This is a genomic window from Nocardia sp. bgisy134, assembly GCF_057708325.1.
Genome location: NZ_JBYIRW010000002.1, coordinates 573254 through 688596 on the forward strand (window position 1 = coordinate 573254; position 115343 = coordinate 688596).

At 69.3% G+C, this 115343-nt stretch carries 94 protein-coding genes, 1 tRNA gene and 2 pseudogenes (2 of these 97 running past the window's edge); 49 read left to right on the forward strand and 48 right to left on the reverse strand.

The features are described 5' to 3' along the window. Positions 1-1265, reverse strand: partial view of a D-alanyl-D-alanine carboxypeptidase family protein gene (locus AC3ERS_RS06130; RefSeq protein WP_431964335.1) — the 5' portion only. The gene continues 43 nt to the left of window position 1, outside the view; only the first 1265 of its 1308 coding nucleotides appear in the window; the start codon lies at positions 1263-1265; the stop codon falls past the left edge of the window. Between the two features lie 186 nt (positions 1266-1451). Between AC3ERS_RS06130 and AC3ERS_RS06135 the strand changes: the two genes are divergently transcribed. Then, positions 1452-2981: an MFS transporter gene (locus AC3ERS_RS06135; protein WP_431964337.1), complete on the forward strand. Its 1530-nt coding sequence runs from the start codon at positions 1452-1454 to the stop codon at positions 2979-2981. After that, positions 2971-3582, forward strand: coding sequence for a TetR family transcriptional regulator (locus tag AC3ERS_RS06140; protein WP_431964339.1), 612 nt, complete (start codon positions 2971-2973; stop codon positions 3580-3582). Before AC3ERS_RS06135 ends, AC3ERS_RS06140 begins: the two co-directional genes overlap by 11 nt. 6 nt (positions 3583-3588) lie before the next feature. Here AC3ERS_RS06140 and AC3ERS_RS06145 read toward each other — a convergent pair whose 3' ends face one another. Next, positions 3589-4500, reverse strand: coding sequence for a phenylalanine 4-monooxygenase (locus AC3ERS_RS06145; protein ID WP_431964341.1), 912 nt, complete (start codon positions 4498-4500; stop codon positions 3589-3591). Between the two features lie 316 nt (positions 4501-4816). Here AC3ERS_RS06145 and AC3ERS_RS06150 point away from each other — a divergent pair, with 316 nt between their 5' ends. Continuing rightward, positions 4817-5029, forward strand: a complete 213-nt coding sequence (locus tag AC3ERS_RS06150; RefSeq protein ID WP_431964343.1) for a type II toxin-antitoxin system VapB family antitoxin — start codon at positions 4817-4819, stop codon at positions 5027-5029. Between the two features lie 176 nt (positions 5030-5205). Here the strand turns inward: AC3ERS_RS06150 and AC3ERS_RS06155 are convergent, their stop codons facing one another. Continuing rightward, positions 5206-6765 (reverse strand): alpha/beta hydrolase, encoded by a 1560-nt coding sequence (locus tag AC3ERS_RS06155; RefSeq protein WP_431964345.1) that lies wholly within the window; start codon positions 6763-6765, stop codon positions 5206-5208. Positions 6766-6879: 114 nt separating this feature from the next. On the opposite strand from AC3ERS_RS06155, the gene AC3ERS_RS06160 reads away from it, so the two are divergent. Continuing rightward, the gene (locus AC3ERS_RS06160; protein WP_431964347.1) at positions 6880-7563 is read left to right on the forward strand and encodes a JAB domain-containing protein; all 684 of its coding nucleotides are present in this window, start codon (positions 6880-6882) and stop codon (positions 7561-7563) included. 1 nt (position 7564) lies between these two features. Here the strand turns inward: AC3ERS_RS06160 and AC3ERS_RS06165 are convergent, their stop codons facing one another. The 6 genes from AC3ERS_RS06165 to sdhC all read right to left on the reverse strand — a co-directional run bounded on the left by AC3ERS_RS06165 (position 7565) and on the right by sdhC (position 11774). Beyond that, the gene (locus AC3ERS_RS06165; protein WP_431964349.1) at positions 7565-7999 is read right to left on the reverse strand and encodes a PIN domain nuclease; all 435 of its coding nucleotides are present in this window, start codon (positions 7997-7999) and stop codon (positions 7565-7567) included. Then, complete coding sequence (locus AC3ERS_RS06170) at positions 7996-8205, reverse strand: type II toxin-antitoxin system VapB family antitoxin (protein ID WP_084501563.1); 210 nt, start codon at positions 8203-8205, stop codon at positions 7996-7998. Before AC3ERS_RS06170 ends, AC3ERS_RS06165 begins: the two co-directional genes overlap by 4 nt. Positions 8206-8382: 177 nt before the next feature. Further along, a complete protein-coding gene (locus tag AC3ERS_RS06175; protein WP_357460030.1) occupies positions 8383-9156 on the reverse strand; it encodes a succinate dehydrogenase iron-sulfur subunit in 774 nt (257 codons plus the stop codon). Further along, on the reverse strand, positions 9156-10925 hold the full coding sequence (gene sdhA / locus AC3ERS_RS06180) for a succinate dehydrogenase flavoprotein subunit (RefSeq protein ID WP_431964352.1): 1770 nt from the start codon (positions 10923-10925) through the stop codon (positions 9156-9158). The genes AC3ERS_RS06175 and sdhA overlap by 1 nt, the downstream gene beginning before the upstream one ends. A gap of 13 nt (positions 10926-10938) precedes the next feature. Next, positions 10939-11370 carry a succinate dehydrogenase hydrophobic membrane anchor subunit gene (locus AC3ERS_RS06185; RefSeq protein WP_431964354.1) on the reverse strand — a complete coding sequence of 144 codons (432 nt, stop codon included), beginning with the start codon at positions 11368-11370 and terminating at the stop codon, positions 10939-10941. Positions 11371-11375: 5 nt separating this feature from the next. Further along, positions 11376-11774 (reverse strand): succinate dehydrogenase, cytochrome b556 subunit, encoded by a 399-nt coding sequence (sdhC, locus tag AC3ERS_RS06190; protein ID WP_431964356.1) that lies wholly within the window; start codon positions 11772-11774, stop codon positions 11376-11378. Between the two features lie 313 nt (positions 11775-12087). Here sdhC and AC3ERS_RS06195 point away from each other — a divergent pair, with 313 nt between their 5' ends. Then, a complete protein-coding gene (locus AC3ERS_RS06195; protein WP_431964358.1) occupies positions 12088-12489 on the forward strand; it encodes a cytidine deaminase in 402 nt (133 codons plus the stop codon). Positions 12490-12499: 10 nt separating this feature from the next. On the opposite strand, the gene AC3ERS_RS06200 is transcribed toward AC3ERS_RS06195, so the two are convergent. Next, complete coding sequence (locus tag AC3ERS_RS06200; RefSeq protein ID WP_431964360.1) at positions 12500-12748, reverse strand: hypothetical protein; 249 nt, start codon at positions 12746-12748, stop codon at positions 12500-12502. 110 nt (positions 12749-12858) lie between these two features. On the opposite strand from AC3ERS_RS06200, the gene AC3ERS_RS06205 reads away from it, so the two are divergent. From AC3ERS_RS06205 to AC3ERS_RS06215, 3 genes are all read left to right on the forward strand, one after another. After that, complete coding sequence (locus tag AC3ERS_RS06205; protein ID WP_431964362.1) at positions 12859-14148, forward strand: thymidine phosphorylase; 1290 nt, start codon at positions 12859-12861, stop codon at positions 14146-14148. Positions 14149-14292: 144 nt separating this feature from the next. Next, positions 14293-15390: an adenosine deaminase gene (locus AC3ERS_RS06210; protein ID WP_431964364.1), complete on the forward strand. Its 1098-nt coding sequence runs from the start codon at positions 14293-14295 to the stop codon at positions 15388-15390. Between the two features lie 60 nt (positions 15391-15450). Continuing rightward, positions 15451-16107, forward strand: coding sequence for a hypothetical protein (locus AC3ERS_RS06215; RefSeq protein WP_431964366.1), 657 nt, complete (start codon positions 15451-15453; stop codon positions 16105-16107). Between the two features lie 36 nt (positions 16108-16143). On the opposite strand, the gene AC3ERS_RS06220 is transcribed toward AC3ERS_RS06215, so the two are convergent. The 5 genes from AC3ERS_RS06220 to AC3ERS_RS06240 form a co-directional block, all read right to left on the reverse strand. Continuing rightward, positions 16144-17388: a primosomal protein gene (locus AC3ERS_RS06220; protein WP_431964368.1), complete on the reverse strand. Its 1245-nt coding sequence runs from the start codon at positions 17386-17388 to the stop codon at positions 16144-16146. A gap of 26 nt (positions 17389-17414) precedes the next feature. After that, entirely contained in the window at positions 17415-17762 is a 348-nt protein-coding gene (locus AC3ERS_RS06225; RefSeq protein ID WP_431964370.1) for a YbaB/EbfC family nucleoid-associated protein, read from the reverse strand. A gap of 189 nt (positions 17763-17951) precedes the next feature. Beyond that, positions 17952-18293, reverse strand: a complete 342-nt coding sequence (locus tag AC3ERS_RS06230; protein ID WP_431964372.1) for a hypothetical protein — start codon at positions 18291-18293, stop codon at positions 17952-17954. Further along, the gene (locus tag AC3ERS_RS06235) at positions 18290-19417 is read right to left on the reverse strand and encodes a C40 family peptidase (RefSeq protein WP_431964374.1); all 1128 of its coding nucleotides are present in this window, start codon (positions 19415-19417) and stop codon (positions 18290-18292) included. The genes AC3ERS_RS06230 and AC3ERS_RS06235 overlap by 4 nt, the downstream gene beginning before the upstream one ends. Before the next feature lie 4 nt (positions 19418-19421). Next, positions 19422-19730, reverse strand: coding sequence for a hypothetical protein (locus AC3ERS_RS06240; protein WP_431964376.1), 309 nt, complete (start codon positions 19728-19730; stop codon positions 19422-19424). Positions 19731-19887: 157 nt separating this feature from the next. Between AC3ERS_RS06240 and upp the strand changes: the two genes are divergently transcribed. Beyond that, positions 19888-20511 carry a uracil phosphoribosyltransferase gene (gene upp / locus AC3ERS_RS06245; protein WP_431964378.1) on the forward strand — a complete coding sequence of 208 codons (624 nt, stop codon included), beginning with the start codon at positions 19888-19890 and terminating at the stop codon, positions 20509-20511. 40 nt (positions 20512-20551) lie between these two features. Here the strand turns inward: upp and AC3ERS_RS06250 are convergent, their stop codons facing one another. Both AC3ERS_RS06250 and AC3ERS_RS06255 read right to left on the reverse strand, forming a co-directional pair. Then, the gene (locus AC3ERS_RS06250) at positions 20552-22045 is read right to left on the reverse strand and encodes a phospho-sugar mutase (protein WP_431964380.1); all 1494 of its coding nucleotides are present in this window, start codon (positions 22043-22045) and stop codon (positions 20552-20554) included. After that, positions 22046-22825, reverse strand: a complete 780-nt coding sequence (locus tag AC3ERS_RS06255) for a purine-nucleoside phosphorylase (protein WP_431964382.1) — start codon at positions 22823-22825, stop codon at positions 22046-22048. 91 nt (positions 22826-22916) lie between these two features. On the opposite strand from AC3ERS_RS06255, the gene AC3ERS_RS06260 reads away from it, so the two are divergent. The 3 genes from AC3ERS_RS06260 (at position 22917) to AC3ERS_RS06270 (ending at position 26240) form a co-directional block, all read left to right on the forward strand. Continuing rightward, a complete protein-coding gene (locus tag AC3ERS_RS06260) occupies positions 22917-23621 on the forward strand; it encodes an enoyl-CoA hydratase-related protein (protein WP_431964384.1) in 705 nt (234 codons plus the stop codon). Positions 23622-23700: 79 nt separating this feature from the next. Beyond that, on the forward strand, positions 23701-24903 hold the full coding sequence (locus AC3ERS_RS06265) for a M20 family metallopeptidase (RefSeq protein ID WP_431964386.1): 1203 nt from the start codon (positions 23701-23703) through the stop codon (positions 24901-24903). A 170-nt stretch (positions 24904-25073) separates the two neighbouring features. Next, the gene (locus AC3ERS_RS06270; RefSeq protein ID WP_431964544.1) at positions 25074-26240 is read left to right on the forward strand and encodes a M20 family metallopeptidase; all 1167 of its coding nucleotides are present in this window, start codon (positions 25074-25076) and stop codon (positions 26238-26240) included. A 79-nt stretch (positions 26241-26319) separates the two neighbouring features. On the opposite strand, the gene AC3ERS_RS06275 is transcribed toward AC3ERS_RS06270, so the two are convergent. After that, positions 26320-26799 (reverse strand): gamma-glutamylcyclotransferase family protein, encoded by a 480-nt coding sequence (locus AC3ERS_RS06275; RefSeq protein ID WP_431964388.1) that lies wholly within the window; start codon positions 26797-26799, stop codon positions 26320-26322. Between the two features lie 162 nt (positions 26800-26961). On the opposite strand from AC3ERS_RS06275, the gene AC3ERS_RS06280 reads away from it, so the two are divergent. From AC3ERS_RS06280 to AC3ERS_RS06295, 4 genes are all read left to right on the forward strand, one after another. Then, positions 26962-28371 (forward strand): NAD(P)H-quinone dehydrogenase, encoded by a 1410-nt coding sequence (locus AC3ERS_RS06280; protein WP_431964390.1) that lies wholly within the window; start codon positions 26962-26964, stop codon positions 28369-28371. A gap of 312 nt (positions 28372-28683) precedes the next feature. After that, positions 28684-29718, forward strand: a complete 1035-nt coding sequence (locus tag AC3ERS_RS06285) for a hypothetical protein (RefSeq protein WP_431964392.1) — start codon at positions 28684-28686, stop codon at positions 29716-29718. A gap of 72 nt (positions 29719-29790) precedes the next feature. Next, positions 29791-30897: a DUF8176 domain-containing protein gene (locus AC3ERS_RS06290; RefSeq protein WP_431964394.1), complete on the forward strand. Its 1107-nt coding sequence runs from the start codon at positions 29791-29793 to the stop codon at positions 30895-30897. 93 nt (positions 30898-30990) lie between these two features. Further along, complete coding sequence (locus AC3ERS_RS06295; RefSeq protein ID WP_431964396.1) at positions 30991-32169, forward strand: aminotransferase-like domain-containing protein; 1179 nt, start codon at positions 30991-30993, stop codon at positions 32167-32169. A 4-nt stretch (positions 32170-32173) separates the two neighbouring features. Here AC3ERS_RS06295 and glpK read toward each other — a convergent pair whose 3' ends face one another. Continuing rightward, positions 32174-33673: a glycerol kinase GlpK gene (glpK, locus tag AC3ERS_RS06300; RefSeq protein WP_431964398.1), complete on the reverse strand. Its 1500-nt coding sequence runs from the start codon at positions 33671-33673 to the stop codon at positions 32174-32176. 224 nt (positions 33674-33897) lie between these two features. On the opposite strand from glpK, the gene AC3ERS_RS06305 reads away from it, so the two are divergent. Further along, complete coding sequence (locus AC3ERS_RS06305; protein WP_431964400.1) at positions 33898-35631, forward strand: glycerol-3-phosphate dehydrogenase/oxidase; 1734 nt, start codon at positions 33898-33900, stop codon at positions 35629-35631. Positions 35632-35640: 9 nt separating this feature from the next. Here AC3ERS_RS06305 and AC3ERS_RS06310 read toward each other — a convergent pair whose 3' ends face one another. The 5 genes from AC3ERS_RS06310 to AC3ERS_RS06330 form a co-directional block, all read right to left on the reverse strand. Then, positions 35641-36222 carry a TetR/AcrR family transcriptional regulator gene (locus AC3ERS_RS06310; protein ID WP_431964546.1) on the reverse strand — a complete coding sequence of 194 codons (582 nt, stop codon included), beginning with the start codon at positions 36220-36222 and terminating at the stop codon, positions 35641-35643. Between the two features lie 35 nt (positions 36223-36257). Further along, complete coding sequence (gene hpnE / locus AC3ERS_RS06315) at positions 36258-37619, reverse strand: hydroxysqualene dehydroxylase HpnE (RefSeq protein ID WP_431964402.1); 1362 nt, start codon at positions 37617-37619, stop codon at positions 36258-36260. 67 nt (positions 37620-37686) lie between these two features. Then, positions 37687-38520, reverse strand: coding sequence for an MBL fold metallo-hydrolase (locus tag AC3ERS_RS06320; protein WP_431964404.1), 834 nt, complete (start codon positions 38518-38520; stop codon positions 37687-37689). Continuing rightward, positions 38520-39083, reverse strand: coding sequence for a TetR/AcrR family transcriptional regulator (locus tag AC3ERS_RS06325; protein WP_431964406.1), 564 nt, complete (start codon positions 39081-39083; stop codon positions 38520-38522). Before AC3ERS_RS06325 ends, AC3ERS_RS06320 begins: the two co-directional genes overlap by 1 nt. A 43-nt stretch (positions 39084-39126) precedes the next feature. Then, complete coding sequence (locus tag AC3ERS_RS06330; protein WP_431964407.1) at positions 39127-39303, reverse strand: hypothetical protein; 177 nt, start codon at positions 39301-39303, stop codon at positions 39127-39129. 436 nt (positions 39304-39739) lie between these two features. Between AC3ERS_RS06330 and AC3ERS_RS06335 the strand changes: the two genes are divergently transcribed. Together AC3ERS_RS06335 and AC3ERS_RS06340 are read left to right on the forward strand one after the other, a co-directional pair. Beyond that, positions 39740-40255 (forward strand): hypothetical protein, encoded by a 516-nt coding sequence (locus tag AC3ERS_RS06335; RefSeq protein ID WP_431964409.1) that lies wholly within the window; start codon positions 39740-39742, stop codon positions 40253-40255. A 312-nt stretch (positions 40256-40567) separates the two neighbouring features. After that, positions 40568-41032, forward strand: coding sequence for an NUDIX hydrolase (locus AC3ERS_RS06340; RefSeq protein WP_431964411.1), 465 nt, complete (start codon positions 40568-40570; stop codon positions 41030-41032). Here AC3ERS_RS06340 and AC3ERS_RS06345 read toward each other — a convergent pair. Then, entirely contained in the window at positions 41016-42380 is a 1365-nt protein-coding gene (locus AC3ERS_RS06345) for an NsdA family TPR-like regulatory protein (protein WP_431964413.1), read from the reverse strand. The genes AC3ERS_RS06340 and AC3ERS_RS06345 overlap by 17 nt on opposite strands. Before the next feature lie 272 nt (positions 42381-42652). Here AC3ERS_RS06345 and AC3ERS_RS06350 point away from each other — a divergent pair, with 272 nt between their 5' ends. From AC3ERS_RS06350 to AC3ERS_RS06360, 3 genes are read left to right on the forward strand one after another with little or no spacing between them, the layout of a single operon-like run. Then, positions 42653-42832, forward strand: a complete 180-nt coding sequence (locus AC3ERS_RS06350; protein WP_431964415.1) for a hypothetical protein — start codon at positions 42653-42655, stop codon at positions 42830-42832. Positions 42833-42838: 6 nt separating this feature from the next. Next, positions 42839-43336, forward strand: coding sequence for a DUF4254 domain-containing protein (locus AC3ERS_RS06355; protein WP_431964417.1), 498 nt, complete (start codon positions 42839-42841; stop codon positions 43334-43336). Continuing rightward, complete coding sequence (locus AC3ERS_RS06360; RefSeq protein WP_431964419.1) at positions 43333-43566, forward strand: hypothetical protein; 234 nt, start codon at positions 43333-43335, stop codon at positions 43564-43566. Before AC3ERS_RS06355 ends, AC3ERS_RS06360 begins: the two co-directional genes overlap by 4 nt. A 131-nt stretch (positions 43567-43697) precedes the next feature. Here the strand turns inward: AC3ERS_RS06360 and AC3ERS_RS06365 are convergent, their stop codons facing one another. After that, positions 43698-44207, reverse strand: a complete 510-nt coding sequence (locus tag AC3ERS_RS06365) for a DUF6194 family protein (RefSeq protein ID WP_431964548.1) — start codon at positions 44205-44207, stop codon at positions 43698-43700. A 63-nt stretch (positions 44208-44270) separates the two neighbouring features. Here AC3ERS_RS06365 and AC3ERS_RS06370 point away from each other — a divergent pair, with 63 nt between their 5' ends. Then, a complete protein-coding gene (locus AC3ERS_RS06370; RefSeq protein ID WP_431964421.1) occupies positions 44271-44984 on the forward strand; it encodes a MerR family transcriptional regulator in 714 nt (237 codons plus the stop codon). A 122-nt stretch (positions 44985-45106) separates the two neighbouring features. Here the strand turns inward: AC3ERS_RS06370 and AC3ERS_RS06375 are convergent, their stop codons facing one another. Further along, entirely contained in the window at positions 45107-45946 is an 840-nt protein-coding gene (locus AC3ERS_RS06375; RefSeq protein ID WP_431964423.1) for an SDR family oxidoreductase, read from the reverse strand. Then, positions 45943-46890 (reverse strand): patatin-like phospholipase family protein, encoded by a 948-nt coding sequence (locus tag AC3ERS_RS06380; protein WP_431964425.1) that lies wholly within the window; start codon positions 46888-46890, stop codon positions 45943-45945. Before AC3ERS_RS06380 ends, AC3ERS_RS06375 begins: the two co-directional genes overlap by 4 nt. Before the next feature lie 68 nt (positions 46891-46958). Between AC3ERS_RS06380 and AC3ERS_RS06385 the strand changes: the two genes are divergently transcribed. Then, entirely contained in the window at positions 46959-47579 is a 621-nt protein-coding gene (locus AC3ERS_RS06385; protein ID WP_431964427.1) for a TetR/AcrR family transcriptional regulator, read from the forward strand. Positions 47580-47592: 13 nt separating this feature from the next. On the opposite strand, the gene AC3ERS_RS06390 is transcribed toward AC3ERS_RS06385, so the two are convergent. Together AC3ERS_RS06390 and AC3ERS_RS06395 are read right to left on the reverse strand one after the other, a co-directional pair. After that, on the reverse strand, positions 47593-48138 hold the full coding sequence (locus AC3ERS_RS06390) for a histidine phosphatase family protein (RefSeq protein ID WP_431964429.1): 546 nt from the start codon (positions 48136-48138) through the stop codon (positions 47593-47595). Positions 48139-48241: 103 nt separating this feature from the next. Beyond that, positions 48242-48841, reverse strand: coding sequence for a TetR/AcrR family transcriptional regulator (locus AC3ERS_RS06395; RefSeq protein ID WP_431964431.1), 600 nt, complete (start codon positions 48839-48841; stop codon positions 48242-48244). Positions 48842-48882: 41 nt separating this feature from the next. Here AC3ERS_RS06395 and AC3ERS_RS06400 point away from each other — a divergent pair, with 41 nt between their 5' ends. The 6 genes and pseudogenes from AC3ERS_RS06400 (at position 48883) to AC3ERS_RS06425 (ending at position 58656) form a co-directional block, all read left to right on the forward strand. Then, entirely contained in the window at positions 48883-50526 is a 1644-nt protein-coding gene (locus AC3ERS_RS06400; RefSeq protein ID WP_431964433.1) for an acyl-CoA dehydrogenase family protein, read from the forward strand. Positions 50527-50676: 150 nt separating this feature from the next. Continuing rightward, positions 50677-52578 (forward strand): annotated as a pseudogene (locus AC3ERS_RS06405) (DEAD/DEAH box helicase); the annotation flags it as partial. 306 nt (positions 52579-52884) lie between these two features. Continuing rightward, positions 52885-53568, forward strand: a pseudogene (locus AC3ERS_RS06410) (ATP-dependent helicase); the annotation flags it as partial. A gap of 111 nt (positions 53569-53679) precedes the next feature. Continuing rightward, a complete protein-coding gene (locus tag AC3ERS_RS06415) occupies positions 53680-55725 on the forward strand; it encodes an Lhr family ATP-dependent helicase (protein ID WP_488186837.1) in 2046 nt (681 codons plus the stop codon). Between the two features lie 15 nt (positions 55726-55740). Next, positions 55741-56520, forward strand: a complete 780-nt coding sequence (locus tag AC3ERS_RS06420; RefSeq protein WP_431964435.1) for a DNA-formamidopyrimidine glycosylase family protein — start codon at positions 55741-55743, stop codon at positions 56518-56520. Positions 56521-56700: 180 nt separating this feature from the next. Beyond that, positions 56701-58656: an FAD-dependent oxidoreductase gene (locus tag AC3ERS_RS06425; RefSeq protein ID WP_431964437.1), complete on the forward strand. Its 1956-nt coding sequence runs from the start codon at positions 56701-56703 to the stop codon at positions 58654-58656. Between the two features lie 9 nt (positions 58657-58665). Here AC3ERS_RS06425 and AC3ERS_RS06430 read toward each other — a convergent pair whose 3' ends face one another. From AC3ERS_RS06430 to AC3ERS_RS06440, 3 genes are read right to left on the reverse strand one after another with little or no spacing between them, the layout of a single operon-like run. Beyond that, on the reverse strand, positions 58666-59040 hold the full coding sequence (locus tag AC3ERS_RS06430) for a DUF742 domain-containing protein (RefSeq protein ID WP_431964439.1): 375 nt from the start codon (positions 59038-59040) through the stop codon (positions 58666-58668). Then, on the reverse strand, positions 59037-59462 hold the full coding sequence (locus tag AC3ERS_RS06435; RefSeq protein ID WP_068061101.1) for a roadblock/LC7 domain-containing protein: 426 nt from the start codon (positions 59460-59462) through the stop codon (positions 59037-59039). The genes AC3ERS_RS06430 and AC3ERS_RS06435 overlap by 4 nt, the downstream gene beginning before the upstream one ends. Next, positions 59440-61800 carry a sensor histidine kinase gene (locus AC3ERS_RS06440; RefSeq protein WP_431964442.1) on the reverse strand — a complete coding sequence of 787 codons (2361 nt, stop codon included), beginning with the start codon at positions 61798-61800 and terminating at the stop codon, positions 59440-59442. Before AC3ERS_RS06440 ends, AC3ERS_RS06435 begins: the two co-directional genes overlap by 23 nt. 797 nt (positions 61801-62597) lie before the next feature. Between AC3ERS_RS06440 and AC3ERS_RS06445 the strand changes: the two genes are divergently transcribed. Beyond that, positions 62598-66071 (forward strand): indolepyruvate ferredoxin oxidoreductase family protein, encoded by a 3474-nt coding sequence (locus tag AC3ERS_RS06445; protein WP_431964444.1) that lies wholly within the window; start codon positions 62598-62600, stop codon positions 66069-66071. A gap of 24 nt (positions 66072-66095) precedes the next feature. Here the strand turns inward: AC3ERS_RS06445 and AC3ERS_RS06450 are convergent, their stop codons facing one another. Continuing rightward, positions 66096-66320 carry a hypothetical protein gene (locus tag AC3ERS_RS06450; RefSeq protein WP_431964446.1) on the reverse strand — a complete coding sequence of 75 codons (225 nt, stop codon included), beginning with the start codon at positions 66318-66320 and terminating at the stop codon, positions 66096-66098. A gap of 185 nt (positions 66321-66505) precedes the next feature. Between AC3ERS_RS06450 and AC3ERS_RS06455 the strand changes: the two genes are divergently transcribed. Next, positions 66506-67696, forward strand: coding sequence for a hypothetical protein (locus AC3ERS_RS06455; RefSeq protein ID WP_431964448.1), 1191 nt, complete (start codon positions 66506-66508; stop codon positions 67694-67696). A gap of 547 nt (positions 67697-68243) precedes the next feature. Here the strand turns inward: AC3ERS_RS06455 and AC3ERS_RS06460 are convergent. Continuing rightward, positions 68244-70265 carry a hypothetical protein gene (locus AC3ERS_RS06460; protein WP_431964450.1) on the reverse strand — a complete coding sequence of 674 codons (2022 nt, stop codon included), beginning with the start codon at positions 70263-70265 and terminating at the stop codon, positions 68244-68246. Positions 70266-70288: 23 nt separating this feature from the next. Beyond that, entirely contained in the window at positions 70289-71164 is an 876-nt protein-coding gene (locus AC3ERS_RS06465) for a 5'-methylthioadenosine/S-adenosylhomocysteine nucleosidase family protein (RefSeq protein ID WP_431964452.1), read from the reverse strand. Positions 71165-71281: 117 nt separating this feature from the next. On the opposite strand from AC3ERS_RS06465, the gene AC3ERS_RS06470 reads away from it, so the two are divergent. Next, a complete protein-coding gene (locus tag AC3ERS_RS06470; RefSeq protein ID WP_431964454.1) occupies positions 71282-72004 on the forward strand; it encodes an NUDIX hydrolase in 723 nt (240 codons plus the stop codon). 64 nt (positions 72005-72068) lie between these two features. Here AC3ERS_RS06470 and AC3ERS_RS06475 read toward each other — a convergent pair whose 3' ends face one another. The 3 genes from AC3ERS_RS06475 to amaB all read right to left on the reverse strand — a co-directional run bounded on the left by AC3ERS_RS06475 (position 72069) and on the right by amaB (position 77281). Further along, entirely contained in the window at positions 72069-74696 is a 2628-nt protein-coding gene (locus tag AC3ERS_RS06475; RefSeq protein ID WP_431964456.1) for a GmrSD restriction endonuclease domain-containing protein, read from the reverse strand. Between the two features lie 918 nt (positions 74697-75614). After that, positions 75615-75688, reverse strand: a tRNA-Met gene (locus tag AC3ERS_RS06480). A gap of 63 nt (positions 75689-75751) precedes the next feature. Next, positions 75752-77281 (reverse strand): L-piperidine-6-carboxylate dehydrogenase, encoded by a 1530-nt coding sequence (gene amaB / locus AC3ERS_RS06485; protein WP_431964458.1) that lies wholly within the window; start codon positions 77279-77281, stop codon positions 75752-75754. Between the two features lie 121 nt (positions 77282-77402). On the opposite strand from amaB, the gene AC3ERS_RS06490 reads away from it, so the two are divergent. The 3 genes from AC3ERS_RS06490 (at position 77403) to AC3ERS_RS06500 (ending at position 80578) form a co-directional block, all read left to right on the forward strand. Next, positions 77403-77855, forward strand: coding sequence for an Lrp/AsnC family transcriptional regulator (locus AC3ERS_RS06490; protein ID WP_040686931.1), 453 nt, complete (start codon positions 77403-77405; stop codon positions 77853-77855). A 64-nt stretch (positions 77856-77919) separates the two neighbouring features. Further along, positions 77920-79269, forward strand: coding sequence for an L-lysine 6-transaminase (gene lat / locus AC3ERS_RS06495; protein WP_431964461.1), 1350 nt, complete (start codon positions 77920-77922; stop codon positions 79267-79269). Between the two features lie 103 nt (positions 79270-79372). Beyond that, positions 79373-80578: a YncE family protein gene (locus AC3ERS_RS06500; RefSeq protein ID WP_431964463.1), complete on the forward strand. Its 1206-nt coding sequence runs from the start codon at positions 79373-79375 to the stop codon at positions 80576-80578. Positions 80579-80656: 78 nt separating this feature from the next. On the opposite strand, the gene AC3ERS_RS06505 is transcribed toward AC3ERS_RS06500, so the two are convergent. Beyond that, positions 80657-81004 (reverse strand): hypothetical protein, encoded by a 348-nt coding sequence (locus AC3ERS_RS06505; protein ID WP_431964465.1) that lies wholly within the window; start codon positions 81002-81004, stop codon positions 80657-80659. A gap of 314 nt (positions 81005-81318) precedes the next feature. Between AC3ERS_RS06505 and AC3ERS_RS06510 the strand changes: the two genes are divergently transcribed. Next, on the forward strand, positions 81319-83262 hold the full coding sequence (locus AC3ERS_RS06510; RefSeq protein ID WP_431964467.1) for a serine/threonine-protein kinase: 1944 nt from the start codon (positions 81319-81321) through the stop codon (positions 83260-83262). Positions 83263-83388: 126 nt separating this feature from the next. Here the strand turns inward: AC3ERS_RS06510 and AC3ERS_RS06515 are convergent, their stop codons facing one another. From AC3ERS_RS06515 to AC3ERS_RS06525, 3 genes are all read right to left on the reverse strand, one after another. Further along, a complete protein-coding gene (locus AC3ERS_RS06515; RefSeq protein ID WP_431964469.1) occupies positions 83389-84312 on the reverse strand; it encodes a patatin-like phospholipase family protein in 924 nt (307 codons plus the stop codon). Positions 84313-84448: 136 nt separating this feature from the next. Beyond that, positions 84449-86254 (reverse strand): acetyl/propionyl/methylcrotonyl-CoA carboxylase subunit alpha, encoded by a 1806-nt coding sequence (locus AC3ERS_RS06520; protein WP_431964471.1) that lies wholly within the window; start codon positions 86252-86254, stop codon positions 84449-84451. A gap of 365 nt (positions 86255-86619) precedes the next feature. Beyond that, a complete protein-coding gene (locus tag AC3ERS_RS06525) occupies positions 86620-87528 on the reverse strand; it encodes a sulfurtransferase (protein WP_431964473.1) in 909 nt (302 codons plus the stop codon). Positions 87529-87694: 166 nt separating this feature from the next. Between AC3ERS_RS06525 and AC3ERS_RS06530 the strand changes: the two genes are divergently transcribed. Continuing rightward, a complete protein-coding gene (locus tag AC3ERS_RS06530; RefSeq protein WP_431964475.1) occupies positions 87695-88486 on the forward strand; it encodes a helix-turn-helix transcriptional regulator in 792 nt (263 codons plus the stop codon). On the opposite strand, the gene AC3ERS_RS06535 is transcribed toward AC3ERS_RS06530, so the two are convergent. From AC3ERS_RS06535 to AC3ERS_RS06545, 3 genes are all read right to left on the reverse strand, one after another. Next, entirely contained in the window at positions 88412-89050 is a 639-nt protein-coding gene (locus AC3ERS_RS06535; protein WP_431964477.1) for a nucleoside triphosphate pyrophosphatase, read from the reverse strand. The genes AC3ERS_RS06530 and AC3ERS_RS06535 overlap by 75 nt on opposite strands. Then, positions 89047-89370, reverse strand: a complete 324-nt coding sequence (locus AC3ERS_RS06540) for an acyl-CoA carboxylase subunit epsilon (protein ID WP_431964479.1) — start codon at positions 89368-89370, stop codon at positions 89047-89049. Before AC3ERS_RS06540 ends, AC3ERS_RS06535 begins: the two co-directional genes overlap by 4 nt. Before the next feature lie 133 nt (positions 89371-89503). After that, positions 89504-91144: an acyl-CoA carboxylase subunit beta gene (locus AC3ERS_RS06545; RefSeq protein ID WP_431964481.1), complete on the reverse strand. Its 1641-nt coding sequence runs from the start codon at positions 91142-91144 to the stop codon at positions 89504-89506. Between the two features lie 257 nt (positions 91145-91401). On the opposite strand from AC3ERS_RS06545, the gene AC3ERS_RS06550 reads away from it, so the two are divergent. Further along, positions 91402-91590, forward strand: a complete 189-nt coding sequence (locus tag AC3ERS_RS06550; protein ID WP_431964483.1) for a hypothetical protein — start codon at positions 91402-91404, stop codon at positions 91588-91590. A gap of 51 nt (positions 91591-91641) precedes the next feature. Beyond that, the gene (locus AC3ERS_RS06555) at positions 91642-92463 is read left to right on the forward strand and encodes a biotin--[acetyl-CoA-carboxylase] ligase (RefSeq protein ID WP_431964485.1); all 822 of its coding nucleotides are present in this window, start codon (positions 91642-91644) and stop codon (positions 92461-92463) included. An 8-nt stretch (positions 92464-92471) separates the two neighbouring features. Here AC3ERS_RS06555 and AC3ERS_RS06560 read toward each other — a convergent pair whose 3' ends face one another. Continuing rightward, positions 92472-93425 carry an acyl-ACP desaturase gene (locus AC3ERS_RS06560; protein WP_431964487.1) on the reverse strand — a complete coding sequence of 318 codons (954 nt, stop codon included), beginning with the start codon at positions 93423-93425 and terminating at the stop codon, positions 92472-92474. Positions 93426-93627: 202 nt separating this feature from the next. Here AC3ERS_RS06560 and AC3ERS_RS06565 point away from each other — a divergent pair, with 202 nt between their 5' ends. The 3 genes from AC3ERS_RS06565 to AC3ERS_RS06575 are packed head-to-tail and all read left to right on the forward strand — an operon-like array spanning position 93628 to position 96191. Further along, positions 93628-94167, forward strand: coding sequence for a PH domain-containing protein (locus tag AC3ERS_RS06565; protein ID WP_431964489.1), 540 nt, complete (start codon positions 93628-93630; stop codon positions 94165-94167). A 37-nt stretch (positions 94168-94204) separates the two neighbouring features. Next, the gene (locus AC3ERS_RS06570; protein ID WP_431955974.1) at positions 94205-94882 is read left to right on the forward strand and encodes a response regulator transcription factor; all 678 of its coding nucleotides are present in this window, start codon (positions 94205-94207) and stop codon (positions 94880-94882) included. 1 nt (position 94883) lies between these two features. After that, a complete protein-coding gene (locus tag AC3ERS_RS06575; RefSeq protein WP_431964491.1) occupies positions 94884-96191 on the forward strand; it encodes an ATP-binding protein in 1308 nt (435 codons plus the stop codon). A gap of 4 nt (positions 96192-96195) precedes the next feature. Here the strand turns inward: AC3ERS_RS06575 and AC3ERS_RS06580 are convergent, their stop codons facing one another. Beyond that, on the reverse strand, positions 96196-96738 hold the full coding sequence (locus AC3ERS_RS06580) for a GtrA family protein (protein WP_431964493.1): 543 nt from the start codon (positions 96736-96738) through the stop codon (positions 96196-96198). Between the two features lie 87 nt (positions 96739-96825). Between AC3ERS_RS06580 and AC3ERS_RS06585 the strand changes: the two genes are divergently transcribed. From AC3ERS_RS06585 to AC3ERS_RS06610, 6 genes are all read left to right on the forward strand, one after another. Beyond that, positions 96826-97998 carry a 5-(carboxyamino)imidazole ribonucleotide synthase gene (locus AC3ERS_RS06585; protein WP_431964550.1) on the forward strand — a complete coding sequence of 391 codons (1173 nt, stop codon included), beginning with the start codon at positions 96826-96828 and terminating at the stop codon, positions 97996-97998. Then, positions 97991-98491: a 5-(carboxyamino)imidazole ribonucleotide mutase gene (gene purE / locus AC3ERS_RS06590; protein ID WP_431964495.1), complete on the forward strand. Its 501-nt coding sequence runs from the start codon at positions 97991-97993 to the stop codon at positions 98489-98491. Before AC3ERS_RS06585 ends, purE begins: the two co-directional genes overlap by 8 nt. Positions 98492-98559: 68 nt before the next feature. Beyond that, entirely contained in the window at positions 98560-99249 is a 690-nt protein-coding gene (locus tag AC3ERS_RS06595) for a TetR family transcriptional regulator (protein WP_431964497.1), read from the forward strand. Between the two features lie 157 nt (positions 99250-99406). Next, complete coding sequence (locus AC3ERS_RS06600; protein ID WP_431964499.1) at positions 99407-100567, forward strand: acyl-CoA dehydrogenase; 1161 nt, start codon at positions 99407-99409, stop codon at positions 100565-100567. A 398-nt stretch (positions 100568-100965) separates the two neighbouring features. Then, positions 100966-101715, forward strand: coding sequence for a DUF6875 domain-containing protein (locus AC3ERS_RS06605; RefSeq protein ID WP_431964501.1), 750 nt, complete (start codon positions 100966-100968; stop codon positions 101713-101715). Positions 101716-101749: 34 nt separating this feature from the next. Beyond that, the coding region annotated (locus tag AC3ERS_RS06610; RefSeq protein ID WP_431964503.1) for an amino acid adenylation domain-containing protein crosses the window boundary (this coding region is incomplete at its 3' end): on the forward strand, positions 101750-115343 show 13594 of its 14073 nt. The annotated region continues 479 nt past the right edge of the window.

Here is a 115343-nt window from a genome sequence, read left to right on the forward strand (position 1 = left end):
AACAGGATCAGTGCGAGGCCGCCGACCATCACCAGCGTGCGCGTGCCCACGTGGTCGCGCTCGCGCTGCGGGCTCGCGAGCACGTCGCCGCCTTCCGCGCCCGGCGGAGTGGCCAGTGCCGCAGTGGGTTCGGCCTCGTCCGTCTGGTGGTTCGGCTCGTGGTTCGGCAGCCGGCCGACCTCGGTGCCGCGCGGCAGCGCGAAACCGTAGTCGAGCAGCCTGGCCGCCTGCTCCCACGGCCGTATCGGGCGTACCTCGGCTTGCAGCAGGGTGACCGCCAGCCTGCGCCCGTCGCGTTGCGCGGCCCCGACGAAGGTCTGCCTGGCGTCGTCGGTGTAGCCGGTCTTGCCGCCGAGCGCGCCCTCGTAGTTGTACAACAGGTGGTTGTCGTTGCCGACCGCGAAGCCGGGGTGGTCGGGGTCGTTCGGGATCTTCGGATTCTTGGGATAGCCAGGGAAATCGATCTGTTCGGTCTGGATCAACTCGGCGAACAGCGGGATGGTCATCGCCTCGCGGAACAGCACTGACAGGTCGTAGGCCGAGGTGCTCATGCCAGGCCCGTCCAGGCCGGACGGTGTGGCCGCGCGAGTATCGAAGGCGTACAACGATTTCGCCAGCTGGTTCATCTTGGTCACGGTCGCCTCGTCGCCGCCGAGCTGGGCCGCGATCGCATGCGCCGCGTCGTTGCCCGAGGCCATGATCAGCGCCTGGAAGAGCTGCAGGTTGGTGTACTGCCCGCCGGGGCCGACGCCGACGCGGGTGCCGTCGACGTCCGCGTCCTCCTGGGTGCCGGTGACCACTGTGTCCAGCTTCAGCGCGCGCAGTGCGACGGTAGCCAGCAGCACCTTGATGGTGCTCGCCGGGCGGTAGCGCCCGTGCGGGTCCTTGGCGGCGAGCACCGCGCCGGTATCGAGATCCGACACCACCCAGGCGGTCGCGGAGATGTCCCGCGGCGCGGGCGGCGCGCCCTTCGGCAGCACCACGCCGCACTCGCCCATCCTGGTGCCGCCCACCGGAGGCACGGGAACCGATAGCGGTGCGGGTGTCGGTTTTCCGGGCGCGGGCGTCTCGGAGGCATCGATCGGCGCGGGCGGCATGGTCTTCTGCGGGCAGTTGTCCGTGTTCGGTGTGGTGAACGGTGTGGTGGTCGGGGTGGGCGGCGCCGCGAGAGCAGGCGTCGCGATCAGGCCGCCGAGCAGTGCGGCAGCGGCCAGCGCGCCGGTGAGGCGGCGCGTGGCGTGGTGGCAAGGACGCGGGATCTTCATCGGGAGCGAGCGTAACCGCCGCGGTCGACCGAGGGCCGCCAATCGGCCCGCACCTGGCCGGGACGAGGGCGGACGCACATATAGCCGGTATGGCCGCGCGAAGGCCGTTGATCACCGAGTATTGACAGCGACCATGAAATGAGTGCTACTATCAAAAAGTAGTAACTTCCATTTTCTGGAGGGATTGTGAACGTGGATTCCCGGCGGTGGTTCGCTCTCGGCGCGCTGGCGCTCGCCATGCTGACCATCGGCCTGGACGTGACCGTCCTGACCGTCGCGCTGCCCACCCTCGCCGTCGACCTGAACGCGAATACCGGTGCGCTGCAATGGTTCAGCTCCGCCTACACGCTGGCGCTCGCGGCCTTCATGCTGCCCGCGGGCGCGCTCGGCGACCGCTACGGCCGCAAGCGGATCCTGCTCGCCGCCCTGGTCTTGTTCGGCCTGGCCTCGCTGGCCTGTGCCTTCGCGGACACCTCCGGCCAGCTGATCGCGGCGCGGGTGGTGCTCGGCATCGCCGCCGCGGCCATGATTCCGCTGTCCATGGCGGTACTGCCGGTGCTGTTTCCCGAGCAGCGGGAGCGCGCCCGCGCCATGTCGATCTGGGTCACCGCGACCTCGCTCGGCCTGCCGCTGGGGCCGGTGCTCGGCGGCTGGCTCGTCGACAACTTCTGGTGGGGCTCGGTCTTCCTGATCAACGTTCCGTTGGTGGTGGCGGGCGCGGCGGCGGTGGCCGCGCTGGTGCCGGAATCGCGCAACCCGCAACGGCTTCCGCTCGATCTGCCGGGTGTGCTGCTGTCGATGCTCGGCATGCTCGGCGTCACCTACGGTTTCATCCGCTTCGGCGAACAGGGCTGGGGCGACCCGTTGGCCTGGGTGGCGCTCGCCTGCGGCGCGGTCACCGCGGCGGCGTTCCTGCTGTGGCAGCGGCGTGGCCGCCATCCGCTGATCGATCTCGAGCTGTTCGGCAGCAACGGTTTTCGCTGGGGTGCGGTGTTCGCCGTGCTGATCACCTTCGCGATGTTCGGCATGTTCTTCACGGTGCCGCAGTACTACCAGGAGGTGCTCGGCGCTGACGCGCTCGGCAGCGGACTGCGGCTGCTGCCGATGATCGGCGGCCTGGTCGTCGGCGCGCGGCTGGGCGATCGGCTGCTGTCGAAGGCGGGATCGCGGATGGTGATCACGGCGGGGCTGGCGCTGCTCGCCATCGGCTTGGGTTGGGGTGCGCTGACCGAGGTCGACACCGCCTACTGGTTCACCGCGTGCTGGATCACGCTGGTCGGCGCGGGCATGGGCATGGCGATGCCGGTCGCGATGGCGGTCGCGATCGACGATCTGGACGTCGCGCGGGCCGGTGTCGGATCCGCGCTGTTGCAGGCGTTGCGGCAGGCGGCGGGCACCATCGGCGTCGCCCTGCTCGGCACCGTGCTGGTCACCCGGTACCGGGCCGAACTCGGCGCGCTGAACGTCGCACCCTACGACGACGGGGTGAGCAGTGGGACGGCCGCCGCGAAGGTGAGCGGAAGCGCCGATGCGCTCGCGCAGGTTCAGTCGGCGTTCGTCGGCGGGATGAGCCTGATGCTGTGGGTCTGCGCGGCCGTCTGCGCGGTGTCGGTACCGCTGGCGCTGCGGGTGTTGCCGCGCCGCGCGCCGGCGCCGGTGGACACACCTGCCGTCGCAGCGCCGCGCGATGAGTCAGAATCGACACATGTCGGTTGATGCAACGGGTGAAGGTGTCGTGGCGCCGGGACTGCGGGAGCGCAAGAAGGAGCGGACTCGGCGGACGATTCGCACCGAGGCGTTCCGGCTGTTCCGCGAGCAGGGCTACAGCGAGACCACCATCGAGCAGATCGCCGCGGCGGCCGACGTCTCGCCGAGCACTTTCTTCCGCTACTTCCCGACCAAGGAGCAGTTGGTCATCGCCGATGATCTCGATCCCGTGCTGATCGAGGAGGTTCGCAACCAGCCGCGCGGTCTTCCCCCGATCCGTGCCTTCCGCAATGCGATCGGCGCGGCGCTCACCACCCTGGCACCCGAGGACCTGGCCTTCGAACAGGAGCGCCAAGCTCTGCTCTACCACGTCCCCGAGTTGCGCGCCGCTATCGGCATCGAGCTCGAGCGCAGCATCGAGATGGTCGTCGAACTGATCGCCGAATACGTCGGCCGCCCCGCCGACGATTTCGAGGTTCGGGTGATGGCCGGTGCGATCGCCGGTGTTGGCATCGCCATTTCGCTGCGCGCGCCGGTCAACGCGACGAACCTCGGGCGTGCGATGGACTTCCTCGAAGCTGGTCTTCCGCTCGGCCGACCTGCCGAATAGCCCGGTTCAGCTCGCCCCGGCCACCGACGGGCGCTTCTTGTCGTGCTGCGCGCGCAGGGGAGTGTCGTCGTCCATCTCGGCGAAGAAGACGCCGATCACGTCCTCGATCTCCGAGATCGACTCGGCGCAGTAGAGAATCGGCTGGTAGTGGGTGATGTCGTAGACAGCGGTCCCCATCGTGACCACGTCGAGCGGCCGCAGCTCGGCGTGCCGGAACTCGTCCAGCTCGCCGTAGGAGGACAACAATCCCGCGCCGTAGCAGCGGATTTCGCCCCGCTCGCGTACGACGCCGAACTCCATCGAGAACCAGAACACATCGGCGAGGAACTTCAGCGCCGTCTCGGTGGTCAGCCTGGCGACCGCCGCGCCGACGGTCTCGTAGATGGCGGCGAAGCGCGGGCTGGCGATCTGATTGGCGTGCCCGATGATCTCGTGGATGGCGTCCGGTTCGGGGGTGTAGAGCGGCGCGGAGTGGTGCCGGATGTACTGGGTGGAGTGGAACACGCGTTCGGCGAACGAGCCGAAGAACTCGCGCAGCGGCACGAGCCCCGCGGCGGGGACATAGCGGAAACCGGTGAGCGGGGCCAGGGCCGCGGTCACCTCGTCCAGTTGTGGGATGTGGTCGGCGGGCAGGTCGAGCCGGGCCGTGGCGTCCAGCACCTCCGAGCAAGCGTAGGTGCGGTGCTTGAGGGCCAGTTCGGCGGAGACGATCCGCCAGACCTGCTGTTCTTCGTCGGTGTAGTCGATCTTCGGTGCGGGTTCCCCCGGCGCGTAGGCCAGCGCGAGGGCGGCGATGGCATTGCGGCGGGCACGGTACACGGGGTCGTGCACGCCGGGGTGCTCATCGCTCAGGTGCACCGTCACGTCGCCGTCACCGGTACGGGTGACCGGTGAGTACAGCTGAGCCTCGGTGAACATACTTCGATGCAAGCACCGCCTGTCCGTTCCGACAACGAAAGCCCGTCCAGCTGTACACACTGCCTAGCTGGCCGAGCCGTTTCCGTCGATTACCGGCCTCGTGCATGGAAAACAGTGGCAGCTGGCGATTCGGTGGCAATCGTGCCGTAGCTCGGCCTTCGCTGCGGCCGTCGGCGGTCGTCGGCCGGGTGCCCACCGTGTGACGGTGGGGTGGAATGGCCTGCGTGCCCGGCTGTCGATGTCGGCGTGTGTACGCGATTTGCCGGACATGAGCGAGGGCGATGGCGCAAGATGGCGAAAGTACGAAGGAGGACGCATGCATACCGTGCGGATCGATCTCGACCAGAAGCTGTTGGCCGCCGCCGCCGAGATCATGGGGACGTCCAACAGCAACGCCACCGTCAACGAGGCGTTGCGCCGAATCGTGGTGCACGAGCGGCAACTCCATCATCTGGAGAAGCTGGCGGCGGGGGTGCTCTGTGCGCTACCGGCACCGGAGGTCGTCGCCGTAGTCGACGGTCGGTCGTAGCTCCTCCGACTCTCGACCACCCGTAGGCCCTCGCGGGCCGGGTGGCCGTCCAGCTAGTAGCGCTCGACGCCATTTGCTCGTGCGTCGGCCGACTCCGCCCGCGGTAGGTCGGAGCGGCGCGCGACGCTCGATGTGGCCTAGGTCGACGAATCCGACTCCGAAGCCGAGGGCATGGTTCAGGCCGACGGGCAGGTGAGCCCGTCCGGCGGTGGGGTGAGGTCTACCAGATAACGCAATACCGGCTCGTCGACGCAGGCCACACCCTGGCCGAAGGCGCCGTGCTGCACGCCCTCGTAGGTGACCAGGGTGGCGCCGAGCGCGCGGGCCAGGTTCTTCCCGCCCTGGTGCGGAGTGGCCGGATCGCCGGTGACGGAGACGACAACGACCTTCGGCAGATTCGGCACGGAGGGGACGTGCGGCTGGGAGTTCGGCGGCACCGGCCAGAAAGCGCAGACGTCGAGCGGAGCTCGGCCGGTGGCGCGGCCGTCGTCGAAAATCGGTGCGGCGGCACGGAACTTGCGATCCAGCTCGGCGGCCGCCGCGGGGTCGGTGACGCGCTTCTCCTCCAGGCACAACACCGCCATCTGCAAATCCCGCTCGACGGTGCTCGCGTCCGCGATGACATCCGCGATGGCCAGCAGTGTGTCGCCATGACCACCGGCCAGCTCCCTCAGACCCTTGGTGATGCGGGGCCAGCCCGCCGGGTGGTACAGGGAATTGGTCACCCCGCTGAGCGCGTCACGGTAGCGGAGACCGCGAGGGTCCGCGGTAGCGGCGGGCCGGTCGATCAGCGGGAGGACGAGGGCGCGGAAAGCCTCCGTGGCGCGGGCCGGGTCGGTGCCGAGAGGGCAGTCCGGCGCTTTCACACAGTCGGCGGCATAGGTGTCGGAGGCTCGCTGGAATCCGGCGGAGAACGCCACCACGTCGATCATGTCGGTGGCCGGGTCGACGCCGCCGTCCAAGACCATGGCGCGCACGCGGTCCGGGAACATCTCGGCGAAGGTGGAGCCGAGGCGGGTGCCGTAGGAGCCGCCGTAGTAGGTCAGCTTCTCGTCGCCGAGCGCCGCGCGGATGATGTCGAAATCCCGCGCCACATTCCGGGTTCCGACATTGTCCAGCACGTCGACACCCGTGCGCTGTACGCATTTCGCGACGTAGTCGCGGTTCTCGCGCTCGGTCTGCGCGATGCCTTCCGCCGAGTAGTCGACGTCGAGTTCGTTGCGCTCGGCCTGGAACTCCTCCGGGGTCAGGCACACCACCTTCGGTGTGGAGGCGCCGAGGCCGCGCACATCGACGCCGATCATGTCGAAGCGTTGCGCCACCTCGCTTTTCGCGAACATCAACGGCATCGCCAGACCGGGCGAGCCGGGGCCGCCGGGGTTGGTCAGCAGCGCGGCGACCCGCTCGCCGTGGGCGGGCAGACGCGAGATCGCGATCGAGGCCGTGGCGCCTTCTGGCTCGTCGTAGTCGAGCGGGACGGTCACCCGCGCGCATTCCAGGCCGCCTGCGGTCAGCTCGGCGCCGTGCGGATAGTCTGCGCAGGAACCGAATTCGACGCGCTGGTTGTAGTACCTGCCGAGGTCTGGGCTCGCCGCGGTGTCGGCGCCGCACGCCGCGAGTGCGGTCAGCGCGAGTGCGGTGAGGACTCGTCCGGCCCTTGTCCCCGGGACGGACAGCGCCGCCGTGTCGATCGTCCGCCCGCCGCGGACTGCTGTGTGCTTGCGACGACCAGACATTCGGCTACCCCCCGAGATCGGTTGTCCCCTCATTCTGCCCGAACCGCGCCCACCCGACCTGTCGGTGGCCGCTGGCATGATGCGAATCCTCCAACGCATTCGAGGGGGATTGTGATGTCGGTACCGATCGCCGCCCTGCCCTTCGGCCAGCGCCCGCGCGAGCGACTGCTCGCGGTCGGCCCCGCCGCGCTCAGCGACAGCGAGCTGCTCGCCCTGCTGCTCGGCCAGGGCCGCCGAGGCGAGAGCGCGCTGGAACTGGCCGCGGAGCTGCTCGCCGAATACGGCGGCATCCCCGGGCTCGCCGCGGCCCGGCCCGAGGAACTGTTTCGCAGGGCCGGGGTCGGGGTGGCCAAGGCCGCCGCGATCAGCGCGGCCTTCCAGCTCGGCAGCAGAGCGCGCACCGAACCCGAGGCAGCGCCGCGCCTGGAAAGCGCCTCCGACGTCGTCCGCATCGCCAGGCCGCTGTTCGACGGCGCCCGCGTGGAACGGATCCTCGTCCTCGTCTGCGACTCCCAGAATCGCTTGCGGCAGAAGGTGTTCGTCGCCGAAGGCGCGGTCGATCAGGTCGCCGTCCCGATCCGCGAGATCCTCAACACCGTGCTCCGCCACGACGGACGCGCCTTCGCCCTCGTCCACAACCACCCCTCCGGCACCGCCACTCCCAGCCTCGACGACCGCCGCACCACCACCCTCCTCATCGATGCCGCCCGCACCGTAGGCCTGCGCTTCCTCGACCACGTCGTCCTCGCGGGCGAACAATGGTCCCGCGCCACCCCAACCACCCTCGGCCGCGAATGAGTCAGTTCAGGCTTCCCTGGGGGACGACCCATACCTGTGGTTGCCGGGTTACCGCGGCGATGTGCTCGAAGTCGGCGTCGTAGTGGACGAGGACCGCGCCGTGGAACTCGGCCACAGCGGCGGTCAGGAGGTCGATGATTCCGGCCGAGCGGTGTTGACTCCTGCGCGCCATCAGAAGTTGAACCTCGCGGGCGCGGTCGGCGATGGTTTCGTTGATGGGCAGATTCACGTACAGGGAACGGCGTCGCTGGCCGATGTTCTGTACGTCGGCGAGGTTGCGACCGGAGTACCCGGTCTCGAGGTCGACGGTGACGCAGGTCGCGGCGGCGCGATCGGCGACGAGGCCCGCGATGACGCTGCGTACCGGTGGATGCCTGATCCGGGCGGCCGCCGAGGTGTCGACGAGATGGAGTCGCAGCGGTGTCGTTTCGGTCAACGGCGAGCCTGGCGCATGATCTCCGGATCGTCGATGTCCGGTCCTACCCCGAAACCGTAGGGGTCGTTCAACACCTGCTCGATCCGTCGCCTGCGATCGGCCACGAACTCGAGCGCGGCGTTGACCGTGTCCTTCTTCGTGGTCGTGCCCAGCTCCTTGGCGGCCAGCGCCAGCGCTTCGTCGTTGAGGTCGATCATGGTCTTCATGTGTCTCACGATAAATCTCCAGCTGTGTGCCCAGCAATATCGATAGATGTTCGTAACCATCGCTGCCGTGGATCGGTGCGTGCCGGTCGTGGAGAAGCGCCAACGGCGAAGGCCGCCACCATTTTTGGATGGTGGCGGCCTTCGCCGTTGGCCGGTGGATCCGTTCGGGTCCGGAGATCAGCGGGTGAAGAGCAGGGCTCGCTTGACTTCCTGGATGGCCTTGGTGACCTCGATGCCGCGGGGGCACGCGTCGGTGCAGTTGAAGGTGGTGCGGCAGCGCCAGACGCCTTCGACGTCGTTGAGGATGTCGAGGCGCTCGCGGGCGGCTTCGTCGCGGCTGTCGAAGATGAAGCGGTGGGCGTTCACGATCGCGGCCGGGCCGAAGTAGCTGCCGTCGCTCCAGTACACGGGGCAGGAGGTGGTGCAGCAGGCGCACAGGATGCACTTGGTGGTGTCATCGAACCGGGCGCGGTCGGCCTGGCTCTGGATGCGCTCGCGGGTGGGCTCGTTACCCGTGGTGATCAGGTACGGCTTCACCGCGCGGAACGCGTCGAAGAACGGCTCCATGTCCACCACGAGGTCCTTCTCCACGGGCAGGCCGCGGATCGGCTCGACGGTGACGGTGAGCGACTTGCCGCCCTTGGGCAGCATGTCCTTCATCAGCACCTTGCAGGCCAGCCGGTTCACGCCGTTGATCCGCATCGCGTCCGAACCGCAGACGCCGTGCGCGCACGAGCGGCGGAAGGTGAGCGTGCCGTCCAGGTAGGACTTGATGTAGATGAGCACGTTCAGGAAGCGGTCGGTCGGCAGGACCGGCACCTGGAAGGATTCCCAGTGCGCGCCCTTCTCGTCCTCCGGGTTGAACCTGGCCACCTTGACGGTGATCATCACCGAGCCCTCGGGGACCGGAGCCGGCTTCTGCGAGGAGGGTGCTTCGGCTACAGCAGTCATCAGTACTTACGCTCCATCGGCTCGTAACGGGTCTGCACCACCGGCTTGAAGTCGAGGCGGATGTCGGAGATGAGCTCCGGGCTCTCCTTGTAGGCCATCGTGTGCCGCATGAAGTTCACGTCGTCGCGATCCGGGTAGTCCTCGCGGGCGTGGCCGCCGCGCGACTCCTTCCGGTTCAGCGCGCCGACGACGGTGACTTCGGCCAGTTCCAGCAGGAAGCCGAGCTCGACGGCCTCCAGCAGGTCGCTGTTGTACCGCTTGCCCTTGTCCTGCACCGTGATCCGCGCGTACCGCTCCTTGAGCGCGTGGATGTCGGTGAGGGCCTGCTTGAGCGTGTCCTCGGTGCGGAACACCGCGGCATTCATGTCCATCGTGTACTGCAGCTCGGTGCGGATGTCGGCGACGCGCTCGTTACCGTGCTCCGACAGCAGCATCTCCAGCCACTCGGTCACCATCTGCGCCGGCTTCTCCGGCATGTCGACGAACTCGGTGCGCTGGGCGTACTCCGCGGCGGCGATGCCCGCGCGGCGTCCGAACACGTTGATGTCGAGCAGCGAGTTGGTGCCGAGGCGGTTGGAGCCGTGCACCGAGACGCACGCGCACTCGCCCGCCGCGTAGAGGCCGGGGACGACGTCGGTGTTGTTGCGCAGCACCTCGCCACGGATACGGGTCGGGATGCCACCCATCACGTAGTGACAGGTCGGCATGACCGGCACCGGCTCCTTCACCGGGTCCACGCCCAGGTAGGTGCGGGAGAACTCGGTGATATCGGGCAGCTTCTCCTCGAGCACGTCCTCGCCGAGGTGGGTCACGTCGATGAGCACGTAGTCCTTGTTCGGACCGGCGCCGCGACCTTCGAGCACCTCGAGCACCATCGAGCGGGCGACGATGTCGCGCGGCGCGAGGTCCTTGATGGTGGGGGCGTAGCGCTCCATGAAGCGCTCGCCGGAGGCGTTGCGCAGGATGCCGCCCTCACCGCGGACTGCTTCCGAGATCAGGATGCCGAGGCCGGCCAGACCTGTCGGGTGGAACTGGTGGAACTCCATGTCCTCCAGCGGCAGACCCTTGCGGAACACGATCGCCATGCCGTCGCCGGTCAGCGTGTGCGCGTTCGAGGTGGTCTTGTACATCCGGCCCGAGCCGCCCGTGGCGAACACGATCGACTTGGCGTGGAAGACGTGCAGCTCGCCGGTGGCCAGCTCGTAGGCGACCACGCCGGTGGCGACCGGACCGCGCTCGGTCTCGGTGAGCACCAGGTCGAGCACGTAGAACTCGTTGTAGAACTCCACGTCGTGCTTGACGCAGTTCTGGTACAGCGTCTGCAGGATCATGTGGCCGGTGCGGTCGGCGGCGTAGCACGCGCGGCGGACCGGGGCCTTGCCGTGATCGCGGGTGTGCCCGCCGAAGCGGCGCTGGTCGATCTTGCCCTCGGGGGTCCGGTTGAACGGCAGACCCATCTTCTCGAGGTCCATCACCGCGTCGATGGCCTCCTTGGCCATGATCTCCGCGGCGTCCTGATCGACCAGGTAGTCACCACCCTTGACGGTGTCGAAGGTGTGCCATTCCCAGTTGTCCTCTTCGACGTTGGCCAGCGCGGCGCACATGCCGCCCTGGGCCGCACCGGTGTGGCTACGGGTCGGGTACAGCTTGGTCAGCACTGCGGTGCGGACCCGGGGACCGGCCTCGATCGCCGCGCGCATGCCCGCGCCACCGGCACCGACGATGACGACGTCGTAGCGGTGTTCCTGAATCGGTCGCGATTCACTCATCGAGGGCCTGTTCCTAACTGATGTTGGGGTCGAAGGTGAAGATGACGTAGGTGCCAACGCCCATGACCAGGATCATCGAGATGACCAGCAGGGTCTTGAGCCAGAACCGGGTCGAGTCCTTGCGGGAGTAGTCGTCGATCACGGTGCGCAGGCCGTTGCCGCCGTGCAGCTGGGCCAGCCAGAGCATGGTGAGATCCCAGATCTGCCAGAACGGGGAAGCCCAGCGGCCCGCGACGAAGGCGAAGTTCAGACGCTGCACGCCGCCGTCGATCATCAGCATGATGAACATGTGGCCGATCACGAGGACGATCAGCAGCAGGCCCGAGAGGCGCATGAACAGCCACGCGTACTTCTCGAAGTTGTTGCTGGAGCGGGCACGCGGCGAGCGGGGCAGATCCAGGCTGGCCGGCCGGTCGTGAGACTTACCGAGAACAGGTGCAGTCATGGTGATCAGTGCTCCGTGAACAGGTAGAAGAACTGGCGGCCGACACCGGCGGCGGAGACCAGGACCCAGATGGCCAGCACGATCCAGAGCATCTGGCGCTGGTAGCGCGGGCCCTTCGCCCAGAAGTCGACGAGAATCACGCGGACGCCGTTGAGCGCGTGGAACAGCACGCAGACCACGAGACCCATCTCCATCAGCGCGACGAGCGGGTTCTTGTAGGTCTCGATCGCCTGGTCGTAGGTGTCCGGGCTGACCCGGACCAGCGCGGTGTCCAAGACGTGCACGAAGAGGAAGAAGAAGATGGTGACACCGGTGATCCGGTGCAGCGCCCAGGACCACATTCCGGGGTCGCCTCGGTACAGCGTCTTCCGCTTCGGCTGGGCCGGAGCTTCGATCGTGGTCATAGAGTGCGGTGCCTCCAACGTCGTTGATGGACCCGGTTTCAGGTCCCGGGCCGGCCGCGTGAAGGGGGCGAATGCCCAGGTTGCTGCGCTGTGCTCCATGTGTGCCGTGGCACGTGCTCCGTTTGCACGGGGCCCGCCGGGAACCTGAACCGATCTGTTGTGGACTCTAATCCTCTCGGTTTCGCGGAACTAATTCGGCGTGCCGTGCGTTGCGCGACATTCAGCTGGGTTAGGTTTACCTTTGTTGATGCGTAATGGGCTGTGCGGCTGCTGTCGCGCGGCGTTGTCGCGGTTGTTCGGCGGGAGGTTCTCGATGCCCGAAATCGAGTGGAATGTTTTGCACGACAATGCTATTCGAGTAATGCGCAACGCCTATGCGCCCTACTCGCGTTTCCCGGTGGGCGCCGCAGCTCTCACTCCGGATGGTCGAATTGTGAGCGGTTGCAATGTGGAAAATGTCTCATATGGATTGGGCCTCTGCGCCGAATGCGTACTCGTCGGTAACTTATTCGCGAGTGGCGGCGGGCGTCTGACGGCCGTCTCGGTCTGCGATTCCCGCGGCGAAATCCTGATGCCGTGCGGTCGCTGCCGCCAACTTCTCTACGAGCACGGCGGCCCGGATCTTCTGGTGGACCACCGCGCGGGCCCCGTCCGGCTCGGCACACTGCTACCCGACGCCTTCGGCCCCGACGACCTGGACGCCGGGCAGCAGTAGTCGCCGTTCGTCAGCAGTCGGCCTCGAACGATTCGTCGATCTCCGCCTGCGTCGGCATCTCGGCATTCGGCACCCGAACAGGCGTGAGGCCCATTCGTTGCATCATGAGCGCGACACCCTCGCCGATGGTCGACGACTGGGCCGCGAGCCGCTTCGCGAAGATCTTCACGCCGCGAACATCCCGCAGCAGCGTCTCCTCGAGGTCGGCGACGCGCGTCTCCATCCTGGCCATCCGACGGTCCAGATCCGAACAGGTCATGGTTGCCCCCTTGTCGGCAGTCGGCTTTCGGCGATCGATTGATGCGGGGAGGCTATCGGAGCGGTCCGACAAGAACCAGGCGCGCCGGGGTGTCGTGCCAGACTGGCCGGGTGACGGGTTTGGACGCGGTTTCCATCATCACGACCAAGCGCGACGGAGGGGAGCTCTCGGACGCGCAGATCGACTGGGTGGTCGACGGGTTCACCCGGGGCGCGGTCGCAGACGAGCAGATGTCGGCGCTGGCCATGGCCATCGTCTGGCGCGGGATGACGCGCAGGGAGACGGCCCGCTGGACCTCCGCCATGATCGCGTCGGGGCGGCGGATGGACTTCACGGATCTGCCGCGCCCCACGGTCGACAAGCATTCGACGGGCGGGGTCGGGGACAAGATCACGCTGCCGCTCGCGCCCTTGGTCGCGGCTTGCGGCGCGGCGGTGCCCCAGCTGTCCGGTCGTGGGCTCGGCCACACCGGCGGCACCTTGGACAAACTGGAGTCGATCCCCGGCTGGCGTGCCGACCTCGCGACGCCGCGCATGCGCGAGATCCTCGCCGATCCGAAGATCGGCGCGGTGGTCTGCGCCGCGGGCGCCGATCTCGCCCCGGCCGACAAGCGTCTCTACGCCCTGCGCGACGTCACGGGCACGGTCGAATCGATCCCGCTGATCGCCAGCTCGATCATGAGCAAGAAGATCGCCGAGGGCACCGGCGCGCTGGTGCTCGACGTGAAGGTCGGCGCAGGCGCGTTCATGAAGGAACTGGGCGCCGCCCGCGAACTGGCCACCACCATGGTCGAGCTCGGCCAGGACGAGGGGGTGCGGACCGTCGCGCTGCTCACCGCGATGGACACCCCGCTGGGCCGTACCGCGGGCAACGCGCTCGAGGTGGCCGAATCGGTCGAGGTGCTGGCCGGTGGCGGACCCGCCGACGTCGTCACGCTCACCCTGGCGCTGGCCCGGGAGATGGTGGCGCTGGCCGGTCTGGACGTCGATCCGGCCGACGTACTCGCCGACGGCAGGGCGATGGACTGCTGGCGTGCGATGATCCGCGCCCAGGGCGGCGACCCCGACGCACTCCTGCCGCGGGCCAGGCACACCGAAACCCTGCGCGCCGACCGCGACGGCGTCCTGACCCGCCTGGACGCCATGGGTGTCGGCATCGCCGCGTGGCGCCTCGGTGCGGGCCGCGCCCGCCAGGGCGACCCGGTGCAGTTCGGCGCGGGTATCGAGATGCACGCCAAACCGGGGGATTCGGTCGTCGCGGGAGCGGCGTTGCTCACCCTGCACACCGACACTCCCGACGTGATCCCCGGAGCCGTTGCCGCACTGAAGGATTCGATCACCATCGAGGCCGTCGCGCCTTCCGGGGAGGCCCCGTTGATCTTGGACCGAATCGTTTCCTGAGCGCGGGTTCCGTGCGTGCGGCCGACCGTGATCGGCAACGCCGAATGGACGCACTGTGGACCACGTCGTAGCCGGACGGCAACGAGATGGTTGCCACGCCGGGAGTTCGCTGCCGATTCCGCGCGGCGCGGCTAACGTGTGGTCATGACAGGACCGATGCCGCTCACCCTTGCCTCGATCCGCCAAGCTCCCAAGGCACTGCTGCACGATCACCTCGACGGTGGTCTGCGGCCCGCGACGGTGCTGGAGCTCGCCGCCGATTGCGGTTACGACGACCTACCCGCCGCCGACGAGGCCGCCCTCGGCGACTGGTTCCGCGCCGCGGCCGACAGCGGGTCGCTGGAGCGCTATCTGGAGACCTTCGCGCACACCGTCGCGGTGATGCAGACGCCGGAGGGCTTGCGCCGGGTGGCCAGGGAATGCGCCGAGGACCTGGCCGCCGATGGCGTGGTGTACGCGGAAGTGCGTTTCGCGCCCGAGCAACATCTGGAGCGCGGCCTGAGCCTGGACGAGGTGGTCGAGCACACCCTGGCAGGCTTCCGCGAAGGTGAGGCGGCCGCCGCCGAGGCGGGACATTCCATCGTGGTGACCTGCCTGCTGACGGCCATGCGGCACGCGGCGCGCTCACTCGAGATCGCCGAGCTCGCGGTGCGCTGGCGCGACCGTGGCGTCGGCGGCTTCGACATCGCGGGCGCGGAGGCGGGCTTCCCGCCGAGCAGGCACCTGGACGCGTTCGAGTACATGCGGGCGAACAGCGCGCACTTCACCATCCACGCGGGCGAGGCGTTCGGGCTGCCGTCGATCCACGAGGCGCTGGCGTTCTGCGGCGCCGACCGGCTCGGGCACGGTGTGCGGATCACCGACGACATCCACGTGCCAGGCGCGCTGGAGGACGCGGAACTGGGGCTCGTCGCCAACTACGTGCGGGATATGCGGATTCCGCTCGAGCTGTGTCCGTCGTCGAATGTGCAGACCGGTGCGGTGCCCGCGCTGGACAAGCACCCCTTCGACCTGCTGGCCCGGCTGCGTTTCCGCGTCACCGTCAACACCGACAACCGCCTGATGAGCGACACCACGATGAGCGCGGAGATGCTGAAGCTGGTCGAGACCTTCGGCTACGGCTGGAGCGATCTGGAGCGGTTCACCATCAACGCGATGAAATCGGCCTTCATCCCGTTCCCGGAACGGCTGCGCATCATCGACGACATCATCAAGCCGGGGTACGCGGTGCTGCTCGGCTGAGCGCGGGCGGGGACGGACGTCCGGCGCGCAGTCCGATAGGGCGGTCTATCGTGGGATGTCGTGACGATTGTGCAGATTCCCGGTCGATTCAACGGCCCGCCGGATTCGGGTAACGGCGGCTACGTCGCCGGACGCCTCGCCGAACACCATGACGAGGGCACGGTGACGGTCATGCTGCGCAATCCGGCCCCGCTGGACACGCCGTTGCGGCTGGAGGACGGCAAGTTGTTCGACGGCGAGCGCCTGATCGCCGAATCGCGAGCGGGCGCGTTCGAACGGGACACCCCGGGACCGGTCCCGCGCGAGGTGGCGGAAACGGCCGCGGGCTCGTACGAGACCAACGAGATGTTCGCGTACTGCTTCGTGTGCGGAAACGCCCGCGAGGACGGCCTGCGTCTCACTCCGGGCCCGGTGCGTGCGAACGTGGTCGCGACCCCGTGGACGCCGGACGAATCGCTGCCGATCGGAGCCGCGCTGCTGTGGGCGGCGCTGGACTGTCCTGGTGGCTGGTCGGTGCCGAACATGCTGGACCGGCCCGCGTTGCTCGGCTCGATGACGGCCGCGGTGCTCGGCCTGCCCGAGGCGGGTGAGCCGTGCGTGGTGGTCGGGGAAAGCCGCGGCGAGCAGGGCCGCAAGATCTACACCGCCGCCGCGGTGTACGGCGCGGACGAGCGGCTGCTCGGGCACTCCGAGCACATCTGGATCCGGCTGAAATAAGTTGGGGCCGAACGATTCGGCCCCAACCTCGGTGGACTACTGCGGCGTGAGCCGAGCCTCGAACGCGCGCTCGAGCTCGCGCCAGCTCTGCGCCTCCGCGGCGAACGGCGGGTTCGGCGCCATCCGGGTCGGGTCCGGGTTGAGCAGGTAGGAGACGTACCAGCCCAGAGGAGTGGACTGGGCCAGCGCCTGGTCCACGGTGTCGTCCCCGGCGTACTCGGCGGCATCGGTGAACAGCTCGTAGGCCAGATCGAGCTGTTCGATGTCGACCGCCTCCGGGCCCTCGGCCAGATCATCGGCCAGGCCGGGCAGCACGTAGACGTTCTCGTCGTCCACCTCGACCTCGAGCGAACCGTCCACGGCGGCGGTCTGCACCTCACCGTAGGTGCTCACCTTCGCCAGATCGTGATCGTGCTGGTCGGCGAGGTAGCGGGCGAGGGCGCGCTCGGAACCGAACACGGTGATCGAGCCGTTCTTGCCGAGGAAGATCGGTTCGTCGTCGAGGTAGCAGCGCAGCGTGAAGTGGGTGCCGTCCGCGGTCACGATCTTGACCGGGTCGATGCCGACCTCGTGCCAGAACGAGTCGTCCTCGTCTTCGTCCTCTTCGTCCAGGTCGACAGACTCGAATTCCTCGTCCTCGTCGCTGTCGGCCGCGTCGTCGGCGTCGACCACGTTCTCCTCGGCCGCGAGCAATTCGGCTTCGGCGACCGCGACGGCCGCGGCGTCCACGTCCGGGGTGGCGACCACCGAGTCGATGGCGTCGAGCACCGCGTCCCAGTCCTTGGCGATGGCGGCGCCGATCTGGTCCCAGAGTTCCTCACCGTCGCGCCCGACGAACGCGCTCACCCCGCCCGGCAGCGCGCCGAGCACGGGGTGCGAGCCGAAGAACTTGGTGACGGTCTCCAGCTCGCACACCTCGCCGATATTGCGGACCATGCCGAGGGTGTCCTCCAGCTCGGCGATGCTCTCCACGTCGGGGTCGCCCGCGGCCAGCTCGGGCACCGCGACCAGGTCGAAGCTGAAATTCTCCTCCGGCTCCAGTTCCACCGCCGAGAGACCGGCGACGACCTTCCACGCGGGATGGTCGACCAGATCGTTGTCGGAGTTGGTCCGAATGAACGCGGCCAGTTCGGCGACGGTGTCGAAACCGTAGAGGGAATCCTCGTGCCCGAGGAATGCCATCCACTCGTCGTCACCGTCACGCCAGCGCGGTGCCCACAGGGTGACGAGATCGCCGTCGGTCAGGCCGAGCTCGATCGGGACGATGTCTCCAGAAGCCATGTGCGGAAGCCTATCGACCTTCCGGCTCAGGCACTATCCGGCCCGCCTCCAATAGTGCCCGCCGCGCCGTTGGGCGCCGGGGCGAACGACTCGTTCAGTGTCGCAACGACCTTGGAGCGCTGCGCTCCCGCGTCCTCGGAGGCCTGCCGGCAGGCCCAGACGATCAGCTGGGAGACGTCGGCGGGCGCCATCGACGTGACCGCCTCGGACAGCGTCAGGCCGACCAGGGCGCCCTCGCTGTTCATCTCGACGGTGACCGCGCCGTCCTCGGTCGTGAACTGGCCTCGCACCTGCTTGAGGCCGTACAGCGCGGCCTCGAGCGCCTCCAGTTTCTGGGTCGCACTCGCGACGAGCGCGTCCATCTCCGCACTCATGCCTGCACCTCGCTGACGCTCGGCTCCGGCATGCGCGCGGCGCGCTGGCACATGATTCGCTCACTGCGTTCGCTCATGCCTGCACCTCGCTGACGCTCGGCTCCGGCATGCGCGCGGCGCGCTGGCACATGATTCGCTCACTGTGTTCGCTCATTGGGGCCAGCTCCTCGTTTCGCTCGCTTCGCTCGGTCATACCGGCCTCATCCAGCTCGTCGGTCCCGTGTCGGCGTCGTCGATGCGGTCCAGCTCGTCGACCGCCTGCTGCCGGGTGGGCAGTCCGAGCCGGTCGAGGACGTCGGCGGGCATGCCCGCCTCGGCGAGGACCTCGCGGCGCTTGGCGCGCGCGGCGATGGCCGAGCGTTGGGTCAGGCGCAGGATCTCGTTGGCGAGAGCCTGGGCGCCGTAACGGTATTCGCTGCGTTCGAACTTGATCTCGACCGGCATGCCCTGGTCGGTCGCGCGCACCGCGATGGTGCCGGACCGGTTCTGGCTGACCGCGAGGGTGACGTTCGGGACCTGCTGCTCGGTCATGCTGTCGGCCTGTAGAAGCCGTAGAACTCCATACCCATGTTCTCCGTTCGGATGGAACTGACCGAGACCGGATCGCCGGCCTCGACGAGTTGCCCGTTGCCGACGACCATGGCGACGTGGCCGTCCCATACGGCCAGGTCACCGGGCATCAGATCGCCGGGCGAGACCTGCGGGTGCCCGATGTGCTGCTCTTGGGCCAGGCGCGGCAGTTCGACGCCCGCCTCGCTGTAGGCGTATTTGGTCAGGCCGCTGCAGTCGATGCCGGAGCCCGGGGAGTTGCCGCCCCAGACGTAGGGGGTACCGACCGCGCTCAGCGCCGACTGGACCGCGGTCGCGGCCTTCTCGTTCGGCGCCTCCACGACGCTGCCGTCGGGCAGGGTGATCTTCACGCCGTCCTTGCCGCTCGGCGTGGCGGTGGTGTTGCTGCTGCCGGGTTTCTGGGAGTTGGACGAGCTCGAGTTGTTGCCGGTGCCGGGGGTCGTCTTGGAGACGTTCTGTGCCGAGCTGCTCGCGATGCTGCTGACCAGCGAACCGGCCTGGCCGACGACGCCCATCAGGCCCGAGATGCCGGAGCTCGCCGAACTGGTGAGCGCGCTGGGCAGCGACGCGAGCGACGGGCTGGACGGTGCCGGAGTCAGCTGGGTCATCGACGCGGTCTGCGTGTCCAGCTCGTTGCGTACCCGGCCGACCACGCCGAGCCCCTGGTTCAAATGGTCGATGGCGGTGCCGACCAGCGCCATGAAACCCGGCGGCGTCGTGATCGTCGGCCCGAGCGCCGTCGCGGTGGTCACGAAGGACTGCACGATGGTGTCGAGATCCTTCTGCCCGGTCTCGACCTCGGTGGCGGCCTGTTCGACGACGGTTGCCATCTCGTTGCCGCGGTCCGAGATATTGGCCGCGGAGGTCTGCACGCGCAGCGCCTTCGCGGTCGCCGCGTCGGCGGCGACGCCGTCCCACGCGGTGTTCATCTGGTTGATGCTGTTGCGGCCCAACTGGTGCAGCTGATCCAGCGCCGCCGACGTGGTGGTCAGCGCGTCGGCCGGGCCGCCGGTGGGCAGCACGCCGGTGCCGAAGCTTCCGAGCAGATCGAGCAGGGGCTTGACCAAGAGGTTGACGTCGATCACCGGCTCATCCGTCCAGGTCGGCGGACCTCAGCGCGGCCGCGTTGTTCATATCGGTCTCGGTGAGCACGGTCGCCGCTCCGGCCGCCGCGCCGCCCATGCTGGAAAGGACCGCCGACAGCTGCGCGATCGACGCGACGTGTCCGGCGTGCGCCGCGGAATACGCGGCCATGAAATCCCCGCCGATGAGGCCCATGATCGGACCGAGCAACGCGGGCGAGGCGCCCGCGGCCCCCGCTGCGGCACCGGCCATTTCACCGGCCATCACCTCGGCGGTGGCGCCGTAGGCGACGATGCCTTCGGTGTCAGCCGACATCTTTGCCATAGTGCTTCCCCCATCTGTTCGTTCCCAGGCAGAGTACGTCATCCAACTGTTTCGACGCGTCGCCTTGCCATTCGGTTCCGCCGCGTCCGAAAAAAAATTTCCCGAGGACGTTCGACGCCGAACTCGTCTCGAACCTTATCGTTCCTTCATGCGTACGCACACCGTGGACCACCCACTCGCCGCCACCCTGCTGACGACGATGCGCGACGCGCGCACGCCGAACGCGGTCTTCCGCAACGCGTTGCGCGATCTCACCGGCATCCTCGTCTACGAGGCGCTGCGCGAGGCGCCCGTGACCAGGTACGAAATCGAAACTCCTGTGGCATTCGCCGAGGGCGTGCGGCTGGCCCAGCCGCCGCTGCTCGTCCCGGTGCTGCGCGCCGGGCTCGGCATGGTCGACGCCGCGGCCGAGCTGATCCCCAACGCCCAGGTCGGTTTCGTCGGCATCGCCCGCGACGAGACCACGCATCAGCCGATGCCGTACATGGAGTCGCTGCCCGCGGATCTCGCCGGAATCCCGGTGTACGTGCTGGATCCGATGGTGGCCACCGGCGGCTCCATGCGGCACACCCTCGAACTGCTCGCCGCCCGCGGCGCGACGGACATCACCGCGGTCTGCGTCGTCGCCGCGCCGGAAGGCCTTGCGGTGCTGGAGAAGTCGGGCCTGCTGGAACGACTGGTGACCGCGACCGTCGACACGGGCCTGAACGCCGACGCGTACATCGTCCCCGGCCTCGGCGACGCGGGCGACCGCCAGTTCGGTCCGCGCTGACGCGCTCGGCGCGGGCGGGCGGACAACTCCACGCCCGCGGCTACAGAGCGCGACAGAACTCGGCGAGTGTGGAGAGTCGTTGGGCGGCAGCGCTTCTCGCGGCGGGTAGCCCGGCGCGATCGGTGACCGGTTCGACGACCTCCAGGTAGCACTTGAGTTTCGGTTCCGTGCCGGACGGGCGGATCACCACGCGGGAGCCCGTGCCCTCGAAGACCAGCGCGTCGGTGCGCATCCGGCCGCGCGCCCGGAGCAGATCCGCGTATTTCATCGGCTCGCCCGCGATCTCGCCGGGCGGGTCGGCGCGCAGCCGCTCCACCACCGCCGCGGCGGCGTCGGCGTCGGCCAGCCGCAGCGCGACCTGATCGCCCGCGTGCAGGCCGAATTCGACGGCGAGATCGTCGAGTTCGTCGAGCAGAGTGCGCCGCTCGGCCTTCAGCCTGGCCACCAGGTCGGCGGTGAGGACGGCCGCGGAGATGCCGTCCTTGTCCCGAACGGCCGCCGGGTCGACGCAGTGACCGATGGCTTCCTCGTAGGCGTACGCCAGACCGTCACCGGCGCGGGCCAGCCATTTGAAACCGGTGAGCGTCTCGGCGTAGCGAGCGCCGCGGGCCTGCGCCAGCTTCGACAGCAGCCGCGACGACACGATCGTGGTGGCCACCAGCGCGTCCGGCGGCGCGGTGCGCAGCACGCAATCGCCGAGCAGCACACCGGTTTCGTCGCCGCGCAGCATGCGCCAGCCGTCCGGGCCCGGCACGCCGACCGCGCAGCGATCCGCGTCGGGATCGAGCGCGATGGCCACGTCGGCGCCCACCCGCTCGGCCAGCGCCAGCAGCCGATCGGCCGCTCCGGGCTCCTCCGGATTCGGGAAGGCGACGGTGGGGAAGTCGGGGTCGGGCGCGAATTGCTCGGCCACCACGTGCACGTCGGGGAAGCCCGCCGCGGCCAGCGCCCGCACGGCGACCTCGCCGCCGACCCCGTGCAGCGGAGTCAACGCGATCCGGACGTCGGCGCGCGCGCCAGGACCGCCGACGAGTTCGGGCAGCCGGGCCACCCGCGCGAGATAGCGATGCACGAGTTCGTCGTCGGACTCCGTGACCGGGACGCGCGGGATCGGCTCGCCGACCGCCTCGATGCAGCGCTCGATCTCGGTGTCCGCCGGGGCGATCAACTGCGAGCCGCCGTCGAGATACAGCTTGTAGCCGTTGTCCGCGGGCGGGTTGTGCGACGCGGTGATCTGCACGCCTGCCACCGCGCCCAGCTCACGCACCGCGTACGCGACGACCGGCGTCGGTACCGCGCCGGGCAGCAGCGTGACCGGAAAGCCCGCCGCCGCAAAGATTTCCGCGACCGCGGCGGCGAAATCGGCGGACCCGTGCCTGGCGTCGCGGCCCACCACGACGCGCCCGCCTCCCAGGCACCGGCCGCGCAGCCAGTCGACCACGCCCGCCGTCGCCCTGCTCACGGTCGCCACGTTCATGCCGTCCGGGCCCTCGCGCAGCGGCCCGCGCAGACCCGCGGTCCCGAATCGCAGCATCTAGAGCCGCTCCAGGACGCCGCGCAGCAGCTTGCCGAGCCGGGGCGCGGCCGCGTTGCCCTCGGCGAGCACCTCGGCGTGCGACAGATGTTCGCCGGTCACGCCCGCGGCCAGGTTGGTCACCAGCGAGATGCCGAGCACCCTGGCGCCGAGCGCGCGGCAGGCGATCGCCTCCAGCACCGTCGACATGCCGACCAGGTCGGCGCCGAGGGTGCGCAGCATGCGGATCTCGGCGGGCGTCTCGTACTGCGGCCCGGTCAGGCCCGCGTACACGCCCTCGGCCAGGCTCGGGTCGACTTCCCTTGCCAGCGCACGCAATTCGGGATCCCACGCGTCGACGAGGTCGACGAAGGTCGCCCCGGCCAGCGGGGTGCGGCCGGTGAGATTGAGGTGGTCGCTGATCAGGACCGGCTCGCCGACCTGAAGGCCGGGCCGGATGCCGCCCGCCGCGTTGGTCAGCACCACGATCTCCGCGCCCGCCGCCACCGCCGCGGACACCGGGTGCACCACGTCGGCGGGCTGATAGCCCTCGTAGAGATGCTGGCGGCCCATCAGCAGCAACACCGGCGTCTCGTCGACGTGCACCGAATGCACCATGCCGACGTGGCCCTGCGCGGTCGGTTCGCCGAATCCGGGCAGTTCTGGCATCGGCACCGACGCCGACGGCGCGCCGACCTCGGCGGCCGCCTGCTGCCACCCCGATCCCAACACGACGGCCACCCGGTGGCGCTCGACTCCCGTACGTTCCGCGATCGCCTCGGCGGCCTGTTCGGCAAGCATGCCGTCACCCTATCGAGCTTTGCCGCGCCACGCCCACGTCGGCGTGCTACCCGCGAGTAGGGGAAGTGTCCAGGGCGGATACGCTGCACGCATGCCGTATCTGGATCGTCAGGGTGATGTGTTCGTGCTGTACCTCGGGAACGAGGGACAGACCGACAGCGAGAACCGCTTCCATCCGGACTGGATCGATGAGGTGCACCGGCTGTTCGACGAGGTCGAGGCGTCCGAGGGGCCCGCGGCGCTGGTCACCACGGCCACCGGCAAGTTCTTCAGCAACGGTCTCGACACCGACTGGCTGTTCGGCAACCTCGGCGAGATCCACGGCTACCTGGACAAGGTGCATTCGCTCTACACCCGGCTGCTGACCTTCCCGATGCCGACGGTCGCCGCGATCAACGGGCACGCGTTCGGCGCGGGCGCGATGCTGGCCACCTCGCACGACTTCCGCGTCATGCGGGCCGATCGCGGCTTCTGGAGCCTGCCCGAGGTGCACCTCGGCATGCCGTTCACCGTCGGCATGAACGCCCTGCTCACCAATCGCCTGAGCAACCAGGTCTGCGTGCAGGCCATGACCACCGGCCACCGCTACCCGGCCGACCAGGCCGTCGCGGCGGCCATCGTGGACCAGGCCGCCGAAGCCGATGCGTTGCTGGACACCGCCGTCGGATACGCCGCGGCACTCGCGGGCAACCGCAAGCCGAACCTGCCGGTCATCAAGCGGGCGCTGCACGCCGAAGCGCTGGCCGGACTCGCCGTGCCGACCACCAAGGAGAACCTGGCGTTCGCCGCCGGATAACCCCTGGTCCGGCTCCGATGTGACCGGACGCACGGGCACCGGCGCGCTCGAATCGCGACACAGTGCCAGACTGTGTCCCATGCCACCACCGAGCAGCACCGACGACGCCGCGGCGGCGTCCGATGCCGCCGTGGCGGCCGCGGCCGCGCGACTGGTCGATCTCTCGCACGCCATCCACGCCGAGCCGGAGCTGGCCTTCGAGGAGACGCGCAGCGTCGCCAAGGTCCTCGCGCCGCTCGCCGAGCGCGGTTTCGAGATCAGGACCGGCGTCGCGGACCTCCCGACGGCGTTTCGCGCCGCCTACGGGAGCGGTCCGCTGACGATCGGCATCTGCGCCGAATACGACGCCCTGCCCGAGATCGGGCACGCCTGTGGGCACAACATCATCGCCGCGTCGGCCGTCGGCGCGGCTCTCGGTCTCGCCGAGGTGGCGGACGAACTCGGCATCACCGTGGTGGTGCTCGGGACGCCCGCCGAGGAGAGCGGCGGCGGCAAGGTGCTCATGCTGGAGCGCGGCGTCTTCGACGACGTCGCGATGGCCATGATGGTGCACCCCGGTCCGTACGACATCGCGGGCGCGCACTCGCTGGCCCTCGCCGACATCGGCGTGGTCTTCCACGGGCACGAGGCGCACGCCAGCGCGGCTCCCGAGCGCGGCCGCAACGCGGGGGACGCGGTCACCGTCGCGCAGGTAGCTCTTGGTTTGCTGAGGCAGCATCTCCACCCTGGTCAGCAACTTCACGGTATAGTCAGCGACGGTGGCGTAGCCCCCAACATCGTGCCCGGACGTGCGGAACTGCTGTACTACCTACGCGCAGTCGACTCCGCATCCCTCGACGATCTGATGCGACGAGCGTCGGCTTGTTTCGAGGCGGGCGCCCTAGCGACCGGCTGCACCCACGAAATCCGGACGCTCGCACCTACATATACCGAGCTGACACCCGATCCGGCATTACTGTGTGCCTATCGCGAGCAGATCGCCGACCTGGGACGGGTGCCGATCGCACCGGAGCTCGAGGCGCAGCGACCGCTCGGCAGCACCGATATGGGCAATGTCACCAACGTCATCCCGGGCATTCATCCGGTCATCGGCATAGATGCCGGTGGGGCGGTGACACATCAGCCGGGCTTCGCCGCGGCCAGTGTCAACGCCTCTGCGGATCGCGCCGTCACCGATGGCGCGGTCGCGCTCGCGCGTACCGCAATCGCCGTCGCCCGCGATGAAGAACACAGAGACAGGTTGTTGCAACGACTCGTTCAACGACAGGAGGACATTCGGTGAGCACTACAGGCCGACCGGCGGCGCGAGCGACGGGCCAGGAGGCGGCGCGCGCTACCACGGAGGGCCCCGCGAGTGCCGCATTGTCGAACACCTCGGCGCGAGCCACCGGGCCCAAGGGCGCGGCGTGCCTGAACCAGGAGTCGCCGGCAGGCGTCGCGACGAACACCGTCGTGACCGGCCGGGATGCGGTCGAATCGTGGCTGGCCGAGCACGCAGTCGACCTCGTGCAATGGCGCAGGCACATCCACGCCAACCCGGAGTTGTCCCGCACCGAGTTCGGCACCACCGAGTTCGTCGCGGCCTGGCTGACCAAGGCGGGTCTGTCGCCGCAGAAGATGCCCGGCGGCACCGGCCTGATCTGTGACATCGGCCCCGAGAGCCCGCGCATCGGCCTGCGCGCCGACATGGACGCGCTTCCGCTGCAGGAGTTCACCGGCCTCCCCTTCGCCTCGACCGTGCCCGGCGTCTCGCACGCCTGCGGCCACGACGCGCACACCACGATCCTGCTCGGCACCGCGCTGGCGCTCGTGGAGGTGCCCGACCTGCCGGTCGGCGTGCGGCTGGTCTTCCAGCCCGCCGAGGAAGTGATGCCGGGCGGCGCGATCGACCTGGTCGCCGCGGGTGTGATGGAGGGTGTGGACCGGATCTTCGCGCTGCACTGCGATCCGCGCCTGGAGGTCGGCCGCGTCGGCATTCGCGTCGGCGCGATCACCTCGGCGGCCGACACCATCGAGCTGGTGCTGGACTCGCCGGGTGGCCACACCTCGCGGCCGCACCTGACCAGCGACCTCGTCTACGCCATCGGCACCGTGATCACCGGCCTGCCCGGCCTGCTCAGCCGCCGCATCGACCCGCGGACCAGCACCGTGATGGTGTGGGGCGCGGTGTCGGCGGGCAAGGCGCCGAACGCCATACCCCAGACGGGCATGCTCACCGGCACCGTCCGCACCGGCGACCACGCGACGTGGTCGCTGCTCGAACCGATGGTGCACGAGATCGTCGACGGGCTGCTCGCGCCGACCGGGGTGCGATACCAGCTCAACTATCGCCGCGGCGTGCCGCCCGTGGTCAACGACGAGCACTCGACCAGGATCTTCGAGGACGCGATTCGCGCGCTCGGCCCCGACGCGCTGGCCGACACCATCCAGTCCGGCGGCGGCGAGGACTTCTCCTGGTACCTGGAGGAGGTGCCGGGCGCGATGGCGCGTCTCGGCGTCTGGTCCGGCCACGGCGAGCAGCTCGACCTGCACCAGCCGACCTTCGACCTCGACGAGCGCGCGCTCGCGGTGGGCGTGCGGGTGTTGTCGAACATCGTGCTCCAGCAGCAGCCGAGCTGAGTTTCACACAGCGCCGAGTAACCCGAAACGAAAGAACCCCGCCGCCCGGGTGAGCGCCCGGCGGCGGGGGTTCGTCGTCTCAGGTCGAGTAGTTGCCCGGTCCCACGTTGCGGCTGTTCCTGGTGCGTAGCGCGTGTACGTATTCCTCCGGCGCGCCTGCCTTTTCGGCCGCGTCCGCCATCACGCCGAGGTAGCGCGCCGAGGGCAGGCCGCCCTCGTAGGCGTCGAGTACGTACAGCCAGGCCAGTCGCGGCTCGGTCCCGCTGCCCGGACTCGGCGTGACGCGCAGCCGGATCTTCTTGTGGATGCCGAAGTCCGAGCCCTCCCAGCGGTCGAGGAGTTGTTCGTCCTCCGGCGAGACGTCGTAGAGCACGACGAACACCCGCGAGCCCGGTTCCTCGACGACCGTCGCCAGCGGCCCTTCCCACCCGATGTCGTCGCCGGCGAAGGTCAGTCGCCAGCCCTCCAGCCACCCGGTTCCGGACATGGGGGAGTGCGGACAGCGCTCGAGCATTTGGGTCGAGTCCATGTTGGACCCGTAGGCGGCGTAGATCGGCACCTGCAAAGGGTAGCCAATGATGTCGCCGGATCGCCGCTATCCCGCCCACATGGCGCCGTGTTCGCGGCGCAACGGCCAGGTGTGGCGCGACCGACAAGGGCCCGACCACTAACGTTAGCCAGGTACCGGAGATCCCGGTCCACAGCTCGAGCGGAGGTATCCATGACCCGCATTGCGATCATCGGTGGCGGACCGGCCGGCTATGAGGCGGCCCTCGTCGCGGCCCAGCACGGCGCGGACGTGACACTGATCGACCGCGACGGTATCGGTGGCGCGTGTGTGTTGTGGGACTGTGTCCCCTCCAAGACCTTCATCGCCTCGACCGGGGTGCGCACCGATCTGCGCCGGGCCAGGGACCTCGGAATCACGCTCGACCCGAGCCAGGCGGGCGTCCAGCTGCCCGAGGTGAACGCGCGCGTCAAGGCGCTGGCGCTGGCCCAGTCCTCCGACATCAGGTCCAAGTTGCAGTCCGCGGGCGTGACCGTGCTCTCCGGCTGCGCGCGGGTGGCCGAAAACGGGGGAGGGCGGGCGCCGCACCGAGTGCTGGTGAAGCTCGAGGCGGGCCGCGAGCGCGAACGGACGATCGAGGCCGAGGTGGTGCTGATCGCCACCGGAGCGAGCCCGCGCGTGCTGCCCGGCGCCGAACCCGACGGCGAGCGCATCCTGAACTGGCGTCAGCTCTACGACCTGCGCGAGCTGCCGGAGACGCTGGTGGTGGTCGGTTCCGGTGTGACCGGCGCCGAATTCGTCTCCGCCTACACGGAATTGGGCGTCCGGGTGAAGCTGGTGTCCAGCCGCGACCGGGTGCTGCCGCACGAGGATGCCGATGCCGCCCTCGTGCTCGAGGAGGCGCTGGCCGAGCGCGGCGTCGAGCTGGTGAAGCACGCCAGAGCCGACGCCGTCGAGCGCACCGCGGAAGGCATCGTGGTCAAGCTTTCCGACGGCCGCACCGTCGCGGGCACGCACGCGCTGATGACCGTCGGTTCCACACCGAACACCGAGGACCTCGGCCTGAAGGAGGCGGGTGTCGAGCTCGATCGCGGCGGCTACCTGCGGGTCGATCGTGTCTCGCGCACTTCGGTGTCCGGCATCTACGCCGCGGGTGACTGCACCGGCCTGCTCCCGCTGGCCTCGGTGGCCGCCATGCAGGGGCGCATCGCGATGTATCACGCGCTGGGCGAGGGCGTCAGCCCGATCCGGCTCAAGACCGTCGCCTCGGCCGTTTTCACCAGGCCGGAAATCGCCACGGTCGGCGTCAGCCAGAACGCGATCGACAACGGCGAGGTGCCCGCGCGCACCGTGATGCTGCCGCTGAACACCAATCCGCGGGCCAAGATGTCGGGACTGCGCCGCGGTTTCGTCAAGATCTTCTGCCGCCCGGCCACCGGTGTGGTGATCGGCGGCGTCGTGGTCGCGCCGATCGCCTCCGAGCTGATCCTGCCGATCGCCCTCGCGGTGCAGAACAACCTGACGGTCAACGATCTCGCCCAGACCTTCTCGGTCTACCCGTCGCTGACCGGTTCGGTCACCGAGGCCGCTCGCCTGCTCATGCGCCACGACGACCTGGATTGACGCGCCGCGGGCCGGTTCTCGCGGCGCTGACGGCCGACGCGTCGAGTGACGTTGTCGGCTCGGGGATTTCACTGCGTTGCCTGCACGGCACAACTGTGGTTGACTGCCCGCAGAGATGCGATCGGCGGGCGGTCGCGTGGTTCTGGTGTGGGGGGAAGGTCCTTTCCGAAGCCGAACAGCGAACGGCCCTCGGGACGTTCGGCGATCGCGCGCGTCTCTCCAGGGACAACTGAGTGCGGTCGATTCGATCGCACCCGGGAAAGGGATTGGCGAAAAGTGAAACATCGTAAGCCGAGTCGGGCGCAGCGAGCGATGGCTAGCACATCGTTGCCACTGGCCACCGCGGCCGCTGTGGCTACATTGTTCGCGGCGCCGGCGGGGGCAGTTCCGAACGATCCGAGCACACCGACCACACCGGCTCCGGTCCAACCGGGCACCGAGACGCCGCAGGCCGAGAACACTCCGGAGACCACTCAGCCGCAGCCGGGCAAGCCGGAACAGGCGGACCCGAACAAGCCGGAGACGAAACCGACTCCGAGCCAGCCGGGTGTCACCACCCCCGATCCGGACCAGGTGATGCCGGATCCGAAGAAGGACCCGAAACTAGCCGCGCCGACCCAGCCGGGTGTCACCACCCCGCGTGTCGCGCCGTTGCCGGTGCCGGGGCAGGTCGAGCCCGTGCAGCCCGTCGTCGTTCCCGGCACCGAGTCGAACGACCCGAAGCCGGGACAGCCGGGCGGCACGCGGCCGGGCGGCGAGAACGGCGCCCAGCCGGGCGGCGACGCCGACGCGCGCGCCGCGCAGCCGGAACGGCCGCGCTCCGCCACGCCGTCCGAGTCGGAGACGCTGGTGCAGCAGCCGCGCTGGGAGGCCCCGCGCCTGCAGTCCGCGCCCGCCGCCCCGGTCGTCGAGATGAGCGGCCCGCACCAGGAATTCGGCGCCAACATTGACGGCGGCGCCGTGCTGCCCGGTTACGTGGCCAACACTCACCACTTCCGGAACGAGGCCGGTTACGTCGGCACCGTCGGCTACAACACCCCGACCGGTAAGGGCGAGGCCGGTGTGTCGGTCGAGTTCATCGACGTCAACACGATCAAGGTCACCAGCTACACCGGTGGCGAGGGTCTCGCGCCCAACACCAACTCCTTCGTGCTCGACACCACCCAGGTGAACCTGGCCAAGGCGTCGGTCGAGCAGTGGATCGCCGCTCAGCCGGGTGGCGCCGCCGCGCTGGAAGCCGCGGCGCAGGTTAAACTTCCGCCGATTGTTCCGCCGGGCGACTTGGCTCCGCAGACGGTCGACGTGGCTGGCGTGACCACGCAGTGGGGTGGCTCGTTCCAGTACTGACACGAGCTGTTCAGCGGGTGGGGCGGTCGTTCGCGACCGCCCCACCCGTGTGTTCTGTGGAAAGGATTGGGTGTGGGCTCCGAGGGTGACGCGAAGGACAACGAAGCCGACCAGCCCGGGTCGCAATTCGGTCCGCCGCTGAGCGATTTCGGCCCGCCGGTCGGAGATTTCGGTCCGCCGGTCGGAGATTTCGGTCCGCCGGTCGGCGGCGGCGGTTTCGGTCCGCCGGTGAGCGAGTTCGGCGGTCCGCAGCTGGGCGAGGTCGGTCCGCAGTGGCCGGAGCCCGCGGGCGATCATCCGGATGTGGGTTGGCGACCCGCCGCCGAGGCGCCGTCGGTCCCGCCGGCGCCGCCGCAGTATCGCGCGCCCGACACCACGGTCTTCCCGGACAACCCCCCCGTGCCGCAGGCTCGTCCCGCATCGCAGTCTCGCCCCGCGCCCGACTTCGAACGGGACGTGTCCTCCGATGCGACCGTCCGGCACACCGTCGCGCCGGCGGGCGGGGCGTCCGAACGCTGGTGGAACAGCGCGAGCGAATCCGGCGAGGTGCCCAAGCCGCCGCAGGAGCCGCGCAAGTCCGACTCCGGGCTGTCCTGGGCCGACGATCCGATCGCCAAGCGGCTCGCGCCCAGCTCGCCCGTCGCGTCCTCCCCCAGCTCCGGCGGCGGCAACACCCGCTGGATCGTGCTGGGTGTCGCGGCCGCGCTCGCCGTGCTGATCGGTCTCGTCGTGACCATCGTCGCGGTCAACGGGGGCGGTGACGAAGGCACGACCGCCACGCCGCCGCCCGCGACGAGCGCCGCGGGCGGCTGCCCGCCCGCGCGCGACGGCAACATGACCCGTGGCAACGGCGCGGGCAGCACCGACACCGGTCCGGACGCCATCCTCGGCTTCCAGTACGCCTTCTACGTCGAGCGCAGCGGTGAACGGGTGCGCAAGTTCGTCGCGCCGGACGCGGCGAACATCTCGACCGGCGAGGTCATCCAGAAGGCCATCGATGAGCAGATCCCGAAGGGGACGACGCACTGCCTGTGGATGTTCGAGGTCGCGCCGGGCACCTACGAGGTGGACCTGCGCGAGCATCGACCGGACGGCTCGACGATCGTCTACAAGCAGACCGTGATCACGGTGGAGAAGGACGGCAAGACCTTGGTCTCGTCCATCAAGGAGCGCCCGTAAAAGTCTCATTATTTGAGACAACAATTTCACATTCTGGTAGCGGTGTGCGACAGTGGGGTATCGCGTACCGTGGCGTTCCCCTGGGAGGTTTCCATGTCGCCGACTGTTCTACCGCTGGCAGGCAAGCTCGGCGGACTGAAGAGCTCGGCGATTCGTGACCTGCTCAAACTGACCGCGCGGGCCGAGGTGGTCAGCCTCGCGGGCGGACTACCGGACGCGGAGCTGATGCCGCGCGAGCGCATCGCGACGGCCGCCGAGGCGGCGCTGCGCGGCCCCGGCTGCCTCCAATACACCGAATCGCCCGGGTGGGCCCCGCTGCGCGACGTGCTCGCCGAGCGCGAGTCCGGCCGCCTCGGGCGCCGGGTGCCGCTCGCCGAGGTGTTCGTGACGCACGGTTCGCAGCAGGCGCTGTCGCTACTGGCCGAGGTGCTGCTCGATCCAGGCGCGCTGGTGGTCGTCGAGGACCCGGCGTATGTGGGAGCGCTCCAGGTCTTCCGCGCCGCCGGTGCGCGCATCGTCGCGGTCCCGCTGGACGGCGAGGGTATGCGCGTCGACGTGCTGCGCGAGTTGCTCGCGCGCGGCGAACGGCCCGCGGTGGTGCACACGGTGAGCAACTTCCACAACCCGGGCGGGGTGACCATGAGCCCCGCTCGCCGCCGCGAACTCGCCGAACTCGCCGAGGCGCAAGGCTTCTGGGTGATCGAGGACGACCCGTACGGCGAACTCTGGTTCGACCAGCCCGCCCCGGAACCGGTGGCGACCTACTCGCCCAACGTGATTCGGCTCTCCAGCGCGTCCAAGATCCTGTCGCCGAGCCTGCGGGTCGGCTGGATGGTCGCCCCCGATGCGGTGTGCCGCGCGGTGGAACTGCTGAAACAGGGTGCGGATCTGTGTGGTTCGGCGCTCACCCAGCAGATCGCGGCGGAGCTCTTGGCGGACCGGGACTGGCTGACCTCCCACGTCGACCACGTCCGTGGCGCCTACGGCGAGCGGGCCAAGGCCCTGGTGCACGCCGTGCGCACCCGCTTCGGTGACCGCGTCGTCTGCACCGACGCCGCGGGCGGCATGTTCGTCTGGGCCGACTTCACCGACGGCACCGACACCGGGCTGCTGCTGCCGCGCGCCCTGGACGCCGGCGTCGCGTACGTGCCCGGCGCCGCGTTCGCCGTCGAGAACGGCTACCGCAACTCGATGCGCATGTGTTTCACCACGTCCGACGCGGCCGTGCTCGAGCAGGCGGTCGACCGGCTGGCCACGGCGCACGCCGGATAACGCGTCAGTCGACCCAGTTGTAGGTGCGTTCGACGGCCTTGTTCCACGCAGCGATGTGCTGCTCGCGGTCCTCGGCGCTCATGTTCGGCTGCCAGGTGGTGTCGGCGGCCCAGTTGGCGCGGATGTCGTCGGTGCCGGACCAGTAGCCGACGGCAAGGCCCGCGGCGTAGGCCGCGCCGAGCGCGGTGGTCTCGGTGACGACCGGCCGGACCACGGGGACGTCCAGGATGTCGGACTGGAACTGCATGAGCAGGTCGTTGCCGGTCATGCCGCCGTCGACCTTCAGCATGGTCAGTTCCAGATCGAGCCGCTGGGATTCGGCGTCGGCGCGCATCGCGTCGACCACCTCCATGGTCTGGAACGCGGTGGATTCGAGAACCGCTCGCGCCAGGTGCGCCTTGTTGACGAAGCGGGTCAGCCCGGCGATCACGCCGCGGGCGTCGGGCCGCCAGCGCGGGGCGAACAGCCCGGAGAACGCGGGCACGATGTAGGCGCCGCCGTTGTCCTCGACGCTGCCCGCCAGTTGCTCGATCTCCTCGGCGGAGTCGATGATGCCGAGATTGTCTCGGAACCACTGCACCAGTGACCCGGTCACCGCGATGGAGCCTTCCAAGGCGTAGACCGCGGGCTGGTCACCGAGCCGGTAGCAGACCGTGGTGAGCAGCCCGTGCTTGCTGAACACCGGGGTGGTTCCGGTGTTGAGCAGCATGAAATTGCCTGTCCCGTAGGTGTTCTTGGCCTCGCCGGGGACGAGGCAGGCCTGGCCGAAGGTGGCGGCCTGCTGATCGCCGAGGATGCCCGCGACCGGCACGCCGCGCAGCGGTCCGGAGCCGATCTCGCCGTACACCTCCGAGGAACTGCGGATCTCCGGCAGCATCGCCTCGGGTACCCGGAATTCCGCGCAGATCTCCGAATCCCATTGCAGGGTGCGCAGATCCATGAGCATGGTGCGGGAGGCGTTGGTGACGTCGGTGATGTGTCGTCCGGTCAGGTTCCACAGCACCCAGCTGTCGATGGTGCCGAAGCAGAGCTCGCCCGCCTCGGCGCGCTCCTGCGCCCCCGGTTCGTGGTCGAGGATCCAGCGCAGCTTGGGGCCCGCGAAGTAGGTGGACAGCGGCAGTCCGGTGCGGTCCTGATAGCGGGTCGGGCCCGCCTCGCCGCCGAGTTCGGTGACGAGCCGATCGGTGCGCGTGTCCTGCCAGACGATGGCGTGGTGAATCGGCTTGCCGGTGGCGCGGTCCCAGACCACGGTGGTCTCGCGCTGATTGGTCACGCCGACGGCGGCGATGTCGCCTGCGTCGAGACCGTTGCGCTCCAGCACCTCGCCGATCACGAATTCGGTATTGCGCCATATCGTTTCGGCATCGTGCTCGACCCAGCCCGGCCGCGGGAAGAGCTGCTCGTGTTCGCGCTGGGCCACCCCGACGACGCGGCCATGCCGGTCGAAGACGATGCACCTGCTCGATGTCGTGCCCTGATCGATGGCGGCCACATAGCGACGCATTGCAGCAGGCTACTAAACGACCAGCGGGCTCGGTATCACATCGCGGCATGATCGCCGCGGGATTAGGCTGAGGTGGTTACCGACGAGTAGTTCCGCACGACACACGGAGCCGCGGCGGGCGGCGCTCGGCGCGGCGATTCGCATAGCCTGTACGAGAACAGCTCGATCGGTGCCCGTGAAGACCCAAACGTCCGACGCAGGCGCGTCGGCTGGAGGAGTCGAGCATGACCATGAAACCGGAATCGCAGTTCCTCGGCCCGGAGCAGCGCCATACGGCCTGGCAGCGATTGGGCAAGGAACACTTCGACGTGATCGTCATCGGTGGCGGTGTGGTCGGTGCGGGCATCGCGCTCGACGCGGCGACCCGCGGTCTCTCGGTCGCGCTGGTGGAGGCGCGGGATCTGGCCTCGGGCACCTCGAGCCGGTCGTCGAAGATGTTCCACGGCGGGCTGCGGTATCTGGAGCAGCTGGAGTTCGGGCTGGTGCGCGAGGCGCTGCGGGAGCGAGAGCTGGCGCTGGCCAGGCTGGCGCCGCACCTGGTGAAGCCGCTTCGCTTCCTCTATCCGCTGACCCGCCGGGTGTGGGAGCGGCCGTACGTCGCCTCGGGTCTGATGCTCTACGACACCATGGGCGGCGCGAAATCCGTTCCCGGACAGCATCATCTGACGCGGGCGGGCGCGCTGCGGCTGGCGCCCGGTCTGCGGCACGACTCTTTGATCGGCGGCGTCGGCTACTACGACACGGTCGTCGACGACGCCCGCCACACCATGATGGTGGCGCGCACGGCCGCGCACTACGGCGCGGTCATCCGCACCTCCACCCAGGTCGTCGGATTCCTGCGGGAGTCGGATCGGATCGTCGGCGTGCGGTTCCGCGACACCGAGGACGGGCGTTCCGGCGAGGCGCGGGGGCACGTCGTCATCAACGCGACCGGCGTGTGGACCGACGAGGTCCAGGCGCTCTCGCACAACCGCGGCCGGTTCCACGTGCGCGCCTCCAAGGGCGTGCACATCGTGGTGCCGCGCGACCGGATCGTCAGCGACACCGCGATCATCCTGCGCACGGCCACCTCGGTGCTCTTCGTCATCCCGTGGGGCGCGTTCTGGATCATCGGCACCACCGACACCGACTGGAATCTGGACCTGGCGCACCCGGCCGCCACCAAAGCCGACATCGACTACCTGCTCGACCGGGTGAATCAGGTGCTCGTCACCCCGCTGACGAGCGACGACATCACCGGCGTCTACGCGGGCCTGCGGCCGCTGCTGGCAGGTGAGAGCGATTCCACCTCCAAGCTCTCCAGGGAGCACGCCGTCGCCCGGATCGCGCCGGGTCTGGTCGCCATCGCGGGCGGCAAGTACACCACCTACCGGGTGATGGCCTACGACGCGATGGACGAAGCGGCACAGGACATTCCGGCGCGGGTCTCGCCGTCGATCACCGAGAAGGTGCCGCTGCTCGGCGCGGACGGCTATTTCGCGCTGGTCAATCAAACCGTGCAGCTGGCCGAGGCGTACGGCGTGCACCCGTACCGCGTCAAGCACCTGCTCGACCGCTACGGGTCGCTCATCGACGAGGTGATGGCGATGGCCGCGGGCAAGCCGGAGCTGTTGCAGCCGATCACCGAGGCGCCCTCGTATCTCCAGGTGGAGGCGGTGTACGCGGCGGCGGCCGAGGGCGCGCTGCACCTGGACGACATTCTGGCCCGGCGCACCAGGATCTCCATCGAGTACTCGCACCGCGGCGCGCACTGCGCCGAACAGGTGGCCCGGCTGGTGGCGCCGGTGCTCGGCTGGGACGAGGCCGAGATCGACCGCGAGATCAGGACCTATCAGGCCAGGGTCGATGCCGAGATCCACTCGCAGACCCAGCCGGACGACGCCGCGGCCGACGCACTGCGGGCCGCCGCGCCCGAGCCGCGCGCGCAGATCCTGGAGCCGGTGCCCACCGACGGCTGAACAGCCCGCTCAGGTTCGATCGAGCGCCGACTCGACGCCGACCGCCCAGTCCACCAGCGAGCGCAGGTAGCGCAGGACGAGCTCGTCCGGATGGGCGACCGGGTCGGTGAGATGCAGGCGGGCCAGTTCCTCGATGGCGGCCAGCATGATTCGTTCCGTCGCGCCGTTCGGATCGACGGTGACCCCGGCGTAGCGGGAGAGGTGCCGCGCGCCGATGGCTCGCGCGTAGGCGCGACCCGTCTCGAGCCGGTCGCGCAGTTCGGGCGGGCCGCCGTCGGGCGGGCTGAGCATGATCCGCCAGCTGGTCGGCGCGGCGTGCAAGTAGGCCAGTACTCCGCGGCCGACCTGGTCGACGTCGTCGGCGGTGCCGACCCAGTCCACGCTGCGCACGCCTGCCAGCGCGATCGCGGTCTCCCTGTCCAGCAGTGCGGACATGAGCCCGGGCAGATCGGTGAACTGCTGATAGACCAGCGCACGGGCGACGTCGGCGGTGCGGGCGACGCGCTCGATGCTCACGGCGCCGAATCCCTCGGCCGCGGCGATATCGCGGGCCACGTCCAGGAGTTGGGCGCGTCGATCGGCCGCGGACATGCGCCGCTTCGGCGCGCGGGAGGCTCGCTCCGTGGTCACGGCACAGACGGTAGCGCAAGCAGGAGATCCACCGCCTTGGCCGCACTCTGCACCGCGCTCTCCATGGTCGCCGACCAGTCGGTGGCGGTCCAGTCGCCCGCCAGCGCGAGGGTGGGAACCGAGGTGCGCTGCTCGGGTCGCAGCCCGTGGGTGCCGAGCACCTGTGAGAAGGTCGCCTTCGGCATGCGCACCACGTGGGCCCGCACGACGCGGGCCGAGGCCGCCGCAGGGTAGTAGCGGCGCAGCAGGTCGATTTGTTCGGCGACGATCTCGTCGTTGGTCTTGTGGATCTGCTCGTAGGCGCCGCTTGTGGTGAGGCAGTACAACCAGGCCTTGTCGGTGCTCCGCCCGGTCATCAGCTGACGATCGAAGACTTCGTCGATGACGCCGGTGCCGCCGATCAGCGCCTCGAACTCGGCCGTCGTGCCGAGCGGACGGTCCAGGTAGAGGTTGGTGCTCACGATCGGCGTGTAGCCGAGTTTGTCTGCCGCGGCGTAGATTTCGGCGTGCTCCGGCAGATCGTCGAGCAGGCCCGCGATCGAGGAGTTGGGCACCGCGCAGACCACCGCGTCGGCGGGCAGCACCGAGCCGTCGGCCAGCGCGACGCCGGTCACCTTGCCATCGGCGATGTGGATGCGCCGCGCCACGGCGCGATGCCTGACATCCACCCCGTGTCGCTGGAAAACCCGTTGTGCCCCAGCGACATACAGCGTGTCGAGGTCAGTCGTCGGGTAGCCGATGGTGACCGCGCGGCGGTGCCGGACGCCGAGCCGGATGCCGGTCGCCAGCACGTCGGCGAACACCTTCGCCGACTCTCGCTGCACCGGTTCTGCGGCGATGCCGAGCGCCAGCCAATCCCACAGCGCCTCACGGGCTGTCGCGGGCATGCCGACCCGCTGGAACCACTGTTCGGTGGTGAGATCGGCCAGATCCGTCGGCTGGCGCAGACATTGCCACCCGAGGCGCAGCGTGGCGCGGGCCGCGCGCAGCCGATCCAGGGGGCTCGCGTCGGGATGCGCGCCCAGGAAGGTGCGCAGCGCCCCGAATCCGTTGGTGGACATGCTCGCCGCGCGTCCGTCCGGCCAGCGCAGCGTGGCCCGGTGCGGGAAGGCGACGAATTCGCGGGTGCCGACGCTGGTGAGATAGCGGAACAAATGCTCGTAGCCGCTGGCGATCACGTGCTGGCCGTTGTCGGGCGGATCGTCGACGGCATCGACGCGCATGGCGTGGGTGCGCCCGCCGAGCCGTCCGCGGCGCTCCAGGAGCGTGACCCGTTTCCCTGCTTCGGCCAGCCAGACCGCGGACGCGAGCCCCGCCAGTCCTCCGCCGATGACCACATAGCGCCGCGGATCGTCCATGGCCGCACCCTTCCCGCTTAACTTACATATTGCAAGTTAAGCGGGAAGGGTTGAGCGGTCAAGGGTTTCAGGCGGATACGCGCTGGAACGCGTGCAGCTCGGCGGCGTTGTGCGCGGAGAAGATCCGCACCTGCGCGCCGTGGTCGCGGAGCAGATCGCGCAGGCGCTGCTGGTTCTCGCGCCGCGGCCCGCCGAGGGTCTCGACGCTGCGCTCGAACAGCGTGACGCCGAGCGGTTGGTGCGGATGGGCGAGATCCAATTGGCCGGGGTGGAAATACGCGTCGCCCGCGGCCAGCAGCCAGCCGTCACCGGTGTCGACGGCGACGCCCGCGTGACCTCGGGTGTGCCCGGCCAGTGGCACCAGCAGCAGGCTCGGCGGCAGTCCGGCCAGTTCGCGGACGGCCTCGAAGCCGAACCACTGCTCGCCGTGATCGGCGTAGGACTGCCACTTCGGTCCGTGCTCGAATTGTGCCGCGCGGTAACGGAATCGCTCCTGCGCGGTGTGTGCGCCGCGGAAGGCGCGCAGCTCTTCGTCATAGACGTGCACGGTGGCGTGCGGGAAGTCGGCGAGGCCGCCCGCGTGATCCAGGTCGAGGTGGGTGAGCACGATGTCGCGCACGTCCTCACGGCGGAAGCCGAGCGCCTCCACCTGTCGCACCGCGGTCCGCTCGAGGTCGAAGACCGGACGGGTGAGGTTGATGAAGCGGCGGCCGAGCCATTCGCGCGGGCGGAGCACGCTCTGCTCGCCCATCCCGGTCTCGATGAGGACGAGCCGATCATCGAGTTCGAGAAGCAAGCAGTGGCAGACCATTTCGGCCCGGCGCAGCAGGCCGGGCGCGCCGTCGAGCAGCTTCCCGCCGAAGGGGCGCATGGTGCCGCAGTCGAGGTGATGGATGCGCATCAGGAGAGCTCCTGTTCGATGGTGGTGCGGAGGTGGTCGGCGACGGTGCGCAACGGGGCGAGGTCGCGCTGGGTCTTGGTGAGCAGCAGTGCGCCCTCGAGCATGCTCAGCGCGACGACCGAAAGCGGCGCTGCGCGGTCCTCGTCGACGCCCTTGTCTCGCAGGAACTCGTCGATCGCCGCTCGCCACGAGTCGAATCCGGCGACGCAGGCCTGCCGGATCGGTTCACTCTCGGCGGCGGCGTCCAGCGCGACCGTCGCCAGCGGGCAGCCGCGCTGGTAATCGGAGTCGATCAGGTTCTGCTCCAAGGCGGCGAACACCGCGTCGGTATCGCCCTCGGCGAGCAGTGCGCGCAGGATGTCGCGCACTTGCGCGCTGGATTGGGTCAGCGCCTCCGCCGTGAGCTGCTCCTTCCCGCCGGGGAAGTGGAAGTACAGCGACCCCTTCGGGGCGCCGCCCGCGCTGACCAGCTGATTGAGGCCGGTGGCGTGATAGCCCTTGGTATGGAAGAGGTCGGCGGCGGCGTCGAGGAAGCGCTGCCGCGAGTCGGTTCGTGGGGACACGAGGTCACGGTACCTCGAACTATGACGACCGGTCTAGTTATGTTCAGCGTGAGTGCTGGGTGACGCTCGAGTGCGGAACTTCCGCGGTGCGCGCGGGCTGCGGTGCATGCAGCAGCAGATAGCTGAAGACGACCGTCGCCAGCAGCGCGACCAGCGCTGCGACGTACTGCGCGGCAATCGCTCGGAGCGAGCGCGTGCACCGCGCCGATCGGGTCGTCATCTGTCCTGCTCCTGTCGAATGAGTGGCGGTCGGCCGCAAGGGCTGTCGTCGGCGAGGGCCGAACTGTTAGCAACTGAGTGGCAACTAACACTCGGTGGACGCGCGTCCCTGCCGACCCGGCGCCGCGCCCTCCCTCAGATGACTGTCATGCGAACCGGAACGGGTTACGACGCGGGTGCGTCTGTCGCGTGAATTTCGGTTCGGGATGCGGTGCGCTGCCGGGTTCGATGACAGAGAGCCGGTCGGCGGGAAGACTGTGCACCGAGGAGGCGATGGTGGTCGAGATCGGGCCGTATGGCGCGTTCGCTGTGAACAGTGTCGGGAGTATCGCCAGTGGCCGTCGTCGGCGATCGCGGCAGCGCAGGGCATCGGTCACGAGACTCACCGCCTCGACGGGCTGGCATCTGGTGTCGTCGGTCTGAGCGAGGAGGTGTTGGTGATTCGTAGGGACGATCTGCGTCGGTTTCTCACCGACTGGTCGCCGTACGAGCTGGCGTGGGTTGACGTGCCAGGTGCGCCGACGCCCGAACAAGTAGATGAGATCGCCCTGACTATGGGCACAATGAACCTCGACGAACCGGCCTTACTCGAGATGGTTGGTTCGCGGGTCTGGTTCTCTGGACACGACGACTGCTACGTCACTGTCGAGTCGACGAACTCGGTAGTGCCCCCAGCGATTCTCGGCCGCCTGATGGCCCTGCTGGTCGGCTCCGCGTTGGTCGACGAATCGCCGGTCGACGTACCGGATCCCGATGACGCGATAGCGGAAACCCTCATCGAGCAAAGCCCGTGCTGGGTCGGACGCCTCGGTACCGTGTCGGACGATTCGGTAACCGTCGACCTGTCCGCAGTGGCCGGACGGTGGCGACTCGGTCACCAGCTTCCAGAACGTGTTGATCGCACCGTGACTTACGATGTGAACCAACGGGTTTGGCATTCTTTCTCACGGTGACCTTGTCGCCGGCTACGATCACCGCGCCGACCGAGAACGCGCCCTCGACCACCGGGCACAAGCGCGCGAGCTCGACGGCTCGATTCATCCAGTGGTGATGATCCGGTGCTGTCCCTGGTTCTCCTTGGGGTGGTAGCGCAGCACGGCAACGTCGCCGAGCTGGGTCACGTCGACCAATCGCATTCTGTGCGTCGAGCCGCCCGAGCTCCGTCCACGAACGAGATTCGTTACGGTCGAAGTGTGAGTCGTACCCAGTGGACAATCCACGGCGAAACCGTGGTGGACGAGAACCGGCACATTCGCCTCTCGACCGTGGACGTCGAGCTGCCCGACGGCGTGAAGTTCACCCAATACGTTGCGCGGATGCCGCGGTGCGCGATGACGCTGGTCCTCAACGAGAATCGCGAGGTCCTGCTGGTATACCGGCACCGGTTCATCATCGACCGATGGGTATGGGAGTTGCCGGGCGGCTATGTCGACCATGCCGAGGACGTCGCCTTCGCCGCGGCCCGCGAGGTCGAAGAAGAGACGGGCTGGCGCCCGCGGACCATGGAACGCCTCGTCACCTACCAACCCGCCATCGGCACGCTGGACCACCCGCAGGAGATCTATCTTGCCCGCGGTGCCGACTTGACCGACACGCATCCAGATATCAACGAGGCCGAGGATATCCGCTGGATTCCGCTGGAGGAGGCGGCGCGGATGATCGAACGCGGCGAGATCGTCGGAGCGGCTACTGTCGTTGCGGTGTACCGGGCCCTCAGTCTGCTCCTGTAGCGGCGGCAAGTACCTGCTCGCGGAAGTGGGCAACGTCGGGCAACTCCTCGTACGGCATGAGCCGATGTCGCAGCTCTCGCAGATAAGCGAGGATGCGCTGGGATTCCAGCCCGGCCGCGATCGCCAAGGCTTCGGAGCCGATGCGCACAGCTTCATGCGGGTCTTCGTCGGCGCGGGCGGAGGCCAGCAGACATAGATTGAACGAGCGACCCCGGGTGTAACCCTCGGACATGTCCAGCGACTGCTCGGCGAAATGCGCCGTCCTGGCATGGTCACCCAGGTCGCGGAAGCAGTGTGCAGTCTTTGCCGACAGATAGGCTTCGTCGAAGTAGTCGAGCCACGGCGGCCGAGCACTGTCGACGCGACCGAACGCCCGCTCGGCGGCATTGAGCGAGCTCGCGCAGAGCGAGCTGTCCGATCGTGCGGCGTGCCCATGAGCCTCCACCATGTGGCACTCGGATTCGAGTGCTCCCAATCCTGCTGTGCGCGCGGCGATCTGGGCCGCGCGCGCTAGGTCGACAGCGTCCCCGGGGCGACCGACATAGGTGGCCTGGTGGCTCATCGCCGCGAGAATTTCGGCGCCGAGAGCGGCGTCTCCGGCGGCTCGGGACATTCGCAGGGCCTGGATCAGATACCGCTGCGCCAGACCGTGCTCCTCGAGGTCGTAGGCGGCCCAGCCCGCGAGTTTGGTGAGCTCGGACGCGGTAGCGAACAGCTGGCGGCCGATCGGCTCCGGATAGCTGCCGTGCAGCAGGGGAGCCACTGAGGTGTGAAGGTAGTGGACAATGGTCGAACGGACTTTGCCGCCGCCCACCCGGTTGTCCAAGTCGCGGAACGCTGCGGACATCGTGCGCACCGCGTCGACATCGGCCTGCCCGATGCGTCGAAAGCCCTTGCCGGACATAGGGTGTTCTGGGCCGGGCATTGTCAGCCAGCGCATCGACGCGGCCGGGTAGACAGCCACGGCGTAGGACGCTCCGACGAGGAAGCGGCGGCGCTCCACATCACTCCTCCATAGTGCGGTCGCAGCGGCGGTTGCCTCTGCGAGGCTCAACGAGAACTCCAATCCCAGGTCGGCTGGTACCGGACTGCTCACCATTCCGCAGTCGGCTGGGGTGACGCGGCGTCCGGCGACTTCAGTCAGCACCTCGGCGATGAGCTGTGGCCCTGGGGGATTGGGTTGTTCACCGGCGACCCATCGGCCTACTGCGGTGTGGTCGTATCCGAGTTCGATGCCCACGGCACGGCCGCGCTCCACCACCCTGCGCGCGAGTCCTTTTCGGCTGAGCCGAGTTTCCTCGATGAGCTCAGCCAACTGCCGGTTGGGTTGCTTGGGCTGGCGTCCCATACCTCGGAGTCTGGCACGCAGATCTGCTGGCTGGCCAGAATTGCCCTCTCGTACACACCCCCTGTGCACACACTTGCCTGACATGCGCGCCTTACCTAGAACGACGACCACGCGGTTGCCTGGATCTGCACACCGGTGCCGGACCGCAGGCGTTTCCTCTATCTCGTCTCGGATACGTGAACCGGCCGCACGGGACGTCGTGTAGGGCTCATGGCTCGGCGCGGTCGGACCGGTGCCGGTGTGCCCTAACCATCGCAGGGGAGAGGCACGAAATGTCGTCGCTGATGAACCGCATACAGCAGTGGGAAACCGAACACGGGGACTGCGCAAGTCCGCCGATCGTCATGGACCGCGAGCGCGCTGCGCTGGTGCTGTCGCAGCACGCCGAGCACGGCCCGCGCTGCCGCCAGTATCTGGCCGCGCTCTCCCGCGTCTCGACGATTTTGGGCTGAGCGGCAATGTCGGAGGACATCGTTCGGGCGGCCGGTTACGGTTCCCGGCCGACGCTTCCTGGATGGCGTGAGCTTTCGGCCGCGTTCCGCGGCGCCGCCGGACATCAGCCCGGCGACCACCTCGTGCTGCGGTGGGCACACGCACTGGCTCATCTGCACCGGACCCGAATCATCGACCCCGCCACACAAACCCGGATCGACGGCCGTCGCGGCGCACTGTGCACTCTGATCGATGACTGGGTGGCCGTGCACATCCAACCGCGCCAACCCTGGTCGCAGGCGACCGGCTACGGCCGGGCGGTCGACGGCATGGCCGCCGCACACGTCGCCGCCGAACTCGTCCTCGGCGCCGAACACACCGCCGACGAACTCCACCGAGCGTGGTCGCACGTCGGCTACCTCGCCACCCGCTGGGCTGATCTCGTGACCGAGGCCGTCGATGGCCAGCGCACGAGACAGCCCCGGCCGCCGGTTCGCGACCTCATCCCGGAGACCCCGAAATGACTCTGCTCCAACACGATCCCCTCGTCCTGATCGCCCTGGCCGTCATGATCGCCGCGATCCTCGCCGTTGGCCTCCGCACCGAGGACGAACCGCCGAGACCGAAGGTGCAGCAGATCCAGGACCGCCTCGTCCGCCAGGGCTATCGCATCACGCCCGGCCGGGAGCCTGGCGCACACCGCGCATCCACTTCGGCCGTTCGATGCCCGCCGTCGAACGGAAGGAACCGCTGATGCAGCCGAGCACCTACAACTCGAAACCGTTGCCGGTCCACACTCCGCGCAACAGGCCATCCTTCGCGAAGACGTGCGCGAGGGCGAATACCGCAATGCGCGGGAGCGATCCGGCGCGGTACCGAACTCGATCAGGAGCCGGGTCGATCGGGTATCGGCTGGTCGGGCACGGGCTGATCGTTCCCGGCGCGGCGGTGCCAGCGGGAGCGGGCGAGGTCGTGGGCGGCTCGAAGTAGGTCGAGGACCGCTGGTTCCGTGCGCGGGCCCGGATTCACCGCGGCAAGCCACCCCTGGCCGCCGTAGACCGGGTGCGCCATGACGATGTCGGTGGCGCTTGGGTCCGTGTCCTCCGGGGCGGGGTCGCGGGGTGTGCGGCCGGTCCAGTTCTGGAAGGCGTCCTTTCCGGCGAAGAAGTTCACGCGGAAGGTGTCGGGGCGGCTCAGGCGCGAGGTCTCGTCGCCGGGGTAGTCCTTCGTCAGGATCGTGGCGAAGGGCTGCGTTCGCGGGACGACGCCGTCGGGTGCGAAATAGAAGAACGCGTCGCCCCAGCTTATTTCGGGGGAGCCGTCGCCGGGTTGCGGCTTCAATGTCAGGACTCCGTCGAGTCCCGCGACGAATTCGATGATCTCGTCCATCTCCATGTGTTCTAGCGTTTCATTCATGTGCTTGTGGAGACTTCGGTCCGCGACCGCCGAGTTGTCGACGTGACAAGTCGCAAATCGCCTGGACTGCGCACGGTCGATGTCGCCAGACGGGTGGGGTGCTCCGTCCAGCAGGTGCGCAACCTGGAACGCGACGGCGTCCTGCCTCCGGCGACACGCACCGCCGCCGGTTACCGGACCTACACGGAATCGCACCTGCATTCCGCGGTGGCCTATCGCGCCTTCGCGGTGGGCGCGGGCCCGGTGGAGGCCAAGCGAATCATGCGCGCCGCGCACGCCTACCCGGGCTCGGACCTGCTCGCGCTCCTGGACGCCGCGCATGCCCGGCTCGACACCGAGCGCCGGGAACTGGAGCTGGCCAAGCGGGCGGCGGGTGCGATCACCGTCGAGCCGATGGACGACGTCCGGCCTGCCGATTCGATGAGCGTCGCCGAGCTCGCCGGTGCGCTCGGCGTGCGGCCGTCGGCGTTGCGGCACTGGGAATCCGAGGGACTCCTCGCGCCGCGTCGCGGCAGTCCGCGCGGGGCGCGCGAGTACACGCCGAGCGATGTCCGAGACGCGCGGATCGTCAACCAACTGCGGCGGGCTGGTTACCGGATCGGCCCGTTGCGCGCCCTGATGCCGGAACTGCGCCGCGCGAACAGATGGCACGAGATCTCAGCCGTGCTGGCCGCGCGAGACGCGAGCATCGATGCCCGCTCGCGCGCCCTGCTGGACGGCGCCGCCGCGCTCGGCATGGTGCTCGCATCGAGGTGATCGTTCCTCAGACCGTGCCTGGCACAGACGGCCCGGGGCGCGCGAGGCCGTCGACGCACAGACGATGCTGATCGATGACAGTGCGTGCCAGAGGATTTCGATGCCGATACCGAGGGGATGGTTCAGTCCGTGATCTCGCGGACCTGTTCCTCGTACTTCGCCCGCACGTCGGTGTCGGCGGGATTCAGCGCACGGTTGCCGTCGAAGAGTTTGCGAACCAACTGGACAGCGCGTTCCGGCGCGGCGGCCAGGGCGATGTCGAGAGGACCGAGGTAATTCGGCACGGCCACTTCGGCTTTGCGCGTCTGGAGGGTCTGGACGATGGCGGCGGCGACGTCTTCCGGGTCGACGGTGGGCATCCCGCGCCCCAGGGTCAGGCCCGAGGACAGCCTGGTGCGCACCGCGGAGGGCAGCACGCAGCTGACGCTCACGCCTTGCTCGGCGAACTCCAAACGCGTTGCGGCCGAGAGGCCGACGGCGGCGAACTTGCTGGCGTTGTAGACGGCCAGGCCGGGAATCGGGAGCTTGCCCGCCAGGGAGGCGACGTTCACGATGTGTCCGCGCCCGCGCGCGATCATCCCCGGCGCCACCGCGCGCATTCCGTGGATCAGACCCCAGACATTGATGTCGATGGTGGCGCGGCCGACCGCGTCGGGCTCGTCCAGGAACGCGCCCGCCGGCATCACGCCCGCGTTGTTGACCAGGATGTCGACGCGACCGAGCTCGGCGACGGCCTTGTCCCACTGGTCGCGGACGCGTACGTCGAGCTCGAAGGCGCGGGCGCCGATGGCCGCTACCGCGGCTTCGGCTGCTGCGGTGTCGACGTCGGCGATGGCCACCTCGGCTCCGGCGTCGGCGAAGATCTGGGCGGTGGACCGGCCGATGCCGCGCCCGGCGCCGGTGATCAGCACCCGGGCGTCCCGCACATCGATGGCTGGATATCCGTGACCGAGAATTCTCATGCGAACGCTCCTTGTTCGAGGGCGCGGCGAGTGCTGCGCAGACTGTGCCGGAAGGTGTCGAGACGGCGGCGGCCGTCCATGAAGTTGGGGCCCATCACCGCGAGGTCCTCGGCGGTCGCGCCGAGCAGCAGCACCCGGGTGCCCCCGGCGCGCAGTTCGGCGATCTCCGCGTCGAGCTGGGCGCTCATCCGGTCGCGCAGCTGACGTTCCAGGAAATGGCCGGGACCGGTGGCGGGCACTCGCGCCGCGGAGGCCATCGGTGCGAGCACCACGACCTCGTCCAAGCCCTGCCCGGTGAGCAGATCCACCGACGCGGTAGATCCGGCGCCACCGTCGACGAACCGGCGTCCGGCGATCGAGACCGGCGGCAGCCAGCCGGGGATAGCCCAGGACGCGCGCAGCGCCGCCCCGAGTGTGGCATCGGGCGCGTCCGGCGCGCCGAACGGAACCCGTTGTCCCGTGGCGTAATCCATGGCGACCAGCCACGTCGCGGGGTGTGGCGTCCAGTCGCGGCCCGGGTTGAGCCGCTCGGCGAGCCGCTGCAACCAGCCGGCGTCGCCGCCGCCGATCGGCAGCAGGCCGCTGCCCGCGGTGAGCAGCCGCTGCGCCGAACCCGCCGCGCGCAGACTCAGCCGCGGTGCGCCGAGGCGGGGGCGGGGCAGCGGCGGGAATCGTCCCGGCGCGTCGCGCATGTGCTCGAGCAGGATCGGGTTCGTGCTCCGGCCTTCCTGCATGGCGACCAGTTCCTCGACGCCGATGCCGCTGCCGAGCATGGCCACCAGCTCCGCGCCCGCCGACGTGCCGATCAGGACGTCGGCCTCGCGCGGATCCCAGTCGAGCGCGTCGCGCACGGCGGCCAGTGCGGCGACGATCCAGGCGGCGCCGACCGTGCCTCCGCACCCGATGGCCAGGCCACGTCGCTGTGTCCCGTTGTTGTTACCCATGGTTTCGCACACTAGCAGAATCCAAATTCTCTCGGTATCCGAAATCTCACGGTACGTAGAATCGCCGCATGGCACGACTGACCCGCTCCGAGAGTCAGGCCCGCACCAGGGCCGATCTGGTCGCGACGGCGCGCGATCTCTTCCTCGCCGACGGCTACGCGAAGACCTCGATGGAGCGGGTCGCGGAGGAGGCCGGCTACTCCAAGGGCGCGGTCTACTCCAACTTCCGCACCAAGAAGGAGCTGTGCCTCGAGGTGCTCGAGCACATCCACGCCACCAAGTTCGGCGAGGTCGCCGAGCTCGTCTCCGCGGACGAGAGCCTGGACGACCGGCTCACGCGACTTCAGGACTGGGCCGAACACACCCTCGGCGACGTCGGCTGGACCATGCTCGAGTTCGAATTCGCCACGCTCTCCCGCGACGATCCCGAGTTGCGGGCCGCGCTGGTGTCCAGCCTCGGCGCCGTGCGCGGCGCGGTGGCCGCGCAGTTGCAGACCCTGGCGGACAGCCTCGGGTTGGTCCTGCCGATGCCCGCCGAGGACGCCGCGGCCACGGTGCTCAGCCTCGGTCTCGGGCTCGGCATTCAGCGCGCCATCGACCCGTCCCTGTCGGCCCGGTTGATCACCGACGCGGTGCGGCTGCTGCTGAGCGTCGCCGAACGGTCGACGCCCGTGCGCGCCGCCGAATGAGTACTCGCCACGTTCACGGCGGGAAGTGCAGGGTCCACTCGCCGCGATAGTGCAGCCGGGTGACGCTGCCCGGCGGAATGTCGATCCGCCAGAACGATTTCGGCGGGGCGTCCAGGGTCACCAGCAGCGCCGCGCGGATCACCGCGGGGTGGGTCACGGCGACGGTGGACATGCCCGCGGACGCGATCTCGGCCATCCAGTACCTGGTCCGCTCGATCACGTCGGTCACCGATTCCCCGCCGTGCCCGCGGAACTGCGGGTTGGTCAGCCAGGCGTAGAGCTCGTCCTGCGGCACCGACATCAGCTCGCCGCCGCGCCACGCGCCCGCGTCCAGGTCACGCAGCCGGTCGTCCTCCTCGCCGGGCAGGCCGAGCAGGGCAGCGGTCTCGACGGTGCGACGCTCCGGTCCGGTGAGCACTCGCGGCGCGGTCAGCGGCGTGCAGGCGGCGATGGCGCGGCGGCCCGCCTCGGTGAGAGATTCGTCGACTGGAAAGCGTGCCTTTCGCATCGCCTCGGTCATGCCATGGCTGACCAGGTCGAGTCTGAGCACCTTCTGCACGGTGGAAGCGTATTACCCGCCGCCCGCGAGCGGGCCCTTATCCCTCGCTAGGTGGCTCGACGGGTGCCACCTAGTAGCGCGCGGTTTGCCTTCCGGGCGCGCGTCAGATCTGTCCTCGCTCCGGTGTGGTGAGGCCGAGGGTGGCTGCGACGTATCGCCACAGCAGCGCGGTGGCCGTCTCCGTGGACACGCGTGGCACGGTTCGTAGCTGCTGCGCCAGTGCGTGACGCAGTCCGCCGATGATGTAGGCGCCCGCGCTGTCGGGGTCGATGTCGGCGTCGAGTTGGCCGAGTTGCTGGCCGCGCCGGATGTTGCGTGCCGTGGCGTCACTGACGCGCTGGATCAGCAGAGGTTCCAGTTCGGCAATCTGCGGATCGGGGGCCGCGCGATTCAGGAAGATCTCGGCCAGCGGATCGGCGAAGTGGTAGTCGACGATCCGGCGCGTGCGTTCGCGCTCCCGTGCGCTCCAGTCGGACTCGTCCGGCAGTCCCTCATCGGACAAGAGCTCGTCGAGACCGTCGTAGAACGCCGTGTAGATCGCCGTGACCAGTCCGGCCTTGGACCCGAAATGGTGGTAGAGAGCGCCGCTCGTGACCCCGGCTCGCCGGGTGACCGAGGCGAGGTCGAGGTTGCCGTTCCCGGCTACGAGCTCGGCCCTAGCCGCGGTGAGGAGCTGTTGACGTCCCAGTGGTGCGCGTGCCATGGTTTTAGCGTAACACAACTACGTTATGTTTGGGAGACGTAATGACCCATGTGGTCTTCAACCAGGTTCCCCCGCTGACCGGCCACAATCCGGCCGACGATCCGGCTCTGCTGGAAGGTCTGCACCGGGACGGGGGCGGCGAGGCCGAGGCCGAGGTTCGGGAGGTCGGCGCCATGGCCGCCTCGGAACGGGTCCAGGCGTGGGCGCGGCAGGCCAACGCTCATCCACCAGTCCTGCGCACCCACGATCGGTATGGGCACCGCATCGACGAGGTCGAGTTCGACCCCGCCTGGCACGAGGTGATGGCTCGCGCGGTCGGCCACGGGCTGCACGGATCGGCCTGGGACGACGACCGGCCCTACGCACATCTCGCTCGGGCGGCGAAGCTGTACGTCTGGCCGACGGAGGCCGGTCACATCTGCCCGATATCGATGACCTATGCCAGCGTGGCCGCGCTGCGGCACAGCCCCGCCCTGGCGAGTTCCTATGAGCCGCTTCTGGTCTCGCGGTCTTATGATTTCGGGCTTCGACCGCCGCTCACCAAGGCGGGCCTGATCGCGGGTATGTCGATGACCGAGAAGCAGGGAGGCTCGGATCTGCGCGCCGTCACCACTCGTGCCGTCCCGCAGCCCGACGGCTCCTATCTGGTCACCGGACACAAATGGTTCACCTCGGCGCCGATGAGCGACATCTTCTTGCTCTTGGCCCAGGCGCCCGGCGGGCTGTCGTGCTTCCTGCTCCCGCGGGTCCTACCCGACGGCACCCGCAACCGCATGCACTTGCAGCGGCTCAAGGACAAACTCGGCAACCACTCCAACGCCTCCGCCGAGGTCGAGTACGACGAAGCGACGGCCTGGTTGGTCGGGGAGGAAGGCCGCGGTGTGCCGACGATTCTCCAAATGGTCAACCTGACCCGATTGGACTGTGTGATCGGCGCAGCCTCGGGCATGCGCGCCGGCCTCACTCGAGCTATCCACCACACCGCTCACCGCCGTGCGTTCGGCCGCCAGCTCATCGACCAGCCGCTCATGCGCAATGTCCTGGCGGATCTGGCCGTCGAGGCCGAGGCTGCCACCACCTTGATGACCAGGCTCGCGGCCGCGACCGACCGGGCGAAGAACGGCGACGAGGCCGAGGACCACTTCCAACGGCTCACGCTCGCCGTGTCGAAATACTGGCTGTGCAAGCGTTGGCCGGCGCATATCGCCGAAGCCCTCGAATGCCTCGGCGGCAACGGCTATGTCGAGGAATCGGGGATGCCCATGCTCTACCGTGAAGCTCCGGTGCTGGGGATCTGGGAAGGCTCCGGCAACGTCGCGGCGCTCGACGTGCTGCGCGCCATGGCCAAACAGCCGGAGACGGTCGCCGCTTTCCTCGCCGAGGTCGACAAAGCCGCCGGCGCCGACCGGAACCTCGATGCTGCCGCCGATCGTCTGCGCACCGAACTCGGCGCCCTGCTCACCACCGACGATCTGGACGGTGTCCAAGCCGGAGCCCGGCGCCTCGTCGAAACCATGGCCCTCACCCTGCAGGGCTCGCTCCTGGTCAGGCACGGACACCCAGCGGTGGCGGATGCGTTCTGCGCCACCCGCTTGCACCGCGACTGGGGAACCGCCTACGGAACTCTGCCACCAGCCCTCGACACCACCCCGATCATCGAACGGGCCCTCCCCAAAGTCATCTAGTCGATGTGGCCATGCTTTCGGGTTCGTCCGAGAGGTTGTAGGCGGCGTTGATGCCTTCCTCGACCCGGCTCGACGGCGACTGCGTCTCCGAGCGGCCGGTTGCCGCCGCGCGGCCGGGTGCCTGTCGGTGGCGGGGTGCAGACTGATCGCATGGCCACCTTCTCCACCGCCATGTTCTCCCGCGCGACCCAGGAATGGTTCGACGGCGCCTTCCCCGCGCCGACCTCGGCCCAGCTCGGCGCGTGGCAGGCCATCGCGGCCGGAGAACACACCCTGGTGGTCGCGCCGACGGGCTCGGGCAAGACACTCTCGGCGTTTCTGTGGGCGATCGACGAACTGGCCGCGCGGGAGCGCCGGGACCGCGAGGCAGCCCAGCGCCGGACGCGCCGTCAAGGTGGCGAGACCGGAGACGGCAAGGTCGAGCACGCGGGCACCACGGTGCTGTACGTGTCGCCGCTGAAGGCGCTCGCGGTGGACGTGGAGCGCAACCTGCGCGCGCCGCTGGTCGGCGTCACCCAGACCGCCAAACGGCTCGGTCTCGACCCGCCCGACATCACCGTCGGCGTGCGCTCGGGCGACACCAGCGCCGCTGACCGGCGCGCGATGCAGCGCACGCCGCCCGACATCCTGATCACCACGCCGGAGTCGCTGTTCCTCATGCTCACCTCCGCGGCGCGCGAGACCCTGCGCACCGTGCGGACGGTGATCGTGGACGAGGTGCACGCCATCGCCGGTTCCAAGCGCGGCTCGCACCTGGCGCTGTCGCTGGCCCGGCTGGATCTGATGACCGAGCGGCCCGCCCAGCGCATCGGACTCTCGGCCACCGTGCGCCCGCCGGAGGAGGTGGGCCGGTTCCTCGTGGGCAACGCGCCGATCACCATCGTGTCCCCGCCCGCCCCCAAGACCTTCGACCTGTCGGTGCGGGTGCCGGTGGCGGACATGACCGAGCCCGGAGAATCCGATCAGCCGGGCTCGATCTGGCCGCACGTGGACGAGGCCATCGTCGATCTGGTCCTGGACCACAACTCCTCGATCGTGTTCGCGAATTCGCGCAGGCTGGCCGAACGGCTCACGGCCCGGCTCAACGAGGCCTACGCGGCCCGGCTCGGTGATCCGATCGACACAGCGCACGCGCCGCCCGCGCAGCTGGGCGCGTCCACCGAGGTGATCCACGGGGCCGACCAGCTGCTGGCCCGCGCGCACCACGGATCGGTGAGCAAGGAGCAGCGCGCGCTCATCGAGGACGATCTGAAGAGCGGTCGCCTGCGCTGCGTGGTCGCGACGAGCAGCCTGGAACTCGGTATCGATATGGGCGCGGTCGACCTGGTGGTGCAGGTCGAGGCGCCGCCCTCGGTGGCGAGCGGCTTGCAGCGCATCGGGCGCGCTGGTCATCAGGTCGGCGAGATCTCCCGCGGCGTGCTGTTCCCGAAGCACCGCACCGACGTCATCCACTGCGCCGTCGCCGCGCAGCGGATGGTGACCGGGCAGATCGAGGCGATTCAGATCCCGGCCCACCCGCTCGACATCCTGGCCCAGCAGACGGTCGCGGCCTGCGCGCTCGAACCGATCGACGTGGACGCCTGGTTCGACATCGTGCGCGGGACCGGCAGCTACGCCGGGCTGCCGCGCTCTGCCTACGAGTCGGTGCTCGACCTGCTCTCCGGCCGCTATCCCTCCGACGAATTCGCGGAACTGCGCCCCCGGCTGGTGTGGGATCGCGACGCGGGCACGCTCACCGGCCGCCCCGGCGCGCAGCGGCTGGCGGTGACCTCCGGCGGCGCGATCCCGGACCGCGGCATGTTCGCGGTGTACATGGTGGGCGAACGGAACTCACGGGTCGGCGAACTCGACGAGGAGATGGTCTACGAATCCCGCGTCGGTGACGTGTTCGCCCTCGGCGCGACCAGCTGGCGCATCGAGGAGATCACCTTCGACCGGGTCATGGTGACGCCCGCCTTCGGACAGCCGGGCAGGCTGCCGTTCTGGCACGGTGACGGCCTCGGCAGGCCCGCCGAATTGGGCGCGGCGCTGGGCGAATTCATCCGCAATGCGGGTCGGGAATCCGCCCAGGCGCTCACCAGACCGGTCGCCCCGACGGCCGCCGCCGAGGGACCGTCCGCATCCCGGAAGGGCACGTCCCGGCGCGCCGAACGTGGGAAAGGCGGCGCCGCAGGCGATTCCGCACCGAATGTGGAGACCGACGGCCTCGGCCGCCTCGCCCGCGCCGCCGGACTCGACGACAACGCCACCGCGAATCTCGTCACTCTGCTGGAGGATCAGCGCACCGCCACCGGTCAGCTGCCCACCGACCGGACGCTGATCGTCGAGCGGTTCCGCGACGAACTGGGCGACTGGCGGCTGGTGCTGCATTCGCCGTACGGTCTGCCGGTGCACGCGCCGTGGGCGCTCGCGGTCGGCTCCCGGCTGCGCGAAAGGTTCGGCGTGGACGCCGCGCCGACCGCCTCCGACGACGGCATCGTGGTGCGGCTGCCGGACACCACCGACGATCCGCCCGGCGCGGAGCTGTTCGTCTTCGAACAGGACGAGATCGACGACATCGTCACCGAACAGGTCGGCGGCTCCGCGCTTTTCGCGTCCCGGTTTCGCGAATGCGCGGCGCGGGCGCTGCTGCTGCCACGGCGCGATCCGGGCAAACGCGCCCCGCTGTGGCAGCAGCGGCAGCGCTCGGCGCAGCTGCTGGACGTGGCGCGCAAGTTCCCCGACTTCCCGATCCTGTTGGAGACGGTGCGCGAATGCCTGCGCGACGTCTACGATCTGCCGAACCTGCGGGATCTGCTCGGCCGGGTCGCGCGCAGGCAGGTGCGACTGGTCGAGGTGGAGACCGCGACGCCCTCGCCGTTCGCGGGCGCGCTGCTGTTCGACTACATCGGCCAGTTCATGTACGAGGGTGACAGTCCGCTGGCCGAGCGAAGGGCCGCCGCGCTCTCGCTGGATTCCGGGTTGCTCGCCGAGCTGCTGGGCCGCGTCGAACTGCGTGAGCTGCTCGACCCGGTGGTGCTGGCGCAGACCGAGCGTGAACTGCAACGGCTCACGCCGGAACGCCGCGCGCGCGACGCCGAGGGCCTCGCGGACCTGCTGCGCTTGCTCGGGCCGCTGACCCCGGAAGAGGCGGCGTTGCGCTGTGTCGGTGCGGTGCGGCCGCAGGGTGTCGACGGTGCGCTGCCGCATGCTGCCGGTGATGTGCAGCTGCGCGGGGTCGATGGTGCGTCAGCGCACGAGGTCGATGATGAGCGGCCGCAGGGTGCCGATGAGGCGGTGCCGAGCCTTGTCGATGACGCGGTGCCCAGCGCCGCCGACGAGGGGGCGGATTCGGGTGCGGTCGACGAACCCGCGGCCGACCCGCGTCCCTGGTTCGGCGAACTCGCGAAAGCCCGGCGCGCGCTGGAGGTCTCGTTCGCGGGCCGGACCTGGTGGGTCGCCGTCGAGGACGCCTCCCGCCTGCGCGACGCGCTCGGCGTCCCGCTGCCGATCGGCACTCCCGCCGCGTTCATCGAACCGGTCGCCGACCCGCTCGGCGACCTGGTCGGCCGCTATGCCCGCACGCACGGACCGTTCACCACCGACGCCGTCGCCGCGCGCTTCGGTATCGGCCCCGCCGTCGCCGCTACTGCGTTGCATCGCCTGGTAGCCGAAAAGCGGGCGGTGGAAGGCGAATTCACGCCGGGGGCCAACGGCGCCGAATGGTGCGACACCCAGGTGCTGCGGCGGCTGCGACGGCGGTCGCTCGCCGCGGCGCGGCACGAGGTGGAGCCCGTCGCGACCGCGGCCTTCGGGCGCTTCCTGCCGTCCTGGCAGCATGTCGAGACCGGCGAGCTGCGCGGCGTCGACGGTGTCGCGGCCGTGGTGGAACAGCTTGCCGGAGTGCCCATTCCGGCCTCGGCGTGGGAGTCGCTGATCCTGCCCGCCCGGGTCCGCGATTATTCGCCCGCGATGCTGGACGAGCTGATGGCCACCGGCGAGGTGGTGTGGTCAGGGCACGGCGCCATCACGGCCAAGGACGGGTGGATCGCGCTGCACTTGGCCGAGCAGGCCTCGTTCACGCTGGCGCCGCCGGACGAGATCGAGCTGTCCGAGACACACCTGCGCCTGCTCGACGCGCTCGGCGCGTCCTTGGCGGCGCGGACACAGCTCACCCTAGGAGACACCGCCTCGCCGCTCGATGGTTCCGCGCCGTCGGCGGACGAGCATCCGGCCGGTGCTGCGCTCCGCGCCGATGCCGAGCCCATCCGGCTGCCTCCGGTACTGCACGGCGGCGGCGCGTACTTCTTCCGTCAGCTCTCCGACGCCACCGGCCTGCTGGACGACACGGCGGTGGCCGCGGCCCTGTGGGAGCTGGTGTGGGCGGGGGTGGTCTCCGGCGACACCTTCGCGCCGGTGCGCGCCTTGCTCGCGGGCACCTCGCGCACCACGACCGCGCACCGGACGCCGCGTCGCGCACCACGCGGCCGCGCCTACCTGCCCCGCCCGAGCATGCCGACCCGATCGGGTCCGCCCGCGGTCGCCGGGCGCTGGTCGCTGCTGCCGGAACGCGTCGCCGACAACACGATTCGCGCGCACGCCACGGCGGACATGCTTCTGGAGCGCTACGGCGTGCTGACCAGGGGATCGGTGCAGAACGAGGGCGTGGCGGGCGGTTTCGCGCTGATGTACCGGGTGCTCACCGAATTCGAGGATCGCGGCCGGTGCCGCCGTGGCTATTTCGTCGACTCGCTCGGCGGCGCGCAGTTCTCCACCACCGACGTGGTCGACCGGCTGCGCTCCTTCGACACCGACCGCGCCCGCTCCGGCGATCCGGCGCGGCGGGGCAAGGCGCTGGCGATAGCCGCCTGCGACCCAGCCAATCCGTACGGCGCGGCCCTCGGCTGGCCCAAGGGCGACGGCGACAGCGGCCACCGCCCCGGCCGCAAGGCGGGCGCGCTCGTCGTGCTGGTGGACGGTGACCTCGTGCTCTATCTCGAGCGCGGCGGCAAGACGCTGCTCACCTTCACCGAGGACCCGAACGCGCGCCAGGCCGCCGCCGCGGAACTCGCCGAGCTGGTCCGCCGCCGGAGGGTCGACTCACTGGTGATCGACCGGGTGGACGGAGAATCGGTGCACGGCAACACCTTCGCGGGCTTCCTCGCCGAGGCGGGTTTCTCCGCCACGCCGCGCGGGCTGCGCCTGCGGAGGCAACCGTGACGGCGGGAGAGGTGAATGCCCGAGGGTGACACGGTCTTTCTGACCGCGCATCGGCTGCGGCTCGCGCTCTCCGGAAAGACGCTGGTGCGCAGCGATTTCCGGGTGCCGCGCTATGCGACGGTGGATCTCGTCGGCGATCTGGTGGAAGAGGTCGGCAGCTACGGCAAGCACCTGTTCATCCGCACCACCACCGCCAGCATCCACACCCATCTGAAGATGGAGGGGGAGTGGCGCACTTACTGCGTGGGCGAGCGCTGGACCCGGCCGCGGGTGAGCGCGCGCGTGGTGCTCGGCACCGACGACACCGAGGCCGTCGGCTTCTCGCTCGGCACTGTCGAGGTGCTGCGCCGCGCCGACGAGCACACCGCGACCGATCACCTCGGCCCCGATCTGCTCGGCGCGAATTGGGATGCGGCCGAGGCGGTTCGGCGCTTGGCGCGACATCCCGCGCAACCCGTCGGCCTCGCCCTGCTCGATCAGCGCAATCTGGCGGGCATCGGCAACATCTACCGCAGCGAGGTCTGCTTCCTCCGCAGAGTGCACCCGGCCACCCCGGTCGCCGCGGTGCCGGATCTGCTCGCCCTGGTCAACGAGGCGCACCGGGTGCTCACCGAGGCGGTGCACCGGCCGCCGTGGCGACCGCTGGTCTACGGCCGCCAGCGTCGTCCGTGTCAACGCTGCGGCACCCGGATCGAGGTGCGGCCGCTCGGTGAGACGAACCCGGCCTCGGATCGCATCACGCAGCGCGAGCGCGGCATCTACTATTGCCCTCGCTGCCAACCGGAACCGGCCTGAGGGCGCAGCCCAAGGAAGTTGTTTCGCATTCTCTGTGAGCGTCGGTAGGACACGGCCCCAATCGGTTGCCAATCGGTCTTTACGCCCACAAAACTCCGGAGTAGGGTTCGAGCTCGTTGAACGTATGTGAGCAGCAATTCCGATTGCGCCGCACACTTTTCCGGTCTCGGGGAGAATGCCATGGAACTCACGGCAGGGCAGCGGGCGGCGCTGGAGCTGATCTGCGACACGTTCGCGCCCGGCGACGGTCTCGCGCTGCCGCCCGCCTCCGAGCTCGGCGTCGCCGACGTGGTGGTCCGACTGCTCTCCCGCAATCCGCGTGAGGCCGAACGCAAACAGGTGGCGACGCTCCTCGGCCTGTGGGATTCGCCGGTCCTCGGCCTGCTCGCGGGCATGGGTCCGCGCCGGTTCTCGGCCCGCTCGCAGGCCGACCGCGAACGGCTGCTGCTTCGGCTCGGCGAATCGCGGTTCGGCGCCAAGCGCGCGATCTTCCAGGCGCTCAAGCAAGCCGCGCTGCTGGCGTACTACACCACGCCGGGACCCGACGGCAGCAATCCGCTGTGGAAGGAGATGGGCTACCCCTCCCCGCCAGGCCCGTTGCCCAACGCGCCGAAGCCCGCCCTGCATCCGGTGCGGCCCGAGGCGGGCGCGGCCCTGGACTGCGATGTGGTCGTCGTCGGTTCCGGTGCGGGCGGCGGCGCGGCGGCGGCGGTGCTCGCCGAGGCGGGCCTCGACGTGATCGTGCTGGAGCGCGGCGAGTACTACGACGACGCCGACTTCGGTGCCGGGGAACTCGACGCGCTGCTGCGGTTGTACGCGCCGGGCCCGGCGGCCACCGCGGAAGGCCAGCTCACCCTGGTGGCGGGCACGTGCCTCGGCGGCGGCACGGTGGTCAACTGGAGCACCTCGCTGCGCACACCGGACGAGGTGCGCGCGGAATGGGCGAGCCTGGGCGCCACCCAGTTCGCCGAGGACGAATACGGCGCCGCCCTCGACGCCGTCGAACAGCGGCTGGGCGTCACCTACGACCGCTCGCCCGGCTCGGCGCGCGACGGGGTGCTCGAGCGCGGGCTCGCGGCGCTGGGCTGGGACGTCGCCCCGCTGCCACGCAACGTCACCGCGGCCTGCGACGCGAGCGTCGAGTGCGGTCGCTGCGGCTACGGCTGCCGGCTCGGCGCGAAGCAGACCGTGACCAAGACCTGGCTGGCCGACGCGGCCGCGCACGGCGCGCGCCTGGTGGTCGGCGCCGACGTCCGCCGCGTCGAGGTCTCCGGCGGCCGCGCCGAGGGCGTCCGCGCGGTCACCGCCGACGGCGCGGAGTTCACGGTGCGCGCCCGCGCCGTGGTGGTCGCCGCGGGAGCCGTCCAGACGCCCGCGCTGCTGCGTCGTTCCGGGTTGCGGAACAAGAACATCGGCGATTACCTGCGGCTGCATCCGGCCTCGGCGGTGTTCGGCGTCTTCGACGAGGAGATCCGGCCGTGGGAGGGCGGGTTGCAGACCCGGATCTCGCGCAGGCACAGCGATCTCGACGAGCACGGCTACGGCGTGATCTACGAGACCGGCCCGCTGCACCCCGGCCTGCTGGTCGGCTTCATGAACTGGCGTGGCGGGGCGGAGCACCGCGCCGCCATGCTGGATCTGGCCCGCACCGCGGCCGTCGGCGTGATCACCCGCGACCGCGACCACGGGCGGGTCACGGTGGACCAGGCGGGTGAGCCCATCGTCCGCTACCGGCTCTCCGAGCGCGACCGCGCCCACCTGCACACCGGAATCGCGGGCGCGGCAAGCATTCTCGAGGCGGCGGGCGCGCGACGCGTCTTCTCCGGCCATCAAGCGGGCGCGACGTACGAGCCCGGCGTCAGCGGCTCGCACGCGGAATTCGTCGCGTCCTGCCTCGCGGCCGGATACGAGCCGGGTCGCTGCGGGATGGGCGCGCTGCACATCATGGGCTCGGCGCGAATGGGCGGCTCGCGCGACATGTCGGCGACCGATCCCGACGGCGCGACCTGGGAGGTGCCCGATATCGTCGTCGCGGACGCGTCCTGCTTCCCGACGGCGTCCGGCGTGAACCCCATGGTGTCGATCGAGGCGATCGCTCTGATGAACGCGAAACGTCTTGCCGCGCGGCTGAGTTGAGCGCGCGGGTCAGAGCGCCTGAATCCCCTTGAGCACGGCGCGCAGCACATCCATGTCCCGCGGACCCGCCTCGGGCGTCGGTTCGGGATCGCGGAAGTTGAGCAGGCCGTCGTCGATGAGGTCGCCGACCAGGATCTTGGTCGAGGTTAACGGCAGGTTCAGCTGCGCGGCCAGCTCGGCGATGGACTGCGGTTCGCGGGCGAGCCGCATGATGTCGGCGTACTCGGGTTCGTTGCGCCGCAGTGTCCGCGATCCGGCGCGTACCACCAGGGTGAGCATGTTCAGCTCGGGGCGGCCGCCGCCCGCGCGCCCGTTGGTGACCGCGTAGAGGCGGACGAGGGGACCGGCCTCCTCGTCGAACCAGGACTCCCGCCGGTCGTTCATGGCCGTCGCGAACCGACCCCGTCGAGCGGTTGCGGACGCGGGTCGACCGAGAGGTGCGCGCCGACGCGCTGCACGGTTTGGTTCATCTCGTAGGCGACCATGCCCATGTTCGCGTTCTCCGCGGTGAGCACGGCCAGGCAGGCATTGTCGCCCGCGGCGGTGATGAACAGCACCGCGCGGTCGAGCTCCACCACCGTCTGGCAGACCCCGCCCGCGTCGAAATGGCTGCCCGCGCTGCGCGCCACGCCGTGCAGGGTGGAGGCCATGGCGCAGAAGCGTTCCGCGTCCGAGCGATTCATCGCCGTGCTGTGGCCGAGGAGCAACCCGTCGGTGGACAGCACGACAGCGTAGCGGACATCGAGCAGCCGTTCGACGAGATCGTCTAGCAGCCAGTCGAGACTACGGGGCTTGGAGGTCGTCACCGGTGCCTTCCTGCGGGTCGGGGTTCGTTGCGGTCGGGTCGTCGACGCGGTTCAGGCGGCCCTGCCGAGTGCCGTTCTCGATGGCCGACATCAGCGTGCGCGCCTCCTCGGCGCTGCGCGGGCGTGCGCCCGCTGTGCCGCCGAGCCGAGCGGCCGGTTCGTCGGAGGCGTCGGAGCGGCGGCGTCGCGGCAGCGCCGGTCGATCGCCCTCGCCGGTCGCGGCGGGTGCGATCTCGACGGGGCTGGGAGCGGCGAGGACAGGGACGGGGGCGAAGCCGTTGAATGTCCCGTTGTTCGCCAACGCGTGCGGTTGCTGGACGGCCTGGTTGCCCCGCACGGGTGGTTCCTGGCCGGTGGCGATCACCGCCGTCGGCACCAACACGATGGCGCGCACTCCGCCGTAGTCGGATTCGGTCAGCCGCACCGAGATACCGTGTCGCACGGCCAGCTTCCCGACCACGAAGAGGCCGAGCCTGGCATCACTGGAGAGCGTGGCGACGCTGAAGTCGGGCGGGGACGCCAGCACGGCGTTGCGTTCGGCCAGTTCGGCTTCCGGCATGCCGAGTCCCTGGTCGATGATCTCGATAGCCACGCCCTTGCCGACCAGCGTGCCGGACACCTCGACCCGCGATTCCGGTGGCGAGAAGGCCGTCGCGTTGTCGGTCAGCTCGGCGATCAGGTGCATCAGGTCGGCCACCGCTGCGCCGGAGACGCGCACGTCGGGCAGCTTGCCGATCTGAATCCTGGTGTAGTCGAGGCTTTCCGCGACCGCGCTGCGCACCACCTCGATCAGCGGCACCGGATTGCGCCAGCGACGGCCGGGCTGCTCGCCGCCGAGGATGACGAGGTTCTCGGCGTTGCGCCGCGCCCTGGTGGCCAGGTGGTCGAGCTGGAAGAGCAGGTCCAGGCGTTCCGGGTCCTCCTCGTGGCGTTCGGCCTTGTCCAGCAGCGCCAGCTGGCGGTGCACCATCACCTGGTTGCGGTGCGCGATGTTGAGGAAGACCGCGGCCACGCCCGCCCGCGTCTTGGCCTCGGCGACCGCGGCCGAGACGGCCGATTGGTGGGCGCGGTTGAACGCGTCGGCCACCTGGCCGATCTCGTCACCGCCGTAGTCGAGGCGCGCGACTTCCCGCGCGTCGACCTCGGCGCCCTCGCCGAGCTGACGGATGGTCTCGGGCAGCCGTTCGTCGGCCAGCTCCAGAGTGTCGCGGCGCAGCCGCTGCATGCGGCCGATGAAGCGGTTGGCCAGCAGCAGGGCGGCGAGGAAGGCGAGCAGTGTCAGCGCGAGCACGCCGAGGCCGCCGTAGAGGGAGTTGCGCGCGATCTGCTCGCCGGTGGCCTCCGCGGTGCGGTGGGCGTCGCGGCTCTGGTCCTCCCACAGCTTCAGCAGCTGCGAGCGCACGGCGGTGGCGGACTGCTGCCATTCGCCGACGCCGAGCGGCAGCGGCGGCGGGATGTCGGCCGTGCGGGTGGTGCGGGAGGTCGACTGCCTGCCGGAACTGTCGCCGGTGGAGTTGTTCGAGGTCGAGGTATTCGGGGCGTCGGAATCGCCGGTCTTGGTGCCCCGCTGGATGATCGCGTCCTCCATCGCGGTCAGCTGCCGCCAGGTGGGACTCGCGGTGATCTCTTGCAGTTGTGCCTGCCGCTTGCCGGTCAGCACGGTGGTCGCGTAGGCGACCTCACCGCGGCCGTCGCCGACGTAGCGGCTGAACTCGGTGAGCTGTTCGGGGGTGAGCTGTTCGGTGATGAGCGCCGCCGTGCCGAGCGCGCTCGCCCGCGACACCGCTTCGGCGGCGCGCAGCGCGTGCACCGCCTTGTACAGCTCGACGGCGATCTCGGCGTCCGGCGCCACCTCGGCGGCCAGCAGCGAGGCCTGCACGATGGTGTCGATGATCTGGCTGAAGGCGAGGAAAACCTGCGCCGACGGCAAGGCGTGCGCGTCGATGCCGCCGCGCAGCGCGGGCAACTGCCGGTAGAGCACGTCGTAGCTGTCGATATCGCCCGCGAGGTCGGGACGCAGTTCGGAGGCGGTATCGCCCAGGGAATCCAGCGTGGCCAGCGCGTCGTCGGAATTCTTGCGTGCGGCAGGCAGGGTGTGGGTCGCGTCGTCGTCGCCCGCCAACAGCAGCAGCGAGGCGCGACGCTCCTCCTGGAACGCCTCGATCATCAGGATCGCCGGGGTGGTCACGGAAGTGGCCATCTCGGCCCAAGACGCCGCATTGCGACCGGTTTTCACCAGGTACGCGGTGGCGCCGATGCCGAGCGCGAGCAGGGCGACGCTCGGAATGAGGACGATCGCCAATAGTCTGGTTCGGACGCCGAGGGGGCGGGACCGCATGCCGGTCGGTAATACGCGTCTGATTCTGCTGCTTATCACCGATGTTCTTGCCTACCTCTGGGCATCGCTGCCCCCGTGCGGAACCGGCTCGTGCCAGGCCGAGAACCGGCATGGTGCCGAGTACCCCGTGTCACCCTAGTCACTGAAAGAACGGCGACGCAATAACTTTCGTCGAGCAAAGAGCAGGGTAATCGGCGATCGCGGAGTTCGGGTAACCACGGGATATATTCGCAAGTGCTACCAATGGGAATGTGGTGGTCACAATGCATTTCGCGGGGTATTTCGGGAAAACTCACGCGTACGCGGATTCGAGCGCTCGCTGCTATGCGGGAGGGAATTCGTGCTTCTCCACCGCCGAATGTTCTGACCGCGAGGCGCGTCGGCACCGGGTTCGCGGCGTCTCCGGGTGGTTCGGGCCGAGGGCGTCGCGAGACCGGCTACCGGAGCCGGTCGGCGTGCCGAGTGGTGATCGAACTCAGCAGGCGTTGCCGGTGGCCGTGCCTTCCGGATGGCGGAGCGGGTGGCCGTGCCTTCTGGATGGCGGATTCGCCGGTGTCCGACGTCGGCCCGACACGCGCGACGGCCGTGATCAGGTGATTTGTCGCAGAGTGTGATAGCGGTCATATCGATCTCGCATCATGCATAGGGGATGCCCAGCAGTGAGCGCTTCAATTGAGCAGATTGCTCAACCTTTGATCCATCTATTGTTCATTCAGCGCTTTGGGGACAGTATGTCGGCACCAAGTGCTCAACGATGCGAAGCGCCCCGATCGGGCGCCGAGCGGATGGGTGGACCGATGACCGAGCTCGCCGACCGCGATCTGATCACCGCGCCGTACGACCTCGCCGACCGCTATCGGGTCGGCTCCGGCGCCGTCGTGCTCACCGGAGTGCAGGCGATCGCGCGACAACTGGTGGAACAGCACGTGCGCGATCTGCGGGCGGGTCTGCGGGTCGGCACCTTCGTCTCCGGTTATCAGGGCAGCCCGCTCGGCGGCGTGGACAAGCTGCTCAACGGAATGCCCACCGTGCTCGCCGAACACGACATCTCCTTCGTGCCGGGCCTCAACGAGGAACTCGCCGCGACCTCGGTGTGGGGGAGCCAGGCGGAATTGCCCGCCGGGAACGCGACGCACGACGGCGTCGTCGGGGTCTGGTACGGAAAGGGACCCGGCCTCGATCGCGCGACCGACGCGTTGCGTCACGCGAATATGTACGGCGCGAATGCGCGCGGCGGCGTGCTGCTGCTGGTCGGCGACGATCCGGCCGCGAAATCCTCGACCGTGCCCGCGGTGAGCGAACGGTCGCTGGCCGCGATGAACATCCCTGTGCTCTTTCCCCGCAACGCGCGCGAGATCATCACCATGGGCCTGCACGGCGTCGCGCTGTCCCGGGCGTCCGGGTGCCTGGTGGCGCTGAAGATCGTCGCCGATGTGGCCGACGGCGCCTGGACGGTGGACGGCTCGGTCGGCGACATCGCCATCACGGTGCCCGAGATCGACTGGGAGGGCAGTCCGTTCACCTATCGGCAGCGGCCGATGGCGGCGCCGACCGACAGCGTCATCGCCGAGGCGGACCTGTACGGGCCGCGCTGGGAACTGGTGAAGGCCTACAGCACCGTCAACGAGCTGGACGTGATCGAGGTGAATCCGGCGCGCGCCAGGGTCGGCGTCGCCGCCACCGGAACCGCCTTCGACGCGATGCGCCAGGCCCTGCTCGATCTCGGCGTGGACGACGCCGCGCTGTCGCGGGCAGGCGTCCGATTGCTGCGCATCGGCATGCCGTATCCGATCGCGCCCGAGCGGGTGCGGGAGTTCGCCGACGGGCTGGAGCGGATCGTCGTGGTGGAGGACAAGACCGCGTTCGTCGAGACGCAGATCCGCGAGATCCTCTACGGCCGCGCGGGTGCCCCGGAGATCGTCGGCAAGGCCGATGCCGAGGGTCGCACGCTGTTCAGTCCCAACGGCGAGCTCACCTCGGGTCGCATCGCCGGGCCGCTGCGCCGGGCGCTCGCCGGATATCTGGAGACGAAGAGGCCACTGCCGCAGCCGCTGTCGCTGTCCGTCCTGCCCGCCAAGCGCGCGGCGTACTTCTGTAGCGGTTGCCCGCACAATCGGTCCACCGCGGTGCCGGAGGGCTCGCTGGCCGGTGGCGGCATCGGCTGCCACACCCTGGTGACCATGTCCGGCCGCACCGACAGCGCGGTCACCGGCCTGACTCAGATGGGCGGCGAAGGCGCGCAGTGGATCGGGCAGGCGCCCTTCACCGACGTGGGCCACCTGTTCCAGAACATCGGCGACGGAACCTATTTCCACTCCGGCCAGCTGGCGGTGCAGGCCTGCGTCGCCGCCGGCGTGAACATCACCTTCAAGCTGCTGCACAACGACGTCGTCGCGATGACCGGCGCGCAGGACGCGGAGGGCTCGCTCGGCGTTCCGAAACTCACCCACAAGCTCAGCGTCGAGGGCGTGCGGCGGATCATCGTCTGCGCCGACGAGCCCAAGCGCTACCGAAAGCGCGATCTCGCGCCGGGCACCCTGCTGTGGCACCGCGACCGGCTCGACGAGGCCCAGCGCATGCTGCGCGAGATTCCCGGCGTCACCGTGCTCGTCTACGACCAGCACTGCGCGGCCGACGCCCGCCGCAAGCGCAAGCGCGGCGCGCTGCCGGTGCGCCGGACCAGGGTGATCGTCAACGAGGCGGTCTGCGAGGGCTGCGGCGATTGCGGCGTCAAGAGCAACTGCCTTTCGGTCCAGCCGGTGGACACCGAGTTCGGCCGCAAGACGCGCATCGATCAGACCTCGTGCAACACCGACTACAGCTGCCTGGACGGCGACTGCCCGTCCTTCGTCACCGTCGAGCTGCCCGACCCGGCGAATCGCAAGCGGCGCAAGGAGGTTCGTCGTCCGGAGCCGCCGCGCCTGCCCGAGCTCGCGTTCGAGGCGCCGACGGGCACGCAGAACGTCTTCCTGGCCGGGATCGGCGGCACCGGCATCGTCACCGTGAACCAGGTGCTCGCGACCGCTGCGCTGCGCGCCGGATACGACGTGGCGAGCCTCGATCAGATCGGCCTGAGCCAGAAGGCCGGACCGGTGGTGTCGCACCTGCGCTTCGCGGCGGACGCGCTGGAGCCCGCCAACCGGCTCGCCCCGGCCTCCGCCGACTGCATCCTCGCCTTCGACCTGCTCGCCGCGACCGACGACAAGAACCTGGCCTACGGCTCGCCGACCGCGACCGTCGCGGTGGCCTCGACCAGCAAGACCCCGACCGGCGACATGGTCTACGACAAGTCCGTCGCCTACCCCGACGAGGCCTCGCTGCTGGCCCGGCTGGCGCGGGCGGCCAGGGTGGCGGGTTCCTTCGACGCGCTCGCCGCCGCCGAGGCGCTCTTCGGCACTACCGCGGCCGCCAATTTCCTGCTGGTCGGCGCGGCGTACCAGAGCGGGGGACTGCGGCTGCCCGCGGCGTCGATCGAGGAGGCCATCGAGATCAACGGCGTCGCCGTCGCCGCGAATATCGCCGCCTTCCGTTGGGGCAGGCTGGCGATCGCACGGCCCGCGGAGTTCGCCGCCGCCACCACGCGCAGCAAGCTCGCGGCGGCGCGGGTGACGCCGCCCGCGAACCTGTTCGACGGACTGACCGCGACCGGCGAGACGCGGCAGCTGGTGGAGCTGCGGGCGGCCGAGCTGATCGGATTCCAGAGCGTCGCGGTGGCCCGCGAATACGTAGGCACCGTGCAGCACGTCTGGGAGACCGAACGACGAGTCACCGACCGCACTGAGTTCAGCGAGCAGGTGGCGCGCGGTCTGTACAAGTTCACGGCCTACAAGGACGAGTACGAGGTGGCGCGGCGGCTGACCGACCCGGCGTTCCTGGCCGAGGTCGCCGAGCAAATGCCCGAAGGCGCGAATCTCACCTACCGCCTGCACCCGCCCGCGCTGCGGGCGCTCGGCAGGCAGAAGAAGATCGGCATGGGTCCGCGCAGCCACTTCGCGCTGCGGTTGCTCGCCAAGGGAAAGCGCCTGCGCGGCACCAAGTTCGACCCCTTCGGCTACGCGCATGTGCGCCGCGTCGAGCGAGAACTGCGCGCGCACTACCTCGGCATGGTGACCGACCTGGCCACCACCTTGGACGCAGCGGGCTACGACCGAGCCGTTCGCGCGGCGGGCCTCGCCGAGGTCGTGCGCGGCTACGAGGACGTCAAGCTCGCCAATGTCGCGACCTACGCCGAGCGGCTGCGCGAACTCGGCATCGAGCCGCCAAGGATCTGAGGCTCGTGCCGGCCCGCGCCGGTATCACTGCACCAGGCAGGCGCTTCCGACGTTGATGCCGTTGCCCACCTGGATGGTCAGGCTGGTCTCCTCGTAGTCGCCGACGACCAGCTTCGCTGTAAGGACGTGGGCCCCGGTAGAATTCAGGGTCCACGTCGGCGTGACGGTGTCGCCGTTGACGGTCTTGGGCCGCCGGCGCGAAAGTGCGCCCGCAACTTCGATCTTGATGAAATCCGTTGTGCGACACAAGGCGCCGGAAATCGTTCGGCTCCGATCCGAGCCGTCGCGTAGCGGCCCGGACGGTCGGTCCGCAACCCCTTTCGTGCCGGGAAATACGCCTCGTGAACTGCGATATTCGTGGTCTACTTGTAGCGAACACCGCCGGTCAGCGTTCGCCGCTGCGGCGGGCGGGGACTATCCGGGGGACGGATATCATGGCGCCGATCAAGGTTCTGGTGGTAGGGGACGGGCGATCGTCCGCGCGAGCGCGAAAGGGCATCAGCTTCGCCGGCGGAGTCGATCGCAACCGCGATGCCTTCACCGTCACGGAGTTCGTCTACCTCTTGGAGCACGCTCCGGCACAGGACATTTCGGTGCAGACCGCGCATCGAAGCGACGACCCGAATGCCGCCTTCCCGAACTTCGACTTCCGATCGGAGCGTCTGCGCGACTACGACGTGTTGTGGCTGTTCGGATTCGAGGGCAACAACGACGGCGCCGTGCACGGGACGCCGATCGCCGACGGCGAGGTCGCGGCCGTCTTCGATTTCATGAACGCGGGCGGAGGGGTCTTCGCGACCGGTGACCATTCCGGCATGGGCTCGTTCATGTGCGGCCGGATACCTCGGGTGCGCACCATGCGTAAGTGGTTCGGTGTGGAATATCGGCCCATCGACGCGCCGACGCACGCGCTCGATTGGCGCGGCGAGGTCGTGACGGCGGCCAATTGGCCCGCCAAGTCGGTGCCGGGTGGGCTGGACCGCGCCGACACGCTGGTCTTCAATCCGCGCGGCGGGATCGCCGCGGACGGCACCCTGGTGCGGGACACGGAGTCGCTGTACCAGTTCGACAACCAGTCCGACGACATCGCCCAGACTCTCGTCCTCGACGCACCCGTCCACGACATCCTGCGGCGTGCGGACGGCGCGCCCATCACCCGGTTCCCTGATCACATGCACGAGGGTGAAGTGGTGACGCCGGCCGATCTCGAAGCGGTCGTCGCACCGCGCGACACCCCGGTGCCGGAGTACCCCTCGGCCGACGGTGTGCGACCCGCGCCGCGCGTCATCGCCACCGGGACCGCGACAGCGGGCCACTCGGTCGCCCTCACCGCCGACCCGTGTCTGTCCGCCGATCCGCCCGGCGACCCGGCGCCCTCGGTCGCGATGACCCTCGGCATCCTGTGCGCCTACGACGGTCTTCCGGCGGGGGTGGGCCGGATCGTCACCGACTCCTCGTTCCATCACTACGTCGACGTGAACCTCATCGGTGACCCCTGCGGCTCGACACCGGATCGCCGCCGCGGGTTCGGTGTGCCCTACCACCCACCCGTACCGGGAAGTGTGCTCGCCGATCTCGGGACGTGCTACGTCAACACCGTGCGGTGGCTCGCCGGATCGGGGTAGGAGTCGTCGCGCGCCGAGGACAATACGAGAAAAGGCTCAGGCCAGAGAGATCGAATCTCTCTGGCCTGAGCCGTTTGTAGCGGGGACAGGATTTGAACCTGCGACCTCTGGGTTATTTGCCAACCGGATTGCGGTCTCTGAGTCACGCCTCGTCCCGTATGCGCTGGTCAGCGGGTCCGGGCGCGAGATCGGCATCCGCTCGGTTCTACATGTCTCGGCCGCGTATCTATGCGTTTCATTCCAATCCGTTCCCATCCGGTGCGCTGGAATCGGGATCGCGGCCTATCTGCGGTTGCCGGAACAAGTGACTTCGCTACGGCGCTGCCGTGCGTCGATGCGCATGTCGCCCACTGGAATGCTGCACGCGCTGTCCGGCGGCATCCGGCGCAATCGGGGCCTGGACTCGCGTAGCTGTCCCCGAACGGCGCAGCTGTGTTGGCCTGTCGATTCATGGTACGAATCCGGACGCGGCCCCATCAACTCTCATGTTGATCGGAATCTTCAAGTCAGCGTTGCCCGAAGGGGCGAGCTACAACTTGCTGTCAGATCATCGGAGGTTTGTCCGGCCGGAGTTCCCCCCGAATCCGATCGTGTCACCTGACAGAGGACTCGTGCACCAGTTTCGTGCCCAACGCTGTTTGCGCTCGCGGTCACGGTTGATCCAATCCCGGCCCTCGGTGGCCACTGCTTCCAATACCCGTAGCGCGCTGTCGAACCCCGCGGCCGGCACGAACGCCACGTCCTCGAGCTCGTCGTCCTCCCCGGGCGGTTCATCGCCTGTCGCTCGGCCGTTCTCCCGGACTTCGGCGATACAGGTGCCGTTGAGCAGAATCAGCCGAAAGACCCGGCCAGCGCGGTTACCCACCGATGGGCTGCCGTCGGCCCGGAAAGTGCGGACACCTTTCTCGGTGACCGAGGCCGAAGCCACAGCATCGTAGGTGCACATCTGGTGCTGCTCGTTCCGCACGTCGCCTGTGGTGAGGTTCAAATAGGTTCGTGTGGTTCGCATTCCGAACTTGGTCAACAGGAAGATGTAGACCATATACGCCTCGTATCGCGGCGGCCCGCCGATGATCCTGCTCCTGCGCGCGAAGGGAGCCCGCTCGGTCAGCACCACATACGTGACCAGGTCACGCTCACGAAGATTCGCCCGCCGCAGCGCCTCGTTCTTGAGATGGGCCTTGTCCAGGGCCAGCCAGCGCTCCATCTCCAAATCACTGGGCCGGTCGGCAAGAACCCCGCGCCATCGGTGATGCTCGGCCTGCTCGCCGTCGAACACCATCTCGGCATCCTGTGCGAGAAGACGCTGCGTCCGAGACACCGAGACGATCCGGGCGACGCCGCCGATACCCCACCAGCCGCCGACACCAAGCAGGAACGCCCCGTACTCTCCGACGAGCACCAACACACCCAAAACTGCCACCCACACTATTGCGCCGACGGTCCGAAAGTTAGCCGCCCGCTGCGCTTCGGCTGGCCGCGCCGGTGGATAGTCGAATCCTTGGCCGATGCGAAGGACATGCCACCGGATCAGCCATTGCAACTCGAAAGGGTGGCATTCGTAGTGGCCGTACTGCTGTTGCAACCTGCGCTTGAGATATCCTCGATAGCCCTCTGTGGTTTCCCATAGGCCTTCGGGATTCCACGCCCGGAAGCACTGGTCGACCAGTTTGTCGAACTTACCTTCCTGCTGGTAGGGCTGTGGCTGGCGATGGGCCCACACGTTGTGCACATGCCTTGTGTGGGTCTGCCAGACGGTCGTGCAACGCACCGCCACGTAGCCCCCGGCCACGACGAGTGCCACTCCGGCCACGGCGCTGGCCGTGACCTCACCGATCAGCATGGTCACGATCGCCGAAACCGTTGCCACCGAGCCGAGGACGGCATCGCGCCAGTCGGTGGCGGTGGCCGGAGCAGGCGCTGTTACCCATCTCCCGGGCGGTCGTGGATCGGCTTCGAAGAACTTCCACGCCCGTCCGACGCGATCGCCGCTCATCCGTTGCACTGCGACCTGGTGTTTGCGCGCAGCGGTGAGCCACTCCTGCTCGGCACCGCTGAGAATCCGGCTCAGGTGTGTGACGATCTCGTCCTGCCGATCCACGCTCAGGGCGCCGAACATCTTCAGCGGGGTCGCGAGTTCGTTCTCGATGGCCCCCTCGCTGAACTCGGCATGAGCGTAGCGCAGCAGTTCGTTGACAACCTCGAGCGCTTCCCGCCACTCGTCTCGGGTTTCTCCCGGCACCGCGTTCATGGCGTGGTGGATCTCGTCGGACAGCTCATTGGTGATTTCGGTGAACGAGCGGTCGCTGAGCACCGACAGCACGTACAGGTAGGCGCGTTCAGTGGTGGCGTGGCCCGTGTGGTGCAGGCGGCGCAGGATTTCCTCGGCCTGACGGGGATTGCCGCCGGCGAGGAAATCTCTGGCCACCTTGTGCCTGCGGTCCGGCGAGTCGTCGGGCGAGGTGTGGTAGATCGTCTCGTTGTGCTCCACGAATCTGTTGTATTGGGCACCGATCTGCTGCCCGACGTGGGCGCGGCCGGTCGCGTTGAGATGGTTGTGCACCGACATACCGGCCGCTGTGGAGTCGGGGATCATCTCGCCCCCGAGTTGAATTGCACACCGATCTGCTCGCCGACCTTTGCGTGGTCCCGTGCGGTCATCGTATTGTGGATCGGCGGCAACGACGGAGGCGTCGGCGCAGCAGACCCTGCCGTTGAATCGGGTTTCGGCTCGAGGGAAACCGCCAGCGCAACCGCGAACGCAGCAGCATTCCGCGCAGCGATGAGCTGACCGCCATCCCGGTCCGCCTCCGCCTTCCCTCCGTCGGCACGGTCGCTTATGCCGCGGACGACCGCGGCAGGCACCTGATCGGCGAGGGCCGCCGCATGCGCGAATCCCGAACCCTCCATCTCCACGGCGACCGCGTCGTTGAACGACGCGCGGATGCGGCGAGCGAGCTCCGATGTGGTGGAGTCCAAGACCACGTCTCCCACCGCGATCGGCGCGAAGGACACCTTCGGTTCGGTCGTGCGCGCTTGCTCGGGCAGCCAGTCGTGCCAACGATTGCCCCGGCATAGCCGCCGGGCTTTCTGGTCGAGCCGGTGCGATAATTCCCAGGAACGTGGCCGCACCAGAAACTCGTCATCTTCGCTGCGCCCGCCCTGATACGAGTGGACCTTGGTCGCCACTACGACATCACCGATGGACAGCTTGCCACGCAAGCCACCGGCGATGCCGACGAACATCATGACCGCAGGCGAGAATTCGGCTCGGGCGCGTTCGGTGAGCGCCGCCGCGGTGGTAGTGCCAGCGCCGGTGACCCCCACCGCTACATGATGCCCGGGGTACCCGGCGATGGTGCCTACATCGAACAACGTGCCCTTGTCGTGCTCATACACGGTGGTGTCGACCAGATGCTCCAGCACGGCGTCCTGCTCGATGTTCAGAGCGGTCAGAATCACGATCATATTTCTCCCCAACGTGATCGGAACGGAGCGTCACCTGAGACCTCCGTGGACTGACGCTATCCGCCGGATCCTTTTACGTCAATAAGACGTAAAGTAGCCGTGGAGAGGAGATACGTTATGCCCGAACGTAACTGGCCAACGACCGAAGTCGCCATCGCGGTGGACCTTGCAGTCCTGACCGTGCGCGATGACACGTTGCAGATCCTGATGGTGGAACGAGGGACCGATCCATGGCAGGGGTTGCTGGCCCTGCCCGGCGGATTCCTCGACGACACCCGCGAGGACCTGGACACAGCGGCAGAACGCGAACTGGCCGAAGAGACCGGCCTGGACCTGGACCGTGCACATCTCGAGCAGCTACGCACCTACGGCTCACCGAACCGGGACCCACGCAGACGGGTCGTGACCGTCTGCTACCTCGCCTTCATTCCCGACCTGCCGGCACCGGTAGCCGGTGGCGATGCACGTGAGGCGGGATGGATGCCCGTCAAATCACTACTGAACGCACACACCGAGCTCGCCTTCGACCACAAGCGAATCGTCGCCGACGCTGTCGAGCGCACCAGAAGCAAACTCGAGTACACAATGCTCGCCACCCGATTCTGCGCACCGGAGTTCACCATCACCGAGCTGCGCAGGGTGTATGAGATCGTCTGGGGCCAAGCTCTCGACCAGCGGAATTTTCACCGCAAGATCACCGCCGCGAAGGGTGCGTTGATTCCCACCGGAAAACAGACCAACCGCCACGGAGGCCGCCCCGCCGCCCTTTACCGTGCTGGCTCCGAATCCATCCTGTATCCAGCGATACCGCGCACAACCACCCACTCCAGCGCGAATTGAGCCGATCCGCGATCCGGATCTGTCGCGCCTTCGAGGACGTAGGTGCTGGGACCGCCCCGATACGTCACCTATCGCCGAAGCGGTCTCTCCAGTACGGATGGTTTCGGAGGAAGTCGATGTTCTGCTGAGTTTTGCCTTCAAATGCGAAGTCGATCAGGTCATCCCAGACCGGAGTCTTCCCGCGTACCAGCGCCCAGACGGTGTCCTGACTCGTGTACAGGTAATAGCGTCGCGGCGCGGGCGGTTCGGGGTCCCAGTCGACCCGCACCGAGCACCCGTTGCCGGGATTTTCTGTGATGGTTCCGGTCAGTTCGAAATCCATGACCGATACGCGTTCGTCGCGCCGGTCGAACGGGACGTCGTCTACGGTGGTGCGGCGGGTGCGTACGGCGATGCGTTCCCCTGACAGCATGTCGGCGACTTTGCTTTCGAAGCGGGGGTTCGGGTCCATTCGCCACTCGCCGCGCTCGATGAAATCGCGAATCTGGTTGCGCCCGGTATGGGTTGGGCCTGGAGACACGATCCAATAGCAGACCAGGTCGCCAGCCTTGCCCTCGGCGGAATTGCTTCGGCGCACCTCATCCAGGTGGGCTTGTGGCGCAGGTTCGGTTGGGCCCCCGGGTTTTCCAGTAAGGCTGCCCTCGAGGAGGGCGGGCAGCGGGTGTTCCGGATCGACCACTTCCGGAACGTCGACGTCGAGATCGGTGCGTCGAGCGAGCTCGGCGGCGGTGATGCGTTGGCGAGCCGCGGCACGGCCAACGGCGTCAAATCGAATCCCTTCCTTTTCCAGGATCGTGCGGGGATCCTCGGTGCGAGCCGGGTCGGGCCACCTGAAATCGGGCGAGATCTGGCCGGTCGACTTCAGAACCCGATGAGCATTGGGAGCCGGGACGGAAGCCAACCGGGCACCCACGGCGACCGGTGCACACCCGATCACCTCCGCAACGTCGCCGTAGGTTGTCCACCGCCCGGAGGGGATCGAGGCGAGCACTTCGATCATCAAGCGCCACCTCGGCTCTGGCGGCAACGTACCGACCGAATCATCCGGTCCTGGCCAGATCTTGACGATGCGCTCGGCCAGCGACTTGCCGCGGGCGCGGATCTCCTGGCCTCCCCATCGTGCCGCCTTGGCGATCTCCCGGTTCATCGCCAAACCACTGTCGCGCAGGATCTGTTGTTTGGTAGAGAACCCGTCGTTGCCGAGCTTCCCGTTGTAGGCGGTGAGACTCAAGTTGCCCAGCGTATGCACGACGGCTTGGTGCAAATCCTGCGGACTGTCGTTGCCGTCCACCTCGTCGGCGAGCATGGCCCACCATTCCTCGGTCGGCGACTGTGGAAGTACGTGCTCGATGGTGAGTTTGGCTCGGTCGAAATCCACCTGCTCGCCGTGCCGGAGATCTTCTTCCAAGCAGCGCAGGATATAAGCCCGCTGCGGGCCCCTGCCACTCCAGTAGAAGTTGTTGGCCAGCACAGCTTCTCGAATATGTTGATCGGTCGGAAATCGTTTGCGGTTGCCGGACAGGATCTTTGTGATCTCCTCAGCGGTGGGCACTGCGTCGCCGAGCTCCTTGACCAAGGTCATCAGCACACGATTACTACCCGTACTGCCGATACCGGCGATCATTCTGCGCACCAGGTAGCTCTCCACCGCCCGCATTGCACGCGCAGCAGCGGCACCATCGAGTTCCCCGGCATCGCGGGCAAGCAGAATCCGTAACGCCACCGGATGCACGACCTGCGCGCCCCACCTATCGAGGCGGTCCAGCCCGCGGCGCAGCGCATCGTCCGGTTCGCTGTCCGGGTTGAGAATTGTGCGGAACAGCCGCGCCTTATGGTGCAGCTCAATGATCCAGGATTCGATCTCAGCCTCGCCGAATGCCGCGAGGCGTTGCTGCTGCGCGTGATAGGCCGCCGCCTGGGTAGCCCGGTCATCGCCACGCATGACCAGATCGAGCCAGATCAGAGTCTCCAGCTGATCATTGGTGAGCAGGCCCTGAAGCGGCCGCCACTGCTGCTCGTAGACGAATTCAGCGCGGGTGGGTAGACGCATGAACACGTAGTTGCGCAGCAAGTCAGCCTGGGTCAGTGGCTGGCCGGTGTGATTGAGCGACTCGAAGATCCGATGCACATTGTCGCCGGGATGCGCCGCGATCTCCACGATGCTCAACTGGGACGCGATAGCTTGCTCGATACGCGCGATCTCGTGCGGGTTCTCCGAGTCAGCGGCTGAGGCCAGTTCGCGACAAAAGTACTGGTACGCCTCCCCGATCGGGTCCTCTCCGCCAGCGTCCGGAGATCCTTCCACCAGCGCCTGCCACGAGGCTCGATCCGCCTGCGTCGGCAGCAACGTGTAGCGCTCGAGGCCATTGGCATACCGGTTGACCAGGTAAAGATCATCGATCTTCGCGGCCAGGCGACCGTCTGTTGCGCGAACATGATCACGGATAGCGCACAGCAGAATGCTCAACGTCGTCAGCCGCTGCTGGCCATCCACCACAAGCCAGACCTGCACACCGGCCGGCGTGTTCGCAGGACTCGGTGCCAGCACCACCGACCCCAGAAAATGCGAAGCGCCGTCTCCTGCGTCGATAACCCCGATAAGGTCGTCCCACAGCTTCCGCAGATGCTTCCTCTCCCAGCTGTACCGACGCTGGTAGAGCGGCACTACATACTGCCGCTCGCCCTGCAACAAACTCCGAAGTGTTGTCTCGCCAGCCTTCATCTTCCCCCACTTGCGCTGTGTGCCAACGTCTTTCAGTCAAAGATCGACAGGATCCTACCTTCGATAAAACGATCACGAAACCCCGCGCTGAACCGCACCCCAAACGACGAAAGATGCTGGATACGAGGAGAACCGATTTCATGTTCTGCCAGTCTTTGGCCCCAGCACTCGGCGACGAGCACTGCGATCTTGTACATGCGGTCGCTGACCACCGCGTAGCAGGTTCCCGAGAGTAGATGGACCGTGAGGCGCTCGAACTCGCCACTGGTCAGCGGCGCGGCGAAATATGTGGAGTCCGCTGGTCATCTCTCGATCTCGACAGTGCCATGCAGTCGATCCACGAGAGCCGCGTGGTCGTCGCCGGTCGCGGGGCCGACGGTCAGGTGAAGTCGGATGATTACGCACGTCAAAACTCACTCGACCCGGACGCTGTCCAGTGCTGCGGGATTGGAAGGAAGTCCGGGACGCTGAGCGAAAGTTCTTCGGTGAGGACTACCAGGACACCGGCGGAGTGTTCACGTGGGAGGACGGGCGGCCGGTCCACCCGGATTCGATCCGGGCGCGGTTCAAGCGTCTGGCAGCTGAGGCGGGGTTGTCGGAGATTCGCTTCTACGATCTGCGGCACTCGTACGTCACTGGAGCAGCGTTGGCTGCCGGGATCAGCCCCAAGGTGGTCGGCGAACGGGTGGGGGACGCCGATGTGGTGTTCACCCTGAAGACCCCGGCATGGACGAGGAGGCGGCGGTCCGCGGTGCAACCTATTTACTGGGCGGCACCGGCCCTGTCGACGGGGTTACCAGTCGTGAGCCTGGCTAAGGTTCCCCAACCCGCTCCCATCCGTCAATGAAGAATGGCCCGGAACATGCTGTTCCGGGCCATTCTCCCTAGTAGCGGGGACAGGATTTGAACCTGCGACCTCTGGGTTATGAGCCCAGCGAGCTACCGAGCTGCTCCACCCCGCGTCGGTGATCTCAACCTTACACATGCGGCGGGCGTGGCGCCTAATCGGCTGGTCGGAGGCGGTTTCAGCCGAACTGGATGCCTTGGGCGAGGGGCAGTTCGGTGGAGTAGTTGACGGTGTTGGTGGCGCGGCGCATGTAGGCCTTCCACGAGTCCGACCCGGATTCGCGGCCGCCGCCGGTGTGCTTCTCGCCACCGAACGCGCCGCCGATCTCGGCGCCGGAGGTGCCGATGTTGACGTTGGCGATGCCGCAGTCGGAGCCGTCGGCGGCGAGGAAGCGTTCGGCCTCGCGCTGGTCGCCGGTGAAGATCGCGGACGAAAGTCCTTGCGGCACCGCGTTGTGCAGCGCGACGGCGTGCTCGAAGTCGTGGTAGGTCAGCACGTACAGGATCGGCGCGAAGGTCTCCTCGCGCACCACGGCGGTCTGCGCGGGCATCCGCACGATGGCCGGGCGCACGTAGTGGGCGTGCTCGCCGAAGCCGGGCACCGGCTCGCCGCCGCAGACCAGTTCGCCGCCGTCGGCGAGTGCGCGATCGATCGCCGCGCGCATGCCGGTGCGCGCGGATTCGTTGATCAGCGGCCCGACCAGCACCCCCTCGTCGAGCGGATTGCCCACGCGCAATTGCCGATACGCGTTCGAGACCCGGTCGAGCAGCGGCCCGACCACGTCGACGTGCACGATCAGCCGCCGCAGGGTGGTGCACCGCTGCCCGGCGGTGCCCGCCGCCGCGAACACGATGGCGCGCGCGGCCAGCTCCAGATCGGCAGAGGGCGTGACGATGGCGCCGTTGTTGCCGCCGAGTTCCAGCAGGCAGCGGCCGAACCGCGCGGCCACCCGCGGCGCGACCATGCGGCCCATCCGCACCGAGCCGGTCGCGCTGAGCAGCGCGACCCGCTCGTCGTCCACCAGCCGGGCGCCGACCTCGGAACCGCCCTGGATCAGTTGGTGCACTTGCGGATCCGCGCCCACGTCGGCGGCGGCCCGCCGAAGCAGCGTGTGACAGGCCAGCGCGGTGAGCGGGGTGGTCTCGGAGGGCTTCCACACCACCGTGTCGCCGCACACCAGCGCGATCGCGGTGTTCCACGCCCAGACCGCGACCGGGAAGTTGAAGGCCGAGATCACGCCGACCACGCCGAGCGGATGCCAGGTCTCCATCAGCCGGTGACCAGGCCGTTCGGAGGGCATGGTGCGCCCGTACAGCTGGCGGGAGAGCCCGATGGCGAACTCGCAGATGTCGATCATCTCCTGCACCTCGCCGACCGCCTCCGGGCCGATCTTGCCCGCCTCCAGGGTGACCAGCTCGGCCAGCTCGGACTTGTGCGCGGTGAGCAGCTCGGCGAGCCTGCGCACCACGGCGGCCCGCGCGGGCGCGGGCACCGTGCGCCAGGCGCCGAACGCGGCGGCGGCGCGTCCGATCGCGGCGTCGACTGCCTCGGGCGGGTCGGCGGGCAGGGTGGCGAGCGCGCCGCCCGTAATGGGAGTGCGGGCGGTCAGCTCACCCGTCTGGGGCGGCTCGGCGCCGAGACCGCGTAACAGGGTTGCCGCGCGGTCGGCGAGATCGCGGGTCAGCTGGTCGCTCAAGGTGTTCGTCATCGATTGCTCCGCTTCGGCTTTGGGCTCTGCTTCGGGCGTGCACGCGGTGCTGTCAGGTTGCCAGAAGTGAACGAGTCGGGGTTTTCGACACGAGCAGCGTTCACTGGGTTAGCCTCCACTGATGGCGGATACACCGGCAAGACCCGTACTCGATGACATCGATCGCCTGCTGATTCGTGAACTGATGGCCGATGGTCGCGCCACCCTGTCGAACCTGGCCGAGAAGGCGAGCCTATCGGTCTCCGCTGTGCAGTCGCGGGTGCGCAGGCTGGAAGCGCGCGGCGTGATCCGCGGCTACACCGCGCACGTCGACCCGGAGGCCCTTGGACAGCTGCTCTCGGCATTCGTCGCGATCACTCCTCTCGACCCGTCGCAGCCGGATGACGCCCCCGCTGTGTTGCAACATATCCCGGGTATCGAGGCATGCCACTCGGTGGCGGGTGACGAGAGCTACGTGTTGCTGGTGCGGGTCGCTTCGCCGCGCCACTTGGAGCAGCTGCTCCAGGAGATCAGGGCGACCGCCAACGTCCGGACGCGCAGCACCATCATCCTGCAGACATTCTATGACAGGTAGCAATTCGGAGTAATTACTCCGCAATATTGTAGAGATTCCGTAAATATTTTCGTACCCTACAGGTGTGACCCTCGAACTGGAGCGCACCCGATCGGGTGGTGACACGGCACCGGTCACCCCCGCGACCCGGGTACACGAGATCCTGTCGGCGCACCTCCTCGCCGACGGCTTCGAATTGGTGCTGGACCTGACCAACTCCCGCGGCTGCCGCCTCGTCGACGAACGCGACGGCAGCACCTACCTCGACATGTTCGGCTTCTTCGCGTCCAACGCGCTGGGCATGAACCATCCCGCGTTGGCCGACGATCCGGACTTCTGCGCGGAGCTGGCGACGGCCGCGCTGAACAAGCCCTCCAACTCCGACATCTACACCGTGGAGATGGCGCGGTTCGTCGAGACGTTCGCGCGTGTGCTCGGCGATCCGCGACTACCGCACCTGTTCTTCATCGACGGCGGCGCCGCCGCCGTGGAGAATGCGCTCAAGGTCGCGTTCGACTGGAAGAGCAGGCACAACGAATCGCAGGGTAGGTCAAGGGATCTCGGCACGAAGGTGCTGCATCTGACCGGAGCGTTCCACGGCCGGACCGGCTACACCATGTCGCTGACCAACACCGACCCGGTGAAGACCGACCGCTTCCCGAAGTTCGATTGGCCCCGCGTCGACACGCCGTACCTGGCGGTCGGACGCGACATCGAGGCCGCCGAGGCGCACGCGCTGGACCAGGTGCGCCGCGCGTTCGCCGAGAATCCGCACGACATAGCGTGTTTCATCGCCGAGCCGATCCAGGGCGAGGGCGGCGACCGGCACCTGCGCGGGGAGTTCCTGCTCGCCGTGCAGCGGCTCTGCCACGAGAACGACGCGCTGTTCGTCCTGGACGAGGTGCAGACCGGCGTCGGGATGACCGGAACCACCTGGGCCTACCAGCAACTCGGTCTGTCGCCCGACGTCGTCGCCTTCGGTAAGAAGACCCAGGTGTGCGGCGTGATGGCGGGCGGGCGAGTCGACGAGATCGCCGACAACGTATTCACGGTCGGCTCGCGGCTCAACTCCACCTGGGGCGGCAACCTGGCCGATATGGTCCGCGCCCGCCGCATCCTCGAGGTGATCGAGCGCGACGAGCTCATCGAGCGGTCCAAGCCGCTCGGCGAGCACCTGCTGCGCAGGCTGGAGGGGCTGGCGGCGGAGCACCCGCGCGTCACCGAGCCGCGCGGGCGCGGCCTCATGTGCGCGATCACCCTGGCGACGGTGGAACTGCGCGACGCGGTGCTGACCGGGCTGCGGGAACGCGAGCACGTGCTGATCATCGGCACCGGCGAGCGCGGCATCCGCTTCCGGCCGCCGCTCACGGTCAGCGCGGCGCAGCTCGACGCCGCCGTCGACGCCGTGGAGAGGGTGCTGGGTTCGGTCGACTGACACGGCGCGCGGCGCTGCTGGCGTGGATAGCCCGGAAATCGCTGTCCGGCCCGTAGGCTTCGCTCACATGTCGTCTCACTCCTCCCAGGTACGGTGCAGACGCGTGAACCGACGTGGCGCACCTCGCGGATACTTCGCGGCCTTGGCCGCTGTGGCGGCGGTGACCAGCTGTACGACGAGCGAGGCTGGCACCGTCGTCACCGAATCGACGAGCTCGGCCGTCGCGGCGGCGCCGAGCCCGGACGCGCCGCCCGCGCAGATCGCCAATCTGTTGCCAGGCATGCCACCGCCGCTGTCTCCGACCGACGTGTACGCGGCCAACCGGGAGCTGAGCCCCTCGGTGGCCGATCACCGGCCGCTGGTGTACGTGCCCAACAGCCAGTCCCACACCGTCTCGGTGATCGACCCGAACACCTTCCAGGTGATCGACACCTTTCCCGCGGGCGGGCAGGAGCCCCAGCACGTGGTGCCGTCCTACGACATGCAGACGCTCTACATCACCAACGACCTTCCGATCGGCGGCGGCAGCTTGCGGCCGATCGACCCCCGCACCGGTCTGCCCGGCGAGCCGTTCCCGGTCCGCGACCCCTACAACATGTACTACACACCCGACGGCCAGTTCGCCCTCGTCGTCGCCGAGGCGGACAGGTCGCTGGACTTCTACGATCCGCGGACCTGGCAGAAAGTGCACGCCCTCTCGGTGCCCGATTGCGCGGGCGTCGACCACATGGACTTCACGGCCGACGGCCGCTTCGCCCTGGCCAGCTGCGAATTCATCGGCCGCATGCAGGTTTTCGACGTCGCGGACCGCAAACTGGTCAAGACCATCGATCTCGCGGGCGGACGCTCGGGCAAGCCGCAGGACGTGAAGCTCTCTCCGGACGGCCTCACCTTCTACGTCGCCGACATGGCGGCGGGCGGGCTCTACGTCTTCGACGCGCTCACCTTCGAGAGCAAGGGCTTCGTGCCCACCGGCGACGGCGCGCACGGGCTCTACATCACCCGCGACTCCAAGCAGATGCTCATCACCAACCGGCACGAGGGCAGCATCTCGGTGTGGGACTTCGCGGAGAACCGCCTGGTGCACAAGTGGTCCGTGCCCGGCGGCGGCAGTCCCGACATGGGCAACATCTCCGCCGACGGCCGGGTGTTCTGGGCCTCGGGCCGCCACCACGGCGAGGTCTACGCGATCGACATCGTCGAGTGGAAGCTGCTGGCCCGCATCCCGGTCGGGCGCGGACCGCACGGCCTCACCATCTGGCCGCAGCCGGGGCGCTACTCGACCGGCCACACCGGCGTCATGCGTTAGCCGTAGCTCGGCGTCCGCTGCGGCCGTGCGCTCGTCCTCGTCGACCCGGCCACGACGGGTCCGATCGACGGCGACCGATCAGCTGGTCTCGGTCAGGCGCAGGCCGAGGCCGCCCTCGACGAATCGGCCGACCGCCGTGCGCCCAGCGTCGAGCGCGGGTTCGAAACCCGCGCGCGACCAACCGGTGAGCTCGGCGGTGCCGTCCGGGGCGGGGGTGACGACGATCTCGGCGACCATTTCCGCCGTGGTGGGTTCGCAGACCGCCCAGGAGTAGTGGGTTTCCTTGTCCCACTGGGTGGTTCGCCGGGTGACGTACTCGGGATCGGTGATGCCGCCGGCGGCGAGCGCGGGGCGGTCGTCGATCCGTTCGTCGGCGCGCAGTGCGCGCAGGTACCAGCTGCCCGCGTTGATCTCGATGGGTTCCATCAGTGCTCTCCCTGTCGGTCGCCGAACGGCAGGGCGCGGCCCATCGCGCGCTCCCGCACGGGAGCGCCGATCCGGAGGCCGGGCAGCTCGTCCACGGGAAAAGGCTAGCGTGACCGGCCGCGGCCACCGCGGGGCGGGCGGCGGGCGCGCGGAAGTCGGGCAGCTCACACCATTCGTGGTGGTTCGCGCGGGGTACGCTCCCTGTAAGGCTGGGCCCGCGACGAAAGTCGTGAGCTGGACTTTCGGTGATGTACCCCGGCATTCGGGAGTCCGCGTCGGCGCGGCGGATGTCGATGGTGACTGGGAGGTTCGCGATGACAGCGGCGCGGTTCGGTCGTTATCGGCTGGAACGGCTGCTCGGCAAGGGCGGCATGGGACAGGTCTGGCTGGCCTACGACACCACCGACCACAGACACGTCGCGCTGAAGCTGCTGCCCGCCGAGCTCGCGGCGGACGAGGTCTACCGGAAGCGTTTCGAACGCGAGGCCCAGGTCGCCGCCGCGCTGCGCGATCCGCACATCGTGCCCATCCACCGGCACGGCGCCGTGGACGGGCGGCTGTTCATCGAGATGGCCTTCGTCGAAGGCACCGACTTGGCCGCGCGGCTCTCCGAGGGCGGACCGCTCACGGCGGGCGCGGCGCTCGACATCCTCGGGCAGGTCGCCGCCGCCCTGGACGCGGCGCACCGCGCCGGGCTGGTCCATCGCGACGTCAAGCCGTCCAACATCCTGGTGGCGCCCGGCGGGTTCACCTATCTGATCGACTTCGGCATCGCCCGCGGCACCGGTCAGACCTCGGTCACGACAACGGGTCTGGCGATCGGCACCTGGGCCTACATGGCGCCGGAGCGCTTCAGCGGTCACGCCGACGCGCGCGCGGACGTCTACTCCCTCGCCTGCGTCCTGTACGAGACCCTCACCGGTCGTCGCCCCTACGGCGACACCGACCCGGCCCGGCAGATGCACGGGCACCTGATGACCGATCCGCCGAGCGCGTCGTCGGCGAACCCGGACGTTCCGGCCGGCCTCGACGCGGTCATCGCGCGGGGGATGGCGAAAGAGCCGGGGGATCGGTACGCCAGCGCGGGAGAGTTCGTGCGGGCGGCCTGCGAGATCGTCGCGCCGATGCCCGGCGCACCCGGTTCTCCGCACCCGCCCCGTGTGCTCCAGCAGCCGGGGCTCCCGCCGACGCGGGTCGAGACGGTCGGGCCCGATCTGCCCGCCGATGATGCTCGGACTCCGATCGCCGCCGGGACCGGTGCGCCGACATCGACGGAAGCGCCTGCGCAACTGGCCGGCTCGAAGGCCTCGGGGGTTCTTCCTCCGACGAAGGTGATGCCCGCGCCGGGACCCACTCCGACGCTGGTGCAGACCAGAGTCGCGCCGCAGGGCTATTCGGCGGGTGTCGTGCCCCCGCGCTCCGCGCCGCCCGGTGTCGTGCCACAGGGCCCGGCACCGTCAGGCGTCGCGCCGGGCCTCGTGCCGATCGGCTACGCGCCCGCGATGCCGCCGTCGGCCGCGGCCCGGCCGGTGCTGCCCGTCGCGCATCCCTATGGCAAGCGGTGGTACCTGCGGCGCAAACCGGTTCCCGCGATTCGTCGTTCGCCGTCGCCCGGGCCGGTGTGGCCGTCGCGCGGGCCCGCGTACGTCGCGCCGCCCCGTCCTCAGCAACCGCCGCCCCGGCGCAAGCGAGGCGGGGTGCTGCGCAAGGTGATCGGGGCGTTGGTCGTGATCTTCTTGGCGCCCTTCGTCTTCGCCGCGGGGTGCCTGGCGTTGATCGCCGCGGTCGGCGGGGACGAGTCGGCGACCGCGCCTCCGCCGACCGCGATGGTCGAGGATCATCCTGAGCCCGCGCCGAATCCGGGCGCGCCCGCCCCGGCGTACAGCGCGGTGCGGGACGGCAAGTTCGAATTCGCGGTGACCGACGTGAAGTCGGGAGTCTCGCGCGTCGGTCTACAGTCGGCGCGCGGCGCGTACCTGGTCGTCACGCTCGCCGTCCGGAACATCTCCGACGAGGTGAAGTGGTTCCTGCCCTTCGGCCAGAAGCTCGTGGACGCCCAAGGCAACGCGCTCGATCACGACACCACGGCCACCGCCTGGCAAGCCATGCAGTCGCGCCTCGGCTACTCCTTCGAGCTGCGCCCCGGCGCCTCGGCCACCACCGTGCTGGTGTTCGACGTGCCACCAGGCAGCACGCCTGACCACCTCGAACTGCACGACTTCGTGCTGTCGAACGGCGTCACCGTCGCGCTCGACTGAGGAGCCGAGCCGCTGTCGGCACTCGAAGCGTGGATCGAGGCGCGATTTCCGCTCGTCTGCCGGATAACGGCCCGTTGCTCGCGGATCGGCCGCGTTGTCCGCATCGTGACCCGACCACGGGCGCGTTCAGGCGGCGTCGACGCGGGCGAAGGCGGTGTAGACCGCTTGGCGGCCGAGTTCCAGAGCCTTGGTGAGCAGGTCGGTGTCGCGGGCGGTGCCTTCGACGGTGGGCGCCCCGGCGGGCGGGTGGATTTGCAGGACCGTCTCGCCGAGGGAAGCCAAGAGGGCGACCTCCGCCTGTTCCTGCTCTGGGCGGCGCAGCCAGGCGCGGTAGGCGCCGGGGGCCCGCAGGCGAAGATAGTTGCCGCCGACCAGCTGGTGAACGCGGGAGGCGGGCGGACGGGCCTCGTCGGCACGGCGAGTGCGCAGCACCAGGCAATGGGTCGCGCCGCCGCGGACCGCGGTGTGGATGGGGATCGGCTCGGCGATGCCGCCGTCGAGATAGGGCACGCCGTCCAAGACGACGGGCGGACCGGCCAGGATCGGCAGATTCGCGCTGGCCCGCAGCGCCCGCATCAGGGTCGGCTTGTCGTAGATGTGCGGGCGGAGGTCGATGGCGTTGCCGGTCCGGATGTCGGTGCCGATCGGATGGAAGGTGGTGGGGTTGTTCAGGATCGCGGGAAAATCCATGGGTTCCAGGCCGTCGTAGACCCGGTGCACCAGGTACCGCACGTCGAAGGCGGCGCCACCGCGCAACAGCCGGCTCGGATCGATCACCCGCCGCATGATCTCGGGATCGGACCAGGAGCGCATTCCCGGCACGGCCCGCCCGCACAGCAGCCAGGCGCCGTTGATCGCGCCCGCCGAGGTGCCGTAGACCGCGTCGAACACCCCGGAGAGGCCGAGCTCCTCGAGCGCCTGCACCATGCCGCTGGAATAGACCCCGCGACTGCCGCCGCCCTCGATGACGAGCGCGAGCCGATGGCCGTCCGCGCGGGATCCGGTGGTGCTGCGGCCTCGGATGATCTCGGCCACGGTAGAGCTGATCACCGGTCCACGATACGACAAGAGCGGGCGTGGACTCCGTTGTCCATCGCCCGCTCTCGTGCGGTGTCGGCCGGGCCCGGTGGGCACGGCCGGACGCAATCCGTCCTCAGCGCTGCGAACAGCGGAGGCGCGGTACGCCTTACTTGATCTCGGCCAGCACCGTGCCCTGGGTGATCGCGGCGCCCGCCTCGACGGCGAGACCGGTGACGACGCCCGCCTTGTGCGCGTTGACGGGGTTCTCCATCTTCATGGCCTCGAGCACCACGATCAGGTCGCCCGCTTCCACGGACTGGCCCTCTTCGACGGCCACCTTGACCACGGTGCCCTGCATCGGCGCGGTGACCGCGTCACCGGAGGCAGCGCCGCCGCCCGCACCGCCACGCTTGCGCGGCTTCGGCTTCTTGCGGATCACACCGGCGCCGTTGCTCGCCGCACCTGCGGCGCCGGCACCCACGGTGAAGTTGCCGGGCAGCGAGACCTCGACACGGCGACCGCCGACCTCGACGACGACCTTCTGCCGGGGCAGCTCCTCGTCCTCGTCGGCCGGGGCGCCGCTACCGGTGTAGGGCTCGATGTTGTTGGTCCACTCGGTTTCGATCCACTTGGTGTAGACGTCGAACTTCTCGCCGTCACCGATGAACGCGGGGTCCTCGACGATGGCGCGGTGGAACGGGATGACCGTGGCCAGGCCCTCGACCTGGAACTCGGCCAGGGCGCGGCGCGCGCGCTCCAGCGCCTGGGTGCGGTTCTCGCCGGTGACGATCAGCTTGGCCAGCATCGAGTCGAACTGTCCGCCGATCACGCTGCCCGCTACCACGCCGGAGTCGACGCGCACGCCGGGGCCCGACGGCTCGCGGTAGACCTCGACCGGGCCGGGGGCGGGCAGGAAGCCGCGGCCCGCGTCCTCGCCGTTGATGCGGAACTCGAAGGAGTGGCCGCGCGGGGCCGGGTCTTCCTCGAGCTCCAGCTCTTCGCCGTTGGCGATGCGGAACTGCTGACGCACCAGGTCGATGCCCGCGGTCTCCTCGGTGACCGGGTGCTCGACCTGCAGGCGGGTGTTCACCTCGAGGAACGACACCGTCTCGCCCTGCACCAGGTACTCCACGGTGCCCGCGCCGTAGTAGTGGGCCTCGCGGCAGATCCGCTTGGCGGACTCGTGGATCTTGGCGCGCACCTCGTCCGACAGGAAGGGCGCGGGCGCTTCCTCGACCAGCTTCTGGAACCGGCGCTGCAGCGAGCAGTCGCGGGTGCCCGCGACCACGACGTTGCCGTGCTTGTCGGCGATCACCTGCGCCTCGACGTGGCGGGCCTTGTCCAGGTACTGCTCGACGAAGCACTCACCGCGGCCGAACGCCGCGGTCGCCTCGCGGGTGGCCGACTCGAACAGCTCGGGGATCTCCTCGATGGTGTGCGCGACCTTCATGCCGCGACCGCCGCCGCCGAACGCGGCCTTGATCGCGACCGGCACGCCGTACTGCTTGGCGAACTCGACGACCTCGTCGGCGTTCTTCACCGGGTCCTTGGTGCCCGCGGCCATCGGGGCGTTCGCGCGCTCGGCGATGTGCCGGGCGGTCACCTTGTCACCCAGATCGCGGATGGACTGCGGCGACGGGCCGATCCAGATCAAACCGGCGTCGATCACGGCCTGGGCGAAGTCGGCGTTCTCCGAGAGGAAGCCGTAGCCGGGGTGGATCGCGTCCGCGCCCGCCTTGGCGGCGGCGTCGAGGATCTTGTCGAACACGAGGTACGACTCGGCCGAGGTCTGACCGCCCAGCGCGAACGCCTCGTCGGCGAGCTTCACGAAGGGCGCATCGGCGTCGGGCTCGGCGTACACCGCGACACTGGCGATGCCGGCGTCCTTGGCCGCCCGGATCACACGCACGGCGATCTCGCCTCGATTAGCTACGAGTACCTTCGTGATCCGCGCGCTGGCATGGCTGGGCACTGAGCCTCCTGGTTGCAATCTTCTGGTCGCTTCGCGGGATGGGGCCGCAGATGGCCCGTTCCCGGTAGGGGTCGGAACACCGCGCAGGCCCCGTGCCCGTGACGACAGTTTTCGTCTGGGGCGAGTGTAGGCAGTCTGCCAACAGACGCCGAACTCGGATAGCCCTACTGAACAGTAGGTCGCGCATCACACAATCGCATCCGGTGTGATCCAGCCCCGATTCGGGTCGGCGAGCGTTACCGGGCGCAGTCCGTCCACAGTTCCGCGCACGGCCGGACCGAAGGCCGGAGGTACGCCGATCAGACGCCGCCGGACGCAGTCCGTCCACAGCCCCGCGCACGGCCGGAGCGAAGGCGGAGGTACGCCTACTTGCGGCCTCGCCGAGGGGCGGTCGGAACCTCGCCCGGTTCAGTCCCCTTGGCGATGGGCATCCGAACCGAATTGCCCCACTCGGTCCACGAGCCGTCGTAGTTGCGGACCGTACCGTAGCCGAGCAGGTAGGTCAGCACGAACCAGGTGTGGCTGGAGCGCTCGCCGACGCGGCTGTAGACGACCAGGTCGTCGGCGCCGCCGACCGGCGCGTAGATCGTATCCAGTTCGGCGCGCGAGCGGAAACGTCCGTCCGAGCCGAGCGAACGGTCCCACGGGATGTTCAGCGCCGTGGGGATGTGGCCGCCGCGCAGCGCCGCGTCCTCGGGACTGTCCGGCTTGGGGGTGAGCTCGCCGGAGTACTCCTCGGGGGAGCGCACGTCGAGCAGCGGCTTGCCGAGGTGGGCGAGCACGTCGTCGCGGAAGGCGCGCTCGGTCGCGTCGTCGCGGTGCACCGCGGGGTAGTCGCTCGGCGGGAGGTTGGGGGTGTCGAAGGTGGTGTCCCGTGCCTCCGAGATCCACGCCTCGCGTCCGCCGTCGAGCAGCCGCACGTCCTCGTGCCCGAAGAGCGTGAACAGCCACAACGTGTGCGCGGCCTGTGCGTTTCCCCGATCTCCGTAGATGACCACCGTGTCGTCGAGGGCGATGCCCTTGGCCCGCATCAGTTCGGTGAAACGCGCCCCGTCGATATAGTCACGCGTGACCGGATCGTTGAGATCGCCGCGCCAATCGATCTTGACGGCCCCGGGGACGTGTCCGATGTCGTAGAGCAAGATGTCCTCATTGGACTCCACGATCCTGAGTCCCGGCGCGCCTATGTTTGCCGACAGCCACTCTGTGGTTACTAGTCGGTGAGGATGTGCGTACGTTCCGAATGAGGGATGGGCGTCCGGGGCAACGGGCACGATATGGGTCCTTCACACGAGGTAGACGGTGGTTACAGCGGTTCGGGTCTCACTGCGATGTTAAATGTGAGGCGATAGTGAAACTCGTTTCAGATCACGAATCGGCTGATTGGGCGAATAAATCGCACCCTCATCCGATAAAGTCTCCCGGGAGGAGGGGTGAGCTATGTCGGATTCCTGGCCGCGGCGGCGACTGCTCGCGATCCTACGTGGCGCAAGCGAGCCTCTCGATGCCCAAGAACTGGCCAGAATCACCGGACAGCACGTCACGACGGTGCGATTTCACCTGGATGTGCTCACCAAGGAATCCCTCGTTCGGCAATTCCAGCAACCTCCGCGCGGCCGCGGCCGCCCGCGCATCGGCTACAGCGCGGTCCAGCGCTCGGTCGGGTATCAGGAACTGGCGCAGGTGCTCGCCGACCAGCTCGGTCTCGACCCGCGCCGCCGCTCGGAGGCAGCCGTCGCGGCCGGGCGCGCCTGGGGCGGCAAGCTCGACGCCGGTGATCACCCCGTGGAGTCACTGGAGGACGCCAGAGACGTCACGCTGACCTTGCTCTCGGAACTCGGGTTCGCGCCGGAACGCGATCCGGCCGCCGAGAACGACGACGAGATCCTGATCCGGATGACCGCCTGCCCGCTCCGCGAGCTGGCCCGCACGCACTCCGAGGTGGTGTGCGGCGTGCATCTCGGGTTGATCAGAGAAGTGCTGGACCGCAACGGCGTGCGCGGCGAGGTGAACGTCCGGCTGCACCCGTTCGTGGAACCGGAGCTTTGCCTGACCCGGCTCGAACACCTGGCCCGCCGGAATCAGGAGAATCGCGAGACGGCGTCGGTGCCCGCCGGGGCCGAGCCGGGCGGTGCGGAACCGCCCCTCACGCCGCCGCTACTGGGCCGTGTGGCGCCACAACTGCGCAATGCCGACCCCAACGTCGCCAAGCAGTCGGCGCAGCAGTGGTAGACCGATACCGATGACGCTCGACGGATCGCCGTCGATCCGGTCGACGAACCAGCCGCCGAGCCCGTCCAACGTGAACGCGCCCGCCACCTGCAGCGGCTCGCCCGTGGCGATGTAGGCGTCCAGCTCGCCGGGTTCCGGCTTCGCGAAGTGCACCGTGGTGGCACTGCAGTCCACCGCCTCGGTGACGATCTCACCGTCACGCATCCGCAGCACACAGTGCCCGGTGATCAGATCGGCGCTGCGCCCGGCCATGTCGGCCCAGCGGGCCCGCGCCACCTCGGGGGTGTGCGGCTTGCCCTGCAGGACGCCGTCCACCAGCAGCATCGAATCGCAGCCCACGACAACGCAATCGGCGGCGTATTCGGGGATGGTGGCGGCGACGGCGGCCGCCTTGGCCTTGGCCAGCTCGACGACGACGGTCTGCGGGGTGGTGTCGGCGGGCAGCGCCGCTGCGACCGCGTCCTCGTCCACGTCGGAGACCCGGACCACCGGGTCGATGCCCGCCGAGCGCAACACCTCTCGGCGGGCCGGTGACGCGGACGCGAGAACCAGCGTCGTCGTCACCGAAGGTGCGACAGCTGCGGGAAGGCGTACGGCGAGAACGGCGACGAGCCGCGGTGCAACATGGTCGGGCGTCCCCACCCGTCGGCGGGGCCGGTCGAGGCCGCGGCGCCCGAGGCGTTCGCGGCGGCGGAGAACACGCACACCAGCGCGGCGATCTCCTCGTCGCTCGGAGCGCCCTTGACGATTCGAATGAACGGCTGCTCGCCCGCATCGGCGGCGGCCGTGCCAACGGTGACCGCCTCGACCTCTTCCGCGATCGGGTCGACTGCGAGATCCAACTCGGCGGCGGTCAACACGTCTTCCTCTGCCACGGTCGTCACAGTGCCAGATCCTTCCTCTAGCTCGATCGGGCGTAGTCCCTCACCCGAAACGGGATGACGCGATAATCATCCTCGGTTTCACTCATTGCGTCTCTGCAACCAGTGTGCGCGGCTCACCGAGGTTATCGCCGAATCAGAGCGGGATGTTGCCGTGCTTCTTGGGCGGAAGGGTCACCATCTTGCGCTCCAGCAGTCGCAGCGCGGACACGATCTGACCGCGGGTGTGCGACGGCGGGATGACCGCGTCCACGTAGCCGCGCTCGGCGGCGACGTAGGGGTTCACGAGAGTGTCCTCGTACTCGTTCTGCAGCTCGAGCCGCAGCGCATCGACGTCGTTGCCGTCCTTGGCGGCCTGCTGCAGCTGCTTGCGGTAGACGAATCCGACGGCGCCGGAAGCGCCCATCACGGCGATCTGAGCGGTCGGCCACGCGAGGTTCACGTCGGCGCCCATGTGCTTGGAACCCATGACGTCGTAGGCGCCGCCGTAGGCCTTGCGGGTGATGATCGTGATTTTGCCCACAGTGGCCTCACCATAGGCGTAGAGCAGCTTCGCGCCGCGCCGGATGATGCCGTTGTACTCCTGGCCGGTGCCGGGCAGGAAGCCGGGAACGTCGACAAGGGTGATGATCGGGATGTTGAACGCGTCGCAGGTGCGCACGAAGCGCGCGGCCTTCTCCGAGGCGTCGATGTCGAGGCAGCCCGCGAACTGGGTGGGCTGGTTGGCCACGATGCCGACGCTGCGGCCGTCGACGCGCCCGAAACCGACGATGATGTTCATCGCGCGCTCGGCCTGCACCTCGAGGAACTCGTCGTCGTCGAGCAGGCGACGGATCACCTCGTGCATGTCGTACGGCTGGTTCGGCGAGTCGGGGATGATCGTGTCCAGCTCGAGGTCTTCCTCGGTGAGGGACTCCTCGATGGCGCCGTCGATCGGGTCGGTGGGCGCGAAGCGCGGGGCTTCGGCGCGGTTGTTGCTCGGCAGGTAGCTCAGCAGATCCTTGACGTAGTCCAGCGCGTCCTGCTCGCCGGAGGCCACGTAGTGCGCCACACCGGACTTGGTCATGTGGGTGTGCGCGCCGCCCAGGTCCTCCATGGTGACGTCCTCGCCGGTGACCGTCTTGATGACGTCCGGACCGGTGACGAACATCTGGCTGGTGCCGTCGACCATCACCACGAAGTCGGTCAGCGCGGGGGAGTAGACGTGGCCGCCCGCGGCCGGGCCCATGATCAGCGAGATCTGCGGGATCACGCCGGAGGCCTGGATGTTGCGGTGGAAGATCTCGCCGTAGAGGCCGAGCGAGACGACGCCCTCCTGGATGCGCGCGCCCGCGCCCTCGTTGATGCCGATCAGCGGACGGCCCGTCTTGAGCGCCAGGTCCATGACCTTGACGATCTTCTCGCCGTACACCTCGCCGAGGCTGCCGCCGAAGACGGTGACGTCCTGGCTGAAGATGCACACGTCGCGGCCGTCGATGGTGCCGTAACCGGTCACCACGCCGTCGCCGAGCGGGCGGTTGTTCTCCAGCCCGAAGTTGACGCTGCGGTGGCGGGCGAGCGCGTCGAGTTCCACGAAAGAGCCCTCGTCCAGCAGCGCGAGGATGCGTTCCCGGGCGGTCATCTTGCCCTTGGCGTGCACCTTGTCGACCGCCGCCTCACCCATCGGGTGCTTGGCCTCTTCCAGCCGATTCCGCAGGTCAGCCAGTTTCCCGGCCGTGGTGTGGATATCGGGTTCGCCCGCCGAACCGGATGCGGACTGCTGCTGGACACTCGTCATGGCTCGGAGTGTAACCAGTGGCAGTTGGTCTTTCTAACCCAGTAGGGGCTACCCGCTAGTAGAAAAGCCCAGGTGGACAAGGGCTCAGAGGGAAAATTCCACGGTCGTATACGAGGCGCCGCCGGGTGCCCGAAACCGGGTCCGGCGAGGCGCCGGGTCGCCGTCCGCGGGCGCCGCCGGAAAATCGGTTTCGCCGGTGCGCGGCGTCCGGATACCCTCAGGGAGTCCATTTTTCGGCTCATGGGGAGGAGCCAGACATGTGGGAGTGGGGTAGAACCGTCGCCGAGTACGCCACGGCGGCGGCGTGGACGCATTGGGGAGTTCGCGAGGCCGAGCCGACCATCCTCGATCCGGAGACCGACGAGGAAGAGGCTGCCGCGGACAACGGGGCGCGCGGGGAACGAGAGCCGGGCATGATCATGGCCGGCTACGACCTCGCGGGCTGACACACCAGCTCCCGTCCCGGCTCGGGACGGGAGCTAGTAGCCTGCACGTCCGTGCAGACGCCACCGCCCGATACAGCGCATCGACCGCCTCTGGATGCCGAGCAGTTGCGGCGGGGTCTCGCCGAGAGCGACTACGCCGGCTTCTTCTCCCGCGTGGAGGTGGTGGAGTCCACCGGTTCCACCAACGCCGATCTCATCGCCGCGGCCGCGACATCCGACGACCACCGCGTCTTGATCGCCGAAGCGCAGGAGGCGGGCCGCGGTCGGCACGCGCGCACCTGGGTGAGCCCGCCGCGGGCGCAGATCGCCCTGTCGATGCTGGTGCGACTGCCCGGCATCGAGCCCGCGGCGCTGGGCTGGCTGCCGCTGCTCACCGGCGTGGCCGCGGTGGACGCGCTGCGTGCGACGTCGGGTGTGGACGCGATGCTGAAATGGCCCAACGACGTCCTGATCGGCGGTCGCAAGGTGGCGGGCATCCTCGCCGAGGTGGCCGCGAGCGGCGACGTTCCGACGGTGGTGGTCGGGGTCGGTGTGAACGTGAGCCTCACGGAAGCCGAATTGCCGGTGCCGCATGCCATCTCGCTCACGCTGGCCGGCGCCGCGCAGACCGACCGTACCCTGGTCGCGCAGTCGCTGCTGACCGAGTTCGCGCGCCGCTTCACCGACTGGCGCGACGCCTCGTGGGCGACCGGCGACCTGGCCGACGCCTACCGCGAGCGCTGCGCCACGCTCGGCATGGACGTGCGCGCAGAACTACCCGGCGGGCAGACCCGCACGGGTATCGCGACCGGCATCGACGCGGGCGGGCGCTTGCTGATCGGGGACTACGCGGTGTCCGCGGGCGACGTCACCCATTTGCGCGCCGACTACTGAGATCGCCGTCAGGCGCGCTGCAGGTCCCCCTTCGCCGCCTCCCTGGCGAACATGCGGTCGCGCTGCTCCTCGAACTTGAGCACATCGCGGGCGAGCTTCTCGACGAACGCGGCGAGCCGCTCGCGCGCCTGCTCGCCGCGCGGCCCGAAATCGTTGCGTTCGAAGACGTCCCACTTGTTGAGCACCGGGTTCACCACCTCGTCGAGGTGCTGGCGCAGGTCGTAGATGCCGTGCTTGGCCATGAGCACGCCGTTGCGGCGGAAGTTCGGCATCCCGGCGCCCGGCATGACGAAATTGGTCAGCACCTGGGTCAGTGCGATCATCGCCTGGTCGGGAGCCAGGTCGAGGGCCGCGCCGCACATGTTGCGGTAGAAGATCATGTGCAGGTTCTCGTCGGCGGCGATGCGCTGCAGCATGCGGTCGGCGACCGGGTCGTCGCAGACCTTGCCGGTGTTGCGGTGGCTGACCCGGGTCGCGAGCTCCTGAAAGGTCACGTACGCGACGTTGACCAGGAAGCCGCCCCAATCCGCCGGCGCGTGGACGCCCTGGGTCATGTGGATCATCCTGGCCTGTTCCAGTGCGACCGGGTCCACGCCGCGGGTGACCACCAGGTAGTCGCGCAGGACGATGCCGTGCCGGTTCTCCTCGGCGGTCCAGCGGCCCACCCAGGTGCCCCACGCGCCGTCGCTGCTGAAGTTCTCCGAGATCAGGCGGTGGTAGGAGGGCAGGTTGTCCTCGGTGAGCAGGTTGGTGATCATCGAGGCCTTGGCCACGTCGCTCAGCGTGGACTGTTCGGGATCCCAGTCGACGCCGCCCATCGCGGCGAAGTTGCGTCCTTCGTTCCACGGTACGTAGTCGTGCGGGTGCCAGTCCTTCGCCATCGACAGGTGCCGGTGCACGTTCTGTTCGGCCACCGGTTCGAGTTCGATCAGAATTTCGAGCTGAGTCAGATCCCTGGTCACACACGCCTCCACAGTCGTCGTCGGTGCACGTCTTGCCGAGCGGTTGTCTGCTGGTCGGGGCCGAGCTGGTAGAGCAGGCGAATCAGGTCGAGCGCAGTGCGAAAACAGCCGAGTGACGCGGTCTCCCGCAAGCTGACGATTGTGCAGCACACGGGGGCCGGTGTCAGGCATTTCGGCATCTTGCCGGGGTAGGGTTCCCTCCATGGGTTATCCGGAGGATGTGCTCGCACCCGACGAGCAGTTGATACTCCATCGCCATCCGCATTGGAAGATGCTCTTCTGGCCCATCGTGACGCTCATCGCGGCCACGGCGCTGGCCGGTTTCGCGGGGGGTCTGGCATACCGCAACACCCCGGAGAGCGCCAGGACCGCGGTGCTCGTCGTGGTCTTCGCCATCTGGCTCGCGATCGTCCTATGGCGTTGTGTCGCACCGATTCTCAGCTGGAAGACGACGCACTTCATCGTCACCGAGCGGCGCGTGCTCGTCCGTCAGGGCGTGCTCACCCACACCGGCATCGACATTCCGATGAGCCGCATCTCCAGCGTCCAGTTCCGGCACGGGCTGTTCGACAGGATGCTCGGCACCGGCACCCTGATCATCGGCTCGTCCTCGGAGGAGCCGCTCGAATACGACGACATCCCCGGCGTGCAGGAGGTGCACGCCTTGCTCTACCACCAGGTGTTCGAGGTGAGCCGATCGAGCAATCAGCACGGGTACGGTCAGGCGGGCGGCTATCGATGAGTCCGGCGTCGTCGCCGACGATCCGTAATCTGTTTGCATGACCGCCGTACTCCTGGCCGAAGACGACGAGGCCATCGCCGCCCCGCTGTCGCGCGCGTTGGGGCGCGAGGGTTATCACGTCACCGTGGAGAGCTTCGGCCCCGCCGTGCTGCGCCGCGCGCTCGAGGGCAACCACGACCTGCTGATTCTCGACCTCGGCCTGCCCGGCATGGACGGGCTGGAGGTGTGCAGGCAGGTGCGCGCCCGCGGCGCCGATCTGGCCGTGTTGATGCTCACCGCGCGCACCGACGAGGTGGATTTCGTGGTCGGGCTGGACGCGGGCGCCGACGATTACGTCGGCAAGCCGTTCCGGCTCGCCGAGTTGCTGGCCCGCGTGCGAGCGTTGTTGCGCCGCAGCGGAATCGGTGACGAGGCCGTCGAGGTCGGCGGCATTCGGCTGGAGCCCGCCGCGCGCCGGGTGCTGGTCAACGGCGCCGAGGTCGGTCTGGCCAACAAGGAGTACGAACTGCTCAAGGTGCTCATCGACCGGGCCGGTCAGGTGGTGCCGCGCGAGACGATCCTGCGCGAGGTCTGGGGCGACGCCGAATTGCGCGGCTCCAAGACGCTGGACATGCACATGTCCTGGCTGCGCCGCAAGATCGGTGACGAGGGGCCGATGGCCGAGCGGCGCATCGTCACGGTGCGCGGCGTCGGCTTCCGGCTGAACACCGACTGACGTGCGGCGCCGGATCCTGCGGTCGATGCTGACCGTGCTGACCATCACGACGGTCGTGCTCGGCGTGCCGCTGACCTACACGGCCTGGCTGTGGGTCGAGGACATCACCCGCAACGACCTGCAGAGCAGGCTGGACCGGATCGCCACCGAGGTCATCACCCAGGAGCAGGGCGACGGCCTGGTGCGCGGCGGCCTCGACGTGCGCGTGGTGCGCCCGCTGGTGCCGGAGGACGGCAAGCTCACGATCGTCTACCCGAGCCCGCAGGACAACGCCTCGCGTCTCGACATCGGCGCGGACTCGGTGCCGGACCCGCTGGTGGAGTCGCTGTCCATGGGGACCTCGGGATCGCTGCGCCTGGAGGTGCCCGCGGGACCGATGCACGCGCGGCAGCGGCAGGCTGTCGCGGTCGTGGCGCTGGCCGTGCTCGCCTCGCTCGGCGCGGCCGTCACGGTCGCGGTGGTGACCGCGCGCCGTGTCGCCGACCCGCTGCGCGACGTCGCGGCGCGCGCGGCGCGGCTGGCCATGGGCGATTTCCGCCCCGATCCGCGCCGCCACGGCATCTCCGAACTGGACCGGGTCTCCGACGTGCTCGACTCGGCCACCGTCGAGATCGCGGGCAGGCTGCAACGCGAGCACGCGCTGGTCGCCGACGTCTCCCATCAGCTGCGCAGCCGTCTGACGGCGGTGCGGCTGCGGCTCGACGAACTCTCCGCGCACGCCGACCCCGAGGTGGTGCACGAGGCCGAGGAGGCGATGGCGCAGGTCGACCGGCTCACCGACGCCATCGACGAACTGGTCCGCGCCTCCCGCGACGAGGACGCCGCCGACCGCGATCCGATCCCGGTGATGGACGAGCTGTGCGGGATCGTCACCGAGTGGACGCACCCGTTCGCCGAGGCGGGCCGCAACCTGGTGTTGACCGGTGACGCGTCGCTGCGCGCGCCGATCACCGCGTCGCGCCTGCGGGAGGCGGTGACGGTGCTCATCGACAACGCGCTCATGCACGGCGGCGGCACCTGCACGGTGTCGGTGCGCACGGTCCGTCCAGGCAATGCCCGCGAGCCGCTGGTGTGCGTGGAAGTGGCCGACGAGGGGGAAGGCGTGCGCGACGAGTTGGCGCCGCACATCTTCGATCGCGGCTTCTCGGCGGGCGGGTCGACGGGTGTCGGCCTGGCCTTGGCGCGCGCGTTGATCGAGGCGGACGGCGGTCGCCTGGAATTGCAGCGCCGCAGGCCCGCGCTGTTCGCGGTGTTCCTCGGGTCGTGGGTGTCCGCACGGACGGCGGGCACGGTCCCCGAGCCGCGCTGAGACGTCAGCTGCGTCCCAGCTGTTCCTCTTCGATGAGCTCCTCGAGCTCGGCCTCCAGCTCGGTCATCTCGTCTGGGAAGACCCAGCGGCGCATCGACCAGAAGCGGAAGGCCATCTGCAGGAAGTTGCCGATGACGAAGGCGCTGACGAAGTCGGCGACGTTCTCGACGGTGAAGCTGACGTTCGGCTGCCGCAGGTCGAACACGTAGCTGGAGATCCACAGCGGGATGTTGCTCAACACCACCCCGACGCCGCTGACCACGAAGAACAGCAGGGCTTCATGGTGGCGTTCCCGGCCGCCGCGGTTCTTGAACGACCACTCCCGGTTCAGGATGTAGGAGGCGATCACGGCGATGACGCCCGAGATGATCTTCGCGGTGACCGGTTTCTCGGTCAGCACCGTCCATTTGAGCGCGTAGAAGATGCCGCTGTCGATCACGAAGGTCGTCGCGCCGACGATGGCGAACTTGATCAGCTCGTGATGGCGGTAGGCCATCTCCCGCAGGGGCTGGGGGAGGACGCTGACCACGCCGTCGACGAAAGACACGAGAGCCGAGTGTACCGGTAGCGGTCATGGCGGCCGGACATGACAAGATTGCACGACGTGAGCACCCGTTCCTTCGACCAAGCCGCCATGCCCACCGTCACCATGATCGGTGGCGGTCAGTTGGCGCGGATGACCCATCAGGCCGCGATCGCGCTCGGCCAGCGGCTACGGGTGCTGGCCGAGAACCCAGAGGACCCGGCCGCACAGGTCAGTCCCGACGTGGTGCTCGGCAGCCACACCGATCTCGCCGCGCTGCGCAAGGCCGCGGTCGGTTCGCACGCGCTGACCTTCGATCACGAGCACGTGCCGACCGAACACCTCGCGGCGCTGGTCGCCGAGGGCGTCAACGTGCAGCCGCCGCCGCAGGCCCTGGTGTACGCCCAGGACAAGCTGGCCATGCGCACCAAGCTCGCCGAGCTCGGCGTTCCGGTGCCCGCGTTCACCACGGTCGCCGAGGCGGCCGACGCGGTGCGCTTCGGCGACGAGCACGGCTGGCCGTTCGTGCTCAAGGCGGTGAGCGGCGGCTACGACGGCCGCGGCGTCTGGATGCCCGCCGATGCCGACGAGACCGAGCGGATCGTCACCGATCAGCTCGCGCACGGGGTGCGGCTGCTCGCCGAGGCGAAGGTCGATCTGAAGCGCGAGCTCTCGGCGATGGTGGCCCGTTCGCCGTTCGGTCAGGCCGCGACCTGGCCGGTGGTGGAGACCGTGCAGCGCAACGGTCAGTGCGCGGTGGTGATCGCGCCCGCGCCCGATCTGGCCGACGCGCAGGCCGCCGAGGCCGAGACCCTGGCGCTGAACCTGGCCGCCCAGCTCGGCGTGGTCGGCGCCATGGCCGTCGAGCTCTTCGAGACCCACGACGGCGCGCTGCTGGTGAACGAGCTGGCGATGCGCCCGCACAACTCCGGCCACTGGGGCATGGACGGCGCGCGCACCGGGCAGTTCGAGCAGCATCTGCGCGCGGTGCTGGACTATCCGCTCGGCGACACCAGTCCGCTGGCTCCGGTCACCGTGATGGCCAACATCCTCGGTGCGGCGCAGGCGCCCGAGATGTCGATGGACGAGCGGCTGCATCACCTCTTCGCCAGGCTGCCGGAGGCGAAGGTGCACCTGTACGGCAAGGGCGAGCGCCTCGATCGCAAGATCGGGCACATCAACATCCTCGGCGACGACGTGGCCGAGGTGCGCGAGAAGGCAGAGCGGGCGGCGCACTGGATGTCGCACGCGGTGTGGACCGACGGATGGGACCCCCATGAGTAATCCTCGAGTTGGCCTGATCATGGGCAGCGACTCCGACTGGCCGACCATGGAGGCGGCCGCCGAGGCGCTGGCCGAGTTCGGTGTGCCCTTCGAGGTGGGCGTCGTCTCCGCGCACCGCACGCCGCAGCGCATGCTCGACTACGCGCGCGACGCGGCCGACCGCGGCATCCAGGTGATCATCGCGGGCGCGGGCGGCGCGGCCCATCTGCCGGGCATGGTCGCCTCCGCGACCCCGCTGCCGGTGATCGGCGTCCCCGTCCCGTTGAAGTATCTCGACGGCATGGACTCGCTGCTGTCGATCGTGCAGATGCCGGCGGGCGTCCCGGTCGCGACCGTCTCCATCGGCGGCGCCCGCAACGCGGGCCTGCTCGCCGTCCGCATCCTCGCCGCCGCGGACCCGGCCCTGCGCACCCGCATGACCCAGTTCCAGTCCGACCTGGAAAAGCTGGTCCTCGAGAAGGACGAAGCTCTCCGCACCAAACTCCTCGGCTGACGTGCGGCCGTATCACCCGGCGCGCGGGCGTCGGTCGTCTCGCGTCGGTCGCTACTACGGTGACTGCCGTGGCAACTGAGGAGAACGCGCGGGCCCGGGCCGGGGAGGATCCGGCGCGGTTTCGGCTGACGGTGGTGGATCAGGCGCTGCGGTTGTTCGCGGACAAGGGGTACGAGGCGACGACGGTCGACGAGATCGCGGAGGCGGCCGGGATTTCGCGGCGGACGTTCTTTCGGCAGTTCCGCTCGAAGGAGGACGTGATCTTCGCCGATCACGAGTCGCAGTTGGCGCAGGCGGCGACCTATCTCGCCGGCGCGCGGGACGACGATCCGTGGGAGGCCGTGTGCGCGGCCGTCGTGCAGGTCTTCGAGCGATTCACGCAGTGGCGGGAGATCGCGGCGCGCCGCTACCAGGTGGTCCGCCGGGTGCCGGCGCTGCGCGAGCGCGAGATCGTCACGGTGTTCCGGTACGAGCGCTTGTTCACCGACTATCTGCGCGAGCGCCTGCCCGAGGTGCCCGACCTCGCCAGGGTGCAGTTCGCCGCGGCGGTCACCGCGACGCACAACTATCTGCTGCGCCGCATGGTGCGCGGCGAGTCGGACGCGGGCGCGGCGGATCTGCGGGTCGAGCTGGCGGCCATTCCCCGCGGCCACGGCCGGATCTGCGACGCGGAGGAGATGGTGGTCGCGGTCTTCCCGAGGGACATGTCGTCGCGCCAGGTGGTCGATCTGCTGACCCGCAAGCTGGGCAGTCTGTGATTTGGCCTACAGTGCCACCGTCTGACACTCAGTGCCAGTAGGTATCCGCATGTTGTGGCGAATCTCGTGCGTATACTGGCACTCGAAGTGGCACTCAGTGCCGATCTGTTGAAAGCCGCCGACCGCGGCCTAAGACCATCACCCAGGAGCGTGTCCCATGGCGGGAAACCCCGATTTCGACCTGTTCAAGCTCGAGGACTTCCACGACGAACTGCGGGCGGCCATCCGCGGTCTGGCGGAGAAGGAAATCGCGCCGTACGCCAAGGACGTCGACGGTAACTCCCGCTTCCCTGAGGAGGCGCTCACCGCGCTGAACGCCGCCGGCTTCAACGCCGTGCACGTGCCGGAGGCCTACGGCGGCCAGGGCGCCGACTCGGTCGCCACCTGCATCGTGATCGAAGAGGTCGCCCGCGTCTGTGGTTCCTCCTCGCTCATCCCCGCGGTCAACAAGCTCGGCACCATGGGTCTGATCCTGAACGGCTCCGAGGAGCTGAAGCAGAAGGTGCTTGCCGACATCGTCAACGGCGAGATGGCCTCCTACGCGCTGTCCGAGCGCGAGGCGGGCTCCGACGCCGGCTCCATGCGCACCCGCGCCAAGCGGGACGGCGACGACTGGGTCATCAACGGCTCCAAGTGCTGGATCACCAACGGTGGCAAGTCCTCCTGGTACACCGTGATGGCCGTGACCGACGCCGAGAAGGGCGCCAACGGCATCTCCGCGTTCATGGTGCACAAGGACGACGAGGGCTTCGTGGTCGGCCCGCTCGAGCACAAGCTCGGCATCAAGGGCTCGCCCACCGCGGAGCTGTACTTCGAGAACTGCCGCGTCCCCGGCGACCGCATCATCGGCGAGCCCGGCACCGGCTTCAAGACCGCGTTGCAGACCCTCGACCACACCCGCCCCACCATCGGCGCGCAGGCCGTCGGCCTCGCCCAGGGCGCGCTGGACGCGGCCATCGCCTACACCAAGGACCGCAAGCAGTTCGGCACCGCCATCGCCGACTTCCAGAACACCCAGTTCATGCTGGCCGACATGGCGATGAAGATCGAGGCCGCCCGCCTCATGGTCTACACCTCGGCCGCCCGCGCCGAGCGCGGTGAGAAGAACCTCGGCTTCATCTCCGCCGCCGCCAAGTGCTTCGCCTCGGACGTGGCCATGGAGGTCACCACCAACGCCGTCCAGCTGTTCGGCGGAGCGGGCTACACCACCGACTTCCCGGTCGAGCGGATGATGCGCGACGCGAAGATCACCCAGATCTACGAGGGCACCAACCAGATCCAGCGCGTGGTGATGTCCAGGGCGTTGCTGCGCGGCTGACGCCTGCGCACTGCGAATTCAGGGACGGCCGGGTTGTTACCCGGCCGTCCCTTCTTTTCTACGAGCGGCCGTCCGGCGAAATCCATTCGAGTTCGATCGGTTGCCTCATCGTGTCCATGCCACAGCTCGATTCGAGACCTCCAGCGCCATAAACATTGATAGCTGGATTTTGCGGAAGCCGGTCGGGGCTTTGTTTGTGGCTGACGTCGATCCTCGCTGATAGGAAGCGTCTGAACAGGCGTTTCGACGGTACGTCGGCAGGAGTTGACGGCATGTTACGCCATACTGAATTCACTGTTGAGAGTCACTCGAGTAGAAGAAAATGGGGTGATTCGTCGATCGCCGACCGCGCAGACTCGCGGAGCGATGCACGACCTCGTATCGCGACGAGGTGAGTCATGTCCGAGATCGTAATCGGACCGCGGTCGGGGATGGAATGGTTCCCGTTGTCCGACACCGAGATCCCGTGTCCGCACACCAAGTCCACGGTGGACGCTGTGCGGACCTGGTCCGAGGACTATTTGACCGGTACCGAGCCGGAGCTCGGCCGCGACGGGCCGGTCTGTCCTTATGTCGGACCGTCGCTGCGCCGCGATCTGATGTGGGTGGGCCGGGTATCCGGCGTGCGTCCGTGGCCGTCGTACGTGCGACTGGTCATCGAGGACGCGCTCGAGGTATTCGAGCGTCTGCCACCGGAAGACGGCGGCGGGGCCGTCCTGCGCGCCCTCGTCACCGCGCTGCCTGATCTGCGGGAGTTCTCGCTGATCGACAACCTGCACGCGGAACTCAAGACGCGATTCGTCGAGCGCGGCTTCATGCTCGGGCAGTTCTACCCCGGGTGCAAGGAGCCTGGGTTGTGGAACAAGGACTTCCACCCGCTCGATTCGCCGATTCCGATGATCGTGGTGCGCACCATGATGGCCACCGACTTCCCGTTCCTGCTGGGGCGGCCGGAGTGGATGGCCGCGTACGTCAAGAAGTTCGCGCCAGGTCTGCCCGCCCACGTCCGGCACGTGGTGGTCGGCCGGTTGACCGCGAGCTCGAACCTCGATGTGCCCGCCTACCAGCTGCAATCGGAGCAGGGCGGCCCGGCGACGGCAACCAAGAACGGCAGGCCGGTCCATCTGGGGCCGCGGAAAGCCAGCTGAGACAGACAGCGATCGACGACCAAGGGATCGACTTATGACGCACGGACTTTCGGCCGCGCGGGGGATCGACACGGGCCAGAACGGGGAGTTCCCGCTCTCGCCCGCGCAGCTGGGCATGTGGTACGCCCAGCAGCTCGATCCTTCCGTGCCGCTCAACGAGGCCCAGTACATCGAGATGCGCGGCCCGCTGGACGTCGACACCCTCGTCGAGGTCGCGGGCCGCGCCGCGCGCGAGTTCGAATCGGTGCTGCTGCGCTTCGGTGAGCGCGACTCGCGTCCCTATCAGGTCGTCGACCACAGCCTCGACACCACGCTGTCCTACGTGGATCTCAGCGATTCCGCGGATCCGGACGCCGAGGCCATGCGGTGGATGCGGGCGGACCTCGCCGCACCGGTGGACCTGTTGGGTGAGCGGCCAGGAGCATCGGTGTTGATCCGCGTCGCACCCGATCGGGTGCTGTGGTACGGGCGCGCGCACCACATCGCAGTGGACGGGTTCGCCTCCGTGACGGGCTTGTACCGCGTGGCCGAGCTGTACAACGCGGCGCTGGCGGGCGAGGAGCCGAAGCCGAACAAGGCGGCCACGCTGCGCGAGATCTACGACTCGGAGATGAGCTATCGGGAGTCCAGCCGGTTCACCGCCGACGCGGAGTACTGGGAGCAGCGCATCGCGGAGATGCCGCAGCGATGCAGCCTGGTGACGGGCGTCGCGCCCGCCCACGCGCTCGGGCGTGATCACCGGCACCAGCTGTCCGACGAGGTGAAGGCTCGACTCGACGCCGCGGCAACGCGTTTCGGCGTCGGTGCCCCCGGGCTGGTGATGGCGGCGCTGGCGGTCTACTACGCGCAGGCCACCGGTGCGCACGACGTGGTGCTGAGCCTGCCGGTCTCCGGGCGCACCACCGCGATGCTGCGCCGGTCGAGCGGCATGCTGGCCAATGTCGTTCCACTGCACGTCACGGTCGGAGAGCGGACCACGCTGGCCGAGATCGTGAACGCGATCCGCATCGAGGTCTCCGGCGCGCTGCGCCACCAGCGGTACCGGCACGAGGAGATCCGGCAGGCGACGGGCGAGGTCGAGGCGACGGGCGGACGCAATCTCGTCGGCCCGGTGGTCAACATCATGCTGTTCCCCGGCGAGGTCGAATTCACCGGCATCGAGACCAGCCTGCACGTGCTCACCTCGGGCCCGATCGAGGACCTGTTCGTCAACATCTACCAGCACGGCGCGCAGGCGCCGGTCCACCTCGATTTCACCGCCAATCCCGATCTCTACGACGAGGAGACGCTGGCCCGCCATCACCTGCGGTTCGTGAAGCTGTTCGAGGGTCTGCTCGAGGCCGAGCCCGACGCCGCGGTCAGGGACGTCGAGTACTTCCTCGACGACGAACTCGCACTGCGCACGGGCGCGCACGGGCCGATGCCGTCCGTTCCCAGGCTGCTCTCCGATGTGCTCGACGAGGGGCTGCGCGCGGCGGGTCCGGACACCGCTGCCGTGGTGGACGGCGCCCGCACCGTGACGTACGGCGCGCTCGACCGTGCCGCGGCGGTGCTGGCCGGACGGCTGGCCGAGCTGGGCGCGGGACCGGACGACGCCGTGCTCGTCGCCCTGCCGCGCTCGGTGGAATCGGTGCTCGCGTTCTGGGGCGTGGTGCGTTCCGGCGCGGCGTATGTGCCCGTCGGCACCGGGAATCCAGCCGAGAGGGTCGCCAAGATGGCGGCGGAATGCGGTGCGCGCATTGGTATTACGACCAGTGATCAGGCGTCCCTGCTGCCCGATGGGGTGCAGTGGCTCGAGATCGATACGGATGCGGCGGTTCTCGCGGCCCTCGAACCCGGCGACGGTGCGCGAGAAGCTGGGGAAGGTGAAGCCGCAGGGGAGGATTCGACCGGATTCCGGCCGCGTGCCGACGTCCGCCTCGACCACACCGCCTACATCGTCTTCACCTCCGGGTCGACCGGCGTGCCGAAGGGCGTCGTCGTCACCCACGCGGGCATCGCGGGCCTGGCCGACGCCGTGCGCGAGGCCTACCGGCCGGAGGTCGGCTCGCGCGTGCTGCACTGTCTGAACCCGAGCTTCGACGCATCCATGCTCGAACTGCTCATCGCCTTCGGCAACGGCGCGACGATGGTGATCGGCCGCGGCGAGTCCATGGCGGGCGTCGAATTGTCCACCGCTGTCGCCGATTTCGGGATCACCCAGGTGTGCTCGACGCCCGCCGTGCTCGCGACGCTGCCGGAGGGTGCGCTGGACGGCGTGGTCGCCGTCTCCACCGGCGGCGAGATCTGTCCGCCGGAATTGGTGGCGCGCTTCGGTCCCGGCCGCAGGCTGGTGAACTCCTACGGCCCGTCCGAGACCACCGTCGCGGCCACCTTCACCGACGCGATGGACCCGGAGCGCCCCTCCGGCATCGGCAGGCCGGTGCCCGGCGCCCGGCTGATGGTGCTCGACCGCAGGCTGCGCCCGGTGCCGATCGGCACGCCGGGAGAGCTCTACATCGCCGGACCCGGCGTGGCCCGCGGTTACGCGGGACGCCCCGGCTTGACGGCGGACCGGTTGGTCGCCGATCCGTTCGGCCCGTGGGGAAGCCGGATGTACCGCACGGGTGACCTGGTCCGCTGGCGTTCGGTCGAACCGTTCGACGACACGGCGCGGGCGAGTTCCGACGGTGTGGTGCTGGACTACCTGGGCCGCAGCGATTTCCAGGTCAAGCTGCGCGGAATGCGCGTCGAGCCGGGGGAAGTCGACGCGGTGCTCGATTCGCATCCCGAGGTGGAGATCGCCGTCACGGTCGTACGCACCGGTGCGTCCGGCCGTGCCATGCTGGCGTCGTATATCGTTCCGGTGCACCGTGATTCGCAGCTCACCGAGCTGGACGTGCCCCGGCTGCGGGAATTCTGCATGCGCAGGCTGCCCGGCCACATGGTGCCCGGCACCATCACCGTGCTCGACGCCCTGCCGCTCACCAGCAACGGCAAGGTCGATCGGCGGGCGCTGCCCGAGCCGACGGCCGACACGGCGCCGCGCGCGGCGGCGACGGAAGCCGAGGGCGCACTGTGCGCGCTGTTCGCCGAGGTACTCGGCGTGCCCGCGGTCGGAGCGGACGTCTCGTTCTTCGCGCTCGGCGGCGATTCGATCCTGTCCATCCAGCTGGTCGCCCGCGGCCGGGCCGCCGGTCTGGTGTTCTCCGCGCGTGACGTGTTCGAGCATCCGACGCCCGCCGCGCTGGCGTCGGTGGTCACCGCGCCCGGCGAGCGGACGGTACTGGCCGAACTGCCCGGCGGCGGCGTGGGTTTCCTGCCTCGGACGCCGATCGTGGACTGGCTGCTCGAGCAGCCGGGGTGGCAGCGGTTCAGTCAATCCATGGTGCTCGCGCTGCCCGCCGGGCTGAGCGAGTCGGAACTCGTGCGCACCCTGGGCGCGGTGCTCGATCGGCACGACATGTTGCGCGCCAGGGTCGTTCGCGGCGGCCTGGAGGTCGCGCCGCCCGCGACGATCGCGCCCGAGTCGGTGCTCGTTCGCGTCCCGTGCCACGAAATCGACAGCGTCGATACCGAATCCGCGGTCGAGGCGGTCGCCGCGCGGCTGGCGCCCGACGCGGGCGTCATGGTCGCGGCGACCTGGCTGGATCCGGGCCGGGATGGCGCGGGCCTGCTCGTGCTCGTCGTCCATCACCTGGCGGTCGACGCGGTGTCCTGGCGCATCCTGATCGCCGATCTGATCTCCGCCTGGGCGCAGGTGCGCGCCGACGAGACGCCCGAGCTGCCGTCCGTCGGCACCTCCATGCGCACGTGGGCGCACGCCCTCACCGAGGCGGCGACGACCGAGACGTGGACCGCCGAGGCCGACTACTGGGCCGCCGTGCTCACCACTCCCGATCCGCCGCTCGGCCGCCGCGCGCTCGACCCGGTCGTCGACACCGGCGACACCCTCGACAGGCTGGAGCTGCGCCTGCCCGCGGCGACCACGGCGACGCTGCTCGACCGGCTGCCCGCGACCTACCGCTGTGGCATGGAAGAGGCTCTGCTCGCCGCGCTGGCCACGGCGCTCGCCGAACACCGCGCGGCGATCGGTCCCGCGCTCGTCATGCTGGAGCGGCACGGCCGCGACGAGGCCGCCGTCCCCGGCGCCGACCTCTCCCGCACCGTCGGCTGGTTCACCAGCCAGTTCCCCGTCCGGCTCGAGATCGGCGACACCGGTCCGCTGGACGCGCTCGCCACCGTGAAGGAACAGCTGCGCGCCGTCCCGCGCGGCGGCATCGGCTTCGGCCTGCTGCGCCACTCGAACCCGCAGACCGCCGCCGTCCTCGGCGCGGCCCCGCATCCGCAGCTCGGATTCAACTATCTCGGCCAGGTGGCCGAGGGCGAATCCGACGCGACGGAGAACGCGGTGCCGTGGCTTCCGGTCTCGCTCGCGGCGAGCCTGGGCGGTGGCGGCGGCGCCGAACTGCCCGCCTCGGCGGTCCTGGCGATCGACGCGGTGGTCGTCGAGGGCCCGCAAGGTTCGGTGCTGCACGCGGTGTGGCGCTACGCCTCGGGGATCGTCGACGGTGCGGAGATGGAAGCCCTTGCCGGGAAATGGATCTCCGCGCTCGAGGAGCTGGCGGGCGCGCTGGCCGAGCCCGATGCGGGCAAGCTGACGCCCTCCGATCTGCCCCTGGTCGCGGTCGGTCAGCGACAGCTGGACGCCTGGGCCGCACGGTATCCCGACATGGCGGACGTGTGGCCGCTGGCCCCGCTGCAGCAGGGTCTGCTCTTCCACGCGCAACTGTCCGCGGGCCACACCGACGAGTACGCGGTGCAGGCCGTGTTCGAATTCGACGGCGCCGTGGACATCGAGCGCTTGGCGGCCGCCGCCACCGCGACCGTGCGGGCACACGAGGCGCTGCGCACCGCGTTCGTGGCGGGAGCCGACGAGCCGGTGCAGATCGTGCTCGCCGACGTCGAGGTGCCGTGGCGCACGGTGGACGTCGATCCCGCCGAATTCGACGCGTTCGCGGCGCGCGAGCTGGCGGCGCCGTTCGACACGGCGCGCCCGCCGCTGGTTCGGTTCGTGTGCGCGCGGTGCGGCGACGACGACATCCGGCTGCTCGTCACCAACCACCACCTGGTGCTCGACGGCTGGTCCATGCCGCTGCTGCTCGCCGAGCTGCTCGCGCGATACGAAAGCGGCGGGGACGGAGCGGGTTTCCCGCCGTCGGTCTCCTACCGCAACTATCTGGAATGGCTGACGCGCCGGGACCGCGCCGCGGCGATGGCGGCGTGGACGGACGCGCTGTCCGGACTGTCCGGCCCGACGCTGGTCACCGCGGGCCGCACCCCGCTGCGCACCGGCGCGGGGAAGCTGGATCTGGAGCTGCCGCTCGCGCCCGCGAGCGCCCTCGTCCTCCAGCGCATGGCGGCCGACCAGGGCGTCACCCTCAACACGGTGGTGCAGTGCGCATGGGGCATGCTGCTCGCCGAGCTGACCGGCGAGACCGACATCGTCTTCGGCGCAACGGTTTCCGGTCGCCCGGCCGATCTGCCCGGCGCGGAGCGGATCGTCGGCATGATGGTCAACACCCTTCCGGTGCGCATCGCCCTCGATCCGGCCGAGTCGGTCGGTGACCTGCTGCGCCGGGTCCAGCGCGAGCAGGGCGCACTGCTCGACCACCACACCGCCGGGCTCACCGAGATCCAGTCCGCCACCGGGCTCGGCGTGCTGTTCGACACCGCCATCGTCTACGAGTCGTATCCGGTGGACGCGGCGGCGCTGCGCGGCGCCGCCGAGCACGCGGCACTGCGGGTCCGCGACTTCCGCGGCCGCGACGGCACCCACTACCCGCTCTCCCTGGCCGCCCACGCGCGCGACACCCTGCGGCTGATCCTGAACTGCGCCACCGGATTCTTCGACGCCGACGAGGCGAACGCGATCGGCGCGCGCCTGGTGCGGATGCTCGATCGCATGGCCACCGACCCGGCGGGGCAGGTCGCCGCGGTGTCCGGCGTGGATCGCGCCGAGGTGCTGCGTTGCCGCCCGCAGCCGGCGCGGCTGCTGCCCGATCTGCTGCGCTGCGGCGTGCGCCCGGGACGTATCGCGATCGAGGACGTCGCGTCGACGCTGGACTACGTGGAACTCGATGCCCGCTCGAATCGCCTGGCCCGCAAGCTCATCGCCGCCGGGGCTGGCCCCGAGACCAGGGTGCTGCTCGCGCTGCCGCGGTCCGTCGACTGGTTCGTGGCGGTCTGGGCGATCGCGAAATCCGGCGCCGCGTTCGTCCCCGTCGACGTCGACCATCCCGAGGATCGCCTCGCGACGCTCGCCGCCGACAGCGCCGCGCCGCTCGGCATCACCACTGCGGAACACCGAGATCGACTGCCCGGCACCGTGTCTTGGCTGCTGCTCGACGATCCGGCGCTGGTCGCCGAGCTGCCGGAGCATTCCGACGCGCCGGTCACCGACACCGACCGGTCGCGTCCGCTGCGCGCGGAACACCCGGCCTACCTGATCTACACCTCGGGATCCACCGGAACGCCCAAGGGCGTCATGGTCACCCACGTCGGACTCGCCGGACTCGCGGTGGGGACCTCGGCGCGCATGCGGGCCAGGCCGGGCGATCGCGTCCTGCTCAGCATGAACCCGAACTTCGACGCCGCGATGCTGGTGTGGCTGTCCACCTTCTACAACGGCGCCACACTGGTGGTCGCGCCCGCGGTGGCGACCGCGGGCGACGAGCTGACGTCCGTGATCGTGTCGAACGAGGTGACCCACGTCATCGCGCCCCCCGCCGTGCTGGCCACGCTCTCCACCGCGTCGTGGAACGGCGTGCGCACCGTGGTCACCGGCGGCGAGGTCTGTCCGCCCGAGCTCACCGCCCGGGTCGGCGCCGGGCGGTCGATGATGAACTCCTACGGCCCGGCCGAGGCGACCGTCGCCGCGACCTTCAGCGGGGCGCTCGTTCCCGGCGAGGTCGCGGGTCTCGGCGCGCCGATGCCCGGATTCGGGCTGGTCGCGCTCGACCGCTGGCTGCGGCCCGCACCGGTCGGGACGGTCGGTGAGCTGTACCTGATGGGTCCCGGCCTGGCGCGCGGTTACAACGGTCGTGCGGGGCTCACGGCCGCGCGGTTCGTGCCCAACCCGTTCGGAGCCCCCGGCGACCGGATGTACCGCACCGGCGACCTGGTCCGGCGCGTCTCGCACAGCGGCCTGGAATACGTGGGCCGCAACGACTCCCAAGTGAAGCTGCACGGCATCCGGGTCGAGCCGGGCGAGGTCGACGCGGCGCTACGCGACCTGCCCGGCGTCGGGCTCGCGGTCACCGTGCCGCGGCGCGGCCCCACCGGCGATCTGGCGCTCGCGGCCTACGTGGCACCGACGGCGGGCGCCGAACTGGACGCCGCGCGCCTGCGCGACCATCTGGTGCGCCGCCTGCCCCGCCACCTGGTGCCCGCGGCGGTGACCGTGCTGGACGTCCTGCCGGTGACCGGCAACGGCAAGGTCGACGTGCGCGCGCTGCCCGAACCCGAGAGCGTCGCCGTGGAATACGTGGCCCCGATCGGCGTCGAGCGCGTCGTCGCGGAGGTCTTCGGTGCGGTGCTCGATCGTCCCGGCGTCGGCGCGTTCGACGATTTCTTCGCACTCGGCGGCGATTCGCTGTCCGCGACCAGGGTGACCGCCAGGCTCGGCGCCGCACTGGACATCCAGGTGCCGGTCCGGCTGCTGTTCGAGGCGCCGACGGTGCGTGCGCTGGCCGCTCGGTTGCCCGCGGCGGGCGACGGCGCGCGGCCGAGCATCGGACCCCGCTCCGGGCCGCGACCCGAGCGGATTCCGCTCGCGCCCGCCCAGCAGCGGATGTGGTTCGTCAACCAGTACGACCCGGAATCGGGCGCGTACAACATCCCCGCGGTGCTCCGCCTGCGCGGCGCCCTGGACGTGGCCGCACTGCGCGCGGCGCTGTCCGATGTGCTGGCCAGGCACGAGGCGTTGCGCACCGTGTACCCGGCGCGCGACGGCGTCGGTTACCAGGTCGTGCTGCCGCCGGACGCGCTCGAACTGGATCCGGAGCCGACCGCGATCGCGGCCGACGAGCTGCCCGCCGCGGTACTCGACTGCGTCACCAAGGGTTTCGACGTGGCGTCGGAGGTCCCGTTGCGGCTGCGCCTGTTCCGCATCGCCGCCGACGAGCACGTCCTCGTCGTGGTGGTGCACCACATCGGCGCGGACGGCTTCTCCATGGGCCCGCTCGCCAGGGACGTGCTCGCGGCCTACGCGGCGCGGTCCCACGGCGTCGTTCCCGACTGGACCGAATTGCCCGTGCAGTACGCGGATTACACACTCTGGCAACGGGAACGGCTCGGTTCCCCCGACGACCCGGAATCCCTGCTCACCGCCCAGCTGGACTACTGGACCACCACGCTGAAGGGCCTGCCCGACCGCCTCGAGCTGCCCGCCGACCGGCCGCGTCCGGCCATCCCGTCGCTGCGCGCGGGCACCGTGCTGCGCACCCTCGACGCCGAATCGGCCGCCGCGCTGGACGAACTCGGCCGGACGCACCAGAGTTCGTTGTTCATGGTGCTGCACGCCGCGCTCGCGGCCCTGTTCGCCAGGCTCAGCGGCACACCGGACATCGCGATCGGCACGCCGGTCGCCGGTCGCGGCGCGGCCGAATTGGACGACGTGGTCGGCATGTTCGTCAACACCGTCGTGCTGCGCACCGAGATCGACTCCGCCGCGTCGTTCGCCGAACTGCTGGCCGGGATCCGGCGCACCGATCTGGACGCCTTCGCGCATGCCGACATTCCGTTCGAGAGCCTCGTCGACGTGCTCGATCCGGCCCGCTCGGCGGCGCGGCACCCGCTGGTCCAGGTGATGCTGGTGTTCCAGAATCTCGCGCCGGTGGAACTCACCCTGCCCGATCTGCACGTGGCCGCGGTGGAACTGGAACAGCAGAGCCTGCGGTTCGACCTCAGCGTCACGGTGGCGGCGGACGAGACGTCCGGCCTGACGATCCGCTTCGGCTACGCCACCGATCTGTTCGACCACGAGACCGTCGAGCGTTTCGCGGACCGCTGGCTGCGGCTGCTGCGCGCCGTCGCCGCCGATCCCGAAGCGCCCGTCGGCGATGTCGACCTGCTCGACCCGGAAGAGCGCACGGCCCTCGCGATCCCGGCTCGCCCTTCGGTGGCCGAACCGACCGTGCTGCCGCGGTTGCTGGCCGACGCGGTGGCCGCCAATCCGGACGGCGTCGCGGTGGTCGATGGCGTCACCCGCCTCACCTATCGCGAACTCGACGAGCACGCCAACCGGTTGGCTCGGGTGCTCATCGGCGCCGGAGCGGGCCCGGAAGGGCTGGTCGCGATCGCCATCCGACGCTCGCTGGACGCGGTGCTCGGGGTGTGGGCGGTGGCCAAGACCGGCGCCGCGTTCGTGCCGATCGACCCCGCCTACCCGGCCGAGCGGATCGCCCAGATCCTGGACGATTCCGGGGCGCGGCTCGGGGTGACGGTCCGCGCCGTCGCGCCGTCGCTGCCGGGCTCGGGATTCGACGAATCCGTGGAGACCTCCGGCGAGCCGCAGGTGCACTGGCTCGCGCTCGACGATCCGGCGACGACCGAGCTGGTGAACTCGGCCGCCGGTGCGCCGATCGACGCCGCCGAACGCACGGCGCCGGTGCGCTGGCAGAACCCGGCCTACGTCATCTTCACCTCGGGGTCCACCGGACGGCCGAAGGGCGTCGTCGTCACCCACGAGGGCCTGGCGAATCTCACCGCCGCCCAACGCGATCGGATGCGCATTACGGCGGACTCGCGCGTGCTCAACGTGGCGTCACCGAGCTTCGACGCCGCGGCGCTCGAACTGCTCATGGCCGTCGGCTCAGGGGCCACGCTCGTGATCGCGGGTCCCACCGCGTTCGGCGGGCCGGAACTCGGTGAATTGCTTGCCCGCGAACGTGTTTCGCACATCGCGCTGACGCCGTCGGCGCTGGGCTCGGTCGATGCCGCCGCGCTCGGCCCCGAGCCCGCGCTGCGCGCCATCATCACCGGCGGCGAGCCGTGCCCGCCGGAACTGGTCGAGCGGTGGGCCGCGCCGGATCGCCTGCACTTCAACGACTACGGCCCCACCGAGACCACGATCTGGGCGACGGGCAGCGAGGCCCTGCGTCCCGGCGACGAGATCACCATCGGCGGCCCGGCCCCCGGCCTCGCGGCCCGCGTGCTCGACGAGCGGCTGCACCCGGTGCCCGACGGCGTCGCCGGCGAACTGTATCTGTCCGGCCGTGCCCTCGCGCGCGGCTACCACGGCCGACCCGCGCTGAGCGCCGCCCGATTCGTCCCCGATCCCTACGGCGCGCCGGGCGAACGCATGTACCGCACCGGCGACCTGGTGCGCAGGCGCGACGGCGCACTGGACTACCTGGGCCGCGGCGACCTGCAAGTCAAGCTGCGCGGGCTGCGCATCGAGCTCGGCGAGATCGAGTCCGCGCTGGCCAGCGATCCCGCGGTGCACCAGGCGACTGTCACGGTGTACACCGATCCGGCCGTGGGCGAGCTGCTGGTCGGCTACGTAGTGCCGCACGGGGCCGGGTCGAACGAGGCGAAGGCTCTGGACGCCGAGGTGCGCGATGCGGAGGCGCACGGCATGGAGACGCTCGAGGCGAAGGCAGCCGACGCCGCGACGCGCGAGGCGGAGACCGACGACGCGAAGACGCTCGGAGTGGAGGCACGTACGGCGGAGACAGTCGATGCAGGGGCGCATGGGGCGAAGCCGCTCGACGCTGAGGCGCTCGAGGCCGAGGTGCACGCTGAGACAGAAGCGCGTGGGGCGAAGCCGCTCGGCGCTGAGGCGCTCGAGGACGGCGTGCACGAGGCTGAGACAGAGGCGCACAAGGCTGCGGCAGTTGACGCTGGGGTGCGCGAGGCTGAGGCAGAGGCGCACAGAGCTGCGGCAGTTGACACGGAGGTACAGGAGTCTGCGGCATTCGAGGCTGAGGCGCACGCCGCGCAACCGCACGACGGCGAGCCGTCCAACCTCTCCACGATCGACCTCGAGGCGCTGAAAACCTCGATTGCCCAGCGGCTTCCGTCGTACATGGTGCCGTCGGCGCTCGTCGTGCTCGACGCCCTGCCGCGCACCGCGAACGGCAAGCTCGACCGGAGCGCCCTCCCGGCCCCTGACATCAGGGCGGGGCGGTTCCGCGAGCCGAACACGCCCGCCGAGCGCGTCGTCGCCGACACCTTCGGTGAATTGCTCGGTGTGCCACGGGTCGGCCTGGACGACAACTTCTTCGCGCTCGGCGGCAATTCGCTGATCGCGACCCGCATCGCGGCCCGTCTCGGCGCCGCGCTGGACACCCGCGTTCCGGTGCGGATGGTCTTCGACGCCCCGACCGTCGTCGAACTGGCCGAGGCGGTGCGTACCGCGGCCGCGGCTCCCGGTCTGCGGCCGGGTCCGCGTCATCGCCCCGCCCGTATTCCGCTCTCGGCGGCGCAGCGGCGGATGTGGTTCCTCAATCGGTACGACCCCGCGTCACCGGCGCACAACGTGCCGATCGCGGTCGAGGTCGAGGGCGATTTGGATCCGACGGTCCTGCAGACGGCGTTGATGGACGTGCTGGCTCGCCACGAGTCGCTGCGCACCGTGTATCCGGTGGACGCCGAAGGCGAGCCGTACCAGGACGTCCGCGGTCTCGCGGAAGCCTATGTGCCGGTGCGTATTTCCGACGTCGACCCGGACACGGTGCCGGGGCGCGTCGCCGCGGCCATCGCGCAGGGCTTCGATCTCACCACCGAGCTCCCGATCCGCGTCTCGCTGCTGCGGCTCGACGCGCGGCGGGCGGTACTGGTGGTGGTCATGCACCACATCGCCTCCGACGGCTGGTCGCTGGCGCCGCTGACCCGCGACGTGATGATGGCCTTCGTGGCCCGCCGCGCGGGCGCCGCACCGTTCTGGTCGCCGCTGCCACTGCAATACGCCGACTACGCCCTGTGGCAGCACGAACTGCTCGGCGCCGACGACGATCCCGACAGCGTCGCGCACCGGCAGCTCGAGTACTGGCGCGCCGCGCTGGACGGATTGCCCGAGGTCTCGACCCTGCCGAGCGACCATCCGCGGCCCGCGGTGTCCACCCACCGCGCGGGCGTGGTCGAGTTCGACATCGATGCCGCTGTGCAGCAACGAATTCAGCAGATGTGCCGGTGGCACGGAGTCAGCATCTTCATGGTCGCGCACGCCGCGCTCGCCGTGCTGCTCGGCAGGCTCTCCGAGGAGCAGGACGTGGCGATCGGCTCGGTCATCGCCGGGCGCGGCGACGGCGAACTCGACGAGATGGTCGGCATGTTCGTCAACACACTGGTGCTGCGCAGCCGGGTGCGTCCCGAGGACACCTTCGAAAGCCTGCTCGGCGCAACGAAAGACAGCGATCTGGACGCCTTCGGCAACGCCGACCTGCCGTTCGAGCGGCTGGTCGAGCTGCTCGCCCCGGCTCGCTCCACGGCCCACCATCCGCTGTTCCAGGTGCTGCTCGTCTTCCAGAACTTCGAGCGCGAACCGGGGGCGCTGCCCGGCCTCGACATCCGTCCGCTCGAAATGCCCACGGTGGGAGCGAAGTTCGATCTGGAGTGGATGCTCGCCGAGCGCTTCGACGAGGAGGGCGCGCCCGCGGGTATGCGCGGCAGCCTCACCTTCACCCTCGATCTGTTCGAAGCGTCCACCGCGCAGACCTTCGCCGACCGATACGTCGAGGTGCTCGACGCCGTCACCGCGAACCCGGGTCTGCTGCTCGGTGAACTGGACGTCACGGCCCCGCCGGGAACGGTCGTCTACGAGCCGCCGCCGAACCTGACCCAGCGGCGCACCGACCTGCCCTACCGGCCGCCCGTCACCCGGACCGAGCAGGAGGTGGTCAGCGCCTTCGAGACCGTGCTCGGCGCCGACCGGGTCGGCTTGGACGACAACTTCTTCGAGCTCGGCGGCACCTCCATGGTGGCGATCCGCCTGTGCGCCGAGCTTCGGGAACGACTCGACTGCGCCGTGCCGGTGCAGTGGATGTTCGGCGATCCCACGCCGGGGGCGCTCGCCCAGCGCATCGTCGAACAGCGGGAGGCCGGGCCGGACGCCGTGGATCCCGCGCTGCTTCCGCTGCTGCCGTTGCGGCCCTCGGGCAGCGGACCCGCGCTGTTCTGCGTGCATCCGGCGATCGGATTGGCTTGGGGCTATGCGGGATTGGTGCGTCATCTGGATCCCGGCCATCCGGTGTACGGTCTGCAATCGCCCGGCGTCGCCGCCGAGCAGCCGGACATGTCGCTGACCGAACGCGCGGCGCGCTACGCCGACGAGATGCAGGCCGTCCAGCCCGACGGTCCGTACCGGGTGCTCGGCTACTCGGCGGGCGGACCGCTCGCGCACGCGGTTGCCGTGGAACTCCAGCGCCGCGGCGCGACGGTATCGGCACTGGTCATCATCGACGGTCGCGCCGACGTGGAACCCGAGAGCGCCACGGAGATGCCGCCGCCGGAGGTTCTGCTCGCCGAGTTCGGCGGCATCGATCCGGACCTGCTCGCCGGAGAGCAGCCGCTGGCCGAGCGCGCCGCCGAACTTCTACGCGGTGGCGAGAACGCCTTGGGCGCAATGACAGGTGGCGGCTTGGCCG

Coding starts and splice junctions, on each gene's coding strand:
- AC3ERS_RS06140 (WP_431964339.1), top strand. CDS start 2,971: ATGTCGGTTGATGCAACGGGTGAAGGTGTCGTGGCGCCGGGACTGCGG.
- AC3ERS_RS06145 (WP_431964341.1), bottom strand. CDS start 4,500: ATGTTCACCGAGGCTCAGCTGTACTCACCGGTCACCCGTACCGGTGAC.
- AC3ERS_RS06150 (WP_431964343.1), top strand. CDS start 4,817: ATGCATACCGTGCGGATCGATCTCGACCAGAAGCTGTTGGCCGCCGCC.
- AC3ERS_RS06155 (WP_431964345.1), bottom strand. CDS start 6,765: ATGTCTGGTCGTCGCAAGCACACAGCAGTCCGCGGCGGGCGGACGATC.
- AC3ERS_RS06160 (WP_431964347.1), top strand. CDS start 6,880: ATGTCGGTACCGATCGCCGCCCTGCCCTTCGGCCAGCGCCCGCGCGAG.
- AC3ERS_RS06170 (WP_084501563.1), bottom strand. CDS start 8,205: ATGAAGACCATGATCGACCTCAACGACGAAGCGCTGGCGCTGGCCGCC.
- AC3ERS_RS06175 (WP_357460030.1), bottom strand. CDS start 9,156: ATGACTGCTGTAGCCGAAGCACCCTCCTCGCAGAAGCCGGCTCCGGTC.
- sdhA (WP_431964352.1), bottom strand. CDS start 10,925: ATGAGTGAATCGCGACCGATTCAGGAACACCGCTACGACGTCGTCATC.
- AC3ERS_RS06185 (WP_431964354.1), bottom strand. CDS start 11,370: ATGACTGCACCTGTTCTCGGTAAGTCTCACGACCGGCCGGCCAGCCTG.
- sdhC (WP_431964356.1), bottom strand. CDS start 11,774: ATGACCACGATCGAAGCTCCGGCCCAGCCGAAGCGGAAGACGCTGTAC.
- AC3ERS_RS06195 (WP_431964358.1), top strand. CDS start 12,088: ATGCCCGAAATCGAGTGGAATGTTTTGCACGACAATGCTATTCGAGTA.
- AC3ERS_RS06200 (WP_431964360.1), bottom strand. CDS start 12,748: ATGACCTGTTCGGATCTGGACCGTCGGATGGCCAGGATGGAGACGCGC.
- AC3ERS_RS06210 (WP_431964364.1), top strand. CDS start 14,293: ATGACAGGACCGATGCCGCTCACCCTTGCCTCGATCCGCCAAGCTCCC.
- AC3ERS_RS06220 (WP_431964368.1), bottom strand. CDS start 17,388: ATGGCTTCTGGAGACATCGTCCCGATCGAGCTCGGCCTGACCGACGGC.
- AC3ERS_RS06225 (WP_431964370.1), bottom strand. CDS start 17,762: ATGAGTGCGGAGATGGACGCGCTCGTCGCGAGTGCGACCCAGAAACTG.
- AC3ERS_RS06230 (WP_431964372.1), bottom strand. CDS start 18,293: ATGACCGAGCAGCAGGTCCCGAACGTCACCCTCGCGGTCAGCCAGAAC.
- AC3ERS_RS06240 (WP_431964376.1), bottom strand. CDS start 19,730: ATGTCGGCTGACACCGAAGGCATCGTCGCCTACGGCGCCACCGCCGAG.
- upp (WP_431964378.1), top strand. CDS start 19,888: ATGCGTACGCACACCGTGGACCACCCACTCGCCGCCACCCTGCTGACG.
- AC3ERS_RS06250 (WP_431964380.1), bottom strand. CDS start 22,045: ATGCTGCGATTCGGGACCGCGGGTCTGCGCGGGCCGCTGCGCGAGGGC.
- AC3ERS_RS06255 (WP_431964382.1), bottom strand. CDS start 22,825: ATGCTTGCCGAACAGGCCGCCGAGGCGATCGCGGAACGTACGGGAGTC.
- AC3ERS_RS06260 (WP_431964384.1), top strand. CDS start 22,917: ATGCCGTATCTGGATCGTCAGGGTGATGTGTTCGTGCTGTACCTCGGG.
- AC3ERS_RS06265 (WP_431964386.1), top strand. CDS start 23,701: ATGCCACCACCGAGCAGCACCGACGACGCCGCGGCGGCGTCCGATGCC.
- AC3ERS_RS06280 (WP_431964390.1), top strand. CDS start 26,962: ATGACCCGCATTGCGATCATCGGTGGCGGACCGGCCGGCTATGAGGCG.
- AC3ERS_RS06285 (WP_431964392.1), top strand. CDS start 28,684: ATGGCTAGCACATCGTTGCCACTGGCCACCGCGGCCGCTGTGGCTACA.
- AC3ERS_RS06295 (WP_431964396.1), top strand. CDS start 30,991: ATGTCGCCGACTGTTCTACCGCTGGCAGGCAAGCTCGGCGGACTGAAG.
- glpK (WP_431964398.1), bottom strand. CDS start 33,673: ATGCGTCGCTATGTGGCCGCCATCGATCAGGGCACGACATCGAGCAGG.
- AC3ERS_RS06305 (WP_431964400.1), top strand. CDS start 33,898: ATGACCATGAAACCGGAATCGCAGTTCCTCGGCCCGGAGCAGCGCCAT.
- AC3ERS_RS06310 (WP_431964546.1), bottom strand. CDS start 36,222: ATGTCCGCGGCCGATCGACGCGCCCAACTCCTGGACGTGGCCCGCGAT.
- hpnE (WP_431964402.1), bottom strand. CDS start 37,619: ATGGACGATCCGCGGCGCTATGTGGTCATCGGCGGAGGACTGGCGGGG.
- AC3ERS_RS06320 (WP_431964404.1), bottom strand. CDS start 38,520: ATGCGCATCCATCACCTCGACTGCGGCACCATGCGCCCCTTCGGCGGG.
- AC3ERS_RS06330 (WP_431964407.1), bottom strand. CDS start 39,303: ATGACGACCCGATCGGCGCGGTGCACGCGCTCGCTCCGAGCGATTGCC.
- AC3ERS_RS06345 (WP_431964413.1), bottom strand. CDS start 42,380: ATGGGACGCCAGCCCAAGCAACCCAACCGGCAGTTGGCTGAGCTCATC.
- AC3ERS_RS06350 (WP_431964415.1), top strand. CDS start 42,653: ATGTCGTCGCTGATGAACCGCATACAGCAGTGGGAAACCGAACACGGG.
- AC3ERS_RS06355 (WP_431964417.1), top strand. CDS start 42,839: ATGTCGGAGGACATCGTTCGGGCGGCCGGTTACGGTTCCCGGCCGACG.
- AC3ERS_RS06360 (WP_431964419.1), top strand. CDS start 43,333: ATGACTCTGCTCCAACACGATCCCCTCGTCCTGATCGCCCTGGCCGTC.
- AC3ERS_RS06365 (WP_431964548.1), bottom strand. CDS start 44,207: ATGGAGATGGACGAGATCATCGAATTCGTCGCGGGACTCGACGGAGTC.
- AC3ERS_RS06375 (WP_431964423.1), bottom strand. CDS start 45,946: ATGAGAATTCTCGGTCACGGATATCCAGCCATCGATGTGCGGGACGCC.
- AC3ERS_RS06380 (WP_431964425.1), bottom strand. CDS start 46,890: ATGGGTAACAACAACGGGACACAGCGACGTGGCCTGGCCATCGGGTGC.
- AC3ERS_RS06385 (WP_431964427.1), top strand. CDS start 46,959: ATGGCACGACTGACCCGCTCCGAGAGTCAGGCCCGCACCAGGGCCGAT.
- AC3ERS_RS06395 (WP_431964431.1), bottom strand. CDS start 48,841: ATGGCACGCGCACCACTGGGACGTCAACAGCTCCTCACCGCGGCTAGG.
- AC3ERS_RS06400 (WP_431964433.1), top strand. CDS start 48,883: ATGACCCATGTGGTCTTCAACCAGGTTCCCCCGCTGACCGGCCACAAT.
- AC3ERS_RS06420 (WP_431964435.1), top strand. CDS start 55,741: ATGCCCGAGGGTGACACGGTCTTTCTGACCGCGCATCGGCTGCGGCTC.
- AC3ERS_RS06425 (WP_431964437.1), top strand. CDS start 56,701: ATGGAACTCACGGCAGGGCAGCGGGCGGCGCTGGAGCTGATCTGCGAC.
- AC3ERS_RS06430 (WP_431964439.1), bottom strand. CDS start 59,040: ATGAACGACCGGCGGGAGTCCTGGTTCGACGAGGAGGCCGGTCCCCTC.
- AC3ERS_RS06440 (WP_431964442.1), bottom strand. CDS start 61,800: ATGCGGTCCCGCCCCCTCGGCGTCCGAACCAGACTATTGGCGATCGTC.
- AC3ERS_RS06445 (WP_431964444.1), top strand. CDS start 62,598: ATGACCGAGCTCGCCGACCGCGATCTGATCACCGCGCCGTACGACCTC.
- AC3ERS_RS06455 (WP_431964448.1), top strand. CDS start 66,506: ATGGCGCCGATCAAGGTTCTGGTGGTAGGGGACGGGCGATCGTCCGCG.
- AC3ERS_RS06460 (WP_431964450.1), bottom strand. CDS start 70,265: ATGTCGGTGCACAACCATCTCAACGCGACCGGCCGCGCCCACGTCGGG.
- AC3ERS_RS06465 (WP_431964452.1), bottom strand. CDS start 71,164: ATGATCGTGATTCTGACCGCTCTGAACATCGAGCAGGACGCCGTGCTG.
- AC3ERS_RS06470 (WP_431964454.1), top strand. CDS start 71,282: ATGCCCGAACGTAACTGGCCAACGACCGAAGTCGCCATCGCGGTGGAC.
- amaB (WP_431964458.1), bottom strand. CDS start 77,281: ATGACGAACACCTTGAGCGACCAGCTGACCCGCGATCTCGCCGACCGC.
- AC3ERS_RS06490 (WP_040686931.1), top strand. CDS start 77,403: ATGGCGGATACACCGGCAAGACCCGTACTCGATGACATCGATCGCCTG.
- AC3ERS_RS06505 (WP_431964465.1), bottom strand. CDS start 81,004: ATGGAACCCATCGAGATCAACGCGGGCAGCTGGTACCTGCGCGCACTG.
- AC3ERS_RS06510 (WP_431964467.1), top strand. CDS start 81,319: ATGACAGCGGCGCGGTTCGGTCGTTATCGGCTGGAACGGCTGCTCGGC.
- AC3ERS_RS06530 (WP_431964475.1), top strand. CDS start 87,695: ATGTCGGATTCCTGGCCGCGGCGGCGACTGCTCGCGATCCTACGTGGC.
- AC3ERS_RS06545 (WP_431964481.1), bottom strand. CDS start 91,144: ATGACGAGTGTCCAGCAGCAGTCCGCATCCGGTTCGGCGGGCGAACCC.
- AC3ERS_RS06550 (WP_431964483.1), top strand. CDS start 91,402: ATGTGGGAGTGGGGTAGAACCGTCGCCGAGTACGCCACGGCGGCGGCG.
- AC3ERS_RS06565 (WP_431964489.1), top strand. CDS start 93,628: ATGGGTTATCCGGAGGATGTGCTCGCACCCGACGAGCAGTTGATACTC.
- AC3ERS_RS06570 (WP_431955974.1), top strand. CDS start 94,205: ATGACCGCCGTACTCCTGGCCGAAGACGACGAGGCCATCGCCGCCCCG.
- AC3ERS_RS06585 (WP_431964550.1), top strand. CDS start 96,826: ATGCCCACCGTCACCATGATCGGTGGCGGTCAGTTGGCGCGGATGACC.
- purE (WP_431964495.1), top strand. CDS start 97,991: ATGAGTAATCCTCGAGTTGGCCTGATCATGGGCAGCGACTCCGACTGG.
- AC3ERS_RS06600 (WP_431964499.1), top strand. CDS start 99,407: ATGGCGGGAAACCCCGATTTCGACCTGTTCAAGCTCGAGGACTTCCAC.
- AC3ERS_RS06605 (WP_431964501.1), top strand. CDS start 100,966: ATGTCCGAGATCGTAATCGGACCGCGGTCGGGGATGGAATGGTTCCCG.